Raw genomic sequence first — 114747 nt, forward strand, 5'->3', positions numbered from 1 at the left:
GCTGCCAGCCGTCTTCCGTTCACTCTCATTCTTGATCTTGTAGGCCGCCACGGCCTCTTCGGCGATGGCCCGCCGCCGCTTGGCACCCGCGCCGTCATTGTCCTTGGATATCGGCGAACCCTTGTCCATGGTCGCGATACCGCAGGTTCCCAGCACCCCGCCGACGCAACGGACCGTGTAGGCCCCGCGGCTGAAACCGAACAGCCCGATCCTCTTGCCGCGCGCCCACTTGAGCATCAGCGCCTCGTAGCAATCGGCAATATTGGCGGAGATGCCCCAGCCGGTCGCCTTGGACCACAGGTTTCGCGCGCTGCGTGTCCAGTTGTTGCTGCCCTCGTCGGGCGCCCCGAGCCCGGGATCGTAGAAGGCGTCGAGATAGATCTTGCCCTCGGAAGCGGCAAACATCTGGAAGATGTTGGTGTTGCGGACCGAAGCGTCCTCGCGCACCCCGCGCTGTCCTGTTCCATCCGAGAATATCAGGCACCAGTAATCCGGCATGGCCGCCTCCCGCCAGCCGTCCGCGATGCCATAAGAACAGGCCCCGCACTTGATGCGGGCTCCCTTGCCGCTTCAGTATCGCCGACGGCAGTCACAAGTTGCGCGCAACAGGAAACTGCAGGCCAAAGAAACGTCGGCTGAATACTGCGGCGCTTTGTTCAGTGTAGCAGGAATTCGCCGTCCACGTTACGCCATTCATTGGGCGCGATCAGCTTCTGGTGCGTGTATTGTATCGAATGCAGTGGGCCCTCGAGCTTCGACTTCCAGAAGTCGAGGAACTTGATCAGCACCGGAAACTTCGGGGCGATGTCGTAGTCCTGCCAGACGTAGGTCTGCAGCAGATGCGGATGGTCGGGCAGGTGATAGAGAATCTGGGCCGTCGTCAGCCCATAGCCCTTGAGCATCAGTTCCATTTCAGGGTGTTTGCGCATGGCCGTCCTTCCAGGCGTTGAGTCGAACTCCTAACTGCAAATTGTGCGCGCCGTTCCTTAACCGTCTATTGAATTTTGCGTGATTGAACCCGCTTTTCCTTCACGGAATCAAATGGTTGGCAGCACTCACCGGCGAGTGCTATCGTTCGGAGGGACTTTGCGCTGCGTCAACCCGCCGCGCAGTCCAAGGTCTAATGTTGCTGTCTTGGCGCAACTGTTAATAATGGGACCCAGTTCGCGGGCGGAGCGTGGCGCCGCATCCGGCGCCAGCCGCGAAAATCATTCGGGAGGGAAGACCAGCATGTCCGAGACAAAGGTGCATCGCGTTCAGCCGGCTTGGAAGAAGGACGCGCTGATCGACAGCGATACCTATCTCAAGTGGTACAAGGAAAGCGTCGCGAATCCTGACAAGTTCTGGGGCAAGCACGGCAAGCGCATCGACTGGTTCAAGCCCTACACCAAGGTCAAGAACACCAGCTTCAAGGGCAAGGTGTCTATCAAGTGGTACGAGGACGGCCAGACCAACGTCTCCTACAACTGCATCGACCGTCACCTGAAGAAGCGCGGCAACCAGACCGCCATCATCTGGGAGGGTGACAACCCCTACGACGACAAGAAGATCACCTATAACGAGCTCTACGAGCACGTCTGCCGCCTTGCCAACGTGATGAAGAAGCACGGCGTCAAGAAGGGCGACCGCGTCACCATCTACATGCCGATGATCCCGGAGGCGGCCTACGCGATGCTGGCCTGCGCCCGCATCGGCGCCATCCATTCCATCGTCTTCGGCGGCTTCTCGCCGGACGCGCTCGCCGGCCGCATCGTTGACTGCGAATCGACCTTCGTCATCACGGCCGACGAGGGCCTGCGCGGCGGCAAGCACATCCCGCTCAAGGAAAACACTGACAAGGCGATCGACATCGCCGCCCATAATTTCGTCCGCGTCAAGAACGTGCTGGTGGTGCGCCGCACCGGCGGCAAGGTCGGCTGGGCCAACGGCCGCGACCTCTGGTACCACGACGAAGTCGCCTCGGTTAAGCCCGACTGCAAGCCTGAGAAGATGAAGGCCGAGGATCCGCTCTTCATCCTCTACACCTCCGGTTCGACCGGCAAGCCGAAGGGCGTGCTGCACACCACCGCGGGCTATCTCGTCTATGCCTCGATGACGCACCAGTATGTCTTCGACTACCATGACGGCGACGTTTACTGGTGCACCGCCGATGTCGGCTGGGTCACCGGCCACAGCTACATCGTCTACGGACCGCTCGCCAACGGCGCCACCACGCTGATGTTCGAGGGCGTGCCCAACTACCCGTCCATGGCGCGCTTCTGGGAGGTCATCGACAAGCACAAGGTCAACATCTTCTACACCGCGCCGACCGCCCTGCGCGCCCTGATGGGCGCCGGCGACGAGCATGTGAAGAAGACCTCGCGCAAGAGCCTGCGCGTCCTGGGGTCCGTCGGCGAGCCGATCAACCCGGAGGCCTGGGAGTGGTATTTCAAGGTCGTCGGCAACGGCAAGGTGCCGATCGTCGACACCTGGTGGCAGACCGAGACGGGCGGCATCCTGATCACCCCGCTGCCCGGCGCGACCGACCTCAAGCCCGGCTCGGCGACGCGTCCCTTCTTCGGCGTCCAGCCGCAGCTCGTCGACAATGAGGGCGTGGTTCTCGAGGGCGCCGCCGACGGCAACCTCTGCATCACCGATTCCTGGCCGGGCCAGATGCGCACCGTCTATGGCGACCACGAGCGCTTCGTGCAGACCTACTTCTCTACCTACAAGGGCAAGTATTTCACCGGCGACGGCTGTCGCCGCGACAAGGACGGCTATTACTGGATCACCGGCCGCGTCGACGACGTCCTCAACGTCTCCGGCCATCGCATGGGAACGGCAGAGGTCGAGTCCGCGCTGGTCAGCCACCCCAAGGTCTCGGAAGCCGCCGTCGTCGGCTACCCGCACGACATCAAGGGCCAGGGCATCTATTGCTACGTCACGCTGATGGCCGGCGAGGAAGGCAGCGACGCGCTGCGCAAGGAACTCGTCCAGCACGTGCGCAAGGAGATCGGCGCCATCGCCTCGCCCGACAAGCTGCAGTTCGCACCGGGCCTGCCCAAGACCCGTTCGGGCAAGATCATGCGCCGCATCCTGAGAAAGATCGCCGAGGACGATTTCGGCGCGCTCGGCGACACCTCGACGCTCGCCGATCCGGCCGTCGTCGACGATCTCGTCGCCAACCGGCAGAACAAGAAGGGTTAGCATAAAGCCTTGCGGTCGCGCAGGCGGGGCCTGCGTGACACGCGCTTGGGATAGTGGCTTTTTGGCACTTGCAGATTGGAGCGAAACGCCCCAACTTTGCTTCGTGTTCAACAACTGAAAGGAGGTGATCCGATGTCGAGTGATTTCGTTTTCCAGAACGTGGCCTCAGCGGATCGCACTTTCGGGGAGCAGTCTTCCCGTTAGGGCGCGAAAAGCGCGGCCGGTGACCTGAGGGTCACGGCCAGAGGCCGCGCCACGGACGGAAACACGGAAGGCCGCCGGCTTCGCGAGAAGCGGCGGCCTTTTCCTTTGCGGCCCGGCCTACTTGGTGATGGCGAGGCGCTCGATGTTGTGGGCGATCTCGAGGAAGGCCTGGTTGAGTTCGTCCCCCGTCGATGCCTCGTAATAGTGGCGGATCGACGAGGTATCCGTGTTGGCGCAGTTCTTCATCACGCCCTTGGCGCCTGCTTCCTTCAACTGGAATCCTACCGAGAAGATCTCGATGCCATCCTTGCGCATGGCATCGCAGAGCCTCTCCGCATTGCTGCGCGACAGCGACGCCTGGTTGGTCGGGTTGCCCTTGATCGGCACGCCCGCATAGGCGGTGTTGAATTCGCCGTCGGTCATCAGGATCGCGTATTTTGCGACCTTCTTCTTGTCATAGGCCAGCGGCTGCGCGTCCTTGGGCAGCACGTCCTTCCATGAATTCGACAGCATGTACCAGGTCCACTGGATGCCGATGTGGCCTCCCGTATATCCGTTGGCGCTGAACGAGCTGACCGTGCTCTTCAGTGCGCCGATGTCGGCCGACAGCGGCTGCAGAACGGCGTTGGGGCAGAAATCCAGCCGGTAGTCGCGATTGACCTTGGCGACATCGGGACCGGCATTGGTGAACTGCTGCGTGCCCTTGCGCTCGGTCGCGCACTTGTCCGGCGCCTTCAAGAGAGACGCCGCCACCGCGATGGGGTCGTAGAGTGCCGGCGGCTCCACATCGATTGCCGTATAGGCCTTCTCGGCGAACACCACGTTGCTCAGTGCCCCGGTGTTGACAGCGTTGGCATAGGGAACGATGGCCACGCGCACGCGCGGCTTGGTCTTGTCCTGGCCGGCGAGGAAAGCATCGAGCGCGTTGTTGGCGGCGCTCTTGAGGTCCTTGATCTTCTTCCCGCCCATCGAACCGGTCACGTCCAGCATCATCGCGACCTCGATCTTCTTGTCCGAATAGACCGCGGCCGAGGCATTGCTGACCCGCCGCGTGTCCGACAGGCCGAACAGCGGGAAATAGAGGTCGACATCCACATAGGCCGTCGCCTCGACCGTGCTGTTGGTCTTGTCGATGATGAGCTTGTCGAGCACCAGCCGGTCTCCGGCGATCATGTCGCCGTCGGTGTTCACCGAAAGGAACAGCTCGACGCGGTCGCGCGCGTCCTTGGCCTCGATCTTGCCCGTCGTGATGTCGCGCGCCGTCGAGGTCACGGCGGCGTCCAGCGCCTGGCCGAGATTGGACCGCACATTGTGCAACTGCGCGATGTTTATCGCAAAGCCCGCCGACATGGTCAGCACGGCCATGATCGCCGCGCTCATGACGGCGAAGCTGCCCTTCTCGTTACCGATGAATGTTCTTGCCTGCCCGATTACCGAGGAAATCCGCATTTTCCTGCCTCCTGCATGCCGGTCGTGAGACCTGATGCCTGGGGCACTGCACGAAATCGGCCAGCCGGGAGACTGCGTCCCCGGTCGGCGGGGTGCGATTTCTAAGCCATTGATTTCATTGGCCTGGCGGTGGAAACAAGGTTAACCACCGGTAAATGCCCGATGTCTGGCGGACAATTCGCAACCCTTTGTTAACCATGATTGGTAAGGTCCGGGCATTGCCGCCGCGGGCGTCCCGTCCTGGCACGGCCACCTGTCTCGCTGCGGGTCATCCACACCAGCCGTCCCTGCGCCCTCCGGCATAGGCGCGCACCAGCCGGCGTTCCATCATCGCCGGGCCGACATCCAGCCCCTCGGCATTGGCCACGTCGGCCAGCACGCGGCCATAATACTTTGCGCCGGCAATGTTGGAGATCGCCACCGGCCGGCCACCGAGCAGGGTGGCGAGTTCGTCGCGCGCCCGCTTCGCCGCAATCCGCTCATCGTCGCAGCGCGCCTTCATCTCCGGCGCGTCGATGCCCCGGATGCGAATGTTCACGCGCAAGGTCTGTCCGGGCCACACTGACGCATCGGCCACGAAGGTATCGCCGTCGAGCACGCGCACGACAATTGCCTCGACCGGACCGCGGAACGGCTTGCCGGCAGCTGCCGGCAGGCAGCCCAGCGCCAGCGCGAGAACGGGCCCGAAAGGCCGAGTGATGAGACGGATCGATTCCACGCAAAGGAATTTATTCCTCTTTGTAGGATCGCGCAATGCCGATCTGCGTCAGGCCAGCATGTGCGCGCCGATTGTGCGGTCGATGCCGCGATAGGGCGGCTTGGCCGGATGGCTCTCCTGCTCGTAGGTCCACACCTTGAACAGGTCGAGCCGATGCGGCCCGAAGCTGTGCAGCAGCGGCACGTCGGTCGCGTCGCGTCCGCGCGCCACCACCACGCGGCCCATGCGGGGCACGTTGTGACGGGCGTCGAACGTGTACCACTTGCCGTCGAGATAGGCCTCGAACCAGGCCGAGAAATCCATCGGCGCCGGATCCTCCGGCACGCCGATGTCGCCGAGATAGCCGTTCACGTAGCGGGCCGGAACATTGAGGCAGCGGCAGAGCGTGATGGCGAGATGCGCGAAGTCGCGGCATACGCCGACCTGCTCGTCATGCGCCTGCGCGGCGGTGCGTGTCGAGCGCGCATAGCCGTAGCCGAAGGACAGCCGGTCGTGCACATAGTCGGTCACGGCCTGCACCCGCGCCCAGCCCGGCGACACCGAGCCGAAGAGGTTCCATGCAAGCCCTGACAGGTGGTCCGTCTCGCAATAGCGGCTGCCGAGCAGGTACCCCAGCGCGTCGGGCGGCAGGTCCTCCACGGGCACTTCCTTGGCAAGCGTGTTGACCTCATCAGGCAGCCCGGAATCCTCGATCACCGCGTCGTAAAGGATGCGGAAACTGCCGGGCGGCGCGGTAAAGCGCCGGCACGTATTGCCGTAGCGGTCCTCATAGGTCGTGCTGGGAACCGTGGGCGAAGTTAGCACGCGTGTCTGTCGCTGGATGTCCGGCTGTCGGTCCTTGTGAATCTCGAGCAGCGAGATGATCGGGGTTTTCTGCTGGCAATCGATGGCTATCTCGTAGCCGAGCCGGATAAGCATTGGGCGGTCCTCGGGGCGTTACGCAAATCGGAAGTATTGTTCCGAAAACGCGCCCGGTGACCTCGGGTTCCGGCTAGTCCGGCAGTAATCGCCTTGGCGCCGTTCAGAAGTCCGTCGCCAATCCCTTGACCTCCCAGTCGCCGTAGCGCACCGGCTCCTTGCCCTTGCGGCCTCCGACTTCCGCGGGCATCGCGGACTCGCTCGCAGCATAGGCCTTGCGGCGTTCGGCCGCTTCGGCGAGCGCCCGGCGCGCCGCATCCGGCAGGTTTTCCGCCACCGCGTCTTTGCTCCCGGGATTGTCCTGCCTGGCCTCGCTCATGTCTTCTCCGTCGTCCGCCCGCGCGCATTGAAACCGGGCCGGGCATTTCCCATCATATAGTGGGCGCGCCGCTTCGGCCAATGACTTCGGGACGCGCCAACGGAGGTGTCTGTGAACCTGATCCGCACTGCAATGCTCCTCGCCTTCATGACGGCGCTGTTCATGGCGGTCGGCTACCTGATCGGTGGCAGCAGCGGCATGATGATCGCCTTCGTGCTCGCGGCGGGCATGAATTTCTTCAGCTACTGGAACGCCGACAAGATGGTGCTGAAAATGCACCACGCCGTCGAGGTCGACGAGCGCAATGCCCCGGAATACTACGCCATCGTGCGCGATCTGGCTGCCCGCGCCGGGCTCCCCATGCCGAAGACCTATCTGATCCAGAACCCGCAGCCCAACGCCTTTGCCACCGGCCGCAATCCCCAGAACGCCGCCGTCGCCGCCACGACCGGCCTGCTCGAGCGTCTGTCCCACGAGGAGGTCGCCGCGGTCATGGCGCACGAGCTTGCCCATGTGCAGAACCGCGACACGCTGACCATGACGATCACCGCCACGCTGGCCGGCGCGATCTCCATGCTCGGCAATTTCGCCTTCTTCTTCGGCGGCAACCGCGACAACAACAACGGCTTCGGCATCGTCGGCGTCCTGGTCGCGATGATCGTCGCGCCGCTCGCCGCCGCCATGGTGCAGATGGCGATCAGCCGTACGCGCGAATACTCGGCCGACAGGCGCGGCGCCGAAATCTGCGGCAACCCGCTCTGGCTGGCCTCGGCGCTTGACAAGATCGCGCGCAACGCCCAACGCATCCACAACCCCGACGCGGAGCACAATCCGGCCACCGCGCACATGTTCATCATCAACCCCCTGTCAGGCGAACGCATGGACAATCTGTTCTCCACGCACCCGAACACCGAGAACCGCATCGCCGCCCTGCAGGCGATGGCCGCCGAAGGTGTCCGCGCCGCCGAGCGTCCTGCCGCGCGCGCGCCGAGCGGCCCGTGGGGACCTTCCGAAGCGCCCGACGCTCCGGCCGAGCCCGGGGCGCCGAAGCCCAATCCCTGGGGCCGTAACCCGACCGGACCGCGGGGCCGCCGCTCGTGAGCGCCGGCGAGCCGGGCGTCCACAAATCGCGAGTCGCAAAGGCCTCTCCCCGCTACGCCGATGACAGTTCCAGCCCGGGACTGGCGGCGCGCAAGGCGGCGGCCAAACTGCTCGCCGTCGTCATCGACGCGGCAACCCCGCTCGACGGCCTGACCGACAACGACAACGGCCATCCGCAATACCGCGCGCTCGACATGCGCGACCGCAGCCTCGTGCGCGCCATCCTCACCACGGCGCTGCGCTTCCGGGTCACCATCGGCAATCTCCTCGCCCGCCGCCTCGAAAGGCCCCTGCCGCCCAACGCGACCGCGCTCGGCCACGTGCTGCATGTCGCTGCCGCGCAGATCCTGTTCCTCGACATTCCAGACAGCGCCGCGGTCGATCTCGCCGTCACCCACGCCAAGGCCGACCCGCGCACGGCGCGCTTTTCGGGTCTCGTCAACGGCGTGCTGCGCTCGCTCGTGCGCGCCAAGGACGCCGAACTCGGCCCGATGCTCGAGGCGACACTCGACGCGCCGGCGTGGTTCGCCGATCGCCTCGTGGCGGCCTATGGCGACGAACGCGCCCGCCGCATCATGGCCGCGCATCGCGTTGAGGCGCCTGTCGACTTCACCGTCAAGTCCGACCCTGCCCAGTGGGCAGAGCGCCTCGGCGGCATCGTCCTGCCGACCGGCACGGTGCGCGTCGAACAGCTCGCCGGCAACGTCGTCGACCTGCCGGGCTTCGCGGAGGGTGAATGGTGGGTGCAGGACGCCGCCGCCAGCCTGCCGGCGCGGCTGTTCGGCGACATTGCCGGAAAGCGCGTCGCCGACCTTTGCGCCGCTCCCGGCGGCAAGACGGCGCAGCTTGTGCTCGCCGGCGCCGAGGTGACGGCGATCGACGTCTCCAAGAACCGCCTGGTACGGCTTGGCCGCAACCTCGAGCGCCTCGGGCTGGAGGCAAAGCTTGCCCAGGCCGATGTGCAGACCTTCGAGCCGGACGTGCTCTTCGACGCCGTGCTGCTCGACGCGCCCTGTTCCTCCACCGGCACGGTCAGGCGGCATCCGGATGTCCCATGGACGAAATCCCCCGCCGACGTGGACAAGCTCGCGGCATTGCAGGCGGACATGCTTGCCGCGGCCGTAAAGCTGGTGCGGCCGGGCGGGCGCATCGTCTTCTCCAACTGCTCGCTGGATCCGCTCGAAGGCGAGAATCTCCTTTCCGCCTTCCTCGCCACGGCGAAGGGCGTCGTGATCGACCCTATCGGACCTGGCGAGTTTGCCGGACTGGACGCCTTCCTGACCGACGCCGGGACGCTGCGGACGACGCCTGCGGATCTCGATCTCGGTAGCCCTGCCATCTCCGGCCTGGACGGGTTCTTCGCGGCGCGATTGTTAACAATCGACTAAAATCCTGTTCGCACACTTCACGCAAAATTCACTCTCGTATAAAGTCCTGAATCATTTAAGCTATTCGCGAACGCTTTGGGGAGCGCGGGTAGCGCGGCGATTTCGGGAGAGTTTTCTTTGGCAATGGCGACGGGCAACACGACGCGTCTCTGGACGCTCGTCGCACGCGAGATGTGGCGAAAGACCCGTCGCAGGCTGCGTTCTGGCCCGGTCTACCGCTGGCGCTATTCTGGCCGCACGCCCGAACGCGTCCTGATCGCACCGCCGGATTTGAGGCTGGCGGATTCGCAGATCGCACTGGAAATCTACTACGGCCGCTTCCCGCTTTCGGGCCATCTCGTCGAGACCGGCGGCGAGTCCCCCTTCCGCATAGAGGTGCCCAATCGCGGCTGGCAAAAGACGCTGCACGGCTTCCGCTGGCTGCGCCACATGCGCGCCGCCGGTACGGACCTCGCGGCAGCCAATGCGCGCGCTCTGGTGTCGGACTGGATCGCCATCCATGGCGGCAGCATCACGGGCGTCGCCTGGGAGCCGGCCACCACCGCCAAGCGCATAATCGCCTGGCTCCAGCATTCCTCGGTCGTGCTGCAGGGTGCTGAGTTTCCCTTCTACCGCGCCTTCCTCAAGTCGCTCGCCGTGCAGATCCGCTACTTGCGCTCCGTCGCGCGGGAAATGCCCGACGGCAAGGATCGCCTGCGCGCGCGCATCGCGCTTGCCTTCTCGGCCCTGTCGCTGCCCGCGCCGGCGTCGGCGCTGCGCAACGCCACGCGCAACCTCGCCGCAGAACTCGAACGCCAGATCCTGCCGGACGGCGGTCACATCTCGCGCAATCCGCTCGACGTCATGGAGTTGCTCGCCGATCTCCTGCCGCTGCGCTACACCTACGCCAACCAGGCCGAGACGCCGCCGCCTGCCCTGATCCACGCTGTCGACCGCATGCTGCCGGCCCTGCGCTTCTTCCGCCACCAGGACGGCAGCCTTGCCCGCTTCAACGGCATGGGTGCGACGATCCACGATCGCATCGCCGCCATCCTGCGCCACGACGACACCGAAGGCGCGCCCCTGCTTCACGCCCCGCACTCGGGCTATGAGCGCCTGGCGCTGGGCGACACGACCGTCATCGCCGACACCGGCGCGCCGCCGCCGATCGACGTGTCCAACGCCGCCCACGCCGGCTGCCTGTCTTTCGAGATGTCGTCCGGCCGCCAGCACTTCGTCGTCAATTGCGGCGTCGACACCTATGGCGCCTCCGAGTTCCGCCCGCTGGCGCGCGCAACGGCCGCGCATTCAACCGCAACCCTCAACGATACTTCGTCGGCGCGCTTCAACCACTCCATCCGGGTCAACGATCTTGCCAGCCCGCCGCTCATCGGCGGTCCGCGCAACGTACCATGCCGGCGCACCGACCAGCCGGGCATGCACGGTTTCATAGCCAGCCACGACGGCTATGTCGCGCAGTTCGGCCTCTATCACGAGCGCGAACTGTCGCTGTCGGAGGAAGGCAGCGTGCTGGCCGGTCTGGACCGCTTCCTGCGCGCCGGCGGTGCCCCGGCACGCAACAATGGCCGCGATTTCGTCGCCGTGCGCTTCCACATGCACCCCGACGTCGAACTCTTCCACGACGAGGAAGACCGCCTGGTGCTGACCGCTCCGCATTCCGACCGCTGGGTCATGTCCTGTGCCGAGGTCACGCCCTATGTCGAGGAGTCGATCTATTTCGCTGGCCTCGGCGGACCGCGCCGCAGCCGCCAGATCGTGCTGTCCTTCAAGGCCTCCGAAATCCAGGAAGTGCACTGGCAGTTCACGCGGACTTACCGCGAGAGTATCGCCGGAAAGCAGTGATCCACCGCTAGAGCGCCTCTCCCGATTTGATTCCGGGCCGGGCTGTGCTAACGCCCGCCTCGACTCTCCCAGCTGAAAGGCCCTCCCCATGGCGGTTGCCTCCAAGAATATCCCCGCGCCCGATCTCGTGCCGGTGCGCCGCGCGCTTCTGTCCGTCTCCGACAAGACAGGCCTGACCGATTTCGCCGCCTCGCTGGTCAAGGCCGGCGTCGAGCTGGTCTCCACCGGTGGCACGGCGAAGGCCATCGCTGAAGCCGGCATCGCGGTCCGCGACGTGTCCGAGCTGACGGGCTTTCCCGAGATCATGGACGGCCGCGTCAAGACGCTGCACCCTTCCGTTCACGGCGCACTGCTCGGCATCCGCGACGACCCCGAGCACTCGGCCGCCATGCATGAGCACGGCATCGAGCCGATCGACCTCCTGGTCGTCAATCTCTACCCCTTCGAGGAAGTCCGCTACTCCGGCGCGAACTACGCGTCGATCGTCGAGAACATCGACATCGGCGGCCCGGCCATGGTGCGCGCCTCGGCCAAGAACCATGCCTACGTCGCCACCGTCACCGACCCGGAAGACTACGCTTCCGTGATCAACGCGCTGGAACTGAACATCGGCAGCCTGTCCTTCGACTTCCGCCGCCACCTCGCGGCAAAGGCATTTGCCCGCACCGCCGCCTACGATGCCGCCATCTCTGGCTGGTTTGCCGAGGCGCTGGAGATCGAGCACCCCACCTGGCGCGCATTCGGCGGCAAGCTGGAGAGCGTCATGCGCTACGGCGAGAACCCGCACCAGCAGGCCGGCTTCTACGCAACCGGCGACAAGCGCCCGGGCGTGGCCACTGCGGTTCAGGTGCAGGGCAAGGCGCTGTCCTACAACAATATCAACGACACCGACGCCGCCTATGAACTGGTCGGCGAGTTCGACCCGAAGCGCAGCGCGGCCGTCGCCATCATCAAGCACGCCAATCCCTGCGGCGTCGCCGAAGGCGTCACGCTTCTCGACGCCTACGCGAAGGCTCTCGCCTGCGACCCGGTCTCGGCTTTCGGCGGCATCGTCGCGCTGAACCGCCTGCTCGACGCAGAGGCCGCCGAGGAGATCGTCAAGACCTTTACCGAGGTCATCATCGCGCCCGACGCGAGCGACGAGGCGAAGGCCATCGTCACGGCGAAGAAGAACCTGCGCCTCCTGCTCGCCGGTGCGACACCCGACCCCCGCGCGCCCGTCATGACGGTGAAGTCGGTCTCCGGCGGGCTCCTGGTGCAGGGGCGCGACAATGCAGTCGTCGACGACCTCGAACTCAAGGTGGTCACCAAGCGCGCGCCGACGGACAAGGAAATGGCCGACCTGAAATTTGCCTTCCGCGTCGCCAAGCACGTCAAGTCGAACGCCATCGTCTATGTGAAGGACGCCGCCACCGTCGGCATCGGCGCCGGCCAGATGAGCCGCGTGGACTCCTCGCGCATCGCCGCCCGCAAGGCGCTCGACGCTGCCGAGGCAGCGGGCCTTGCCGAGCCCATGACCAAAGGTTCGGTGGTCGCGTCGGACGCCTTCTTCCCCTTCGCCGACGGCCTGATCTCGGCCATCGAGGCGGGCGCTACCGCCGTCATCCAGCCAGGTGGCTCGATGCGCGACGACGACGTCATCGCCGCCGCCGACGAACACGGCATCGCCATGGTCTTCACCGGCACGCGCCACTTCCGCCACTGATCAGGCGGCACGTTCCTCCGGCCGGTCCGCCGGATAGGGCACCGGCCACAGCACGGCTATGCCGCCGACCAGGAACAGCAGGATCATCGCCATGCCGAGCCGTGGCGATCCGCTGATTGCCGTCACCGTCGCCACCAGGAATGGCGCCGTAAAGCTCGTCGCCCGCCCTGCCAGCGCGTAGATGCCGAAATAGCGGCCGGCCTCGTCGGCCGACACGCTGCGCGCCAGGTAGGAGCGCGACGACGCCTGCACCGGGCCGAAGGCAATGCCGATCAGCAGGCCGAAGAGGATGTAGGCCTTCTCCGCCGGCGTCCCGAACAGCCCGCCCGTATCGGCGCCGGGCAGCGGCAGCATGCCGAACAGCGTGTAGCCCGGCCCGGTCGAGACGATGCCGACGGTCGCCACCGTCAGGCACACCAGCGCGATCATCACCACCGTCTTGGAGCCGAGCTTCGTGTCGAGACGGCTGGCCACCAGGCAGCCGAAGATCGCGATGACGTTGAGGATGATGCCGAACAGCCCGATCTCGGTGATCGACCAGCCGAACATCGCCGCCGCGAAGACGCCGCCGAGCGCCAGCAACGCGTTGACGCCGTCCTGGTAGATCATGCGGGCGATCAGGAACCACAATATGCCGCCGCGCTGGCGCACTTCCTTCAGCGTCGCCTTCAGCTCCGTCAGCCCCTCGCGTACGGCGGGGCCGATCGCCATGCCCTTGCCGGCATCGGGCGTGAAGAAGAACATCGGCAGGATGAAGACGAAATACCACGCCGCCGACAGCGGCCCGGTGGCGCGCGCATCCTCGCCGAGCCTCGGGTCGAGCCCGAAGAGCGGCTCCATGCCGATGATCGTAAGGCCGGTCTCTGGCGAGGCCGCCAGGCAGGCGACGACGAAGATCAGCACGATCATGCCGCCGAGATAGCCGAGACCCCACGCAATGTTGGAGATTTTGCCGATCTCGGCCTTGGAGACCAGCCGCGGCATCATGGAATCGTTGAACACGGTCGAGAATTCGGCCGCCACCGAGGCGAGCGAGAAGCACAGCACGACGAGGAAGAGGTTCGACCCGGGCGCCGCGAACCACAGCGCGCAGAGGCTGGCGATCTTGATCGCCGCGAAGCTGCCGATCCATGGCTTGCGCGGTCCCGTCTGGTCGGCGATCGAGCCCAGCACCGGCGACAGGATGGCGATGGCGAAGCCCGCCGCCGCGATGCCGTAGCCCCAGGCGGCCTGGCCCATCGCCGGGTCGCTCGCCATGCGCGAGACCACATAGGGGCCGAAGATGAAGGTGGTGACCACCGTGAAGAAGGGCTGCGCCGCCCAGTCGAACAGCATCCAGCCCCAGACGCCGCGTCGCGGCGCCAGCCTGCCCGTCTCCTGCGTGGTGTCAGACTTGAGTGCCGCGGTCATCCATGGTCACTCAGGTCGGCCATCAGCCCGGCCGCGACCGACAGGCGAGACACCGACAGTTCGCTGCCCTCGGTCAGCGCCTGCAGCCGCTCTCGCACCTTGCCGATGCGCTGGCCGCCGGCCTCGAGCCAGTCGCCCACGGGATTGTCGGACTTCCCCCGGCCCGACAGCGCGGCAACCGCCATGCCGCGGCGTGCTGCCGCGATCGTGTCGCCGGCGCGCGTCAGCGCCAGCCCGTCATAATAGTCGGTCGGCGTGATCGAGCGCGCCGCGCTCTCGATGCGGCCGATCCGGAATGCGTCGCTGACGGCGAAGAACGCCTTGGCGGCCTCGACCAGGTCGGCTTTCGCAGTCTTGGCGACCAGCGCGATGTCGGGAATCAGCGCCGAGGCATCGATGAGCGCCAGCCTTTCGGCGAGCTTGTCGGGCGCGCCGCCCTTGAACAGCGCATGCCTGCGCTCCTCGATGCGCTCCAGGGTGAAATCCGGCAGCATCGACCGCAGCTTGGGCTCCAGCGTCGCGCGCGCAGCCTGCAGTTCGGCAATCTGCTCGCCGAGCGACGCGGTCGCACTGCCGTTCTTGAGGTCCCAGGCGGTTGCCGCCTGCGCCATCCGCCCGACCGTCGCATAGAGGTCGAGCTGCACCTGGCCGTCTATCTGGTTGTCGAGGGCGTCGATCTCGCGGTAGAGCGCCGGCAGGCCGAAACCGTCGCGCACCACGGTGAAGGCGCGCACCACCTCGCGGGCGCCCTGGCCGGTGGCGTCCTGAAGCCGCGTCACGAAGGACGGCCCGCCGCGGTCGATCAGGTCGTTGGCGATGACGGTCGCGATGATCTCGCGGCGCAGCCGGTGCCCGCGGATTTCGTCGGCGAACTTCTTCTGCATGCGGCCGGGGAAATAGCTCAGCAGGTCGCGTTCGAAATGCGCGTCGTCGGGCACGTCGCTGGCGACGATCTCGGTGAAGAGCACGATCTTGGCATAGGCCAGCAGCACACCGAGCTCCGCTCGCGTCAGCGGCTCGCCGCGCACCTCGCGCTCCTCGAGCGCTGCCGCCGAAGGCAGCGTCTCGACCGCGCGATCGAGCAGCCCCCGCGCCTCCAGTGTGCTGATGAAGCGCACCTGGTGCGGGAAGTCGCTCAGCCCGTTCTTGCGCAGGACCGAAAGCGCCAGCGTCTGCTCGTAATTGTTGGCGAGCACGAGATCGGAAACGGCGGGCGTCATCTCGGCGAGCAGCTTGTCGCGCGCCGGGCGCGTCAGCTTGCCGCCGCGCATTGCCGAGGCCAGCGCGATCTTGATGTTGACCTCGACGTCCGAGCAGTTGACGCCGCCCGAATTGTCGATCGCGTCGGAATTGCAGGCGCCGCCGCGCAGGCCGAACTCGATACGCGCGCGCTGCGTGACACCCAGATTGGCGCCCTCGCCGATCACCTTGGCGCCGACCTCCGCGGCGGTCACCCGGATCGCGTCGTTGGCGCGGTCGCCGACGTCCTGGTTGCTCTCGCCCGAGCCACGCACATAGGTGCCGATGCCGCCGAACCACAACAGGTCGACATGCGCCTTCAGGATCGCGGTCATGATCTCGGTCGGCGAAGCGGTCGTCTTGTCGAGCCCGATCGCCGCGGCGGCCGCGGCCGGCAGCGTGATCGACTTCTGGCTGCGTGACGCGATGATGCCGCCGGCCGACAGTTTGGACTTGTCGTAGTCCTGCCAGCTCGAGCGCGGCAGGGCGAACAGCCGCTCCCGCTCGGCGAAGGTAGCCGCGGCGTCCGGGTTCGGGTCTATGAAGATGTCGCGGTGGTCGAACGCCGCGATCAGGTGCGTCATGGGCGACAGCAGCATGCCGTTGCCGAACACGTCGCCCGACATGTCGCCGACGCCGACGACGGTGAAGGGCATCGTCTGGATGTCGCGGTTCATCTCGCGGAAATGGCGCTTCACGGCCTCCCAGGCGCCCTTGGCGGTGATGCCCATCTTCTTGTGGTCGTAGCCGGCAGAGCCACCCGATGCGAAGGCGTCGTCCAGCCAGAAACCGTGTGCCTGGCTGATCGCGTTGGCCGTGTCGGAGAAGGTCGCCGTGCCCTTGTCGGCGGCGACGACGAAATAGGGGTCGTCGCCGTCGCGGCGCACGATGCCCTTTGGCGGCACCACCTTGTCGCCGTCGATATCGTCGGTGATCGACAGCAGGCTGGAGACGAAATTCACATAGGCCCGCTTGCCGGCCTCGAACACAAGGTCGCGGCTCAGCCCGGCTGTCGGGAACTTCGGGTAGAAGCCGCCCTTGGCGCCGACCGGCACGATGACGGCGTTCTTGACCTGCTGCGCCTTGACCAGCCCCAGCACCTCGGTGCGGTAATCCTGCGCCCGGTCGGACCAACGCAGGCCGCCTCGCGCCACCGGTCCGAAGCGCAGGTGCACGCCCTCGACCTCCGGTCCGTAGACGAAGATCTCGCGCCACGGGCGGGGTTCCGGCAGGCCGTCGACCATGCGCGAGTCGAGCTTGATTGCCAGCGATTGGCCCCGCTCGCGGATGCCGGGCACGAAATGGTTGGTCCGCAGCGATGCCTCGATCAGGTTGACGTAGCGGCGGATGATGGTGTCGTCGTCGATGTTGGGAACGTCTTCCAGCGCGTCCTTTATCTTGGCCTTGAGGTGCTTGGCGGTGACCTCGCCCTCCCTGGCCGAGGCCGGGTCGAGCCGCGCCACGAACATGGCGTGCAGTCCGCGCGCAATGTCGGGGTAGCGGTTCAGCACCGCGGCGATGAACTCCTGGCTCTGCGGGATGCCGGCCTGCTGCAGGTAGCGGCCATAGGCGCGCAGGATGCCGATGGCGGATGCGCCGAGCCCGGCTGTCTGGGCAAGGCTGTTGTAGCCGTCATTGTCGGCGTCGCCGTGCCAGACCGAGAGGAATACTTCCTCGAACAGCTTGCCGCCGCCGTCGAGTTCGATCGGGGCCGCATAGGCGTTTTCGAGTTCCATGTCGTGCACGAAGACGGTCTCGGCGTCCTCGTCGCTGACCTCGAAGGTCCGCTCGCTGATCACCCGGAAGCCGATGTTCTCGAGGATCGGCACGCGCCGCGACAGCGCGACCGGGCTGCCGAAATGGTAGATCTTCAGCGATGCCTGCTCCGGCGTCTGGCCGTGGCTGCGGTAGTAGTCGATGGCGATCGGGTTGTCGGCCGTTATGGCGGCGATCCGCCCGGCATCGACCAGCGCCTCGTCGGCCGTGAACGAGCCGCGATAGGCCTCGGGGAACCGCGCCGCGATGCCGAGCAGCGCCGTGTCCGCGCCGGACGTCACGGCGGCTTCGCGCAGCGCGTCCTCCCACGTGCGGATGATTTCCAGCACGGCGTCTTCCAGCGTCGCCTGGTCGATCTTCGGCGTCTTGCCGCCGGACCGCCCGATGATGAAATGGACGCGCGCCAGGCTGCCTTCCGGGAAGGCCGGGTAATAGGCCGACAGGCGCCCGTCGAAGGCCGTCTTTAGATAGGCGCCGATCTTCTCGCGCACGATGCTGTCGTAGCGGTCGCGCGGCACGAAGGTGATGACCGAGACGAAGCGGTCGAACTGGTCGACGCGGTAGAGCACCCTGACGCGCGGCCGTTCCACCAGCCCCAATATGGCTTCGGCGTGCTTGCGCAGGGTCGGAATGGCGATCTGGAAGAGTTCGTCGCGCGGATAGCTTTCCAGCACGTTGATCAGCGCCTTGCCGGAATGGTCGGCCGGGTCGAAGCCGGACTTCTGGATGACGGTCTCCGCCTTCGAACGCAGATAGGGGATCTTCATCACCGAGCGCGTGTAGGCGGTAGAGGTGAAGAGGCCGACGATGCGCAGCTCACCCGACAGCGCGCCGCGCTTGTCGTAGGTCTTGAGCCCGATGTAGTCGAGATAGATGCGGCGGTGGATCACCGACTTGGCGTTCGCCTTGGTCACGATCAGCGGATCGGGGCCATGCAGGAAGGCGCGCACTTCTGGCGTCGTCGAGACGCCGTCCGCATCCCGCCGCAGCACCCTGACGTCCGGGTCGGCGAGGATGCCCAGCCCCGGATCCTTGGCGCGTGTCAGCGTGCCACTCTTCTCGCCGCCGGAGTAGCGGAACTCGCGCATGCCGAGAAAGGTGAAATTGTCGTCGCGCAGCCATTCGAGGAAGGCGATCGCCTCGCTGACGGCCGCCTTGTCGAGCGGTATCGGCGCGTAGCGGAATTCCGAGATCGACTGGTCGAGCCGGGCCAGCATCGGCTTCCAGTCCTTGACCGCCGCGCGTACCTGCCGCAGGACCGTGTCCAGCCCCTCGGAAAGCGACTTGGCCTCGCCGCTGCTGAGCTGCGCCACATGCACGTGGATGACGCTCAGCCTGTCGGCATCGGTATCGCGCGTACTGTCGGACAGGATTTCGCTGACGCCCTTCCTGTCGTGCCTGACCCCGATCACGGGATGGGTGACCAGCACGGGGTCTCCGGCCGTCTCGGCAATCTCGGCCAGCACGGAATCGAAGAGGAACGGCATGTTGTCGTTGACGACGGTGATGACCGTCATGGGGCGGCCGTTGCGGACGATCGCCGGATCGCTGTCGACGGCGACGACGCTTTCGCCCCTGCGGTGGCGCATGACCGCCTTGCGGGCGAGTGCTGCCGCCTTGTCCAGCACGTCAGCGTCGTAGGCGGCGGCATCCTCGGCCGGCGCCCGCATCAGGAGGTATTCGGCAAACCCGTCGCCGCGTGCCGGGGAAGCTCCCGGCTTCTTCTTTGTCGCTGCGGATTTTGCGCGCGTGGCCATTCCTGGAAACCCCTCCCTAGGGCGATGCTTTGCCGCCATCGTAGCAGATGGCCGTCATTTGGCGACCGGCCATCTGGCGTCGCGCACCGAAACTGCAGCCTCAGGATGAAACCAGGATGACGTCCATTCGATGGGCTCAGCGCGCTGCAATGGCAGCGGCGGCGCCGGCCATGGTGCTGGCACTGATGCGGTTGGCGATCTTCATGGCGCGGCTGCTCTTCAGCAGCCGGCGCGCCTGGCTGGCGGCCAGCACCCAGGTCAGGTCGATGGCGATCAGCACGGCGGCCATGGTCAGCGTCAGCTCGGCCCAGCCGACCAGCGACACCTTGCCGAGGTCGATGATCGTCGGCAGCAGCGCCAGGTAGAACATCATGATCTTGGGATTGCCGAGCGTCACCGCCATGCCGGTCATGAACAGCCGCGCCGGCGAATCCTCGCGCGGCATCACGCCGTCGCGGACATCGACCGGCGCGAACCACATTTTCCAGGCGAGATAGGCCAGGTAGGCGACGCCCGCCCATTTGATCACGACGAAGGCGAGGTGAAAGCTCTGCGCCACGAAGGCCAGCCCGAATACTGCCATCGACAGCCAGATTGCCTCGCCGATCCACATGGCGGCGAGGAAGGGAAACACGTCGCGAAAGCCCTTCGAGATGACGCGGGCGACAAGCGCTGCGATCGAGGGGCCGGGCGACCCTGCGGCGACCAGCAGGGCGCCGGCGAAGATCAGGAGAGAGGTGAGTTCCACGGCTTGGCTCCATAGAACGGCTTCATCGCTGCGATGATAGCCGATCCTGGAGGCAGGTGAACAGCCCGGTGCCTGGAGACAGATATCTGTCGGAAACGCCGGCAGCGAAGTTTCACGCTCGCAGAACCTCGCAAATCGTCATTCCGGTCCGAAGTAGCCATTTCGTGCGGTAATCTTGAAAAGCTCCACACCGGGCAGTGCCCTGTACATTTCAAGGCAGTTTCCGGGTCCGTCGGTAAACATCCACAGCTGGTTGAAGAAGCTTTCGGCCGACAAGCTCTGCCCGGGGTCGAGATCGGCCCGCTGCTCCGGCTGTCCGTTGGGACCGATGACGAGCACGCCCCTGTGTGCGTCCGTGGCGTTGACGAATTTTACCGAAACCGGGCGTTCCGGCAGCTCCGTGTGTGGCACAGCCAGCATCTCGCAGGTCGTCCAAAGCGGGTCGAAGCTCTCCACTTCCCGTTCGGGCGGTGCTGGACTGCCGTTGGTCTTTGCCCTTTCGGCCAGAGCCTCGCAATCCCGGAGGAATCCGCCGATCGCGCTCGCGCTGCCCTTCAGCGGCAGCGTCACGCTGTGCCCACCGGACCGGTAGGCGATCGACTGCCGTCTCTTGAGAGTGGCCCACAGCGGATCCTCCACGGGCAGATCGATCGCAACGCCCCCCACACCTTGTTCCTGTCGTGTTCCCGAGACAACGCCGCTGTAGCTGCGCCTGAAGTCTTCGGCAAAGAATTCGATGTCGAGCGGCGCACCCTCGATCTTGCCGCCCACAGCCGCGCCGAAGGTCAAGTCCGGCTGTCCGGCGCGGCAGCGGCCATCGACCATCGCATTGTCGGTCTCCGGTACGCTGACACCGATCGATGGCGGGTTGGTGTCGTCCCCTGCCGCGTGGTGCCATTCCATGTCCGGCACGGAAACCGAAGCGCACGAAATGCGTGTCTCATCCCATTCAAGCGCGGCAAGGTCGGCCTTGGACGACAGCGTGAAATAGCCGTTGGAGTATCGGATCCCGGATCCCGAAACCACCTGCTTGAGCCTGATCTCGGGCAGGCCGTCATGTGAAACAGACGCCGCGTAGTCGTCGATGTGATAACGCACCTGCATTGGCGCGCCACCGCCGCACGCATAATCGACGACCTTGTCGGCAGCCAATGCTGCCGATGGCGAGAAGCCGGCATACGCAGGCGCGGACAACCCAAGTGCCACAATGGCCAGTCTGACGAAGCGGTGCATCTTCAGCTCCAGAATGCGGACTGCGCCGTGCCTTGGGGCACGGCGCATCGTGATGTTGCGGATACCATTGCTTCGCGATAAACCGACGGGAGCAATGCGAGCCTGGATCAGCTGCACTTGCCCCGCTGCAGGCCGTTCATGTTGCCTTTGCAGTTGCCGCTGCTGCACATGGCGTCTGACCAACACACCTTGTCGCGCGGAAGCTGGTAGCAATATTCATGCGCGGCATACATGCCCTCCTTGCCCGAAGGACAGCAAATCGAGCGGTTGCCGTCGCGGGCCGAGTCCCGGGCGCAAGTGTTGTTGGCGCATTCCGAATCGGACGAGCAGCTCGCATTGATCGCCTTGCCGGCACCCCATGCCTGCACTTCGGTGCTGCTCGGTTTCCAGACTGTGCCGCTGACCTCCAGGCTGCCGGGCGCGCCGATGTAGAACATCCCACCTGCATCCGGCAACGCCGCACCGACTGCCGATACTGTTCCCCCGGCCACAGCCGAGACGCCTGCCACCGCTGCCGGACAGCCCACTCCGACCGTGCCGACGCAGACGAAGGCGCCGGCTATGCCGGTGCCGGCTGCGACAATGGTACCCGCGGCGATCGAGATGAAAGTGTTGGCCGACTCCCCACCGACCGCACTGACAGTCGCGACCATGCGCTTCTTGCTGGTGATGCAGCTCTTTTCGGTGACAGCAATCTTCTCAGTCTTGTCAGCCTTCGCGCCGGGACGCAGGGTCATGGCGCTGGTCACTTCGTCCAGCAGCATGTTCTGCGGCTGGTACCAGTTGACGCGCGCTACATAGCCGATGCCGAACTTGGCCTTGACGCACTGCACGACGTTGTTGACTGGCAATATGGCGGTGGCGACCGCCGTCGCTTCTGCAACGCTCGCAACCGTAGAGGCTGGCTTGCTGGGCGCCGCCGGCGCGGGCGCCGCAGCCGGCGCGTCGGCCGAGACCCGTGTCAGATTGTAGAGAGGCTGGTATTCACCGTCGCCCGGCTTGTACATCACCTTCTGCGTGTAGAGATCAAGCTGGATGTAGACATTGCGTGATGCGTCGAACAGGTAGACCGACCAGTCGTCCCGGCTCTGCTCCTTGAACCGCGCGGTCGTCGCACCGCTCTCGTTGATCTCGAGCCATTCGTCGCCGCTCTTCTGGAACCGCTTCTGGCCGTACCATGCCGCCGTGACATCGCGGCCATTGGCTTCCTGGAACGCGATCTTGCGGATCAGGAGAGTGTCCAGCGAGGTTGACTGGGCGACCGGAGGTTGTACCTGCCAGCCAGTTTGTGCCGGAGAACTCAGAAGCAGGGGAGCAACCAGTCCCGCCGCCAGAAGCATGCCCGTTTTCCGCGTCCAACCCATCATGCCAGTCCCCTCTCGCGCCAAAAAATATGACGCAACGGAAGCCATTCGGGTAAGTGGAGTCAACCGCACTTTTGGGTTGACATATAAGAAAAAACTGAGAGCTGCCAATATACAATTGACGAAAAAGTCGTGGATCGGAAATATTTGATTTCAAAAGCCCGCAAGGATTTTCTGAGAAATATCCAACGACTTCAAGAATATGTTTATCTCGGGCAAATTTCGTTTATACTTGATCGTACTATTGCCGATTATTGCTCCCCGGAACTCGTCGCCATGGGCGGCAACCGAGCCGGATCGGGCGCGCATCGGTTCAATCCTGTGGGAAAGGCAGGAGTGAGCCGGTGTCGGGAGCAGCCGGAGCCGGAAGGCCTCGGCCTCCGGACCGTGAATGTGCAAAGAATAATTTCGAACGGCAACCTAGAGTAGCGCGATCTTAGTTTGCGAATCGCGCGCCCGGCCTGAACGGCCGGGCCAATGGCGTCCCGCGTCAGGCAGCGCCCGCCGTCTTGGCCGACTTCTCGAAGCGCTTGCGCTCGTTGGGGTCGAGATAGAGCTTTCTGAGACGGATGGTCTTCGGCGTCACCTCGACCAGCTCGTCGTCCTGGATCCAGGCGAGCGCGCGTTCCAGCGTCATGCGGATCGGCGGCGTCAGCTTGACGGCCTCGTCCTTGCCGGCGGCGCGCACGTTGGTCAGCTTCTTGCCCTTCAGCACGTTGACCTCGAGGTCGTTGTCTCGGCTGTGGATGCCGATGATCATGCCCTGGTAGACCTTGACGCCGGCATCGATGACCATCGGTCCGCGATCCTCGAGGTTCCACATGGCAAAGGCCACCGACTCGCCGGAATCGTTGGAGATCAGCACGCCGTTGGAGCGCTGCGCGATGTCGCCCTTGTAAGGCTCGTAGGCGTGGAACAGGCGGTTCATCACCGCCGTGCCGCGCGTGTCGGTGAGGAGTTCCGACTGGTAGCCGATGAGGCCGCGCGTCGGCGCATGGAAGACGATGCGCTGGCGGTTGCCGCCGGACGGGCGCAGTTCGACCATCTCGGCCTTGCGCTCCGACATCTTCTGCACGACGACGCCGGCATGCTCCTCGTCGACGTCGATGACCACTTCCTCGATCGGCTCGAGCAACTCGCCGTTCTCGCCCTTCTGCATGACGACGCGCGGACGCGACACGGCAAGCTCGAAGCCCTCGCGGCGCATCGTCTCGATCAGCACGGCCAGCTGCAACTCGCCGCGGCCGGAGACGAAGAACGAATCCTTCTCGGTCGATTCCTCGATCTTCAGCGCCACATTGCCTTCGGCCTCGCGCATCAGGCGGTCGCGGATGACGCGGCTGGTGACCTTGTCGCCCTCGGTGCCGGCGAGCGGCGAATCGTTGACGATGAAGGACATGGTGACCGTCGGCGGATCGATCGGCTGCGCATGCAGCGGCTCGGTGACGGCCGGGTCGCAGAACGTGTCGGCGACGGTGCCCTTCGACAGGCCGGCGATGGCGACGATGTCGCCCGCCTGGGCCTCGTCGATCGGCTGGCGCTCGAGTCCGCGGAAGGCGAGGATCTTGGAGATGCGGCCGGTCTCGACCAGCGAGCCGTCATTGGCCAGCACCTTGACCGGCTGGTTGGACTTCAGCGAGCCGGATTCGATGCGGCCGGTGATGATGCGGCCAAGGAACGGATTGGCTTCCAGCAGCGTGCCGATCATGCGGAACGGGCCGGGATGGACGGTCGGCGCCGGCACATGCTTGACGATCAGGTCGAACAGCGGCGCCAGTTCCTGGTCCTTTGGGCCTTCCGGATTTTCCGAAACCCAGCCGTCGCGGCCGGAACCGTAGAGGATCGGGAAGTCGAGCTGCTCGTCGGTGGCGTCGAGCGCTGCGAAGAGGTCGAACACCTCGTTGACGACCTCGACATGGCGCGCGTCCGGGCGGTCGATCTTGTTGATGACGACGATCGGCTTGAGGCCTACCTTCAGCGCCTTGCCGACGACGAACTTGGTCTGCGGCATAGGGCCCTCGGCGGCGTCGACCAGCACGATGGCCGAATCGACCATCGACAGGATGCGCTCCACCTCGCCGCCGAAATCGGCGTGGCCAGGCGTGTCGACGATGTTGATGCGGTAATCCTTCCAGTCGACCGAGGTCGCCTTGGCCAGGATGGTGATGCCGCGTTCCTTTTCGAGATCGTTGGAATCCATGGCGCGTTCGGCGACGCGCTGGTTCTCGCGAAACGAGCCGGCCTGCTTGAGGAGTTGGTCGACCAGCGTGGTTTTTCCATGGTCGACGTGCGCGATGATCGCGATATTGCGGAGGTTCATGATGTGGTCTCGGGGGTGTTGCGGGCGCCAGTCTCGGCGCCGCTTTCTTCAGTTGCGCGGCTCTTACAGGTTTTTTCGCAGTTGCGAAAGGGGGCGCAAAGGCGCAGCCGTTGCCACGCCCCGTTTCCGGTCTGGCCATTGATCCTTCGAACAAGTCGAAGGCAGTCGGGAAGACGGGGCGCGGGGCCGTGCCTTCCTAGAATAAATATGTGGCGCGGCATCCGCGCCCCGTCCGGCGTTCTTTGGCCTTCCCATCCCCCACGGAAAACGGACCTTCCGGCATGCACCGGTGGTTTCTACGTCGCGGCGCCAACGACATACGGGCGCCTGGTCTCCGTCGCATCTGCGCGGAGAATCTCGGGGACTCCGGGTCAACCCTCCGGCTCGGCGGCCACGTTAGCCGCATCCCCGAAGCGCCGGCTCCTCCCCGCAAATCACCGTCATGACCGGCGTTCCCGCGGGAGGAACTGCCGACAATGGTAAGGGAGGCGGGAAGGGCGTGGATAAATCCGGCGAAAAAACTGTCGCGCTTTCCAGGGAGCGTCGATCGCTGCGGGCTGGATGAAAGGGGGAAGCCGGAGCCGGCGGGTGCCGGGACAAGGCCGGGCCGCGCCCCGGGAGGCGGCGGCCAATGGGTCCCGGGTCCTCACTCGCTTCGGAAGCTCGCCCGGGAAGGCGATGGCAGCGCCCGCCGGTTACGGAAAATTAATCCCCGTGCGGCAAGGATTCGCTAACCAGCGCGGAACCATTCGTCCCGCAGGAAGTTGTCGGAAATGACCATGACCCTGACCAGAACCTTGCGCACCACTGCTGCGACTGCCGCGGTGGCGGTGCTGCTGGCCGCCGGGGCCGCTCATTCGACCGCCACCCGCTATGTCGAAAAGCCGGTTATCCTGGCCCAGACAGCCGCCGAGCAGGCGTTTCTCGATGCCGAATTCGGCGTCGACCCGATGGTGACCGGGCCGGTATCGGCCTCCTTCCGGGAAAAACAGGTCCAGGCCGATTGCGCAGCCGCTGTGTGGCCCGACGTTCCGCTGGGCTGCTACCCGAACCGCTAGGCATCCTCACACGATCAGGCGAAGCGCCCGATCCGCCCAATGCGGACCGGGCCTTGTTGTCTTCAGGTGGTCTCAGGCCGAGCGCACCGGGTCGAGCGTCACCTTGTAGAGTTCGCTGTCGCCGCGATCCATCAGCCGGACCGTCAGCTGCTCGGTCTGCCCGTCGATGTCGACGAGACCGAAGAACTGCAGGCCGGCCGAGGGCGGCAGGTTCTGTCCCTGCTCGGCGCTCGGGCCCTTTACGAATTTCAGCTCCGGTCCGAACGTCATGTCGAGTTCGTTGGGGCCGAAGGTGCCGGCATGCAGCGGGCCGGAGACGAACTCCCAGAACGGGTTGAAGTCCTGGAACTGCGCCTTGGCCGGGTCGTAGTAATGTGCCGCTGTGTAGTGGACGTCGGCGGTCAGCCAGACCGTGTTGTCGATGCCGGCGTTCTTGATGTAGCGGAGCAGGTCGGCGATCTCGAACTCGCGGCCCTTGGCCGGACCGTTGTCGGCATTGGCGATCGCCTCGAACCTGGTGTCGCCGTCACGCACGATCAGCCCGATCGGCATGTCCGCGGCGATCACCTTCCAGGTCGCCTTCGAGTTTGCGAGCTCGCGCTTCAGCCAGGCGATCTGCTGGGCGCCGAGGAAGTTCGTCGCGTCGCTCTTCTCCTCCTGGACGTTCTCGCTGTTGGCGCCGCGATAGGAACGCATGTCGAGGAAGAACACGTCGAGCAGCGGCCCGTAGGCGATCTTGCGATAGACGCGGCCGGGTTCGGCCGGCTCGTAGCTGATCGGGGTCATCTCATGGAAGGCGCGCGCCGCACGCGACGACAGCACGTGGATCGACTTTTCAGAATAGCGCTCGTCGGCCGACAGGTCCTTCGACGACGACCAGTTGTTGACCACCTCGTGGTCGTCCCACTGGAAGAAGGTCGGGCAGACGGCGTTGAGCGCCTGCACGTGGCGGTCCATCAGATTGTACTTCCACTGGCCGCGATACTCGTCGAGCGTCTCGGCAACCTTGCGCTTCTCGTCGATCAGCACGCTGTTCTTCCACTTGCTGCCGTCCGGCAGGTCGACCTCGTCCACCATCGCGCCGTCGGCATAGATGGTGTCGCCCGAATGCAGGAAGAAGTCGGGCGTGTGCCCGGCCATCGTGGCGTAGGTCTTCATGCCTTCGTCGTCGATGCCCCAGCCCTGGCCGGCCGTGTCGCCCGACCAGGCGAAGCGGATGTTGCGCCGGGAGGCGGGTGCGGTGCGGAAACGGCCGACGATCGGTTCGGAAAGCGTGTTGATGTCGGCTAGGTCGGCGGCCGTCATGCGGTAGAAAATGTCCTGATCCGACGCGAGGTCGGTAAGCAGGCGCTTCACCGTGAAATCGCTGGCCGGCGAGGTGTCGAGCGTGGCGAGCCGCGCCGCGTTGGCGAAATCCTCGGTCGAGGAGACTTCGAACATCACGCGGGCCGGCCGGTCGGTGCGCGCCCAGACCATGCCGCTGGTGGCGTCGACGTCGCCCGACTGGACGCCGTGCGTGAAGGAGGGGCGCTGGCTGGCGCGCGAATAGAAGGGCATGGCGAGGCCGGATGCGGCGACGAGGCCGGCGGCGCTGGCGGAGGTGACGAAGGCGCGACGTGTCAGGGGCAGTCTGTTCATGGCTCTCTCCTGGGATGGCTGGACTCTGCCGGAGAAGCCATCGTCCCTGGATGTTGCAGGACGATTGCAGTTCGGTGAAACTTTGCTGACCGTTGCGTGACGCCTGGACGACAGGGACGCCAGTCAGTCGGTGTCGACGTCGATATCGTGGCGTTCAACCACGGCGGGCTGGATGAGCCGGGCGTGGAAGGCGAGCAGCACGATGCCCGCGTCGAGGCTTTCGGATCGCTCCAGCGCCTGGTCTACGCGCCCGGCCGCGTGGTCGAGCGCTTCGGGGCCGTTGGCCCGACCGAAGGCCTCGCCGCCGAGCGCGCAATAGGCGAGCAGCGCGGCGGCCGGCGCATAGGCGCCCTCCGGCGGCTCGTCGCCGAAATGATCCTTCAACAGGTTGACCAGTGCCAGCTTGACGCCTTCGGGCACCACGGACGGGTGGAGGTCGGCGGCGCGCAGCGCGAAATCGAGGTGGCGCAGATCCTCCGAACGGCCGAAGCGGCCGAGGAACCCGAACGAGCTGCGCCGCGCCATCAGCGCAGGTCCTGGGCGGAAATGGCGGTCACCGGTCCGCGCCCCGCCTGCCCGTCACACCAGGCCGCGCTTGGCCATCATGGCGTCGGGCGTCGGCATCTTGCCGCGGAAGGCGGTGTAGAGCTCTTCCGGGTCGGCCGAGCCGCCGGCCGCGTAGATGTGGTTGCGCAGCTTCGTCGCCAGTTCGACGTCGAACGGGTCGCCGGCCTCCTCGAAGGCCGAGAAGGCGTCGGCGTCGAGCACTTCCGACCACAGGTAGGAATAGTAGCCGGCCGAATAGCCGTCGCCCGAGAAGACGTGCCCGAAATGCGGCGTGCGGTGGCGCATGGCGATGGCGTCCGGCATGGCGAGCCTGGCCAGCGTCTCGGCCTCGAAGGCGATCGGGTCGGCCGGCGCATCGGCCTGCGCATGATAGGCCATGTCGACCAGCGCCGAGGCGGTGAACTCGACCGTCCGGAATCCGGCGTCGAAGGTGCTGGCGGCCAGCATCTTGTCGAGCAGGGCCTTGGGCATCGGCGCGCCGGTCTTGTAGTGCAGCGCGTGCTTCTCCAGCACCTGCGGCACCGTCAGCCAGTGCTCGTAGAGCTGCGAGGGCAGTTCGACGAAGTCGCGCGACACCGAGGTGCCGGCCTGCGAGGGCCAGTAGACGTCGGTCAGCATGCCGTGCAGCGCGTGGCCGAATTCGTGGAACAGCGTGCGCGCCTCGTCGAGCGACAGCAGCGCCGGCTGGCCCTTGGGCGGCTTGGCGAAGTTCATCACGTTGTAGATGATCGGGCGCGAGCCGCGGCCGAGCCTGTAGCCCGACTGCAGACCGCTCATCCAGGCGCCGGAGCGCTTCGACGGGCGGGCGAAATAGTCGGCGAGGAAGACGCCGCGCATCGAGCCGTTGGCGTTGCGCACCTCGAAGGTGCGCACGTCCGGGTGCCAGGCGGGAATGCCCTCGCGCTCGACGAAGGTGACGCCGAACAGCCGCGTCGCGACGTCGAAGCAGGCCTCGATGATGCGCTCGAGCTGCAGGTAGGGTTTCAGCTCCGCCTCGTCGAAGGCGAATTTCTCCGCGCGCAGCCGCTCCTGGTAGAAGCGCCAGTCCCAGCCGGCGATCTTCTCGTTGCTGCCGGCCGCGGCCGCCAGGCGCTGCAGGTCGGCCTCGTCGAGGGCGGCCTTGTCGCGCGCCTTTTCCCAGACCGGTTCGAGCAGGCCGAACACGGCCTCGGGCGACTTCGCCATCGTGTCGTCGAGCTTCAGCGCCGCATAGCTGGCGTAGCCGAGCAGCTTCGCCTTTTCGGAGCGCAGCGACAGCATCCTGGTCACAACCGGGCCGTTGTCATGCGCGCCGCCGCCCTCGCCGCGGCCGATGAAGGCGCGGAACGCCTTCTCGCGCAGGTCGCGCCGTTCCGAGAAGGTCGTGAAGGGTTCGTAGATGGAGCGCGACAGCGTCACCGCGTAGCTGCCGGACCGGCCGCGCGATTCGGCGGCCTCTGCCATGGCGTCCTTCAGGAAATCGGGCAGGCCGGCGAGATCGCTCTCCTCGAGAAACAGCGCCCAGTCCTTTTCGTCGGCCAGCATGTTCTGGCCGAACTGCGTGCCGAGCGAGGACAGTTCCTCGTTGATCGACGACAGCCTGGCCTTGCCGGCGGCATCCAGCCTGGCGCCCGACTTGACGAAACCCTTCCACGACTTCTCGATGAGCCGCAGCGTCTCGGCATCGAGGTCGAGTTCGGCGCGGCGGCTGTAGAGGTCGTCGATGCGGGCAAACAGCGCCTCGTTCATCGAGATCGCCGAGAAATGGCGCGACATCTTGGGCGAGATCTCGCGCTCCATCGCCTGGATCTGCTCGTTGGTGTTGGCGCCGGCGCGGCCCCAGAAGATCGCCGAGACGCGGTGCAGCGGCTCGCCGCAGAGCTCCAGCGCCTCGATGGTGTTTTCCATCGTTGCCGGCGCCGGATTGTTGGCGATGGCCTCGATTTCCGTCAGGTGCGCCTTGAGCGCGGCGTCGAACACCGGCCCGAAGTCGCCGTCATCGATGCGGGTGAAGTCAGGCAGGCCAAGCGGGCCGCTCCAGTGCGTGAGCGGGTGGCTCTCAAGGTCGATATCTTGCGTCTCGGTCATCTTGCATTCCTTGTCGGCGACTTGGCACGCACCGATGTAGGCGCGCGGCCGAAGTGTCGCAACCGGGTTAGGGGCAGCATTGCGGCAAATGCGGAAAAGCCTGTTGGGCCAGCCCCGTCGCTACCACATCGTCTGCTTGTAGGCCTCGGCCAGCCAACGGTCGGTGTCGTCCGCCGATTCGGCGAGCGCCAGCTGGTCGTGCAGGATGGCGCCAAGCGTCGGCATGGCCTGCCGGTCGGGCCAGCTTTCCGGCTGCCAGAGCCTTGAGCGCATGAAGGCCTTGGCGCAGTGCATGTAGGCCGACCTGACGGTTACCACCACGACGCTGAGCGGCAGCTTGCCGTCGACGGCGAGCTGCTCGCGCAGCACCTGGTCGGTGGTGATCCTCGCTTCGCCGTTGACCCGCAGCGTCTCGTTCATGCCGGGGATGAGAAACAGCAGGCCGACCGCCGGGTTGACGACGATGTTTTCCAGCGTGTCGAGCCGGTTGTTGCCGGGTCGGTCGGGGATGGCGATCGTCGTGTCGTCGAGCACCGAGGCGAAGCCCGGCCGGTCGCCCTTTGGCGTCACGTCGGCATTGCCGGCGCCGTCGGACGAGCCGATCAGCACGAAGGGGCTCCTGCCGATGAAGGAGCGGCAATGGCCGTCGAGCGCCGGCAGCTCCTTGCGGATCGAGGCCGCGGTCGGCTCCGGCGTCTTGTAGACGGCCCTGAGTGCCTCGTGCGATGCGATGAATTCCATGGTTTCCCTCCCCTAGCCCTGGTCTTCCGGCTTCTCGTCCAGCGAATGGCGCATGATCAGCGGCATCTGGCTGAAGGTGAAGACAAGCGTGATCGGCATGATGCCCCAGACCTTGAAGGCGACCCATGTATCGGTCGAGAAGGAGCGCCAGACGACCTCGTTGACCACCGCCAGGAACAGGAAGAACAGGCCCCAGCGCAGCGTCAGCTTGCGCCAGCCCTCGGCGTCGAGGCTGAAGGCCGAATCGAAGACGTAACCGAGCAGCGACTTGCCGAACCACAGACCGCCAAGCAGCACGCCACCGAACAGCGTGTTGATGATGGTCGGCTTCATCTTGATGAAGATGTCGTCCTGCAGATAGAGCGTCAGCCCGCCGAACACGAAGACGACGACGCCCGAGACCAGCGGCATGATCGGCAAGGTACGGGTGAGCAGCCACGAGACAATAAGAGCGGTCGCCACGGCGACCATGAACAGGCCGGTGGCAACGAAGATCGGTCCACCCATCTCGGCCAGCGCCGGGAACTTCTCGGTCAACCACGCGCCGCGCGCATTGCCGAAGAAGAAGACCATCAGCGGCCCGAGTTCCAGCGCCAGCTTGAGCAGCGGGTTGATTTCCTTGCGCTTCGGGTCGGATGGGTCGCGTTCGAGGATGGGCGGGTTCATGATGTCTTTCCAGTCAAGTGGCGTTTCGGCGCAATGAGAACGGCTAGGACGTTCCCGCGATCGCCTTGGCGAAATCGCTCGCCGAAAAGGGTTCCAGATCGTCGACCTGCTCGCCGACGCCGATGAAATAGACCGGCAGTTTATGCTTGGCCGCGATTGCGACCAAAATGCCGCCGCGCGCCGTGCCGTCGAGCTTGGTCATCACCAGCCCGTTGACGCCGGCGACATTGCGGAAGATCTCGACCTGGTTGAGCGCGTTCTGCCCGGTCGTGGCGTCGACCGTCTGCAGCACGGTGTGCGGCGCTTCCGGATCGTGCTTGCCGAGCACGCGGACGATCTTCGACAGCTCGTCCATCAGTTCCGCGCGGTTCTGCAACCGTCCGGCGGTATCGATGATGAGCACGTCCGAGCCGGCTTCCTTGGCTTTCTCGAAGGCATCCCATGCAAGCCCCGCCGCGTCCGCGCCGAGCTTTGAGGCCACCACCGGCGAATTGGTCCGCTCGCCCCAGATCTTCAGCTGTTCGATCGCCGCGGCGCGGAACGTGTCGCCGGCCGCCAGCATCACCGACAGGCCGCCATCCGACAGCTTGGCCGCCAGCTTGCCGATCGTCGTGGTCTTGCCGGTGCCGTTGACGCCGACCACCAGGATGACATGCGGCTTGTGCGACAGGTCGAGCTCGAGCGGCAGCGCGACCGGGGTCAGCACCTTCTCGATCTCGGTCGCCATGATGGCGCGCACGTCGGCGTCGGAAACATCCTTGCCGTAGCGGCTGGCCGACAGCGCGTCGGTGACGCGGATCGCCGTCTCCATGCCGAGGTCGGCGCGGATCAGCACGTCTTCGAGATCCTGCAGCGTATCCTCGTCGAGCTTTCGCTTGGTGAAGACGCCGGCGATGTTGCCGGACAGCTCCTTCGACGAGCGCGCGAGGCCCTGGCGAAGGCGCTGGAACCAGGTGGTCCTCGTTGCCTCCGGCTCGGGCTCGACAGTCTCGGCCTTCGCCTCGACCTTCTTGGTGACCGTGACCTTGCCGGCGACCGGTGCAGGCTCCGGCGCGGGCCCCGTTGTGGTTTCGGGGGGCGCGGTGGTGGTCGGTACGGGAGCCGGCGTTGTCGTTTGGGCAGGCTCTGGCGCCGCTACCGGCGCGGGCGTCGTCGTCGCAACCGGAGCCGGCGTCGTGGTCGGAGCTGGAGTCGGCGCCGGTTCCGGAGCGGGTGTCGTCGTCGGGACAGGCGCTGGCGTCGTTACCGGCGCAGGCGTTGTCGTTGGGGCAGGCGCTGGCGTCGTTACCGGCGCAGGTGTCGTCGTGGGAACCGGGGCCGGAGTCGTGGTGGGTGCCGGCGTCGGTGCCGGAGCGGGTGTTGTCGTCGGGACAGGCGCCGGCGTCGTTACCGGCGCGGGCGTCGTCGTCGCAACCGGTTCCTCGATTGGCTCTGGTTCTGGTTCTGGCTCTGGCTCTGGCTCTGGCTCTGGCTCTGGCTCTGGCTCTGGCTCTGGCTCTGGAATGGGCTCGACCGGAACCGGCTCGGGCACAAGCTCGATCGGAGCGGATTCGGGCCTTTGCTCGGGGGCCGGTTCCGCTGGCGCGGCCGGTTCGGGCGAGCCGGCCTCGTCTTCCGGCTTGAGTTCTTCACGCTTCAGGAATTCGGGAACAGCCTGTTCCGGGGCCGGACTTGCCGTCTCCGGCGCGGCCTGCTCGGCGGCCGGCGGCAGCGTCTCTTCGGAAACCGGCTCTTCGACGACTTCCTTCTTGCCGAAGGAGAAGATCTTCTTGATGAATCCGAATGCCATGCGGTCTCAGGCGGCCCGAGGAGAAGAAATCGACCGGGCGGGCTCGGCAATCAGCCGCTCGCCGTCATGGCCGGTGATGGTGGCTGCGACGATCTCGCCCGGCTTGCCGGTGTCGAGCCTGGTCAGGGTAAAGCCTTCGGTACGCCCCAGCCCCTCGCGCTCGACGAGCACCTGCTGCGCCGTGCCGGCAAGCGAATCCAGATGCCGCCTGTAGGCAGCCTCGCCGGCGGACCGCAATCTCTGCGCGCGTTCCTTGACGATCTCGCGCTTCACCTGCGGCATGCGCGCGGCGGGCGTTCCCTCGCGCGGCGAGAAGGGGAAGACGTGCAGGTGGGTCAGCCCGCATTCCGCAACGATGCGCTCCGAACTGGCGAACATCTCGTCGGTTTCGGTCGGAAACCCGGCGATGATGTCGGCACCGAAGACCATGTCGGGCCGCAGCTTCCTGACGTCCTCGCAGAAGCGGATCGAATCGTCGCGCAGATGCCGCCGCTTCATGCGCTTCAGGATCATGTCGTCGCCCGACTGGAGCGACAGATGAAGATGCGGCATGAGCCGCTTCTCGGTCGCGATGGCGTCGAGCAGGTCCTCGTCCGCCTCGATGGAATCGATGGAGGAAAGCCTGAGCCGCGCCACTTCGGGCACCTGCCTGAGGATCGTCTTGACCAGCTTGCCGAGCCTCGGCTGGCCGGGCAGGTCGGCGCCGAAGCTGGTCATGTCGACCCCCGTCAGCACGACTTCGGCATAGCCGTTTTCGGCCAGTCGCCGGACCTGCTCGACCACCGCGCCCATCGGCACGGAGCGCGAATTTCCGCGGCCGTAGGGGATGATGCAGAAAGTGCAACGATGGTCGCAGCCGTTCTGGACCTGCACGAAGGCGCGTGCCCTGCCCTCGATGGCGTCGACCATGTGCGAGGCGGTTTCGCGCACCGAGAAGATGTCGTTGACGCGGGCCTTCTCGAAATCGTTGACGCCGAAGTCCGGCAGCGCCCGGTAGTTGTGCGCCTTCAGCTTTTCCTCGTTGCCGAGCACGAGATCGACCTCGTCCATGGAAGCAAAGGATGTCGGATCGGTCTGCGCCGCGCAGCCGGTGACGATGATGCGGGCCTGCGGGTTTTCGCGCCGCGCCTTGCGGATCGACTGCCTGGCCTGGCGCACCGCCTCCTGCGTTACCGCGCAGGTGTTGAAGATCACCGCGCCGTTTTCGAGCTCGCCGAGACCGGCCGTCTCGGCCTCGCGCCGCATCACCTCGGACTCATAGGTGTTGAGCCGGCAGCCGAAGGTGACGACGTCGACCGCCATCAGGCCGCACCCTGCTCTTCGCGCGCCCAGGCGCCGGTCTTTGGGTCGAAGGTGCCCGAAAATTCCCACTCGGCCGGACCGGTCATCAGGACGTGGTCGTCATCGCGCCATTCGATCCGCAGCGGGCCGCCGGGAACGGTGACCGTCACCGTGCGATCGGTGCGGTTGGTGCGTGCGGCACTGACCGCAACGGCGCAGGCGGCCGAGCCGCAGGCGCGCGTCAGTCCGGCGCCGCGCTCCCATGTGCGGATGGTCACGGCATCGCGCGCGGTGACCTGGGCGATCGAGATGTTGGCGCGTTGGGGGAAGATCGGATGGTTTTCGAGCAGGGGGCCGACGCGCTCTAGCTCGTAGGACCAGACGTCATTGTCGACCCAGAAGATGGCATGCGGGTTGCCCATGCTGGCGACAGAGGGCGAATGCAGGATCGGCGCGTCGATCGGGCCGACCTGCAACTCGATCATGCGGGTGTCGCGAAATTCCTCGGCAAGCGGGATGTCCTGCCAGCCGAAGCGCGGCACGCCCATGTCCACCGAGATCAGCCCGTCGGCGTGCTCCTCGGCATTGAGGATGCCGGCGACGGTCTCGAAGGTGAACAGCTTCTGCCCGGTTTCCGCGGCGAGCGCCTGCACCACGCAACGCATGCCGTTGCCGCAGGCCTGCGCGAAAGTGCCGTCGGAATTCAGGATCTCGACATAGTTTACGGTACCGGCCGTGCGGGGGTCGTGGATCGCCATGATCTGGTCGAAGCGGGTCGCCGGGTCGGCGTTAAGCGCAACCGCAGCCGCCGGGCTGACGCGATCGGCACGACCGCGCATGTCCGCAACGATGATGTCGTTGCCGAGCCCGTTCATCTTGGCGAAGGCGGCTGCACTGGCCATGGTCTTTGCGAAAACTCTTTTCTGTTCGGCGCTATATGGCCGAAAGACCTGCAAATTACCAGTGCAGCCGCCCCCTCGGCAGTTACGTCAGGGCAAAGACGCCCAGCACGAGAAGCAGGAACAGGATCAGCGCGATGCCGATCAGAATGCGGGCACCGGTTGCGGCGGCGCCGGCCAGTGCGGGCATGCCGAGCAGGCTTGCCGCGGCAGCGACGATAAGGAGGATGAGAATCCACTTGATCATTGAAAATACTCCCTCGGAATAATGCGTATGGGGTTCCAACGCAAAGCGCGAGCATGCGTTCCGGACGTTTGCCGCTCACGGAAACCTCAACCAATGTCGCGACAAGCCGCCGGAATTATTGTAGGGGCAGGCGCAAGCGGCCGGGCTGGATTCCGGCGGCCTAAGCCATCCATGGGAAACGGGGGCGGTTCGGTGTCTGGAACCGAGGAGAATTTGGGGCTTTTCGTCGACGCCACGGACCTCGTCTCCGTTGCGGCATTTCCGTTGACCGGCATCTCGCGGGTGCAGAGCTTTCTGGTACGGCAAGCATGTCTCGACGACGACCCCCTGGTCGGAGCGGTTGTCTTCGACGAAGCGAAGGGCATCTTCCGCCGCATGAACCCGGATGAGGAAGAACGGCTGAATTCCACCGACTTTCGCTTTCCCGGCAGCACGGACGGAACGCTGGAGAAGTACCGCAAGGCCTTCGCGCTCGCAAAGAAGGCGCCGAACCTGCGCAAGGATTTCGACCGGCTCGCCGCCGCCGCGATCACCGGAAAGGGGCCCGCCAGCCTGCGGTTTCGCATCTCGAAGATCGTTGTGCGTTCCTACCGGTTGTTCTGGAAGCTGCTGTCGTCCCTGCAAGCCGGAGACAAGGGGGCTGCCGACCCTCGGCCCGTCCGCGGTACCGTTCTGTTTTCCGACCCTGCTGGCCTTGGCAGGTCTTTCCATGCAGCCATGCAGGCCACCTCCCGACGAGCTTTCATCTGCCATGACCTGATTCCGTTCCTGCAACCGGAACATGTCGGCACGCAAAGCTACGCAGCCGAGTTCGCCGGCAAGTTCAGCCATCTGGTGGCGACGGGCTCCCACGCCCTGTGTGTCTCGCGCCACACGCTGGACTGCTTCTCTAGGGCGTTCCCTGCCGTCGGCGGGGAGGCGCAGCGCGCGGACGTGCTCCCGATGCCGTCGATTCTCTACGATCAGGCCGACTCGTTGGGACTGACATCCCGGCTGCCGGCCCGCGAACCATTTGTCCTCTATTGCTCGACGGTCGAAATCCGCAAGAATCACATACTCCTCGCCCGCATCTGGAAGCGCGCGCTCGACGACGGCGTCAGGCTTCCCAAGCTCGTATGTGTCGGCAAGCGGGGCTGGCTGATCGCAGAACTTCAGGCCTACATGGCGGCCAATCCGCAGCTTGCCGGGCATGTCGATTTCGTCGGGCAGGTCAGCGACCTCGAACTTATCGAACTCTATCGCAGCGCATTGTTCGGCGTCATTCCATCATACGATGAAGGCTGGGGGCTCGGCGCATCCGAATGCCTCGACTTCGGCACGCCGGTAATCGTTTCGACGGCGCCGGCCCTGCAAGAGGCAGTCCGGGGGCTGATGCCAGCAATCGATCCTGATGACGAGGTGGCCTGGTACGCCGCAATCCGGCGGATGTCCGAGGACACGGCCTATCGGGAATCGCTGGCAAGCCTGATCGAGAAGGCGTACCGGCCGGTTCACCCGAAGGAGAGCTGGGCGGCGATCAAGGCAATCCTGCAGCCGGACGCGATTGCCACGGTCGCGCCGCAGCAGGCCGGGATGCTTACCCCGCAGGACCTGCATGCGGGCGGCTAGCTGCCCGCCGCCGGCCTGTCATTGACTTCGCCGGCAATCGCGAGCGGCTCCGCCGGCACGTCCCAGACTTCGCCGGGCAGCATCGGCCGGAAGTTCTCGCGCGGCAGCCCCTTTGCCTCGAGCGCCGCGAGCAGCCGCTCGCGCGGCTCGTCGATCGGCTCGTTGGTGAGCTGGAACGTGCCCCAGTGGCAGCCGGCCGCGAAGGCGGACTTGCTGAGCAGCATTCCCTCCACGGCCTCTTCCGGGTTCTGGTGTTGCGCTTCCATGAACCAGCGCGGCTCATAGGCGCCGATCGGCAGCACCGAGAGGCGGAAGGAGCCGTGCATCCGGGCGAGATCGCTGTAGTGCCGGCCACCGTGGAAGCCGGTATCGCCCGCGACCAGCACCTTGCCGGACGGCGCCTCGATGACGAAACCGCTCCACAGGGCCATGCGGCGGTCGCGCGTGCCGCGCGCCGACCAGTGATGCGCCGGCGTGACATGGACGGTGAGGCCGTCGCCGACCGGCACGCTGTCGCCCCAGTCATGCGCCGAGACCCTGGCGCCGGGTGCGGCGGCGGCGATGATCGCGTCGTTGCCGAGCGGCGTGACGAAGCGCGGATCGTGTGCGGCCTTGAGACGCGCCAGCGTTGCGCGGTCCATGTGGTCGTAGTGGTTGTGGCTGACCAGAACGAGGTCGATGGGCGGAAGATCCGCGAAGGCGACGCCCGGCTCATTCACCCTTCCCGGCCCCGCGAAGGAAAAGGGCGAGACCCGCTTTGACCAGACCGGATCGACAAGGATGTTGAGGCCATGAAGCTGAAGCAGCATCGAGGCATGGCCGATCATGGTGACGCGCAGCGTCTTTCCCTCGACCCGTTCGACCGGCCTGGCGGGCGCGTGCGGGCTCGGCCACGAGGACGGCCATTTCGACCGCCCGCCGCCGAACTGCCAGCGCAGCAGATCGGTGAATCCGCGCGGCGCCTCGCCGCCGGGATTGAAGAAGATGCCGTCGCGAAAGTGATCGCTGGACGGGCCCTCATAGTAGCGATTGGCCGAACTCCCGCGCCTTGTCATGCGGCGCGCCTGCAACCTGCTCTTGTCACTGTCGGCAATCCTTTTCGCCTGGCACCCTGCTTTGTCATTTGAAGATAGGCCTGCCCCCGTCTGGCGCAAGCGTTTGCCGCCATGCGTGCCTTTGCCGCCGCCGAAGTGCTGGCTAGGCTGCGGACCAAAGGAGCGGCCCGATGGTGATGAAGCGGACAAAGACACCCTGGATGGCAGCCGACGATTTCGGCCGCTCGCTGCCGCGTGGCCTCGGCGTCAACCTGCTCGTCACCGAGATCGCCCCGATGGAGGCTTTCTGCCGTGACGTGCTCGGCGCCACCGTGGTCTATGCCGACGAGGATTTCGCGGCGGTGACGCTTTTCGGTTCAGTCTTCATGCTGCATGCGGACCATTCCTACTCCGACAATCCGATGAGCGGGATCATTCGCGATGTCGAGTTGCGCGGCACCGGCATCGAACTGCGTCTCTACGGCGTCGATCCGGATGCGGCCGAAGCCCGCGCGGCAGAGCACGGCCACCATGTTCTCTCCGGCTCGATCGACAAGCCGCACGGCCTGCGCGAATGCCACCTCGTCGGCCCGGGCGGCTATGTTTTCGTGCCGAGCAAGGTGATCGGCCCCTGAGCCGGCGCGTCGACAAATCTCATTTTCGCAATATTTTCGACGCAAACCGTATTTTAACCATATCAGGATGAAATTTGGCCACCTTCACCAGCATCATGGTGAGAGGGACACGAATTGATCGGACGCCGCCAGCCAGTGGCGCCGACGGAGGTTGGAATGGCTTATTCGAAGACCGGTCTTGTGGCCGTTTCGCTGCTGGCGTTGCTTGCCGCGGGCTGCTCAAGCACGCGCTTCTCGTCGATGAACACGCGCCCAGAGCCGCTGCAGGCCGCGCCGAGCGGCCAGGTCGCGACGAGCGCGCTGCCGCCTCCGGTCACGCCGGCGCCCAGCGCCCCGGCCGATCCGACCGCCTTCCCCGAAGCGCCCGGCGCCTCGAGCGAGGTCGCGTCGATCAACCCCGGCGCCGATCCGGCTGCGACCGCACCCGACATCACCACCGCCAGCGTTGCCGGTGTGTGGAACGCCTCGGTCTCCGGCCAGAGCTGTCGCGTCGCGACGCCGCAGACCAAGTTCGGCCAGGGCTATCGTGCCGGTCCGCTGCGCTGCCCGGCACCCGTCGATGGCGTGAAGTCCTGGAATGTCGCCGGCAAGCAGCTGTCGCTCTACGACGAGAGCGGCTCGGTGGTCGCGCGGCTCTATTCGTCCGGGCCTGAAAAATTCGATGGACAGACATCGACCGGCTTGCCTATCTCGCTTTCCAGATAGGCAGCCCGCCCCAACCAGCCCGCCAGATTACCGATGCACCTGCGTGACGGCATCCAGACCCACACGACCGTCGCACAGCGCTACGCGCATCTCGTCGAAACCGGCGAGATTCGCGAGGATGCGCTGCAATTGCCGCTGGTCGCCGCGCTCGACGAGCTGAACGACGAGATCCGCGCCAAGCGGCTGGCCCGCAAGTCGAGCGCGCTGGGCTGGCTGTTCGCCAAGAACCGGCGCTCGCTCGAGCCGGTCAAGGGCCTCTATGTCCATGGCGGCGTCGGCATCGGCAAGACCATGCTGATGGACCTGTTTTTCGAGACCGTGCCGGTGCGCCGCAAGCGGCGCGCGCATTTCCATGCCTTCATGGCCGAGGTGCACGACCGCATCCAGAAACACCGGCTCGACCGCAAGAACGGCGACACCAAGGAAGACGATCCGATCCCGCCGGTCGCCCGCGCGCTCGCCGACGAGGCCTGGGTGCTCTGCTTCGACGAGTTTTCCGTGACCGACATCGCCGACGCCATGATCCTGTCGCGGCTGTTTTCCGCGCTGTTTGCCAATGGCGTGGTGCTGGTGGCGACCTCCAACGTGGCGCCGGACGACCTCTATCGCGACGGGCTGAACCGGGCGCTGTTCGAGCCCTTCATCGGCATATTGAAGCGCAACGCCAGGGTGCTGGGCCTCGGCGACGTGCAGGACTACAGGCAGGCGAAGCTCGCCGGCATGCCCATCTACATGACGCCGCTGTCGCCTGCGACGGACGCGGCCATGGACGATGCCTGGGAGGCCGTGATCGACGGCGTGCCGGCGCGGCCGGACAATATCGCCGTCAAGGGGCGCAAGGTGCCGGTGCCACAGGCGGCGGGCAGTGCCGCGCGCTTCGACTTCGCCGACCTTTGCGAAAGGCCGCTCGGCGCGCGCGACTACCTGGCGATCGCGGCGCGCTACTCGACCGTTTTCGTCGACCATGTCCCGGTGCTGGCCGAAGGCCGCCGCAACGAGGCGAAGCGCTTCATCCTGCTCATCGACACGCTCTACGACAGCCACACGCGGCTATTCATCAGCGCCGAGGCGCCGCCGGACGATCTCTATGCGGGCAAGCGCGGGACCGAGGGTTTCGAGTTCTCCCGCACCGCCTCCCGGCTCATCGAAATGCAGGGCAAGGACTGGCTGGAAGACTGGTCCGCGCGAAAGAGCGGCCAAAATATTTGACGTTTACGTAAGCCCCAATTGATCTAACCGATTGAAAACATTCGGCTCGAAATAATCGTTTGAAAAACTAATACCATAGCGCTATTGCCAAGGCCCAATTCTGGCCTCATGCCCGCATCCTCTCTGGCCTTAAAACTCCTTTCGGGCCCTGTCATTGCCCGGTCACAGATAAAGGGAAAATTCCGCACATGGCACGCAACAAGATTGCCCTCATCGGTTCCGGCATGATCGGCGGCACGCTCGCCCATCTCATCGGCCTCAAGGAGCTCGGCGACGTCGTCATGTTCGACATCGCCGAAGGCATGCCCCAGGGCAAGGCGCTCGACATCGCACAGGCGATGCCCGTCGAAGGCCAGGACGGCCGCTTCCAGGGCGTCAACGATTATTCCGGCATCGAGGGCGCCGACGTCTGCATCGTCACCGCCGGCGTGCCGCGCAAGCCCGGCATGAGCCGCGACGACCTGATCGGCGTCAACCTCAAGGTCATGGAGCAGGTCGGCGCCGGCATCAAGAAATACGCCCCCAACGCCTTCGTCATCTGCATCACCAACCCGCTCGACGCGATGGTCTGGGCGCTGCAGAAGTTCTCCGGCCTGCCCAAGACACATGTCGTCGGCATGGCCGGGATTCTCGACTCGGCGCGCTTCCGCCATTTCCTCGCCGACGAGTTCAAGGTCTCGGTCGAGGACGTCACCGCCTTCGTGCTCGGCGGCCATGGCGACACCATGGTGCCGCTGCCGCGCTACTCGACTGTTGCCGGCATTCCGCTGCCCGACCTGATCAAGATGGGCTGGACCACCAAGGAGAAGCTCGACCAGATCGTCCAGCGCACCCGCGACGGCGGCGCCGAGATCGTCGGCCTCCTGAAGACCGGTTCGGCCTTCTACGCGCCGGCCTCCTCCGGCATCCAGATGGCCGAGGCCTACCTCAAGGACAAGAAGCGCGTGCTGCCCTGCGCGGCGCACCTGTCGGGCCAGTACGGCGTCAAGAACCTCTATGTCGGCGTGCCGACGGTGATCGGCGCCGGCGGCGTCGAGCGCGTCATCGAGATCGACCTCAACAAGGCCGAGCAGAAGATGTTCGACAAGTCGGTCCAGTCGGTCCAGACGCTGTGCGAAGCCTGCGTCAACATCGCGCCGAACCTGGCCAAGAAATAAGGTCCCCGCTCCATGAACATTCATGAGTATCAGGGCAAGGCCCTGCTGAAGTCGTTCGGCGCACCGGTCGCCGAAGGCGTTCCCGTCTTCAAGGCCGGCGAGGCCGAGGCTGCAGCCAAGAAGCTGCCCGGACCGCTCTACGTGGTGAAGAGCCAGATCCATGCCGGCGGCCGCGGCAAGGGCAAGTTCAAGGAACTAGGGCCTGACGCCAAGGGCGGCGTCAGGCTCGCCAAGTCCGTCGAAGAGGTCGTTGCCAACACCAACGAGATGCTCGGCAACACGCTGGTCACCAAGCAGACCGGCCCGGCCGGCAAGCAGGTCAACCGCCTCTACATCGAGGACGGCGCCGACATCGACCGCGAACTCTATCTCTCGCTGCTGGTCGACCGCACGGTCGGCCGCGTCGCCTTCGTCGTTTCGACCGAGGGCGGCATGGACATCGAGGCGGTGGCGCATGACACGCCGGAAAAGATCATCACCGTTGCGATCGACCCGGAGAAGGGCGTGACGGCAGCCGACCTGAAGGCGCTGAACGAAGCGCTGAAGCTCGACGGCGATGCGGCGAAGGACGGCGAGACGCTGTTCCCGATCCTCTACAAGGCCTTCACCGAGAAGGACATGAGCCTGCTTGAGGTCAATCCGCTGATCGTCATGACGGACGGGCACCTGCGCGTGCTCGACGCAAAGGTGTCGTTCGACAACAATGCGCTGTTCCGTCACCCCGACGTGGTCGAGCTGCGCGACACCACCGAGGAGGACGCCAAGGAGATCGAGGCGTCGAAATACGACCTCGCCTATGTGGCGCTCGACGGCAATATCGGCTGCATGGTCAACGGCGCCGGGCTCGCCATGGCGACGATGGACATCATCAAGCTCTATGGTGCCGAGCCCGCCAACTTCCTCGACGTCGGCGGCGGCGCCTCGAAGGAAAAGGTCACGGCGGCCTTCAAGATCATCACCGCCGATCCGGCGGTCGAGGGCATCCTGATCAACATCTTCGGCGGCATCATGAAATGCGACGTGATCGCCGAGGGCGTGATCGCGGCCGTCAAGGAAGTCGGGCTGAAGGTGCCGCTGGTGGTTCGCCTCGAGGGCACCAACGCCGAACTCGGCAAGAAGATCATCAACGAGAGCGGGCTGAACGTCGTTTCGGCCGACGACCTCGACGATGCGGCGAAGAAGATCGTCGCCGCGGTGAAGGGTAAGTAACGACATGTCCATTCTCGTCGACAAGAACACGAAAATCCTGGTGCAGGGCCTGACCGGCAACACCGGTTCATTCCACACCGAGCAGGCGCTGGCCTATCACGGCACGCAGATGGTCGGCGGCATCCACCCGAAGAAGGGCGGCACCAAGTGGGACGGCTCGGTTCCGCTGCCGATCTTCGCGAGCGTTGCCGAGGGCAAGGAAGCGACCGGCGCCAATGCCTCGGTCGTCTACGTGCCGCCAGCAGGCGCCGCAGCTGCCATCATCGAGGCGATCGACGCGGAAATCCCGCTGATCGTCTGCATCACCGAGGGCATTCCGGTGATGGACATGATCAAGGTTAAGGCGAGGCTCGACCGCTCGACCTCGCGGCTGATCGGGCCGAACTGCCCGGGCGTCGTGACGCCCGACCAGTGCAAGATCGGCATCATGCCCGGTAACATTTTCCGGAAGGGCTCGGTGGGCGTTGTCTCCCGCTCGGGAACACTTACCTATGAGGCAGTGTTTCAGACCACCAATGAAGGCCTCGGCCAGTCGACGGCCGTCGGCATCGGCGGCGATCCGGTGAAGGGTACCGAGTTCATCGACATGCTGGAAATGTTCCTGGCCGACGACGAGACCAAGTCGATCATCATGATCGGCGAGATCGGCGGTTCGGCCGAGGAAGACGCTGCCCAGTTCATCATCGACGAGGCCAAGCGCGGCCGCCGCAAGCCGATGGCAGGCTTCATCGCCGGACGCACGGCACCTGCCGGACGCACCATGGGCCATGCAGGCGCCGTGATTTCGGGCGGCAAGGGCGGCGCGGAAGACAAGATCGCCGCGATGGAAGCGGCAGGCATCAAGGTATCGCCTTCCCCGGCCAGGCTCGGCACGACGCTGGTTGAGGCGATCAAGGGTTAACCGGTCAGACCGGAACAAGGAGACGGAGGCCAAACCTCCGGAAACATGATGGCGCGACAAGATCAGGCCAACGACCAGTTCTCCCTCACCTCGTTCCTTTATGGCGGCAATGCCGACTATATCGAACAGCTGCACGCCGCCTGGCAGGACGACCCGCAGGCGGTCGATCCCGAATGGCAGGACTTCTTCGCCGCGCTGAAGGACGACGCCGGCGACGTCAAGAAGAACGCCAAGGGCGCCTCCTGGTCGCGGCCGAGCTGGCCGCTGCAGGCCAATGGCGAACTGGTTTCTGCCCTCGACGGCAACTGGGGCCTGGTCGAGAAGGTCATCGAGAAGAAGGTGCGCGACAAGGCCGCCGCCAGCGGTGCGACGGCCTCCGAATCCGACGTGCTGCAGGCGACGCGCGATTCCGTACGCGCCGTGATGATGATCCGCGCCTTCCGCATGCGCGGCCATCTGCATGCCGAACTCGATCCGCTGGGCATCGCCAAGCCGCTCGAGGACTACAACGAACTGTCGGCCGAGGCCTATGGCTTCACCGAGGCGGACTACGACCGTCCGATCTTCATCGACTTCATGCTCGGGCTCGAATACGCGACGATCCGAGAGATGCTCGACATCCTCAAGCGGACCTACTGCTCGACGCTCGGCGTCGAGTTCATGCATATTTCGGACCCCGCCGAGAAGGGCTGGATCCAGGAGCGCATCGAAGGCCAGGACAAGGGCATCTTCTTCACCGCCGAGGGCAAGAAGGCGATCCTGTCGAAGCTGATCGAGGCCGAGGGCTTCGAGCAGTTCATCGACGTCAAGTACAAGGGCACAAAGCGATTCGGCCTCGACGGCGCGGAATCGCTGATCCCGGCGCTCGAGCAGATCATCAAGCGCGGCGGCTCGCTCGGCATGCAGGACATCGTGCTCGGCATGGCCCACCGCGGCCGCCTCAACGTGCTTTCCCAGGTGATGGGCAAGCCGCACCGCGCGATCTTCCACGAGTTCAAGGGCGGCTCCTTCGCACCGGACGACGTCGAAGGCTCGGGCGACGTCAAGTACCATCTCGGCGCCTCGTCGGACCGCGAGTTCGACGGCAACAAGGTTCACCTGTCGCTGACGGCCAATCCGTCGCATCTCGAGATCGTCGATCCCGTCGTGATGGGCAAGGCACGCGCCAAGCAGGACCAGCTCTACGGCCGCACCCGCGAGGAAATCGTGCCGCTGGAGGAACGCTCCAAGGTGCTGCCGCTGCTGCTGCACGGCGATGCCGCCTTTGCCGGCCAGGGCGTGATTTCGGAGATTCTCGGCCTGTCGGGACTGCGCGGCCACCGCGTGGCCGGCACGCTGCATTTCATCATCAACAACCAGATCGGCTTCACCACCAATCCGCGCTTCTCGCGCTCGTCGCCCTACCCGTCCGACGTCGCCAAGATGATCGAGGCGCCGATCTTCCACGTCAACGGCGACGACCCGGAGGCCGTGGTGCACGCGGCCAAGGTGGCGATCGAGTTCCGCATGAAGTTCCACAAGCCGGTGGTCGTGGACATGTTCTGCTACCGCCGCTTCGGCCACAATGAAGGCGACGAACCGGCCTTCACGCAGCCGATCATGTACCGCAAGATCCGCACCCACAACACGACGGCGCAGATTTACGGCGAACGGCTCATCGCCGAGGGCCACGTCACGCGCGAGGAGCTCGACAAGATGCGCGCCGACTGGCGCGAGCACCTGGAGAAGGAATGGGATGTCGGCCAGGCCTACAAGCCGAACAAGGCCGACTGGCTGGACGGCGCCTGGTCGGGCCTCAAGAAGGCCGACGACCAGGACGAACTCCGGCGCGGCAAGACCGCCGTTCCGCTGAAGACGCTGAAGGAGATCGGCAGGAAGCTGACCGAGGTGCCGAAGGATTTCGAGGTTCACAAGACCATCGGCCGCTTCCTCGACACGCGGCGCGGGATGATCGAATCCGGCGAGGGCATCGACTGGTCGACGGCCGAGTCGCTCGCCTTCGGCTCGATCCTGCTCGACGGCAACCCGGTTCGTCTTTCGGGCCAGGATTCCGAGCGCGGCACCTTCTCGCAGCGCCATTCGGTGCTCTATGACCAGAAGGACGAAACCCGCTACATCCCGCTCAACAATCTCGGCCCGACCCAGTCGGGCTACGAAGTGATCAACTCCATGCTGTCGGAAGAGGCCGTGCTCGGCTTCGAATACGGTTTCTCGCTGGCCCAGCCCGCGGCGCTGACGCTGTGGGAAGCGCAGTTCGGCGACTTCGCCAACGGCGCGCAGGTGGTGTTCGACCAGTTCATCTCCTCGGGCGAGCGCAAGTGGCTGCGCATGTCGGGCCTCGTCTGCCTGCTGCCGCATGGCTATGAGGGCCAGGGACCGGAGCATTCGTCCGCAAGGCTGGAGCGCTTCCTGCAGCTCTGCGCGGAAGACAACATGCAGGTCGTCTACCCGACGACCCCGTCGAACTATTTCCACGTGCTGCGGCGCCAGCTGAAGCGCGACTTCCGCAAGCCGCTGATCCTGATGACGCCGAAGTCGCTGCTGCGCCACAAGCGCGCCGTATCGACGCTGGCCGAGATGTCGGGCGAAAGCTCGTTCCACCGCCTGCTGTGGGACGATGCCCAGCTGCTCGATGACCAGAAGATCAAGCTGGTCAAGGATTCCAAAATCCGCCGCGTCGTGCTCTGCACCGGCAAGGTCTACTACGACCTCTACGAGGAGCGCGAGAAGCGCGGCATCAACGACGTCTACCTGCTGCGCGTCGAACAGCTCTACCCGTTCCCGGCCAAGGCGCTGATCACCGAGCTTTCGCGGTTCCGCAACGCCGAGATGGTGTGGTGCCAGGAAGAGCCCAAGAACATGGGCGCATGGTCCTTCATCGATCCCTACCTCGAATGGGTGCTCGCCCACATCGACGCCAAGCACCAGCGCGTCCGCTACACCGGACGTCCGGCGGCGGCATCGCCGGCAACCGGCCTGATGTCGAAGCACCTGGCACAGCTCGCGGCCTTCCTCGAAGACGCGCTGGGCGAGTAGTAACAAAGAGACAGCAACGGACAGGTACAGCACATGGCCACCGAAATCCGCGTCCCCACACTCGGCGAATCCGTCACCGAGGCCACCATCGGCAAATGGTTCAAGAAGGTCGGCGACGCCATCGCCATCGACGAACCGCTGGTCGAGCTTGAAACCGACAAGGTGACGATCGAAGTCCCGGCAGCAGCAGCCGGCACCCTGTCGGAGATAACTGCCAAGGACGGCGAGACCGTCGGCGTCGGCGCCCTTCTGGGCCAGATCGCCGAGGGCGGCGGAGCGGCCAAGGCCGCGCCGAAGCAGGAAGCCAAGGAAGCGCCGGCCAAGGCCGAATCCGTTGCGCAGGCGGCCGGCGAGTCCGGCGGCAGCACCGGCCGCGAAGCCGAGGAAAAGAGCGCCAAGGTTGCCGGCGGCCAGGAAGTGACCGAGCGCAGCATGCCGCCCGCCCCTTCGGCCGCCAAGCTTGCCGCCGAAAGCAATGTGGCGGTCGACCAGGTTTCGGGTTCGGGCAAGCGCGGCCAGGTGCTGAAGGGCGACGTTCTCGACGCCATCGCCAGGGGCGCGCCGTCGCAGCCTGCCGAGACGCCGAAGTCGGCCGAGGCGCCGGCAAGGCCGCGCCCGGATTCGACGCCGGACGACGCATCGCGCGAAGAGCGCGTTCGCATGACCAAGCTGCGCCAGACGATCGCGCGCCGGCTGAAGGAAGCGCAGTCCACGGCTGCCATGCTGACCACCTTCAACGAGGTCGACATGAGCGCGGTGATGGCGCTGCGCACCAAGTACAAGGACGTCTTCGAGAAGAAGCACGGCGTGAAGCTCGGCTTCATGGGCTTCTTCACCAAGGCGGTGACGCACGCGCTGAAGGAGATTCCCTCCGTCAACGCCGAGATCGACGGCACCGACATCATCTTCAAGGACTATGCCCATATCGGCGTCGCCGTGGGCACCGAGAAGGGCCTCGTCGTTCCCGTGGTGCGTAATGCAGACGCCATGTCTATCGCCGAGATCGAGAAGGAAATCGGCAAGCTCGGCCTCGCCGCGCGCGACGGCAAGCTTTCGGTCGCCGACATGCAGGGCGGCACCTTCACCATCTCCAACGGCGGCGTTTATGGCTCGCTGATGTCGACGCCGATCCTCAACGCGCCGCAGTCGGGCATCCTGGGCATGCACAAGATCCAGGAACGGCCGGTGGTCGTCGGCGGCCAGATCGTGATCCGGCCGATGATGTATCTGGCGCTTTCCTACGATCACCGCATCGTCGACGGCAAGGAAGCCGTGACCTTCCTCGTGCGCGTCAAGGAAAGCCTCGAAGATCCGGAGCGCCTGGTTCTCGATTTGTAGGCTATGATGCGGCAGGCGGGCGATGGGCCCGCCGCCAAACCCTGGGAGAAAAACCATGGAAGCCGTAGCCGCATCGACCGAAATCAGCGTGCTCGCATGGAGCGTCGTCCTTCTTCTCGCACAGATCGTCCTGCAGGCGAGCGTGCTCGGCGACCTGACGCCAGGCTACCTGTTCAGCCCGCGCGACGAGGAGCGCAAGACCAACAGCGTCCTGGCCGAGCGACTGAAGCGTGCCCTGCACAACCTGCTCGAGACCTACCCGGCCTTCATCGCGCTGGTGGTTGGATTGGTCGCCACCGGCAAGACCGGCGGCATGGCAGCGACCGGCGCACTCCTCTGGATCATCTGCCGCGTCATCTACGTGGTGCTCTACGCAGCGGGCGTTCCGGTCGCGCGGACGCTGATCTGGCTCGGCTCCATCATCGGCCTGGTGATGATGCTGATCCAGCTCATCTGGTGACGTGCGACCGGACTGGAACGACAATCAAGCCGCGCGCCGGCGAACACTATAGGAACAGATAAATGGCTTATGACGTCGTCATCATCGGAAGCGGACCGGGAGGCTATGTCTGCGCCATCAAGGCGGCGCAGCTCGGCCTGAAGACAGCGCTGGTCGAGAAGTGGCCGACGCTCGGCGGCACCTGCGTCAACATCGGCTGCATTCCGTCCAAGGCGCTGCTCTACGCCACCGAGATGTTTGCCGAGGCCGGGCATTCCTTCGAGGCGCTCGGCATCGACGTCGGCAAGCCCAAGTTCAACCTCAAGCAGATGATGGCCCATAAGGACCAGGTGGTCGGACAGAACACCAAGGGCCTCGACTTCCTGATGAAGAAGAACAAGATCGACGTGCTGCGTGGCACCGGCAAGGTCGTGGCGGCCGGCAAGGTGTCGGTGACCGGCGAGGACGGCAAGACGCACGACGTCGAGACGAAGAACATCGTCATCGCGACGGGCTCGGAGATTGCCGGCATTCCGGGCGTCAAGGTCGACATCGACGAGAAGGTGATCGTCTCGTCGACCGGCGCATTGACGCTCGACAAGGTGCCCGGCCATCTCGTCGTGGTGGGCGGCGGCGTCATCGGGCTCGAGCTCGGCTCCGTCTGGGCCCGGCTCGGCGCCAAGGTAACCGTCGTGGAATATCTCGACAGCATTCTCGGCGGCATGGACGCCGAAGTGGCGAAGCAGTTCCAGCGCATGCTCGCCAAGCAGGGTTTCGAGATCAAGACGGGGTCGAAGGTTACCGCCGTGGCGAAAGCCAAGAAGGGGGCTTCGGTCACCTTCGAGCCGGTCAAGGGCGGCGATGCGGAGACGATCGAGGCGGATGTCGTGCTGGTCGCGACGGGCCGCAAGCCCTACACCGAGGGTCTGGGCCTCGAGGCGGCCGGCGTCGAACTCGACGACCGCGGCAGGGTCAAGGTGGACGGCCACCTGCGGACCAATGTCGAGGGCATCTATGCCATCGGCGACGTGATCGCCGGGCCTATGCTGGCGCACAAGGCGGAGGACGAGGGCGTCGCCGCGGCCGAGATCATTGCCGGCCAGGCCGGCCACGTGAACTATGATGTCATTCCGAGCGTCGTTTACACGGCTCCGGAAGTCGCATCGGTCGGCAAGACCGAGGAAGAGCTTGGCAAGGCCGGCATCGAATACAAGGTCGGCAAGTTCCCCTTCACGGCGAACGCCCGGGCCCGCGCGACGCTGCACACGGACGGCTTCGTCAAGATCCTCGCCGACAAGACCACCGATCGCGTCCTGGGTGCGCATATCGTCGGTTTCGGCGCCGGCGAGATGATCCACGAGGCGGCAGTACTGATGGAATTCGGCGGTTCGTCGGAAGATCTCGCGCGCACCTGCCACGCGCATCCGACGATGTCGGAGGCCGTCAAGGAAGCCGCGCTGGCGACCTTCTTCAAGGCGATCCATATCTGACCGGCACACCGGTCTATCTCACAAAAGAAAACGGCCCGCTTGCGCGGGCCGTTTCGTCCGGAAGGACGTCTTACTGGGCCGGAGCGGGCTCTGCAGGCGCAGGAGCCGTGCTGTCGGCAGGCGCTTCCGGAGCGGTAGCATCCGGGGCAGGCGCGGTGGTGTCAGCCGGCGCCTCGGGGGCCGTGGCCTCCGGCTCTGCCGGGGCTGCTGGCTCGACGGTGTCGGCCGGCGCTGCGGGCGCCTCGGCTGCCGGTGCCGGCTCAGTGGTGACTGCGGGGGCCGGAGCCTCCACCACGCCCTCATCCGAGGCCGGCGCGAATACGAAATAGGCGACAACGGCAAGGACGATGACCACGGCGGCGATAATCACGCTGCTGCCGCCGCTGCGCGTCTCGACGCGGTTCACGACGCCAGGGCGGTCGTAGTTCGCGGCGGTACGCGGCTCTCCCGTTACCGGGTCGATGCTGGGCCGGGCCGCGGGATCAAGCGGGTCTTCGGATCTCGGATCCGGTATGCGGGCAGGATTGGCCATTGGAGGTTCTCCGTCTGTTGAACTGCCCCCACAACGCGCTACCGAGAAATAGGTTTCAAATTGTCGTGAAGGCCATGACGTGCGGGGTCACCCGTAGCGCGCCATGGAGAGCTCGCTTGCGTCGATGTCGGGTTCCCTGCCCGACATGATGTCGGCCAGGACGCGCGCCGAGCCGCAGGCCATGGTCCAGCCGAGCGTGCCGTGGCCGGTATTGAGGAAAAGGTTGGTGTAACGCTTCGACGGGCCGATGATGGGCGGTCCATCCGGCGTCATCGGCCTCAGGCCGCACCAGAAGCTCGACCGGGCGAGGTCGCCGCCGTCGGGAAACAGGTCGCTGACCGAGTGCTCAAGCGTCGCGCGCCGCGATTCGTGCAGCGCCAGGTCGTATCCGGAGATTTCGGCCGTGCCGCCCACCCTGATGCGGTCGCCGAGGCGGGTGATGGCAACCTTGTAGGTCTCGTCCATGATCGTCGAGACAGGCGCAGCCGCCGCGTCGGTGACAGGCAGCGTGATGGAATAGCCCTTCACCGGATAGACCGGGATCGGCACGCCGCGCTTGCGCATCCAGTGCGCCGAATAGGAGCCAAGCGCCACGACATAGGCGTCGGCCGAGACCGCCATTCCCGCGACCTTGACCCCTCCGACCCTGTCCCTGTCGCTGCTGCGCAGCAAGGGGCCGGTCTCGACGCCGAACTGGAACGTGACGCCGCGCTCAATGCAGATCTTCGTCAGCCTTTCGGTGAACAGCTTGCAGTCGCCGGTCTCGTCGCCGGGCAGCCGCAAGCCGCCGGCGATCTTGCCCGAAACGCGCGCCAGCGCCGGCTCCGCGCCCGCGCAGCCAGCCGCATCGAGCAGTTCGAAGGGAACGCCGAACTGCTTCAGCACCTCGATGTCCTTGCCGGTTCCGTCGAGCTGCTGCTGGGTGCGGAAGAGCTGCAGCGTGCCCTGGCTGCGCTCGTCGTAGCTGATGCCGGTCGCCTCGCGCAGCGCCCGCAGGCTGTCGCGGCTGTACTCGGCGAGCGGGACCATGCGCGCCTTGTTGACGGCATAGCGGGAGGCCGTGCAGTTGCGCAGCATCTTGAACAGCCACACCCACATGGCGCGGTCCATCTTGGGCCGAACCACCAGCGGGCCATGCCGCATCAGCAGCCATTTGACCGCCTTGAGCGGGATGCCGGGCCCGGCCCAGGGCGAGGAATAGCCGGGCGAGATCTCGCCGGCATTGGCAAAGCTGGTTTCCAGCGCCGGCCCCGCCTGGCGATCGAGCACCATGACATCGTGCCCGGCCTCATTGAGGTAGTAGGCTGTGGTGACACCGATGACACCGGCGCCCAAAACGATAACCTTCATTGCCGCCAACCCTCACGCGCCCGGAACTCAGGCCCCTTGGTAGCGCCGATTGAAGCGGCGACCAAGCCCGGTGAGAATCTCGTAGCCGATCGTCCCGGCGCGCGCGGCAATGTCGTCGATGTCCTGCCCGGCGCCGATAAGCTCGACCAGGTCGCCTGGCTTCAGCCGGCCCCGCGGCAGGGCCGAGATGTCGATGACGATGCTGTCCATCGAGACGCGGCCGGCGAACGGCAGTTCGACGCCATCGCACCAGGCGCTTGCCGCCACATGGCGCGGCCAGCCGTCGGCATAGCCAAGCGCGATCGTCGCCACCTCGAGCGGCGCCGAGGCCCGGAATGTATGGGCGTAGCCGACGCCGGCCCCCGGCTCGAGGCTGCGGGTCTGGATGACCTTGGCCTGAAGCGTGACCGCCGGCAGCATCGGGTTGGGATGGCCCGGCGTCGGGTTGATGCCGTAGAGCGCGGCCCCCGGCCTTACCAGATCGCCGTGAAAGGCCTCGCCGATAAAGATGCCGGACGAATTGGCGAGCGAGCCAGGTGCCGGCGGCAGCAGTGCCGTCAGCTCGGCGAAGGCTCGCCGCTGGCTCTCGTTGGCCGGATCTTCCGGCGTGTCGGCGCAGGCGAGATGGCTGATGACGGCCCGCAGTTCGAGACCGTCGAGAGCATTTGCGACGGCAACATCACCCACTTCGCCACGCGACATGCCGAGGCGGGACATGCCGCTGTCGACCTGGATGATTACCGGCAGCTTTCGGCCCAAACGGCCGGCAGTCTCCCGCCAGGCCGCAAGCTGCGCAAGACTGTTGGCCACCGCGACGAGGCCTGCGGCGGCCGAGCGATCCTCCCCGCCGGGGTGGATGCCGTTGAGGACAACGATCTCGGGCTCGGGTCCCAGCGCCTCGCGCAGCGCGATGCCTTCGCTGCCATGGGCGACGAAGAAGGTCCGGCATCCCTCCTTGCGCAGCGCCTTCGCCACCTCGATGGCGCCCAGCCCATAGCCGTCGGCCTTGACCACGGCAGCACAGGCAGCGCGCGCGAGTCGGGCGCGCAAGCGCCGGTAGTTCTCGCGGATGGCGGCAAGGTCGATGGTGAGGATTGCGCCGGCCAGATCGAAATCCGCCCGGCCGGAAAGGTCATGCATACCGGCTTCTCGTCCAATCGGGACAGGACCATCAGTAGGCCGGGAAGGCTTTGACCGCAACTCCAGCGCGCAGGCGGCAGGGCGCCGCTAGGGCGCGAGGTGCCGGAAGGCTGCGATCACCTGCTCGTAGACGTGCCGCTTGAAGGGCACCACCAGCTCGGTCAGTTCATCCATGCCGCGCCAGTCCCACCGATCGAATTCGGGCTGGTGGCCGCCAGGCGGCGGATTGATATGAATCTCGCTTTCGTCGCCCTCGAAGCGGAAGGCGAACCATTTCTGACGCTGCCCGCGGTACTTTCCCTTCCATACCGTCCCGACGAGCTCGCGCGGCAGATCGTAGTTGATCCAGTCCACCGTCTCGCCGATCAGGGAGACGGAGCGCATGCCGGTTTCCTCGTAGAGTTCACGCCGCGCAGCCTCCAGCGGATCCTCACCCTTGTCGATACCGCCCTGCGGCATCTGCCACAGTCGCGCTGAGCCTGCCATCTCGCCGTCGGGTTCGGCGATGCGGTGTCCGACCCAGACTCTGCCGCTTGGATTGAGCACTGTGAGGCCTACGCAGAGACGGTAGGGCAGCGTTTCCGGATCGACATGCTTTCCGCTCAAGGCTCATCCTTTCTCGGGGTCGATCGCCACGGCCGAAACCGGGACGATCTCGATGCCACGCTTCTTGGCCTCGGCCACCCATGAGGTCACGGCCTCCACCGTGACGTCGAAGGCCGAACCGGAGCCGAGCGCAAAGCCCTTGGCGCGGGCGGTCGCCTCGAGCTGGTCGAGCTTCTTCAGGATCGCGCCGCGGTCCTGTTCGACGTCGATGATACCGTCGCCGGACGCGAAGGGAACGCCGTTCTTCATCGCCAGTTCCGGCGCAACGCTGCGCGCCGTCGAGCCGTCGTCGAGATAGAGCAGCCCGCGCCTTCCAAGTTCCGCCATGACCGGGGACATCGCTGTCGGGTCGGCGACGAAACGTGCGCCCATGTAGTTCATGATGCCGGTGTAGTTGGTCGTGCGGGAAAGCGTCCAGTGCAGGTTGTCGATGTTTTCTTCCGCGCTGGCGTCGACGGTCAGCGTGTTGCGGCCCGGATTGACGTTCGGATAGTCGAAGGGCTCCAGCGGCGCCTGCATCAGGATTTCATGGCCCTTCTGGCGGCCGGCCTGCATCCAGCGGCCTATGCTGTTGCCCTGCGGTGCAAAGGCCAGGGTGACCTCGGCGGGCAGCCTGGAGATTGCCTCCTGGGTGCCCGTCTGAGACAGGCCGAGACCCCCGATGACGATGGCCACGCGCGCGCCGCGGGTGCCCGACCACGGCCGCGCGTAGACATCGACCGGCCGTCGGCCGTCCGCCGCCCTGATTGGCAGCGGGCCCATCTCGCTTTCCTCGATCAGCGCCCTGTCGGGCAGGTGGGCGACGCGCAGGTCCTGCCCGACCGCCGACGGGTCGCGGATGATGATGACGCCGCTGCCCTTGCCGGCATCGGCCGGGTCGACATGAATGATCGAGGGACCGCCGGAGCGGGCTGCGGGCTTGGCTGCTGGCTCTGCCTTGGCAACTTCCGGCGCGCTCTCGGGAGCGGGAGCCCCGGTGATCTCCGGCGTCGAACTGGCGCTGGCGGCAGGGTTGCGGAACGGTGCGTCCCGCAGCGCGATGGCGGCCGATGCGGCCACGACGCACAAGGCAGCGAAGCCGACCAGCAGGCTGCGACCCGACACGGCCAGGCGTGACCCTGCCCGTCCGGACGGCGTCTTCCGGCCGAGCGGCCTTTCGAGTTCCCGTGCTCCCTGCGTCAAGCTTGGTCCCGCCGTCTGGAGTGTCCGTGAATCAAACTGCCGGAACCTTTCGGTCCCGGCAGCGACGCATTACTCAATCGTACTCGGCGACATTCCGGGGGTCGTCCTTCCGGACCTCCCCGGACGCCCTACTGGTTGTTCATGACCGCCTTGTCGGGGTTCGGCGGAAAGGCCGGGTCGGTCTTCTCGCCACGCAGCAGTTCGAGCGCATAGGCGAGCTGAACGTCGTCCTTGGGATCCGGCGGCACATAGGCTGCCGAGCCCGAACCTTCATCGCTCTCCTCGACGCCCTTGATGTGGCCCTTCAGGTCGGACTCGCCTCGCGACACGTCACGGCCGGCGAGGTCCTCGGGAAGCGGCTGTTCGACCTTGATGTCGGGCGAGATGCCCTTGCCCTGGATCGACTTGCCGGCAGGCGTGTAATAGAGCGCCGTCGTCAACCGCAGCGCGCCGTTCTCCGACAGCGGGATGATGGTCTGGACCGATCCCTTGCCGAAGGAGCGCGTGCCGACGACGGTGGCGCGGCGATGGTCCTGCAGGGCGCCCGCAACGATCTCCGAGGCACTTGCCGAACCGCCGTTGACCAGAACGATCAGCGGCTTGCCGTCGATGTCGTCGCCCGGACGGGAATCGAAGCGCGAAATGTCCTTGGGGTCACGGCCGCGCGTCGAGACGATCTCGCCGCGGTCGAGGAAGGCATCCGAAACGCTGACCGCCTGGTCGAGCAGGCCACCCGGATTGAGGCGCAGGTCGAGCACGTAGCCCTTCAGCTTGTCATCCGGCACCTCGGACTTGATCTTTTCGATCGCGTTCTCGAGGTCGTCGTAGGTCTTCTCGGTGAACGAGGTGATCTTCATGTAGCCGACGTCGTTCTCGACGCGGAACTTGACCGCCTTCACCTTGATGATGTCGCGCACGATGGTGATCTCGAGCGGCTTGTCGGCACCTTCGCGCAGGATGGTCAGCTTGATCGGCGTGTTGACGAGCCCGCGCATCTTCTCGACGGCGTCGTTCAGCGTCAGGCCGCGAACCTCCTCGCCATCGATCTCGGCGATGTAGTCGCCCGCGCGAACGCCGGCCTTCGCAGCCGGAGTATCGTCGATCGGCGTGATGACCTTGACCAGTTCGTTCTCCATCGTGACCTCGATGCCGAGGCCGCCGAATTCGCCCTTGGTCTGGACCCGCATGTCCTTGGCGGCTTCCGGGTTCATGTAGGACGAGTGGGGGTCAAGCGATGTCAGCATGCCGTTGATGGCATTCTCGACCAGCGACTTCTCGTCGGGCGGCGTCACGTACTGGGCGCGCACACGCTCGAAGATGTCGCCGAAAATGGCGAGCTGCTTGTAGGTCTCTGACCCTGCCGCGTTGGCCGTCGAGCTGGGCGATCCGTAGACCAGGCTCATGGCCGAGGCGCCCATCAGGGCACCCGCAAACAGAAGCGACAATTTACGTACCATTTCCGGTCCTTCCAGAATGACGGTCCGCCCACCACGGGGCCGGATCGACGGGTTTTCCATCCTTGCGGAACTCTACATAGAGTTCCGGCGCGGCATTTCCGGGGGGCTGCGCAGAGACGCTTGCGACCCTCGATTCCCCCATCGCGCCTACCGGCTCACCCGCCAACACGGATTGGCCCGGCGCGACACTGATTCTGCTCATCCCGGCCAGTACGACATGATAGCCATCGCCAGCGTTCAGGATCAAGAGTTGACCATATGAACGGAACGGCCCCGCATAGAGAACACTCCCGTCGGACGGTGCGGTGACGATGGCGGTGGATTGTGTCGCAACCATGTCACCGAGCATCACGCCGCCGTTACCATCGGGTGCCCCGAATCGGCGGCTGAGCTTGCCCGTGACCGGCAGCGCGACTTGCCCCTTGAGCGCCGCAAAAGGCGCCGATTCGGCGAGCCTGTTGGCTTCCGGGACAGGTATGGCGGCGAGTTCGGAGTTGCGCTTTTCCTTCTTTTCGCGGGCAACGCGCGCCTTCTCCGCTTCCTTCTGCTGCTTTTCCAGCGAGGCGATCAGGTCCTTGAGGCTCTTGGCCTTGTCGGCAAGCTCCTCGGAACGCTGTCGCTCGGCGCCAAGCGCCTCTTCCTGTTCGCTCTGAAGGCGCTGCTTTTCGGCGACGAGCAGGTCGAGCCGGCGCTTTTCGGCCAGCTGTTCGCTGAACGCGGAAGACAATCGCTGCCGCTCGGCCTCGATGGAGGCAGCGACGCGCGACAGTTCGGCGAGGTCGATCAGCAGGATCTGGGTCTGTTCGCGCAGTTCCGGCACCACCGCGCCGAGCAGGATGGCGCTGCGCACGGAGGCGAGTGCGTCATCCGGCTTCACCAGGATGGCTGGCGGCGGATTGAGGCCCATGCGCTGCAGCGCGCCGAGCACTTCCGCAAGCACGCCGCGGCGCCCGGCCAGCGAGCGCTTCACGTCGGCTTCCTGCAGTTTCAGCGCCTCGACGCGATCGGTGATGTCCTCGATGTCCTGGGAGAGCTTTCGCTCGGTCTTGGCCGACTGGATCAGCGCCGCGGTGATCGTCGCCTGGTCCTTCTTGATGGTCGCGATCTCGGCACTGAGTGAGGCGATGCGCTCCGCCGACAGGCTTATCTGCTGCGATACCCGCTCATATTCGGCGAGCGGCAGGTCCGGGCCGGCAACGGAGGCCGTTTCCTCGGCATTGCCGGCGAAGGCGCCGGCAGCCAGCAGGGCCGCGGCCAGCATGCTGCCCCGGATCGCGCCGCCAAACCTTGCTGTCACCGCTGCCATCGAAACGATTCTGCAATCCCTGCTCTGGGCCCGATCCTGGCGAACCGTGCCCTGCCTCCACTACAAACATCCGAGTCTATCGTCGGCTGATTAACGAGCCATAAACCATAATGCCGGGATCGCCTCATGGTGCGGCGCATAACGGGCCAATGGGTCGAAATTCGGTCGCGCGGTCGCGCGTCATGCGCGGTGGTAGGGGTGGCCGGAGAGAATCGTTGCCGTGCGGTAGAGCTGTTCCCCGAGCATGATGCGCACCATCTGGTGCGGCCATGTCTGCGCACCGAATGACAGCACCAGTTCGGCACTTTCGCGCAGGCTGGCGTCGTGGCCGTCCGGACCGCCGATGGCGATCGTCAGGCCACGGCATCCGCCATCGCGCAGATCGGCGATGCGTTGCGAAAAGTCCTCGGAGGAGATGTTTCGGCCGCGCTCGTCGAGCAGGAAGAGCGCGGATCCGGGGGCAATCTGTGCCCGCAGCCGCTCGGATTCGTCGGCACGACGCTGTGCGGCGGACTGCGCGCGGCTTTCGGGAAGTTCCGAAATGCCGGCAAATTCCAGTCCGATCGCCGGTCCGCTCTTCGAAAAACGCCCGAAATAGCGGTCCGCAAGCTCCTTGTCGGGGCCGGCTTTCATCCGACCCACGGCATGTACTGACACCTTCATCGTCGCCCCTCCGGCTCGGCCCGCGGGGCGTACCGGCTAATGCAGTGTTTCTTCCTCGAGGTCCGGAGCCTGCCACATCTTTTCGAGATTGTAGAACTCGCGGATTTCGGGGCGGAACACGTGCACGATGACGTCTCCAGAATCGATCAGCACCCAATCGGCGCCTGACAGGCCCTCGACACGGACCTGTCCGATCCCGGCATCCTTCAGCGCCTTGAGGAGCTGATCGGCGACCGCAGCGACATGACGGTGCGACCGGCCCGACGCGACGACCATGTAGTCGCCGAGGCTCGATTTTCCCTGGATGTCGATGGAGACAATATTCTCTGCCTTGGAGTCTTCGAGACTGGCAAGGACAGTTTTGATGGCGCGAGACGCGGTATCGTTTCCGCTGATCCCGGCCGGCGAAGGCATGATATCGGCCTTCTTCCGCAGTGCTGTTCTCAGTGTCTTTCCTTTCGAAAGAGGAACAACCAAATCACCTGCCAAATCAGGTGACACACCATAGATAGGCAGAGTCCCGTTGCAGTTTCAAGACATTGAGGTCGCCGGCGTGCGGTTCCTTAGCCCCTCCCGGTAGTCTAGGGTCGCCAAATCCGGAACCCTGCGGCCCTGCACGGGTTTCCGACACTGCGAAACAATGGAAGAAAAATGGATCTGGACCCAACAACCGCCTTGACCACACTTCAGGTCGGCCTTGCCGAACTAAGCTCGCTGATCGTCTCCTATGCCTTCTCCGCCGTCGGGGCCGTGCTGCTGCTGATCGTCGGCTATGTCGCCGCCGGCATCGCCAAGCGCTCCGTCTATTCGGGGCTTGGCCAGATCAACGGCTTCGACGAGACCCTGCGCGGCTTCTTCGCCAAGCTCGCGCGCTATGCCGTCCTCGTGCTGGTCATCGTGATGGTGCTCGGCCAGTTCGGCGTGCAGACCGCCTCGATCATTGCCGCCATCGGCGCCATCGGCCTGGCCATCGGCCTGGCCTTGCAGGGAACGCTGCAGAACATTGCGGCCGGGATCATGCTGCTGGCGCTCAGGCCCTTGCGTGTCGGCGAATATGTCGAGGCTGGCGGAGTTTCCGGCACGATCGAGGAAATCGGGCTGTTCGCCACCCGGCTGAAGGCGCTCGACGGCCTATATGTGCTCGCGCCCAATTCGACGCTGTGGAACGTGCCGGTGATCAACTATTCCCGCAACGCGCTGCGCCGCAACGACCTGACCATCGGCATCGGCTACAGTGACGACATCGACCTGGCGCAGAAGGTGATGCTCGACCTCGCACAGGGCGAAGCACGCATCCTGGGCGAGCCGGAGCCGACGACCTTTGTCTCCGAACTCGGTGACAGCGCGGTGAGCGTCACGCTCCGCTACTGGACGTCCACGTCCGACTTCTTCGCCACCAAGCTCGACATGACCAAGGCAGCGAAGCTCGGCTTCGACCGCGTGGGCATCTCGATCCCCTTCCCGCAGCAGGAGATCTCCTACCGCGACCTCACCAAGGCAAGCTAGCGCGGCTCCGCGCCGGCGCCCTGCTGCTGCGCTTCGTCCTCGCCCGCGAAGGCGAGGTCGACCGGCGGCGGCGCCTGCGCCGACATCGGCGCGAAGGTGCCTGTCTCTTCCGTCGGAACCGCTTCGTTCTGCATCAGGCGCCAGATGACGAACAGGAAGTAGGCGATGGCGATGAGGATCGCCACGTAGATGAAGGACTGGGTGCCGTAGAGCGCGGTGAGAAGGGTGCCGAGGCCGGGAATGACGAAGCCGGACAGCGACCAGGCAAAGAGCATCGAACTCGACAGCGCCACCAGGTCCCCCTTGCCGGCCCGGTCGTTGGCATGCGCGCTGGCCAGCGAGTAGATCGATTCCGACGTGCCGCTCCACACCACATAGATGGCGATGACGACGATGAGCGCGCTGCCGTCGAACCGGCCGGCGGCGATGCCGGCGAGCGCCACAAGTAGCGAGGCCGCGACCAGCACGTAGCGGCGGTCGGTGCGGTCCGATATCCAGCCGAACGGGATCTGGAAGAGCAGCGTGCCGAGGGGCATGGCAAAGAGCAGGGTTGCAACTTCCTGCTGCGAATATCCCTTGGCTGTCGCGTGGATCGGCGCGAAGCCGGCGATCATCATCGACAGCCCGCCGACCGCGAGCATGCCGGCAACGCCGACCGGCGAGATGCGCCAGGCGCGGCCGAGCGACACGGTGGCGCCTTCCGGCGCCGGCGGCTGGGCCAGCCGCGACATGCCGACCGGCAGGATGGACAGCGCGGTAAAGACGATGCCGACGAGCGGCGCCTCGGCCGTGGCGATGTCGACAAAACCGAGCAGCGCTGAGCCGCAGCCCAGCCCGATGACATAGCTGACATAGAAGACCGCCATGACCCGGCCACGGATCGCGTTCTCCACGGCGTCGTTCAGCCAGCTTTGGGCCACGATGAAGAGTGCGCAGATGGCGAAGCCGTAGAGCGCCCGTGCCGCAACCCAGAGCAGCGGGTAAGTGCCGGCGCCGACCGCGGCGTTGGAGAGCACGATGAGCGCCGACAGGATCATGAAGCTGCGCGCATGGCCGACGCGCCGCACCAGCGGACCGGTGAGCAGGCAGCCGGCAATGCCGCCGGCCGAAAGGCCGGTGAGAATGCCGCCGGCCCAGGTCGGCGGGAATCCCTCCGCGCCGAGCCGCACGGGAATGTAGGCGAACATCAGGCCGTTGCCGACGGCGATCAGCGCCATCGACACCAGCACCGAGGCGATAGCGATGGCCGGCGTGGCGGGAGGCGGCAATGTCAGCGATGACTGCGATGCGCCCGCACCGGTTTCGCTATCTGGCTCTTCGTGCGCAATCGTCATACCGCAAGGTGCGCTGCCCAAGGCCGAGACAAGGCTGCAAATGCGACATCGCCGAACAGGCTAACGCCTGAACCTCGGCTTTGTCGCGCGTGGATCAACGGGCGCTAGAGGCCTGCCGCCCGCATGGCCGTCGACGACAGCGACGAGCGCGGGCCGTGGATGAAGGTCCAGGCCGGCGCCTTCATGCGCGCCAGAAGCGGCGCATCGCCTTCGTCCACCCGCGCATAGCCGAAGGTCTTGGTGACCGGCGACGACAGGAAGGACAGCGTTGCACCGGGTCGGTCGATCACGGCGATCGGGAAGGTCATGAAAATCTTGCGCCAGCGCTGCCAGCGGTGGAAGTCGCGCAGATTGTCGGCGCCCATGATCCAGACGAAATCGACGCCGGGGTTCCTGGCGCGCACGAGTTCCAGCGTGTCGGCGGTGTAGCGGACATTGTGGGCCGCCTCGAAGGCCGTGATCTTGACCCTGGGGTCTTTCATCATGGCCTCGGAACGCTCGATCCGCCTGGCGAGCGGCGCGAGTTCGCGTGCGCTCTTCAACGGATTGCCCGGCGTCACCATCCACCAGAGCTGGTCGAGCGCCAGCCGCCGCATGGCGATCTCGGCGACCAGTGCGTGGCCGGCATGCGGCGGGTTGAAGGAGCCACCGAACAGGCCGACGGCCTGCCCCTTCTCGACATAGGGCATCTTCAAATGGCGCTGCCCGACGCCCGGATAAAGCGTCGAAAGATCGGTCAAGGCCGGATCTGGCCGCTGCCGCGCACGCGGTACTTGAAGGAGGTCAGCTGTTCGACGCCGACCGGCCCGCGCGCATGCATCTTGCCGGTGGCGATGCCGATTTCGGCGCCCATGCCGAACTCGCCGCCATCGGCGAACTGCGTCGAGGCATTGGCGAGCAGGATGGCCGAGTCGATCTCGTTGAAGAAGCGCTCGATGGCCTTCTCGTCCTCCGCGACGATCGCCTCCGTGTGGTGGGAGGAGTAGGTCTCGATGTGCTCGATGGCTTCGGAGATTCCGTCTACAAGCGCAACCGCGATGATGGCGTCGAGATATTCCGTCGTCCAGTCGGCGTCGGTTGCAAGCACGGCCGACGGATAGGCGGTGACGATTTCGGCGGTGCAGTGAAGCTCGCAGCCCGCCTTGCGCAGGGCATCGAGAATCGGCACGAGGTGCGTCGGGGCGACGGCCCGGTCGATGAGAAGGGTCTCGGCCGCGCCGCAGATGCCGGTGCGCCGCATCTTGGCGTTGACCGCGATCTTCACCGCCATGTCGAGATCAGCCGAACGGTCGACATAGAGGTGGCAGATGCCTTCGAGATGCGCGAAGACCGGCACGCGCGCCTCCGACTGCACCCGCTCGACAAGGCTCTTGCCGCCGCGCGGAATGATGACGTCGAGATTGCCGGACAGGCCCGCCAGCATTTCGCCGACGGCGGCGCGGTCGGTGGTCGGTACCAGCTGGATGGCGTCCTCGGGCAGGCCGGCAGCCTTCAGCCCCTCGACAAGGCAGGCATGGATCGCGCCGGAGGAATTGAGCGAATCCGAACCGCCGCGCAGGATCACTGGATTGCCCGCCTTGAGGCAGAGTGCCCCGGCGTCGGCCGTGACGTTCGGCCGGCTCTCATAGATCACGCCGATGACACCGAGCGGCGTGCGCACGCGTTCGATGGCGAGCCCGTTGGGCCGCGTCCACTGGGCGATGACCTCGCCGACCGGGTCGGCAAGATCTGCGATCTCGCGAATGCCCGTTGCCATGGCGGCGATGCGCCCGGGTGTCAGCTTCAGCCGGTCCATCATGGCCGGCGACAGGCCGGACTCCTCGCCATTGGCGACGTCGATGGCGTTGGCCTCGAGAATGGTCTTTTCATTGCGCAGCACGGCATCGGCCATGGCGATCAGCGCGGCGTTCTTTCGCTCCGTGCCAGCAATGGCGAGCGGCCGCGCCGCAGCCTTGGCACGCCGTCCGATGCCGGCCATCAGCGTGGCCGTATCCCCGCGGGACTGTTCATGCGTGGTCAGCATGGTTCATCCTTCCGCTTTCTCGTCCTCGCCGACCCGACTGACCACGAGGTCGTCGCGGTGGACCATGGCCGAGCGTGCCTCGTAGCCGAGTACCGCCGAAATCTCGGCGGTCTTCAGTCCGGCAATCCTTACGGCATCGGCCGCATCGTAGGCAACCAGCCCGCGGGCGATCTCGCGCCCCTCGGGCGACAGGATGGCCACCGTGTCGCCGCGCGAAAACGCGCCGCTGACCAGCCTGACACCTGCCGGCAACAGCGACTTGCCCGACATCAGCGCGCCGACCGCGCCGGCATCGACGGTTAGCCGCCCGGCCGGTTCAAGCTGGCCGGCGATCCAGGTCTTGTATCCCTTGACCGGGTTGCTGCTCGGCTGGAACAGCGTGTGTCGTTCGCCACGTTCGATCGCGGCCAGCGGGTTGTCGCGCGCGCCGAGCGCGATGATCATGGCGGCACCGGAGGCCGTGGCGATCTTGCCGGCGTCGAGCTTGGTGCGCATGCCGCCGCGGGACAGTTCGGACGCCGCCGCGCCGGCCATCGCCTCGATGTCGGGCGTGATCCGCTCGACCAGCGGGATGAAGCGGGCAGCGGGGTCATGCGCCGGCGGCGCCGTGTAGAGCCCGTCGATGTCGGACAGCAGGACGAGAAGGTCGGCCCCCATCATCGTCGCCACCCGGGCGGCGAGCCGGTCGTTGTCGCCGTAGCGGATTTCCGTTGTCGCCACCGTGTCGTTCTCGTTGATGATCGGCACGGCTTTCATCTTGAGCAGCGTCGAGATGGTGGCGCGGGCATTGAGGTAGCGCCGGCGTTCTTCCGTGTCGCCCAGCGTCAGGAGGATCTGGCCCGATTTGAGCCCCCTGGCGGCGAGCGCTTCCGACCAGGCGCCAGCCAGTGCGATCTGGCCGACCGCTGCAGCCGCCTGGCTCTCCTCGAGCTTCAGCGTCTTGCCACCGAGACCGAGGATGGTGCGACCGAGCGCGATGGCGCCCGAGGAGACGACGAGGATTTCCGCGCCGCGCGAGGAAAGAGTCGCAACGTCTTCCGCCAGCGAGGCCAGCCAGCTGCGCTTCAGCCCCGTTGCCCGGTCGACGAGCAGCGCCGAGCCGATCTTGACGGTGATGCGCCGGTATTTCTGCAGCGACGACATGGCTGTCAGTCCTGCCAGCGGGACTCGGCCGGCGCACCTTCGGCCACAGCGTCGCGTGCCTGCTGGACTTCCTCGATCAGCGCGCGCAGCACCGCCTCGACGCCGTCGCCGGAGACCGCCGACAGCATCAGCGGCGCCTTGCCGGCGGCCCGCTTCAGCGCCGCTGCCTTCTTCTTGGCCGCGGCCGCGTCCAGCGTGTCGACCTTGCTCAGCGCGACGATTTCCGGCTTCTCTGCCAGACCGTGCCCATAGGCCGCGAGTTCTGCCCGAACCGTCTTGTAGGCCGCGGCGGGGTTTTCGTCTTCGGCCGACACGAGATGCAGCAGGACGCGGGTGCGCTCGACATGGCCGAGGAAGCGGTCGCCGATACCGACGCCCTCATGCGCGCCCTCGATGAGACCCGGAATGTCGGCGATGACGAATTCACGGCCATCGATGCGCGCGACGCCGAGCCCCGGATGCAGCGTCGTGAAGGGATAGTCGGCGATCTTGGGCTTGGCCGCCGTGACGGCGGCAAGGAAGGTCGACTTGCCGGCATTGGGCAGCCCGACGAGACCGGCATCGGCGATCAGCTTGAGGCGCAGCCAGATGGTCTTTTCCTCGGCCGGCTGGCCGGGATTGGCGCGGCGCGGCGCCTGGTTGGTCGAGGTCTTGAAGCGCTGGTTGCCGAAGCCGCCATTGCCGCCGGTCAGCAGCCTGAAGCGGTCGCCCACTTCCGTCAGGTCGCAGATCAGCGACTCGTTGTCGTCCTCATAGACCTGGGTGCCGGCCGGCACCTTGAGCGTCACGTCGCCCCCCTTGGCGCCGGTCATGTTGCGGCCCATGCCATGCACGCCCGTCTTGGCCTTGAAGTGCTGCTGGTAGCGATAGTCGATCAGCGTGTTAAGGCCGTCGACCGCCTCCACCCAGACATCGCCGCCGCGGCCGCCGTCGCCACCGTCCGGCCCACCGAACTCGATGAACTTTTCGCGCCGGAACGACACCGCGCCGGCACCGCCGGCGCCGGATCGGATATAGACTTTCGCCTGGTCGAGAAATTTCATCTAAGGGACATCAATCTGCTTGTATGGAAATTTGCTGGCCCTGCTCTATCGCAAAGCCGGCCTGAGGGCGAGAGCCGGGCGCGCCGAATTGGACGGCGCCCGGCTACGGGAGAAGAGATGAGACTTGTTACCTACAATATCCAGTACGGCATCGGCCTCGACGGCCAGTTCGATCTTGCGCGTATTGCCGACGCGGTGCGCGGCGCCGACCTGATTGCGCTGCAGGAGGTCTCGCGCAACAACCCGTCCAATGGCGGCATCGACATGGTGGCCGGGCTCCGTGACCTGCTGCCCGACTATTTTCACGCCTATGGCGCGCCCTTCGAGGTCGACATGGGCTCTGCCGTCGAGAACGGCAGGGCCGTGACCCGCAGCTTCCAGTTCGGCAACATGGTGCTGTCGAAGACGCCGATCCTCGCGTCGCGCAACCTGCTCCTGCCGCGCCGGCGCAGCTACACTTCGCTCAACCTGCAGCGCAGCGCGCTTGAGGCGATGGTGGCCTCGCCCTTCGGGCCGCTGCGCGCCTATTCGGTGCATCTCGACCATACCAGCCCCGACGAACGCGTGGCGCAGATAAGGCATCTCCTGGAGCGAGCCGCCGGCTATCCGCTGGAGGGCGGCGCCGTGACTGGCGTTGCCGATCTCGGCTTTCCCGAGCCGCCGCACCCGGAAGCCTTCGTGCTGCTTGGCGACTTCAACATGCGGCCCGGCTCGCCGGAGTACCATGCCGTGACCGGCACGCCCGACGACGAGTTCGGCCTGACGCCGCGCGCCGGCCGGCCGGCCGATGCCGCGACCCTGGTCGAGGGCCGGGCGAAGGACCGCGTCACCTGGATCGACCCGAAGCGCCAGGACGACCCGGCGCGCCGCAAGTGCCTCGACTATGCCTTCGTCGAGGCGGGCCTTGCCGCGCGCGTCAAGGATGTCTGGGTCGACCATGCTGCCAAGGGCTCCGATCATCTGCCGGTCTGGCTCGAGCTGGCGTGACGGCCATCGACCGTCACGCCCGCCGCTACCAGCTCCTGAGGCTGTGCCAGGTCTTGCGGTCGAGGCGGTAGCGCTCGACCGGCACCTGGCCCACGACCAGCGAGTTCATCATGCCCTGCCCGGCATACTGGAAGCCGCATTTGTGGAGCACGCGGCGCGACGCCGGGTTGATGACCCGCGCCGAGGCATGCAGCACCGCAATGCCGGTCGAGCGGAAGGCCAGGTCGACCAGCGCATGCGCGGCCTCCGTCGCGTAGCCGCGCTTCCAGTAGGGTTCGCCGATCCAGTAGCCGAGTTCCAGCCCGCGCTCCTTTGCGTTGAGCGCCGCGCAGCCGACGAAGGTGCCGGTGCCCGCGAGCGTCAGCGCATAGCTGGCGCCCGGCCGCTTGAGCCCGTTCATGGCAAGGAATGTGCGCGCCTCCGCCTCGCCATAGGGATGCGGCATGCGCGCCAGCATCTGCGCGACGTGGCGGTTGTCGGCGAGCATCACCAGCTGCGGGATGTCGCTTTCGCGCGGTGCCCTCAGCACCAGCCGCTGCGTGGCCAGTGTCGGGCACTCGATTCTCAGACTTTCGTCGTCGCTGTCATCCGATTCGGCAACCATGAAATTTTCCTCCAGAAACGAAAAAGGGGCGATGGTTTACCCATCTCCCCTGATCCTTTTCCGGCTGGCTGCCGGACACCGGTTCCCGAGATGGGGCGCCGGTGTTGAAGTGCGGAACCGGCTACTCCGCTGCGTCTGCCATCGGATTTACCGATACGTAGGTACGGCCATTGGCTTTCTTGCGGAACGCGACTGCGCCGGCTTCCAGCGCAAAAAGGGTGTGATCCTTGCCAATGCCGACATTGACACCGGGGTGCCAGGTCGTGCCGCGTTGACGCGCAATAATGTTGCCCGGAATCACGGCTTCGCCGCCGAACTTCTTGATGCCGAGGCGCTTGGATTCGGAATCGCGACCGTTGCGCGAAGAACCGCCAGCTTTCTTATGTGCCATCTGTTGCTCCTTTGCGTCCCTGGGGACGCCTCAATGCCTTATGCGCGCTCAGGCGCGCCGTTTCAAGTCCGCGCCGGCGACTACTTCGCCAGAGCCTTGGCCTGCTCGCGCCAGTCGCCGATCTGGTCTGCGCTGAACGGCATGGCCTCGTCGATCTTCGCAATGTCGGCGTCCGTGAAGGCCGCGATCTGCGCGAAGGTCGTGATGCCCTGCTCCTTGAGCTGGCCGGCGGCGACCGGGCCGATGCCCTTGATCGTCGTCAGGTCGTCGGGCTCGCCCGCCGGAGCGGTGAACAGCGAGGCTGCCTGCGGTGCAGCGTCGGCCTTGGCTGCCTTTGCCTTCTTGGCCGGAGCTGCGTCCTTCTCGGCAGCCGGGGCGGCTTCCTTCTTGGCAGCGGGCTTCTTGGAAGCCTTGGCACCGGCGAGCAGGATCTCGGCGATGCGCACGGTGGTCTCGTGCTGGCGATGGCCGTGCTTGCGGCGCGAATTCTGGCGGCGGCGCTTCTTGAAGGCGATGACGGTCTTGGCGCGGCCCTGCAGCACCACTTCCGCCGACACCGTGGCGCCTTCGACGAAGGGCACGCCGAACGTCACGTCGTCGCCTTCGCCATGCGCGAGCACCTGGCCGATTTCGATGAAGTCGCCGACTTCGCCGGCCACCTTCTCGATCTTCAATACGTCATTGGCGACAACGCGATACTGCTTGCCGCCCGTTTTGATGACTGCGAACATTTTTATGCCTTTCGCTGTTCGGTCGGCCTGGTTTCGCGCGGGGCGATCCGGCCGTCTTTTTGTCAGTCTGCGGGGTTCAAAGTACAAACGGCGCGGAGAGGCCCCACGCCGGATGCGCGCTGTCCCTAGCCGAAGCCGGTTTTCGAGTCAAGGCAATGCCGACGATAGGCTTGCGGGCCTGTCGTATTTCGCCGCGAAAGGCACTTGTATCTCTGTGGCGCAGAAGTTATCTAGTGCCCGCCTTGCAAGGGGCAGATCACGACCGCGGAGAGGTGGCAGAGTGGTCGAATGTACCGCACTCGAAATGCGGCGTGGGTGCAAGCCCACCGTGGGTTCGAATCCCACCCTCTCCGCCACACGCCAAATGAAATCAATGACTTATGCGATGCGAGCGACCCTCTGCTCGCGGATGCCATAACCATTTATCCTATTGCGTCCGGCTCATAAACTAGCTTCAAGGCCCATTTTTTTCGTCATCGGAGGCACCAACGCGTGTTCTACCGGACTACCTGCCCCTGTCACGAAACATGCCTACACGCCCATCCTCCGCAAGCGCCACGCCTGATACCTAGCCACTGAGTCGTGGGCTCATGGGTCTGAGAGTTGACGGACCAGTAGGCTCCCAGAATGACCGCTCCGCGCCTCATATCGGATATGGAGATCTGCTTTCCCGTTCGCTGAAAGCAGACATTGACGGGGCGATCACCTGGAAATCCGTCGCACTGCCCAGTTGGGCAGTGGCGGCCAAACCGGTTCGGGTGAATTCGATCGCCGCACGAGCCCGCAGGGCCGATGCCTGTTCGTCAAAGATCTTCTGGCAACCCAGGGGGTTCGAGCTTCCGAAGCTGTGTCTCGAAGCCAGCTTCTGGTCCAGCGTCGACGTTGTCGCGTACCCGATCAGCATTGTCTCTCCCGTCCGTTCGGGTCGGTGGCTGTACACTGATTTGGTCCAAAGTACAGGCGATGTTGTGGACGGGATCGGCCAGGTCGATCGGACCGTGCCACTTGGCCACACACAGCCCACGGCGCCAAGTTGGTTGCAGAAGCGGCGTGACACATCGCTACGGATGTAACAGACCAGTGTCAGCACTCGCCATGCAAAACACGCTCGACAACTGAGCCGCCTAGCGTGCCAGGCGTAGGGTGCCTCCGGTCGGCCCCAAACCAAACGGCACTGGGACTGTGGTGCTGTCGTAGTCAGTGTTGAGAACCAGATTTGGATTGGAAAGCAGCCTAAGCTTCTTGACGACGATGGCCGTGTAGGCGGATTCTTCCGCCACATTGTTGGTGGCATTGATCGTCAGGTCGCCGTTCGACAAATAAATTGTGCCTATGAGATTGCGTGTATAGTCGCTTGAAATAACAAAATTCTGGAATGCCGACTTTCTGTCCTGAAACACAAGAAGGCCTGCCATCGAACCTTTGGTCGGGGCTTTGAGGTCGACGCGGGCGTTCTTGGTGAACTCAAATCGGGCATTCTTGCCGGTGAAGTAGAGCCCGACACCACCGAGGCCATCGACAGTTGCATTGTCCGCCACGATCAAGGGCCCATCCTTGAACGTGTGTATTCCGGGGGCGAAGATGGCTTTCGTATAGCCTTTGATTGTCAGGCCACCGCAATGCGTCCCAGCCTCGACCACCATCACGGGCAGGCCTTCAAGGATCTTTCCTATGCTGAGCAAAGGGCAGCTGCCGGTAGTGGGCGCCGGTCGATCGAGCAGCGGGTCCTGAACAACAGGACAATCCGTCAATGGTGTCTTGCTGTAGTTTCGCGGTGCTCCCTCGTAGCCGCCTGCACTGCAGGCAAGGGAGGCAGTCAGCGACGAATTCTCCAGCAATTGAAGGCCATCCGGGTTGGTAGAATTGGAGTAGACCGCACAGTTGGATGCCGAAATCCTGGCACTATTTGTCAGACTGACTGTACCGACCGAAGCAGTGTCAATGCCGATCACACAGACATTCGTGCTGCCGCTGTACTGTGCCGCCGCCGTTACGCGTATCTGCGGTGAATGCTTGAAATAGCCTGCGACAAAATAGCCGTAGTGGTCCTGCTCGATCGTGACCGAGACCTTGCGGTGGTTCGTATCGACCTCGACGGCGGCTTCATAAACCACTGTGTCGGTCGTCCTGGTGGCGAGATTTGCGCTGATGAAATTGTCGGCGACCGCCTGTGCTGTCTTTGTCGACCACCCTTCGAGACCCGCTTCCCGAGCCGCTGCCAGCACAGCGCCGTCCGCAATCTTCTGCAGTCGCTTATGATGGCTGTCATAAATGTTGAAATCGATCACCGCCCCGGCGATCCCCAGCAATACCGGAAACGCAAACACGCCGAGCACCACGAAGTTACCGCGTTCGCAACTGACGAATTTTGCCAGACTACGCCCTAAACGCTTGAACATCGCCGTCAACCACAGGGCAGGTTCTTGTGCTTTCTAGCCCGAGAATGCGTCGCTGGGCCTGCGCAGCAGGGAGGGGTCTCGACAGAAGAAACCCCTGGACCATCTCGATGCCACACTTCTTCACCATTTCGAGCTCGAGTTCCGTCTCGACGCCCTCGGCGACAACGACCATATCTAGGTCCCTGGCCATGGCGATGGCGTTGTCCATGAAGAGCTTGGCGTGCTTCTCGCTTGCCGCAGAGTTCACGATAGAACGATCGATCTTCAGCTCATTGAACGGGCACAGGCGCAACAATTCATAGTTCGAACCACCGGTACCGTAATCGTCGAGTGACAGTTGATAGCCTGACATTCTCAATCGGGTCAGAAGCTCGATGATCCTGCCAAGGTTCGCCGGCAGTGTCACTTCCGTCAATTCCAGGCAGATGTGATGCTCCGGAATCCCGCTTTGATGAACTAGTGCAGTAAGCTCCGGTATGACTCGGGGGTCCTCGATCACACGTGCATCGAAGTTGATGGATACGCGTCCATCGGATCCAGCGGCGCGCCAGACGGCCATGTCTTCAAGAACCTTGCGTATGATTTCCAGCGATACCGTGACTAACTGGTTGTGCGTTTCGATGTTGGAGAACAGAAGGTCTGGGCCATGTAACGTCCCGTCTGGTGTTGCAATCCGGATGAGCGCTTCAAGGCCGACAATCGCTCTTGTATCGGCGTCAAATTGCGGTTGGTAAAAGGGTATGAGGGTTGAACCAGAGAGATCGTAACCCTCATGCGACTTCCGTTGCCTGGCGGAAGGTCGGACGTCCTTGCCGCATTGCTCCAGGACATTGATCAGCGCAGGCATTTGAATTGGCTTCTTCAGCGCGCCAATGACCCGTACTCCAAGGATTTCTCCCATTCGTTGAGCTGAACGGATCACAGCGCCGGTTTCGCCACTGGAAATGATCACCTGACCGGTGAAGGCTGCGCTGGCAATCTCGCGCAAGAATGCCAGCCCGTCAAAACCGGGCATGTTCAGGTCGAGGATTACAACGTCGATAGCCTCTCCCGCACGGGCAATCGCCTGCGCGCCTAGCTCACCATTACTGGCAACCGCGGCGACCTCATGGCCTAGCGACTGCAGCATGGCTTCTCCAACGGCCAGGAAGACCGGATCGTCGTCGATCAGAAGACACTTCATATTCAAAACTCACCCTAGATCAGAGCAATAGCCCAGAACTCGGAACAAAGGCTTACGCCGGAATCTAGCATTTTCACTATCCATTTGCCGTTAACCGGCCCTCGATATGCTGATCTGAGGAGCAGCGGGACCACCTGGATGCGCAAAGCAAGTGTGACTGGTTCGATTGGATTTCGGCTTTCATTAGCTGTCGCTACGGTCGTATTCGCTGGCTTTCTGATCTCTGTCTCAGCTTTCCTTTTCAATGATTTCAGGCAGACGATCGCGGCTGAGCGGGAACGTCTCCAGAGTTCAGCCGCGGCCTTCGCCGCGGCAATATCCGACAGCGTCTCAATCGGCGATCGCCGAGGCGCGCTGGAAGTGCTGCGCGGTATCAGCGATCTTCCACATGTCAATTTTTCTGTTGTGAGGAATACCGCCGGGCAAGTGCTGGCCGAAATTGGCACCGGAGCCAGGCTACTGGGCCGTGACGGCTCAATTGAAGAAATGGATGCGCTCTCGACCTTCTTTGCTGAATCCTTGACGGTTGACTCTGAAATCCGTCACGCAGGAGTTGTTGTAGGGGCATTGGAACTTCAGGCGGAGATCGCCTGGCTCAGGGCGCGCTACTTCGACAGCCTCGCCACGGCACTGGTCTTCGGTTTCGTGCTTATGCTGCTTACCGCATTCGTCGCGCGCATCAGCATCGTGCGGATCATTCGGCCGCTGCGGCAGCTATCCGAGGAATTTGCCAATATCGGCCAACGCTCGGACCTGACACAGCGCCTGAAGCATGATCGCAACGACGAGGTGGGAGTGCTGGTGACCGCTTTCAACGACATGTTCTCGCGGATAGACGAACGTGATCAGCAACTCAGGCGGCACCGCGACACACTCGAAGAAACCGTGGAAATTCGCACCGCCGAAATGCGCACCGCACGCGACGAAGCAGAGCGCGCCAATGTCGCAAAATCGGACTTCCTGGCGACGATGAGCCACGAGATCCGAACCCCGATGAACGGCATGATGGTCATGGCCGAGATGCTTTCGGCCGCCCCACTGTCGGAACGCTACCAGCGCTACAGCGATATCATCATGCGCTCAGGCCGCGGCTTGCTTGATATCATCAATGACATTCTTGATTTTTCGAAGATCGAAGCCGGGCACCTAGAGATCGAGGCCATCCCGTTCTCCATCGATACGCTCGTCGAAGATGTCGCGAGCCTCTTCGGCGAGCGGGCACGCGAGAAGAATTTGACGATAGCGCTGTGCGTCGCGCCCGAAGTACCCAGAAGTCTTGTCGGCGATCCGACGCGATTCAATCAGGTTCTCACCAATCTGGTTAATAATGCGCTGAAGTTTACAGAGTCAGGCGGCGTGACCGTCGAGGTAGAGGCGACCCAGGCGCCAGATGGCTGCAGGATCCAAGTTCACGTTCGAGACACCGGAATTGGCATAGCCGACGACAAGATCGGTCAGATCTTTGAACGCTTCACACAAGAGGATCAGACAATAACCCGCAAGTTCGGCGGGACTGGTCTTGGCCTGGCGATTACAAAGCGGCTGGTCGATGCGATGGGCGGTCAGATCGTCGTTACAAGCGAGAAGGGAGTTGGCACCGATTTTTGCTTCTCGCTGACACTGCCGATCGACCTGCCGGCCAACAAAATTATGCTGCCCGGCGTTGTGGTGCAGATTGTCGACCGGAACCCCATCACTGCGGCGGCCGCAGGAAGGGCAATGACTGCGCGCGGCGCGAGGCTTGTCAGGTCCGGCTCGTCTACAGTCCCTCAATTGGTCTTGGCGCGCGCTGGCGATGCGAATGACGCAGCAGCAGAGTACGCGTCGATCAGCGTCCCGGTCATTGCCATGCGCCCGTTCTCAGGCTCGAGCGGCGTTGCCAGCGCAATCGATATAGCTGGCGAGATCCAACTGCCGTTCCGCCGCAGCGAACTCGACCTGTTGGCCAACTGTATGAAGACTGGTGACTTTCTCCCCCTTGGCAAGGCAGGCACACAGGGACGAACGCTGATCGAGTTGCCCGATCTGTCGCGTCTCCGCGTGCTTGGAGTCGATGACAATGCGGTCAACCGCGAGGTGCTCTACGAAGCGCTAGGCGGCTTTCGTATCGCGCCCGATCTTGCCGCCAGCGGTGAAGAGGCGATCGAGATGTCGCTCGCCGGGCCTTATGACGTGATCTTCATGGACTGCTCGATGCCCGGCATGGACGGGTATGCGGCAACCGCAGAAATCCGGCGCATCGAGGTCGAAGGTGGACGTCGGCCCTGCACGGTTATCGCCCTAACGGCACATATCGCAGGCGCCGAGGCGGGTCGCTGGAAGACCGCCGGCATGGACGGGTATCTGGCAAAACCCTTCACCATTCAGGAATTGGCGTCGGTGCTGGTGCCAATTCTGAACAGCAGGGATGATACTGTTCTCCCGGGATCGACCGAGGAGGTCTCCGATGCCGATGTGGCTCCTGCATCGTTGCAGGTGGAGACACCAGCCATGAGTGGTACCGACAGCGCCGGCGATCAACCGCTCATCGCGCCCGAAACGCTTGACATGTTTGCGGCTTTGTCAGGCAGCGGTGGCGCGTCGGTGGCGACCAAGATCTTTGGCATATTTCAGCAGAACGCACCGAGGGGATTGAAGGATCTGCAAGACGCCATGTCGGGTGAAGTTGGCGATGCGGCCAAGTTGGCTCACGCGTTGAAGTCCATGTGCAGCAGCGCCGGCGCAAGGCGCGCCGCCACGGTGTGCGAGGACATCGAGAGGATGCTCAATAGCGCCGAGCCGGTCGATGCGAGGCAAATCGCGGATCTGTCCGATACAGTGATGCTTAGCATTGAAGAGATGACGCGGCTGTTTCCAGCCATATCGGACCGAACTGATCCGCTTGATCAAATTGAACCCGGTCAGACTGAGCTAGCCGTACGAGCTGCTCAAACCCTGTAGCGGCACTCTTCCATCTCGCCTGCATTTTCGAAGTCCACGGTCGGTGAGCAATGTGCAGAGTCCTATCCTGCACCTGGTGCCACGCGTGCAGACAAGACCATGCATTTCGAGCATTCGCATGTCCAATTTGAAGCTTGCTTCATCCTCGCTTCAGGCTGTCCTTATCCTCAGGATGAACCCGCTTGCTTCAACGTTAAGGAATAGCATTCTTGAGCCTGAAGCTACCATTCCGGTTTCGGCCCCTATGGCCTGCTGCCGGTTTCGTGGACACCGAGTTAAGGTGTTTAACGGAACTGGAGAGTTGGAATTCAGAGAAGGAAGTTCAGCCGCGAGTTCAAGCTTGAGGCAGTGAGATTGGTGAAGGATCGAGGCGTTGCGGTGGCGCAGGCTGCCCGTGATCTGGATCTCCATGAGAACGTGCTGCGCAAATGGGTCCTTGAGACGAGCGCGGACCCACGGCACGCCTTTCCCGGCCATGGGCAGATGAAGCCGGAGCAGCAGGAGATCGATCGGCTGCGCAAGGAAGTGTCGAAGCTGAAGGCGGAGCGCGACATCCTAAAAATGGCGGCAGCCTACTTCGCGAGAGAAGCGATATGAGGTTCACTTTCATTGCGAGGCACCGGGGCATCTGGCCGGTGGCATGGCTATGCGACGCGCTGGATGTGTCACGGTCGGGCTTCCATGCCTGGCTCAACCGCGGCCCCAGCGCTCGCTCCCGGCACGATGAGATACTCGTTTCCCGGAACGACCGCAGCTTCAAGAGCAGCGACCGAACCTATGGTGCCCGTTGTGTCTGGCACGATGTGCTGGCCGAAGGGCTTTCCTGCGGCCTGCGTCGTGTCGAGAGGCTCATGCGGGAGAGCGGGTTGCGTGCTCGGCCGCGACGCCGTGGACTACCGAAGGATACGGGCGAGCGAGCCTCCGTGTCGGACTTGACCGCGCCTCTGAGGCATCGGCGCCGAACCAGAAGTGGATCGCCGACTTCACCTACATCTGGACAGCCGAAGGTTGGCTCCACGTTGCCGCCGTCGTCGACCTGTTCTCCCGCCGTGTCGTTGGCTGGGCGATGAAGGCAGCCATGACGGCGCAGCTCGTCACCGATGCCCTCATCATGGCGATCTGGCGCAGGGGCAAGCCGGACAGTCTGCTGCAGCACAGCGACCAATGCAGCCAATATACCAGCCAGCAGTTCCAGCGCTTGATGGTCGACCACGGCATCACCTGTTCGATGAGCCGATCGGGCAATGTCTGGGACAATGCTGCGATGGAGAGCTTCTTCTCGTCGCTCAAGACCGAGCGGACAGCCCCCAAGGTCTACAGGACGAGGGATGACGCCAGGGCGGACGTGTTCGATTACATCGAGCGCTTTTACACTCCCCGGCGACGGCACTCGACATTGGGCTATATGAGCCCCGTCGAGTTCGAGGAGAAAGCTATGTGAGCTTAACCTGGTGTCCGAAGAACCGGCAGCAGGCCAGAACGTCGTCATGCATATTTTGATGCCGGACAATTGGTTGAAAGACGCGAATTGGGATCTGACACCCCACTAGTCACGATCTCCCAGTGCCCTATTCAATAGAGTTGCTACTGTGGTTGCCGGATCGTTGACTTCACTGCGCCGCAAGGATTTCCACGTTCCAAGATCGGTGAGCGCACGCACAATCTTATGCTCCCGATCTACCACTGCTGCCACCAAACCATCGAGCGCGTCATCTACTCGCCGCTCAGCTTCGGCGAGAACGGGGTGAAAGCTGCTTTCTTCGCGAATGTTGGAAAGTTCATGCTCCCCTCTCTCATACAATGAGAAAATCGCATGAGTCAGCGCCAACAAACGGTTCCTTTGGCCGATTACACCATCAAATATTGATGGAGACGGGAGCTTGAGTTTCTCCCAAGTCAGAGCTCCGCACGCTGGCAGAAGTTCATCGAACGATCGGAAGTGACGATACACTGTCCCAACTCCGACGCCTGCACGCTCCGCTATGTCATCCCAGCTTGTACCAGTGACGCCCTGCTCTGCGTGAAGCTCTAGGGTCGCTTGAACGATGCGATCTCTAGTTTCTTGGACCGCCGCTTCGCGCTTTCCCATCTGATAATTTCGTCGAGCCATTTCGTTGACAAAACCTCTCCGTTAAAATATCTACCCCTCAGCCACGACTGTCAACGTGGCGTACACATAGGAACACAGCAAGATGGATGCCTCAGCAAGTTTCTCCCCTTCGGTTGCAGCGTGGTGGTGGTTTGGGGAGCTCGCCACGAATAAGATTGGTGCGGCCAACACGGATGGAGCCTTATCTGTATACGAGATTCTGGCCCCCGCCGGCCTAAGTGTTCCGCGCCACGTGCATCTACGCGAGGACGAGGTTTTCGTGATCCTCGAAGGAAGCGCAGTCTTTCAGGTTGGAAGTACGATTAGCGACGCGAAATCAGGTGACGTTCTGTTCGGGCCGCGCGGCGTCGCCCACGAATACACCGTCGGACCAGACGGCTGTAGAATGCTTTTCGGGTTCACACCCGGTCACAACATGGAAAGCTTTATTGAGGCTTCAGGAGTGCCCGCTCTACAGCTGACCATTCCTCCTACAGATGTGGTTCCTCCGTCGCCGCAGGAATTGATGAAGATCCTAACCGATCATGGATTGGCGTTCGCTTAGCTGGAACGTCGATTGCGAGCGTGTGAGGTGTTGGTGAACCTGGGCACGACGCTGTGATCGATGATACCGCAGCTAGGCAGGCCGCATAGGAATGCCGAGAGAACTATCGTCTGAAAGTTCGAGGTTGAAATCCTTCGTCCAGAATGCCCACGCCGCCGGCACGGGCATTCCCCCACGGTGGACTCGCCAACGCGTAGGAATGCCGAGATCGCATCGTGAGTGGCATCGCCAAACGCGTGGCCTGACCCTGCGGTCCAGGCTTCGGCCCCGCTGAGTGGCGTGCAGGCATCAAATTAGAGCTTGCCTGCGCGCCTAAGCTCGCCATTCTAAAATGAGGACCATTACGACCGCGTCATGAGTACCTTCGACATTATGGTCGCAACCGCACTCATACCGACGGTCTTCATTTCTAGCTTTTTCGGCGAGCACCCAAGTGCACACAGTTCGTGGGTCGCACAAGCCTATTCAGGCACCGTCACACCGGAACCAAAACCCGCTGGAAAATCCCTGAACTTCGGCAGACCGTCTTTGAAGGGTAAGACCGTTTCTGCATAATTTAGATGTACCGACGGCTGAAACGGCATATCGGGAAATACCGCCGCATGAACATCCGTGAGATCGTGACCAGGATGTCCCGTCATTAAATGCCCGCCACATCGTGTGCAGAACTGCCGCTCGCTCGTTCCCGTCTTGTTGAAGCGGCCAATGTATTCCGCACCCATCGTGACCCTGACATCTGCTTTTTGCCAGAGGATGAACGCTGTCAGGGGCGCGCCGGAATAGGTGCGGCACGACCCGCAATGGCAGTAGCCCATCTGCAGGGGGACGCCCGTCGCAACGATCTCCACCTCGCCGCAGAAACAGCGTCCAGTGTAGCTCCTTGCATCGATTGTCTCCTGGCCTTCGAACGGACCATTCATGCGCATTCTCCTCTTTTCAGATCAATAGAACACCGAGGGCATGTATGGCCGGGTGGGGAGATGGTAATCCCCCTTCGCCATGATTGTCATCGGCTTCGCAACCTTCATTCCATGGTCCAAGCACCACCTGAATGACGCGCTTTGCCTCGTCGGTAGCAGGAACGATACGTTCAGATTGACGGCGGCCGCGCCGAGTATCATCGCGTGCATATCGCTCGCAGAGTGAGCCACGCCATGGTTGGCAAGCCAAAGTGAGGGTGCCGTCATGTACCCGACGATCTTCGACGAGCGTTCGGCAACCAGCGGCGAGAGCGAACGGACTGCGTTCTCGATCTCACGCCGGCGTGACACCCCAAGAATCCGCTTACAGAGTTCGTCGCAAGGTTCTACATCGCCGTCGACCATTGGCCTCACGGTCAAGACCTTAGACGTTGTACCGAAAGGCATTCCTGTCATCACTACGACTGGCTCTCGAACTTCAAAGCCAAGCGAGGCGTAAAGCGCCAGCGAACCCATGTTGAAGCCGTCCTGCAGAAGACGGATTCCGGCCGAGCCATTTGCCCTGTCGCATACCGTCTGCATCAGCTTGCGGCCGATGCCGCGTCCCTGCATCGCGGGATCGACCGTGATCGGACCGACCGCCTTGATTGCGTCAGCCTCAGAGAGAAAATTGGATCCCGACACCTTTCCGTCGACCTCCGCGACGAGGCCGTAGACTGCTGGATCGGCGATTAGAACTCTGGCTAAATCCGTCGCGGCATCGGGCGTTGGGAAATCGGCTGGAAAGCCATGTCTTGATGCAATCTCGTTGAAGGCCTCGAACATTATCCGACCACACATATCGGCATCGGCTGGTGTTGCTGTTCTTATCTGCATCGCAAGAAGATCCCGTTGGAACTTGGAGTGTCTTTTCCATGTCGATCAGGACCTGCGAAATATCGAACGGCGCATCGTCTCGCCATCATCGTTTCTGGCGGTTGGGTCGGCAAAAATGCATAGTATCAGGATGCTTGACTGGAACGATCTAAGGTACTTCCTAGCCGTGGCGCGAACCGGGTCCACGGCTGCTGCCGCCCGCCAGCTTGCCGTCAACCAGTCAACCGTGGTTCGCCGCATACAGGCGCTGGAGGAAGGAGTGGCCCTCCGACTCTTTAACAGGAAGCGCGACGGGTATGGGCTAACATTAGAAGGAGAGGCGCTGCTACCGGAAGCAAATGCAGTTGAGGCAGCCGTTCAGGCGCTCGCACGGCGGGCATCCGCACTTGACGGTGGCTTCACCGGTACGCTGCGCGTGACAACTGCGGAGGGAATGGCTATCGGTCTGGTACCTCAGTTGCTGGACTCATTCCACGAGGCGTTTCCTGGCATCAACGTGATTCTGATTATCGAGGACCGCTATAATGACCTCAGCGATGGCCAAGCGGAGATTGCGCTGCGCGCAGGGCCGCCCGGCAACAGTTCGCTAGTAGGCAAGAAGCTCTCGGATCAATCTTGGGCCGTATATGGGAGCAATGGATATCTAGATCGGGCGGGTCGTCCGGAGACGTCAGAGGATCTGAACGGCCACAAGCTGATTGGCTTCGAAGGCACGCTCGAGAACATTACGCCCGCCCGCTGGTTACGCCAAGTTGCGCCCAATTGCGAAATTGCCAGCCGAAGCAACAGCGTCTTGGGTATCTCTTTCGCAGCGCAATCGGGATTTGGACTTGCGCTACTGCCGTGCCAGATCGGCGATGCGGATCCGCGGCTTGTCCGTGTCGTAGAACCTCAGCCGGAACTTACGACCGGCTTCTGGATACTCACCCATCTGACCTTCATAAGCACCCGAAAGTCCAAGCCTTCTTTACGTTCATGTCCAAGGAGATCGTCAAGCACCGCCCGATATTGTTGGGCCAGTATAAGCCGCTGAATCGAGGAACTGCCAGCTTCTAGGGGTGGAAAACAATATGACGCGAAATCCCTCCCCGGTATGCCAGAGCGCCTAAACTGGTCTGCTTTCCGCATCTCGCAAGCAGAAGCTGACCGTCCGGATCCAGCCCCAGACCGACCGTTCTCGCTTGATTGTGGGTCGGTAGAATCAGCGTGGTTGCCTTGCAGACATTGCCTGCAAATACACGCCGGGTCGACATCGACGCGCTCCGAACCAATGTGGTCTACTTGTCGCGGTTGCCTTTCGTAGCAGGCGCGCGTTTCGGCCGTGGCTTCGGGTTCTCGACTTTTGGCGTCTGCATGGGAACCGCGTTCTTCTTAGGCCTGCTTGCTTTGGTGCTGTTTCGTTCCCCTGACGAGGCGGCAACAGGAGTCACAAGTCCCGAAGCTGACTGACCGGCATGGCCAAACGCCTCTGTTGCTTTCCCTGCTACCTCGCCGACAGCCGTGCTGGCCTGCGTTCGTACTTTCTCAAAAACCCGTCCAGTCGTCTTCCGGATACGCTGGAATGAAGCGCCGATCTCTTCGATGGCGCTCCCAACTTGGTCGCTGACCTTATCGCCGACATGTCGGTCTTCAACTATCTGATCGACCTTGCGGGAGATCTCGCGCAGCATATCCTCAATCTTCGGAGCTTGCTTCGCCGAGGCCGCACGGGACAAGACCTTGTCTGCCCATTCATCAACCGTCATACCTTGCTCTTCCGCCGCCTTTTGAGCGGCCTTCAAAGTCCTTGTCGAAAGCTTCATGGACGTATCCTCCCCCTGAGTGTCGGATATGGTCCTAGCATCATCGCTGGACTCAAGGCCCGCCGCAATGCCCACGGGCAGAATGACATGTGTTGGTAGCGATCTGTCTTTGGTTTGGGCCAAAGGGTAAGTTGAACACGCGCCGGCGGCCAGCCGGGTGCGTCATGTAGAGAATGCAGCGAGTTTCAGTGATGCCGACAAAATTGAACCCCGAAGACCAGCCTCTGCGGCTTTACATCCTGGATTTCGGACTGTTCAAGGTACACGGCGGAAATCGGATCATCGCGATCTGCGGCTACCTGATCGAAACAAGACTGGGGCGCCGCATACTCGTCGACACAGGATTTCCAGCGAAGTACGCTATCGATGCTGCAAAGGCCTCGGCGGAAGATCGACTGAAAGAATTCGGCGAGGTTCGTGAACTTTCAACCGAGCACTTGCCATCTGCTCAGCTAGGCAAGATCGGCCTGCGCCCGAGTGCTGTCGATTGCTTGATCATTACCCATACCCACATCGATCATGTTGGGGCCATTGCCGATTTCCCAGACGCAACGTTGCTGATCGGTGCGGCAGAACGAGCGCTACCTAAGCCACTATACTGGGGAGAGGTACAGCCTATGGATTGGCCAGAGGTCGAAACGACAACGGTTTCCGGCGACCTGGAACTTTGCGATGGCCTCAGAATCTTATCCACTCCAGGACACAGTCCAGGTCATTTGTCTGTTCTGGTGACGCTGCCGAAAACCGGACCAGTCTTGCTGACTGCGGATGCAATCTCGCATCCCTCTGAAGTTGACGAGCGTTTTGCAGGTTCATGGGATCCGGAACTCGCAATCAAGAGTGCGGACCGTATCCTAAGAATTGCAACGGAACTCGGGGCCTTCGTGATCTACGGTCATTCGCCCGAGCAGTGGCCGCAGTTGCGGAAAGCTCCCCAGTTCTACGACTGAATGCGAGTTCAAAGTTACCGTACATCACGTCCTTGGTTGAGGATGATTACATTGCCACTCGCAACATCGCCTGCTGGCGAAATCAGGAAGCTCACCCATTCAGCGACTTCTTGCGGCCGCATCGCGCGACCATGTGGCATCGCCGCAAGTGCACTTTCCAGAACCTCAGGAGTCAGGACGTTAAATAATGGGGTCTCGGTCATCGCAGGGGCGATTGAGTTGACGCTGATCCGGTCCCGCGCGTAGCGCCGTGCAAGATCCTTCGTCAGCGTGTCGAGTGCTGCCTTGCTGGCGCGGTAATGCGGCGGGTCGAAGACATCGAAATTGTAGGCGCCGTTCGATGAAATGTTGACGATCTTCTTGACGCCTGGCCTCAGCCTCATCCGGCGCACGGCTTCCTGACAACAGTGGAATGCACCCGTAAAGTTGACTGCCATCTGCCGATTGAGTTCATCCGCCGCTATGTCGGGGAACTCCCCCATGAAGCAGGTTCCGGCATTGTTGACCAAGGCGTCGAGCCCCCCAATCTCGGCGTCGATCGCCTCAAAGGCACGGGCGATTGCGACTGGGTCCGTGAGATCGCACTCGACAGACAGGAAGCTCCCGCCGCCAGTCTTGATCGCCTGTTCGACCTCCTTGAGCCCTGGTCGGTTGACGTCGAGGCCCGCAATTACGTGGCCACTATCTGACAGCCGATTTACAATCGCCTTACCCATGCCACCGGCCGCGCCCGTGACAACTGCTGTAAGTTTCTTATGGGTCTGTTCATTCATCCGCTCTGCCCCTGAGGACCCCGATCTGGCATCAGCCATTGGCAAGACAGATTCAACTGCCATCGCGCAAAAGATCGTCCTTGCGCAAGGAGAGTGCATTGATCGCGATGCAATTCCAACTAGGCAGTGCTCGCGCCTCACGGACGCAGGCGATCGTTGAAGGGTTCGGTGCGGCAGAACGACCAGCCGAGCCAGCAAGGTCGCTCGAAAGTCGTCTTCAATCGAACTATAGGGTCAAACCCAGTCGATCGATCATCAGGGTTAGCCAATCCGGTTGCCCTCCTCGGTATGCACAGGTCGCTTTTTATCTGATGGACTTTTGCCTCAGCGGTCGAAAGTTCGAGCGAACCTCGACCAGTCATCTCCGGCGACTGGGTGTAGGTGGCCATTGTCCTCCATGACGCCAATGACCCGCTCTGGTGCAATGTCCGCCTCTCAACATCTCAGGCCAAAAGCTGCCAGTCCGGTTGCGGCCCACAAGTTGCCGGTCCGCTTTGCGCCCTCATCGCTGATGTCCAGGCAAACTTTGCCTTCACCCAAAAGCGGACATCGATCACTCGCCCTCTGAACTTCGGCTTCGCGTCTCAGGTCGGACATGCATGCATCTCATGTGCCACCCGAAAACAGACGTGACAGTCGATCACGTCGATGGCTGTGGGTGAGCCGTCACGTGGGCCGCCAGCTTGCGAGCCGCTTCATGTTGGCTGAGGAACACTTCTCCGGTTAGGTCCTCGAGGAAATGGCTGCGCTTCAGGCGGTCCATCACCGGGCCTTTCACCTCGCTTAGATGTAGACGCACGCCTGAGTCCCTGAGCCGGGTGTTGATTGCCTCGAGCGATTCTAGTGCCGAGAGGTCTATTTCGTTCACCGCCGGGAACATCAGAACAACATCAGTCAATTCAGGCTTGTCGGCTGCAAAGCCCGAGATCTGGTCTTCGAGGTAACGAGTGTTTGGGAAATAGAGGCTCTCGTCGACGCGCAGGCTCAGCACGTGGGGTTGAGTCTCGACCTCATGGCGCAGCACGTTACGGAAGTGCTCGGTGCCGGGCACCCGACCGACCACCGCAATGTGTGGTCGCGAGGTCTTATAAAGGTGTACGAGGATCGAGGTGACGACGCCCGCCGTGACGCCAACCTCTACGCCGAACACCAGCGTCAGCAGGATCGTCGCTGTAACGGCGGCGAAGTCGGTCCGACTGAAAACCCAGGCGCGCTTGAAAATCGTAAAATCGACGAGGCTCAGCACAGCCACGATGATCGTGGCTGCCAAGGTGGCTTTCGGCAGGTAATGGATCAACGGCGTGAGAAACAGAGCGGCAAGTGCCAGACCCCCGGCAGTGTAGGCCCCTGCAGCGGGGGTTTCTGCGCCAGCGTCGTAGTTCACCACCGAGCGAGAGAAGCCGCCAGTGACCGGAAAGCCCCCGGTGAATGCCGCTCCCATGTTGGCCGCGCCCAGACCGATCAGTTCCTGATCAGGGTTGATGCGCTGGCGCTTCTTGGCGGCCAGCGTCTGCGCCACCGAGATACTCTCTACGAAGCCGATGATCGAGATCAGCAAAGCGGGCACTAGCAGTTGGGAGATCAGGGACGGGGATAAGGAAGGCATGGTGAGCGGTGGCAGGCTTTGTGGCACCTCGCCGACGATGGCGACGCCGCGCGCACCCAGGTCGATCGCCCAGACAACAAGCGTGGTGGCGACGATGGCAAGCACCGGCCCTGTCTTGGCACCGAGATCGGCCATGCGCGGCCCGAGGCCGAGGCGGCACAGCAACGGCTTCAGCCCCTTCCGGACCCAAAACAGAAAGGCAGTGGTTGAGACGCCGAGCGCGACAGTGATGAGGTTGATCTGGCCCATATGCGCCCAGAGGCCCACTACGATCTCGATCAGCGTGTGGCCCTCCCCCTGAATGCCGAGGACGTGGCGCAACTGGCTCGCCGCGATCAGGATTCCGCTCGCGGTGATGAAGCCCGCGATCACAGGGTGCGACAGGAAGTTGGCGAGAAACCCCAGTCGGAGCAGCCCTAACGCGAGCAAGATCGCGCCCGACAGCAAAGCCAGCGTCAGTGCCGCCGTGGCGTAGTCGGCGGTGCCGCTGTTGGCGATGTTGCCTACGGCCGCAGCCGTCATCAGCGAAACCACAGCTACCGGCCCGACTGCCAGTGCGCGGCTGGTACCAAAGATCGCGTAGAGTAGGATCGGTACGATGGATGCGTAGATCCCGGCCTCTGGCGGCATTCCTGCCAGCAATGCGTAGGCCAGAGATTGCGGGATCAACATGATCGTCACGATCACCGCCGCGACCACATCGCCGGTGAAAGCGGAGCGGTCGTAGCGCCTGCCCCATTCGAGGATCGGCAAATAGCGAGTAAGTGCGGACCGTGTCATGTCTGGTACCCGGATGATTACAGAAACGAAACTCGCGACCCGCTGAGTGAATCAATCGAAGCGGTTCACCGGCAGCTTCAGGTAGTAGTTGCCGTCATCCTCGGCCTCGGGCAGCCGCCCGCCGCGCAGGTTGATCTGCAACGCGGCGAGGATGCGGTTCGGCAGCGCCAGCGTCTTGTCACGGGCCTGGCGGTGCTCGATGAAGGCTTCTCGCTCAGTGCCATCCTTGACGTGGATGTTGTGCGCTTTGTGATCGGCGACCGTGGCCTCCCAGCGCGGCTCATCGCGCTCCTCTGTGCCGTAGTCGTGTCCGACGTTGAGCCTTGTGTTTCCAGGTAGTGAGAGGATGTCCTGGATCGAGCCCCAGAGCTCAGCGGTATTCCCGCCCGGAAAGTCGGAGCGCGAGGTGCCGGCGTCAGGCTGCATCAGCGTGTCATGCACGAAGGCGGCGTCGCCGCAGACATAGGTGATCGACCCGAGGGTGTGGCCTGGCGATAGCATGACATTCACCTCCAACTCGCCAACCTCGAAAGTCTGGCCCTCCTCGAACAGGTGGTCGAAATCGCGTGAGGGCTCGAAGGAGTCAGGCAGGTTGTAGATGTCTGCCCATATCTTCGCGATCTTAGGCACCATCGCGCCGATTGCGTTGGGGGCGCCGGTTCGTTCCTTAAGGTGGGCCGAGGCCATTACGTGATCCGCATGAGGGTGGGTGTCGAGCACCCATTGAACGGTCAGGTCGTTGTCGCGCACAATCTTGAGCACCTGGTCCATACTTTCGGTCGAGAAGCGGTAGTTCTTCGGATCGAAATTCCATACGACGTCGATCAGTGCCGCCTGCAGCGTCTTGGGGTCGGCACAGATATACTGAATTGAACCGGTGTCCGGCTCGTAGATGCCCCAAACGTGGGGGCTGCCTTGGCCTGTCCAAGGCGAATGGCGAACGACACGGCTCTTGAGGGGGCAGTCATTGGGCCGCTCCTTTGGGCAAGGCGACGGTCAGGTCGGGCGTATGCCGGGCGAGCCACATGCCGCCCAGCATGAATGGGACGAAGATCAGCGTGCCGGTGGCCGCAATCGGCAGGGCAGTCAGCGCCGGGCCAGGGCAAAAGCCGCCCAAGCCCCAGCCGATGCCGAAGATCGAGGCGCCGGTCAATAGCTTCAGGTCCAAGTCGGTGGCGGTCGGCAGTCGGAATTTGTCGTCGAAGAAGGGTCGCGCGCGGCTGCGAGTGAGCCAAGCGAAGCCCGGGCCGGTGACGGCGATGGCTCCGCCCATGACGAAGGCGAGGCTCGGGTCCCATGTTCCCATGACGTCGAGAAAATTCGATACTTTGGCCGGGTCCGACATGCCGGATATGATCAGGCCGAAACCGAAAGCGAGCCCGGATAGTAGCGCGAAGAGCTGTTTCATTTCAGCCCCCTATCACGTGACGGGTGACGAGCACGGTGACGAACGCCGCAGCCATGAAGGTAGCTGTGGCGACGATCGAGCGAACCGAGCCGCGGCTGATGCCGCAAACCCCGTGGCCCGAGGTGCAGCCACTGCCATAGACGGCGCCGAAGCCGACGAGAACACCAGCCAGCGCCATCAGGGGCAGGTTGGACGGAACCCATTGCTGCGGCCAGTCCCCAAAGACAAGGAACCAGATCGGCGCCGCAAGCACCAAGCCCAGCACGAACAGCGCCGAAACGCCACGTGCCTCGCCGCCGGTAGAGCGGGAAAAAGCCCGCGATGTGAGGCCGCTGACGCCGGCGATGCGACCATTCGTTGCCATTAAAAGCACCGCCGAGGCCCCGATGATCATGCCGCCGCCAAGCGAAAGCCAGGGTGTGAATGCAGTTTCCATCTGTCGTCTCCATGGTGGGATGAGCAACGCTGGCGGGTAGGCTTTGTTTCAGAGCATCGAATATTCGCGGGGGAGATGCCGTCGTACGCCTACTGGCCCCAGCCGCGAATGTCGCGGAGCCTAGTCGCCCGCGTCCAAATTGGGGGGAGAGGCGTGAGGCAGAGGGTCGCCCTTGGCTCCGACCTGCGGTGGCCTCAGAGATCACGCGCCCGACTTGCGATCCGCATAGCTCCTCACGAACTGGCCGATTTCCTCTTGCGACAGGTCAAGACCGCTTTCCTGTCCCTTGGCGATCGCTGCCTCTCCGCTTAGCCCCTCCTTGGGCGCCAACGCCATCAGAGCCATTGCACCGGCCCGCTTCCCGGGGGCACAATGGAATAGCACCGGTCCCGGGAGATCAGCGAGCTTCTGGCGAAAATCGTCCACGAGCTCATCATCCAACGCATCCCGCGCCAACGGATGGTGCAGGTAGGCCAACCCAGCTTCCTCGGCGAGGCGCCGCTCATCCTCCGGTGTAACTTCCTGGTTCTCCTGGTTCGTGCGGAAGTTGACGATGCTGTGAAAGCCGTCTTCGGCGGCTTTGAGAAGCGCGGCTTCGTCGGGCGCGAAACGGGCCACGCTGTGGTTGCTGTCGATCTCGACGATGTTGCCCATGTTGGTCCTCACTAGTTGTCGAAGGTTTCGTAACCTGGGGCTCCCCAGCCTATCGAGCTGCCGTAAACGTTGTCGAAGCGTCACAGATTTTGAGCAACACGCGACGCCGTCAGTATGGATTTGTTCCCTGCATTGGTTCACCGCGATGTGCTCATCTGATCTGAACAGCGGGAGCTGCGAGTTGGTTCCGCTAGAGGGCGGTATACGCCGAACCAGTTTGCGACAGGCGCGGTTTGGATCATTCGAGGTCCATGATCTCCCCAGCTTGGACGCCGTCCGGACCTCAGTTTTCTTCGAAATCGTTTGATACGCGAAGTAGCGTGGCTGGACCCTCCCAACCTGCTTTAGAGAACCGGAGGTTCGATCGAAGTCCTGTCCGCGGAAAATTCAGAGAAACCTTTGCTCGCCCTCGGCGTTCGGCTCAAAAAGGGCGCGACAATGGGTGTGGTATTCGAGCAAGTCGTTGCTAGTAGGCTTGCAAAAGTTGACCGATTTGTCGGTGACGACAATTCCGGGAAATGCCGCGGCTACCGATCCTCGGCGAGCCATCGACATCTACGTCGATTTTGCACAACCAATAGGCTCAAGATCTCCCGTAAATGTCAGACACAGATCCATGCAGAAGATTGCTGGACGGCTTGGCAAGTAAAGAACTTTTGGTCGCCAGGGAGGCTCAAGCCGTTTGTGCGAGGAGAACGTTGATGACTTCCGGCAAAGTGACGGTCCTGCAGATTAACGACGTCCACGGCTATCTGGAACCTCACCCCGAGGTCTTGCTTAAGGGTGGTGACAGTCGTCTGGTGACCTTGGGAGGATACGCCAGGATCTCAGGGCTATTTAGGCAGGTGCGGCAGGAGCGCCCGGGAGCTGTTGTTGCGCTGGACAATGGTGATACATTTCATGGCACTTACCCAGTAGTGAAAACTAGGGGGGAGATTCTGCTGCCTATCCTAAATCATCTGGAACTCGACGGAATGACCGGGCACTGGGATTTTGCCTACGGTCCATCGCACTTCAAGGATCTCGTTACCAAACTTAACCACCCGATGCTTGCGATCAATTGCTATGAAGAGGCAACGGAAGACCTATTTTTTCCGCCGACACGTGTAATCGAACGGTGCGGTCTTCGCATCGGCATCATTGGCATCGCCGCAACCATTGTCGACAAGACTATGCCGCCGCGCTTCCATGACGGCATTTACCTGACTCTCGGGCGGGATGAACTGCCTTCGCACATACAGCGTCTCCGTCTCGAAGAAGACGTCGACATCATTATCGTCCTTTCCCACCTTGGTTTTCCGCAAGATATTCAGCTCGCGAAAGACGTCCCGGGAATCGATGTTCTGTTGAGTGGACACACTCACAATCGGATGCACGAGCCGGCGATTGTGAACGGCGCGATTGTCATTCAATCGGGCTGCCATGGGTCGTTTGTCGGCCGCCTCGATCTGGAGATCCGCGATGGAAAGATCCTTGCGCACAACCATCTTCTTATTCCCGTTGACGAAGCTATCCGGATGGACCGCGAAATGGAACTCTTGGTAGACAAGACGCTCGCACCCTATCGCGACTATCTCGGTCGTATTGTAGGCGAGAGTGATATCTGTCTCGCACGCGATCGGATGTTCCAAACAACGATGGACGATCTGCTACTGAATGCGATTGCGAGTGCAGCAGATACGATCTTGGCATTCTCCAATGGATGGCGCTATGGCGCGCCCATCGCGCCTGGTCCTGTCACCGTGAATGATCTCTGGAACATCATTCCGACCAACCCGCCTGTATCTACGGTTGAGCTGTCGGGTAGTGAAATACTGACAATGCTGGAGGAAAACCTAGAACGAACGTTCGCCGCAGCCCCGTATGAGCAGATGGGCGGGTTCGTAAAACGGAGCAGAGGAATTGATCTCTACCTCAAAATTGAGAATCCAGCCGGGCAGCGGATACAGAGGGCGTTCATTGAGGGCCATCCTGTCGACTTGGGGGCTCGCTACAGGGCCGCTTTCGTCACCGAACAGGGGGTCCCGAAGAAATTCGGCGAGGATAGAAAGAACCTTTCAGTATCCGCCATCGAGGCCCTTGAGTCCTATATAAGCCAGGGACGACCATCAGAACGCTGCGGCGTCATTTCGGTCGTTTAACCAGATGGAGCAATCGGCCGTTAAGCACCGACCTGCTGCCAAGTAAGGAGAATGGATCTGTTGAGCGGTGGGTTCCGGCTTTCAGCCGTCATTCTCCTTTGGCAGCGTCCACGAAACAAGACCTTCCATTTTGGCGCGCATCGCCTCTCGCGAAATCTCGCCGAGATGGATGTCGACCAGTCGGCCATCTGCCCCGACGAACAGCGTCGCCGGCAGGCCCGGCGCCTTGTAGTGCCGGCCAAGCTCGCCGAGGCCGTCCATAAGGACATTGGGCAGGAGCAGGCCCGGCTGCGAGAGATAGCGGCGGATGCGGGCGCATCCTCACCCTGGTTCGCGAAGACGAAAGTGATGTTGCTGTTCGCCGCCGCGATTTCGGCAATCATCGGCATCTCGCGCCGGCAGGGCGACACCATGTGGCCCAGAGGTTGATCACCATGGGCATTCTGGCGAGTGCGGGAAGCGCAATCTTCTCCCCACCGAGCGTCTGCAGCGGATTGCCTGGCAGCGGCACCGGATCGACGCCTGACGTCAGGAGTGAAGCGGCATTCCAGACCAAGAGGCCGGCGGCCAGGCCGGCAAGGCCTGCGATCCGTCCGCGCATGTCCCTGACCTGGACCAGCAGGAGGATGAGCGCGGCGAGAACGCCGGCGGGCCAGAAGAACCCGCCTTGCCAGACGGCAACCGCACGCCACGAGTCTTCCGCGAAGTGCTCCAGTTGATGACGACATGGGCGATCCGCGCTGCGATGATCCCGACGACCAGACCGGTCGTCGACCATCGCGCGACGCGGTCGCCGCCCTTGCGCGCCGCGATCGTCGTAACAGCGATGAAGGCGAGTATGCCCGCAAGGGCGACGAGCCTGTCGACCGACAGCATGATCGGTCCGATCGTGATGGCATTCATCGCTTGAGTGCCGTCGCGGAGTCGACAAGGTCGGATGGCTCTATGCTTCCGATCAGGCGCGTCCCTTGCCGCTCCTTCCGGGTGGGGTCGAAGAACATCATGGTTGGCGGTCCGGCGACTTTCAGTTCGTCCAAAACCGACTGGGCGGCCGCGTCGAATTCACTGACATCGAATTTCACCAGATGGACGCCTTCCAAGGCTGCAGCGACCCCTTTGCCTGGGAGCACCTTGCGCTCGATGGTCCGGCAAATCACGCACCAGTCGGCCGTGACGTAGAGCATCATCGGCTGCCCCTTCTCGCCGGCCGCATCGAAGGCGCGTAGCAGGCCTTCGCGCGAGGCGGTCGTGGTGAATGCAAGGTCCGATTGGATAGGCGGCGTGGAGCGAAGCGCGATCCTCGCCAGGGCCTGCATGGGCTTGCCGCTGCCATCGAGCGCGCCGAGAGCCAGGACGCCCGCAACGAGCGTCAGTCCCATACCGGCCGCCTTTGCTCGTCGCGACGAGATACGCAGCACGAGGTCGGCCGCGGCGATCATCAAGAGCAGTGCATAAAGCGACAGGTCCATCGCCAAGGGCACGAGCGGCGTCGCGACCCAGATCGCCATGGCAGTGAAGCCGAAGCCGAACAGGCGTTTGATCTCCTCCATCCAGCGTCCGGCGCGCGGCAACAGGCCAGCGCCGAAAGTGGCCATGGCGATGAGTGGCAGGCCCTTTCCAAAACCCAGCGCGAACAGCGCCAGCGCACCGATGCGCCAGTCGCCGCCTTGCGCGATGTAGACCAGCGCGCCGGCGAGCGGCGCCGTCACGCAAGGTCCGACGATCAGCGCCGAGGTGAACCCGAGCATGCCGGCCGATCCAAGGGAGCCGCCCCTGCTTTGTCCTGCAAACCGGGCAGTGAACGCGCTCGGAAGGTGCAACTCAAAGGCGCCGAACATGGAGGCCGCCAAGACGAAGAAGAGCACCGCGACCGCTGCGGTGGTAACCGGCGACTGCAGAGCGAACTGGATGTTCTGCCCGCTCCAGCCAACGACGGCACCGACGATCGCAAACGCAAGCGCCAGACCGACAACGTAGGTGGTGGACAGCGCAAAACCGCGGCGGGCATTTGTCCGTTCGCCCTGGCGGCCGAGCATGCCGATTACGATTGGATAGATCGGGAAGACGCATGGGGTGAAGGCCAGCAGCAGGCCGAAGCCGAGAAAGCTCAACGTGATCCAGAAGACACTCCTGCCCGCGAGGATCGAGGAGGCCTCCCCGCCATTGTCCGCGATCGCGATGCCGGCGGCAGCCAGCGAGTTGTCGGCGGTCGTCGGCGCGACGAAGTCGCTGACGGCGTTCGTGATCGCGAGCGTATCAGGCGCGATGATGCGCGCTTCGGGCCGATAGCATATGCCACCGTCCTGGCAGCCTTGGTACTCGACACGTAGAGGTTCGCCGGTCTCAGGTACGACGATCGCGACGGCTTCGTCGAAGATGACCTCGACATTGCCGAAGCCCGGATCCTCCTTGGCGACGCCCTTCGAGATCGTGACCGGAAGGTCGCCCGCGCCTTGGGTGACCTGTACATTGTCGCGGTAGAGATAGTAGCCGGAAGCGATCGTCCAGCGGAGTTCAACTGTCTCCCCGTCTCTCGCAACTGACAACGCGAAGGCCTCGTCGACATCGAGCGGCGCAGCCGGCTGCGTAAGGGCTGCGCCCACCGAGAGGAGCAGGGCAATGAGAGCCAAGACGGTGAACCGCATCTTGATCAGGCCTTCTTTCGTTGCGAAGCAGTGCCGTCTCGGTGGGGCAACTTAAGGCAGCCTTAAGCGGATGGGTCGAGACAGGACCTGCAATCGGAAGGAGTCGCTGTCAGCGGTGCGCATTCTCATCGTCGAAGACGATCCTATTTTGCTGGACGGATTGACCGTCGGGTTGAAGCTCGCAGGCTTCAGCCCGGACGCTGTCTCGACTTGCACGGATGCCGATGCGGCCCTGCGTGCGAGCGATTACGAGGCCGTCGTGCTCGACATCATGCTTCCCGACGGGTCGGGCATTGATCTTCTCGCACAGAGACGACGCGAGCGCGACGCAACGCCGATTCTGCTCCTGACGGCACGCGACCAGGTCGGCGACCGGATCGCCGGGCTCGACGCCGGCGCCGACGATTATCTCGGCAAGCCCTTCGATCTCGACGAACTCGCCGCCCGTCTGCGTGCTATCCAGCGGCGTGGCTCCGGGCGAGCAAACGCAACCCTGTCCTGGCAGGATGTTGTGCTCGACCCTGCGACGCATACCGTTACCCGCAATGACAAGCCTGTCGGCCTTACTCGCCGCGAATTCACCATCCTGCGCCTGCTCATGGAACGCCCCGGCGCAGTCATCGCCAGGACGGCGCTGGAGGAGACTATCTACGGCTGGCAGGAAGGCGTAGAGAGCAATGCGGTTGAGGTCCATATCCACAATCTCAGAGCAAAGCTCGGCGCGGGCGTCGTCCAGACCGTGCGCGGCATCGGCTATCGCGTCGGCGGAGAGCCGCCGTGAACTCGATGCGCGCTAGACTGCTGCTGATCCTCCTTCTTACGACCGGGGCCATATGGCTATCCGCGGCGGCGTGGATCTACTGGAGCACACAGGCGCGCGTCGAGCAGGTGCTCGATGCCCGGCTGCGAGAAGCCGCCCGCATGGTGGATTCGCTGATCACCGACCATCGCATCGAGATCGCAACGGCAGCCGGCGCGATCGAGGGGCTCGACGTCGAGACGATGACCGACGAGCCCTACAGCCATCAGCTCTCCTGCCAGATCTGGTCCTTGGCTGGTGGGTTGGTCGGGCGCTCGGAGGCAGCGCCGCGCGAACGCCTGGCATCGAGCGATGACGGTTTCTCGCAGACCACGATCGACGGCCACACCTGGCGCGTCTACACGGTTTTGAACTCCGACCGCGGCGTTCAGGTGATGGTCGGCGACAACCTTAAGGTTCGCCGATCGCTGGTGAATGACGTCATGACCGGCACGCTGCTGCCCATGACAATCGTCCTGCCGATCGCTGGGCTCCTGATCTGGCTGTCGGTTCAGCGCGGCATGCGCCCACTCGACCGCATGGCAGGTCTCCTGAGCCAGCGGCACGCCGACGATCTGCGTCCGGTCGACCTGCCCGATGCGCCCGGCGAACTGCAGCCCGCACTCGATGCCATCAACGGCCTGTTCGGACGCGTCGCCGGTGCTCGGGATCGGGAGAAAAGTTTCACAGTGTTCGCAGCCCACGAACTGAAGACGCCACTCGCCGGCCTGAAGACACAGGCGCAGATCGCGCTGGCGTCCGATGATCCCGGGATCCGCCGGCACGCGCTCGAGCAGATCGCAGGTGGGGTCGACCGCTCGTCGCGGCTGGTCAGGCAGTTGCTCGATCTGGCGGCCGCCGACGCCAACGAGGAGCAAGATACGATCTCCTCCGCCGATTCCGCAGCGATCGTGCGCGATGGCGTGCAGTCGGCGGAGACCCTTGCAGCGCGCCGCGACGTCACCATCGACGTGCACGGCGTTCATGCCGGGATGGTTTCCAGCGACCGGGCGCTTGCCACCACCGCACTACGCAACATCCTCGAAAACGCAATTCTGCACTCGGCGGCTGGCGGGGCGGTGCGGATCATCATCTCGTCACCCGGTCAGGAAATCCGCTTCGAGGTCATCGATGCGGGACCCGGCATGACCGAAGAGGATCTCGCGCACGCCCGCGAACGCTTCTACCGCGGTGCAAGTCGCGACGGGGCTGGGTCCGGCCTTGGCCTCGCGATCGTGGACACCATCATGCGGCGGGTCGGCGGAAGCCTGGCGCTGGCTAACCAGGAAGGTGGCGGCTTCCGCGCCACCCTCCATTTCCAGAAGGCCTGAGACGTTCAGCCCTCCTTTGCTCGCGCCCGCGCATCCTTGATCACCTGTCCGAAGCCGGCCTTGTCGAGCGCGGAGGCGACGAGGAACGGGCCGATCAGATAGGCGGGTGTGCCCTGCAGACCGAGTGCCTCCGCAATCGCCAGGTTGCGGGCAAGCTGTGCATCGATCTCGCTTCCATGCGCCTTGCGGTCGGCGTCCAGCCTCGACATGTCGATGTCGGTCGCTTCCAGCACGCTCCGCATCGCAGCCGCGTCGGCGCGACCTTCCTGCGCCATAAAGGCGGCGTGGGCCGTCTCGTACTTGCCCTGAGGCTGTGCCGACAGGGCGAGCACGGCGCCGTCCCTCGATGCATCCGTCAGGATGGGCCATTCCTTGTAAACAAGGCGGATGTCTCCGTCGGCCCGGACGACTTCATCGAGCGGCCTGCTGGCACGCCGGCAGAAGGGACAGTTGTAGTCGAAGAAGGTGACAATGTTCAGCGAGCCGTTCGGGTTGCCGCCCACAGGCGAAGCCGGATCGTTCAGGACCATCTCCGGATCGAGATCCTGCGCGAAGGCTCGGTCGCGAAGGCCGCCGAAACTCAGGAGAAGTCCTGCGGCACCCATGCCGAGGAGGAGCTGACGGCGGGATGCCGGCCGGCCGAGAAGTGGCGCCGTCCATGTATGTTTGTGTCGCTGGTTCATGATCGTCCTGCCTTGTTGTCGATGCGCCACAGCCTGACGACGGCCCTTAAGGCAGGCTTAAGCTGACACAGGCCTCACGGCGTCGAAATCAAGAAGCATCGAGGCCAGCATGAGATTCCCCGTCGACCGTTCAAAGTTGCCACAGCGAACCGGCGTTCCAAGGCGCGCATTCCTCGTCGGCACGGGCGCGCTTTTTCTGGGCGGCTGCACGACGGCGCTCCCGACAGCACAAGGGCCTGCGCTCGTTGCCGCGCCGCCACCGCCTCCGTCAACACCGCTGATGTATGCCGCAATGCCGAAAGAGCAGTTCCCCGTTCCCGCGGTCGATTTGGCCCAACTCGATCAGCGGTTCTGGCGCCGGGAGATCGACTATCCCACCGACGAGCGCGTGGGCACGCTGATCGTCGATACGCCGGGAAAATATCTCTACCACGTGCTGCCGGGTAGCCGTGCAATGCGCTACGGCATCGGCGTCGGACGCGAGGGATTCGCATGGGCCGGCCGCGCCATCGTCGCCTACAAACGCAAATGGCCGCGCTGGACCCCGCCTGATTCCATGGTCGCCCGGCAGCCGGAGCTCGAACCCTATTCGATCGCAAATGGCGGTATGGGCCCGGGCCTGAATAATCCGCTGGGCGCGCGAGCGCTCTACATCCACGAGGGCGGCCGCGACACGCTCTATCGCCTGCACGGGACGCCGGAGGCGACATCGATCGGCCAATCGGTCTCCTCAGGGTGCATTCGTCTGGTCAACCAGGATGTCGCGCATCTCTACGACACCGTGCGCGATGGCAGCCCTATCGTTGTCATTCCCGATCCCTCAATGTCGCATCTACTTGTCTGAGATGCCGGGCGAGAGGTCATGCCTTTCGAGCGATCAGGTCGATGAGCCCTGACATGCCGGAATGGCCGGAACCTTCTTCGATCTCGCCGTCGTGCTCGTCGAGCCGCTCGATCGTAAGTGAGGCGAATGCATCTTCCAGGATGGGACGCGTGTAGAGGTTTTTCGACCGAGCGTGGTCAGCCCGTACCGTACTCGATCTGTCGGGGGCGTGTAGCCTTGAAATAGGAGGAAACCGCCCGGTTTGAGCGTCCGGAGCATGCCTCGAAGATCAGCTTTCGCAACGGCGGCTCGGCAAACTGGATGAAGATCGCCGCGACGACGTCGAAGGCGTCGCGCTCCCAAGCCCAGCCTTCCACGACGCCAACTGGTAGTCGACCTCCACGCCGTGGCGTGCCGCAAGCCGTCTCGCCTTGTCGAGGCCCACCGCCGACGCGTCGAAACCCGTGACATCAAGCCCCGATGTGCCAGCCAGACGCCATTGCGGCCTTCGCCATCGGCGACAGCGAGCGCCTTTGGCCCGGCCTTAGTAGCGAACCGCAGTACCTGAGGAATGCGTTGGGTTCGGTACCAAATACGTATTCTTCCTGATCGTAGCGTTCCTCCCACATCATAGTCGAATTCATTCTGCACACTGGCTGCCTTATGCCAGCATCGTGATTTGCGCGACCCGTCAGATAAATAGGTATCGTGGACGGGTCATCCATGCCCGAGTGCGCACAGATTTGAATGACCGCCATCAAGGATCTGAAACCCAAGACCTGCCGGTTGCTCTTGCCCCCGTAGCTACCGGTCTCCAATGCGCGTCGGAGCGGCATTCGAAGCGGGCCTCTTTCAGTCGGAAACTGGTGGCAGTTTGCGGGCCAGTCCGTCGAGCGCAATTATGCATCGTCCGACGAATCTTGGACTCAATTCAGCATATTTCATGCTGCGCGTCGGAAAATGGAGCGTCCGCGGGGTAGGTTGCCCCTGCTCATGCCCGCATCCGCGAGACACGCGACAGGGAGCGAACAATGATCACCGCGAGTTGAGATCTGCATTCGTGGCGGGTCGATCTGTTCTCTCGGGTCAGTTGCGAGGCAGGCGCTGTCCTTCTGGGTCTTCTTTCCGTCGGTGCCCAGACCAAGACCGCGACCGGCCCGCGTCTTTCCGGTCGAGCCGCCAAGGTCGAACCCCGGGCGATCAACCTGCTCCGAAGCGTCAGTCGGCTTCTTGTCTTTCGGCTTGCTCGCCGCGTTGCTCTTGTCCTGTTTCATCTCAGGTCCTCCTTCGCTGAAGCTTTACGGCTCTATCGAACAGGCGGGACCTGCAGGGAAGACGCATGCATGCGCTCGTCCAGCCACGGGTCGCCGTTCTCATCGAAGCGATCCCACCCCGATCTCACAAACTCTTCGCGTCGGCTGCTGACGTCCACGGAGCCAGATTGGCCGAGTATCGCTGTGGCCGCGTCCACCTGAGCGTCCTCGACACGCGCGATCACCAGGGTGTTGCCCCTCCTGATGCCCTCGGCGTAAACGTGGGCGTCTTCCTCGTCGATGCCTGCATCAGCCAGAGCCCCGATCAGCCCGCCAGCGGCAGCACCGGTCAGTGCCGTGGCAAGCCAGCCCGCACCGACCACCGGGCCGATGCCAGGAATGGCGAAAGCAGCCAGCGCGCCGAGCACGCCGCCGACCGTTGCGCCAACGGCTGCGCCTTCCAGCCCATCATCGTCGTCGTCATCCCCGGGGCGGACCAGGCTGATATTCTCGCTGCTGATGCCTGCTTCGCCTAGCGCATCCACGGCTGCTTCGGCTTGATCACGAGTGTCGAATAATCCCGATACCGTACGCATGTTTCTGTCTCCTGCTGCTTCGAGACATGAATGCCGGACCGGCCCGGATGTTCCGCGTGGTTGCGCTTCAAGTATTGCAGTAGTTGGCCGATGGCCTCTTTGCGTGGAGGGCACGAGCGGCCCTTAGTCGTCGCGTCCAAAGCCGCTCAACACCTCGAGTCTTAAGGTGGGGACGAGCTAGCCACGCCGAATTTCAGAACTACTAGCGTTTGACGCTCTCGCTGGTCGGTGTTGGGGAGGACAATGCCTGGATAAGGGCAGCGGCAATTTCCTCCATCTGATATGGCTTGGCCACGCAAGGGTAGCCTTCAAACTCCGAAGGCAACCCAGCCACACCGTAACCGCTGGCAAACGTAAAAGGCAGACCGCGGGACCTCAACAGCTTCGCAATTGGAAAAACCGGGGTTCCATCAAGGTTCAAGTCGAGGATCGCAATGTCAATGCCGCCACGCTCCACTATTGAAGTGCCGTCGGCCACGTTACTAGCATATTCCGAAGCGATAGCGCCCAATTCGATCAGCATATCCTCCAGCAGCATAGCGATGAGTGGCTCATCCTCCACGACAAGTACACGTAAACCTCGAAGACGTTCGCTCAACGCCACCCCCATTTCATCAGCCATTCGGCGCGCATAACTAACTGGAACCGAATGCCAAGGTAAGCCAATATGTTCCGATTGATCCTTTGAACACTTCGAGATTTGTCGATCCAGACGATGAAATCAATCAGCTGACAAGTGACCAAATGGGAGAAGAGTTCCTATCCGGTGGCGGTGAGATGGGCGAGCGTATCCGTACGTTCGACTGGCTACGGACGCCACTGGGCGCCCCTGCGGACTGGCCACAGAGTTTGAAAACGGCCATCGGGATCATGCTGAACTCCGGATATCCCATGTACATCGCTTGGGGACCGGACTTCGTGCAACTCTACAACGACGCCTACCGTCCCATTTTGGGGGACAGCAAGCATCCGGCCGCGCTTGGTGAGGGCACGGAGAAGACCTTTACAGAAATTTGGGGCGATATAGGTCCCATGTTCCACTCTGTGATCGAGGAAGCGAAGCCTTGGACGTTTACCGATTTAATGCTTCCCCTCCACCGTTATGGATTCCCCGAGGAGTGCTTCTTCGTTTTTTCCTACAGCCCGATCCTGCTTGAAACTGGCAGGGCCGGCGGGGTCTTCGTCACGGTGCTTGAGACGACGGACCGCGTCTTGCGCGAACGTAGACAACTAGTAATCCAAGACATCGCCGCAACCCAAGCCCAAGCCAGCCGTGAAGAGGCTTTCCTGTCCGCGGTGAACGCCATTGGAGCGCATCCGGGAGACGTTCCGTTCTCTGCAATTTGCGGCCGAACCGAAACCGGGGGATGGTCGGTGGTTGCAAGCCACGCTCCATCTGAAGTTTCAGACGCAACAATTCTGGAAGCTGTTCGTCAGTACCAGCAGGGGGACTTCCCCCGCTCACCCTTTCCGCTGCCTAGGGAAGTGGTTTGTTCTCCGTGGCCAGAGCCGGTAACCCAAGGTGTCTGCAGACCAGTTATTCTTCCCGGTGGGAATGAGCCGGTCGCAATTCTGTTGTTCGGAGTAAGTCCTCGTTTACGTTGGGACTCTGACTATTCGGTCTTTCTAGACATGTGCGCATCCAGCCTAGCCACAGTGATCGCCGACGCAGAGGCCTTGGCCGTCGAGCGTGCCCGAGCCGAGGCGCTCGCCGAGATCGACCGTGCCAAGACTGCCTTTTTCTCCAATGTCAGTCATGAGTTCCGTACCCCACTCACGCTCATGCTTGGTCCGCTTGAAGACGCGCTTGCGGGCAGTACAAGTGACGCTCTCGGTGATCAGCAGCGACTACTGGTGGACACCGTTTATCGCAATGCGCTGCGGTTACAGCGGCTCGTCAACAGCTTGCTCGATTTCTCACGTATTGAGGCCGGGCGCGCCTCGGTATTTTTCCAGCCGACCGATCTCGTCGCGTTCACGACAGATCTCGTGTCCAGCTTCCGTTCAGCAACTGACCGAGCCGGCCTTGAACTCATCGTTGATGCTCAGCAGCTAACGCAGCTGGTCTACGTCGACCGCGACATGTGGGAGAATATCGTCCTTAATCTCGTGTCGAATGCGTTCAAATTCACGCTCACAGGCTCCATTCGAATCGAGATCGGTTCCAATCGCGACCGGAAATCGGCCGTGATGACGGTTCGCGACACCGGTGTTGGTATCCCCGAACATGAGCTGCCCAGGCTCTTCGAACGCTTCCACCGGGTGGAGGGAGTGACAGGGCGCTCTATTGAAGGCAGCGGAATCGGTCTCGCACTGGTTCGAGAATTGGTTGTTCTCCATGGCGGTACAATTACTGTCGATACCAAGGTGGGACAGGGCACAGCGTTCTCGATTGCCATCCCATTCGGCAGCGACCATCTGCCCAGAGAGAGAGTCAGCGACAGCAAACAACCCACGACCATTGGTAATCGCCATGGCGGGTTCGTTGCCGAAGCACTTCGTTGGCTCCCCCACGAATCCAACGGAAACCTGCTTCCCAACAGGTCTGAGGAAGCACATCGCATCAACCATGACAAAGAATACAAGAGCATTTTGGTCGTCGATGACAACGCAGACATGCGTGATTATCTCTGCCAGCTGCTTCGAGGTCATGGCTATCGCGTGGAAACTGCGATCGACGGCGTCGACGCTTTGGAAGCGATTTCGCGAACGGCACCTGATCTGGTGCTGTGCGACCTGATGATGCCAAGGCTGGATGGGCTTGGCCTACTTGCTAGACTGCGTACAAATGAGGCCACGAAAGAGTTGCCGTTTATCGCTCTTTCGGCTCGCGCTGGAGAAGAATCAAGGATTGAGGGCTTGGGCGCCGGTGCCGACGACTACCTGGTGAAACCCTTCTCTAGCCGCGAATTGTTAGCGCGAGTTGGCTCTGCGATAGAACTTTCTAGTGTTCGACGTACCGCCCAGGAAGCACTGCGAGAAGAGTACCAGCGGCTGCAACGTCTGTTCGAAAAAGCGCCGAGCTTCATGGCGACCCTACGAGGCCCAGATCACGTTTTCGAGTTTGCCAATCCCGCCTATTTAAGGATCGTCGGCGGGCGAGACATAATTGGAAAGTCAGTCGCGGATGCCCTCCCTGAGGTGGTGGATCAAGGATTTGTAGACCTTCTTGATGAGGTTTACCGCTCCGGGAAACCCTATATCGGAGAAAACGTCCGGGTTCGGATTCAACAGGAAGAGGGCGCGGCCCCTAGAGAAATCGTTGTCAATTTCGTCTATGAGCCGATTACCGAAGCCGGTTCGATTGTCGGTGTCTTCCTTGAAGGGCACGACGTGACCCCGCAACACAAGGCCAACGAGCACTTGCAGTTGCTGGTCAACGAACTGAACCACCGCGTCAAGAATATGCTGGCGATCGTCCAAAGTGTAAGCCGGCAAACATTCAAGGGGGAGTCCGATGCAGTTCAGGAACGCAAGGCGTTCGAGGGAAGGCTGACCGCACTTGCTTCGGCCCATGATTTGCTAACCAAGGAGAACTGGAAATCCCCGCTGCTGGCGGCTGTCGCTAAGGAGGTGTTCGGGGCTCACGCCGGAAGCGATGCAATTTCGATCTCGGGTCCGCCCGTCAGTGTCAATCCAAAGATGGCCGTGACACTTGCCATGGCGCTCCATGAGCTTGGTACCAACGCCATCAAGCATGGCGCGCTTTCAGTCCCCGGCGGCTCTGTCGAGTTGAGTTGGACCATCGAGCGAGAACCAGAGCCGCGGATAGTCTTGATCTGGCGCGAAAAGGGCGGTCCAGAGGTCGTGATGCCCAGCCGGCGAGGCTTTGGCTCGCGACTGATCGAACGCGCGTTGGCTACGGAACTCAAGGGAACCGTCCGACTCGAGTTTAACCCCGATGGCCTGATTTGCCGTATTGATGCGCCTCTTCCTGAAATATCTCCACCTTAATTGGTTGGTCAGAAGGTGGACCTTGAGAGCTATGAGGTCTAGTGCACAAGCGTCGATTCGGTGTGCACCCCGTTAGTTGAGGCCAGGTGGATGCCGTCGCTGACGGAAGGTCCGCTTTCGAAATTAAGAGCCCATAAGCTGCCTGTCTGCCTGCGGCCCAGAATCGGCCATTCAGCTGGGACCTTATCCCGGACATTGCGTCTCGCGCCGAGCGAGATGGCGTGGTTGCAAGACGCTCGACGAGACTGTCGTGCACATGGCCGAAGGCAGCCTGGTCGGCTGGGCTGGAATCCCGGTGCCGGCCGCGAACCGGTGCCGAGCACGCAGGAAGTGTTCGGCGAACTGATCCGCCGCTGGGTCGCCGATGGCGCCGTCTGCCCGGCTACGTAGCTGATCAAGATCCGCCAGCACCGACCGCAAACTGAGAAAGGTTTAGCGGCCGCCACTTGATGACGGGTTGGTGCAGCGAACAGACCGGAATGCGGAAAAATAATCAGCAAAATTCCGGCATTCCGTTCTCGATAAACCCACCAGTTCCGGGACTCGCGGCAGAAGTGCCCCCCCTTGGATCGTCCAGAAACTGGCATGCGAGAAAAAAATCCGCGAGTGAGGGGGACGCGGGTAAGCCGGCCGAGAGGTTCCAGACTTTCGACCCGCCCCCCGCCTCCCTCCGGGCCGCGCGCCAGCACCGCTCCGCGGCAGTCACCGTGCCAAGTGACGTCTCCTCGAAAAGGAGTTCGTTGGCTTCCCTTTCTGTCAAGGCAGACAGCACAACGAGCGGCAGCAGGACACTGCGGTGGGCGCGGTTGACGATAGCGGCGGCGCCACTGAAGCTCGGCCACGTCCCTGCACGTGTTCAGCCGCGGCGGGTTCATGTCAGATCCCGCGGCATCGCCTGCATCCACGCCTCAATGCGTTTCTCGGTGGTAGGCAGGGATTTGATCCACTTACTCAGCTTGCGCGCCTCGGCTGCTTTTGCAGCGTCAGAACGGCTTACGGATTTACCGCCAGAGAACCCATGCACGATATTTCGCTGAGGTGGCTTCTTTGCACCCTCTTTCCCAAGCCCCTTGCCGTCTGCGACCGCACCGTCCGTCGACAGTGAAACCGCGCCAGGTTCTTTCTTCCGGTTGGTTCTATCGGTTTGTAGGGCATTCTTGTCCGCATCCAACGGACATTTCTGCCCGATATTACCGGACATTTCTGTCCGGTTTGTTGATGCCTTTTCCACTCCCTTTCCGGACTTCATGCGCGCGTTCCAATCTGCAATGATTAATCGAAAGCATGGCCAATTTGGCGAATAGGCCGCTGTGTTGTGACGGCCGCCATGACTGCTTTTCTTGAACATCCCCTTGGCGACGAGGTCCTTGGTGGCGCGACGGATCGTCTTTTCGTCGACGCCTAACAGGCGCGCAAGTCGCTCGACGCTCGGGTCGCAGCGAGCAGTCTTGCGGTTGAAGTGCTCAAGGAGTGCGGCGCCGACACGCTTTGCTGCACTGGACAGGCCTGGCGAGAGTCCCAGCGCCATGTGGGCGAACAAGATGTCGTTCTTTGCGAGCTCTACCATCCGAGCCTCGCCACGACCTGAGCGGCTGGTTGATATCCCCGCCTCATCTTACCGAGTTCCGCAGTGCCTCGATTGCCTCCAATGGCGTCAGACCGAACCGCCTCCTGAGTTCTGGGACGATCGCGGAGCCAACCAATTGTGTGCGGTTCTCGGCAAACCAGACGGAAGCGCGTTCGAGGGCCGACGTGGATCGCACCTCAAGACCGCTCGCGATCTTGCCCGAATCATCTTCGGTCACGCGGTGGACCTTTCCGCGATGCGGGCTTCGATCCAATCCAGTACTTCTGATCGGACGAAGGCGACTCTCCGGTCCCCAATCGACACGGTCTGAGGGAAGCGGCCATCACAACGCAGCCGGTTGATGTAGGTCCTGCTAAGCGATGTCAGCCGGCACACATCGTTGATGCTTATGAGCGTGGGGCTTTCGGTCTTCATTGCCGTCTCCAGTCAGGGGGACGGCTAAACCTTCAATGCCGCCCAAGTTGGTAACGGCTCTGTATTGAAACCACAAATCGCGAACTGACTAGAAAGCGAGATCAAAATAATGGGCAGCTTCGTTGCCTATTCGACGCGCTCCCGGCTCAGCAGCTCTCGCTTCAACTGATTGACGATATTTTTGATGGTCTCGCTTCCGGCAGCCTCGCCGGTGACTTCAGTCACCGGGTCCAGACAAGCCTTGATGAACTCGAGCATCGGGCTGCCATCTACCGCCGAAATGGTACACTCTCGCAAATCGCAGTCGTTCAGCGCAGCCCAGACCTCGCTCACATTGTTGATAAAGAATCGCCTGTACTGCCTTTCGCGTCCGTCTTTGACGCACAACGCGGTCCGACCGTCTTCGATCATGCAGTCGAGCGCTCGGACCGCCATTTGCCTGAGGAATTCATATCGGATAATACCTTGATCCTGAAAACTCTTGCATAAATCTAATATCTCCCGGTCTCTGACGTCATTTTCTGAGTAGTCAGGATCCTCGCACAAACCACCTGGTAGAGCTCTCTGCGTCACATCTCTCATACAACTAGATATGACAATATCTCTGCATTTATCCATTATTCTCAAATGACGATCATGCTCCTCTTCTATTGTTTTTCTGTCTGGTAAAGACGAGCTGTAGGCATTACTATTAATATAATCCGAAGCGAATTTTTCGATGTCGGGAATATAGTACTCAAGATGCCTTTCTTTCCCCAGCTTCTCGAATTGTTCTTTGATACGAACTAGGTCGTCGGGTGCATACGAATAGGTGATCGGATAGAATCTTGCATTCATATTGAGCGATTTCCTTCCGCTTGGCAGTATTTTGCCCACCGCCGCATCAGCGCCCTTCGCTTCTCGAGCGCGTCGCCGCGGCGATAGGCCCTCTCGACTGCGTTACCAACGTGGTGCGCAAGGCTCCATTCCGCGATCTCGCGCGCAGTGTCAGTTTCCTCACCGGCCCAATCACGGAACATGCTTCGCAGCCCGTGCAAGGTAGCTGCCTTGTCCGGTGAAGCAAGACGTAGCGCCTTTGTCATTGCCGTGTCAGATATCGGCCTTCCTTCAACCCCACCGCCAAAGATGAGGTCGCTCGTAGCCCGCTGTCGCATGATATCGACGATCTGCATGCAGCGATCGGAAAGCGGCACGATGTGCTCCCTGCCCCCCTTCATCCGCTCAGCAGGAACCGTCCAGGTTCGAGCCTGCTCGTCGATCTCGTCAAACGTCGCACCCCTGGCCTCGCCACTCCTGGCGGCCGTCAGGGTGATGAACTCGACGGCCCGAGCCGCTGTTCCGCTAGACTGCCGAAGCTTAGCCATCATCGTCGGCGCCTCGGCATAAGCCAATGCAGCATGGTGACCCCGTGTAAGCTTCTGGCGCTTTGGCATTACCTTGTCGAGCAGACCCTTCCATCTGGCTGGGTTGCCGGCGGACCTCCATTCGTGAGCTATGGCATAGTCGATAACGGCCTGGATGCGGGACCGCAGCCGATCGGCTGTCTCCGGTCGTTCTTGCCAGTGCGGCGCAAGGCAGTCCTTCACGTCCCCCATGACGATGTCGGCGACAGCGATGTCGTGCAGCGGCTTGGCATATTCGCGAAGCGTCATCTCCCATTGCGCGCCGTGCTTCGGGTTCGTCCACTCACTAGCCTTGGCCTTGAGCAGTTCCTCCATGCAGTGCGCGAAGGTGATTACGCGAGCAGGCTTTCTCGGAGACCGCGGATCAATGCCTCTCGCAAGGCTGTCCCGGATAGCTTCAGCCTTTTCCCTCGCCAGCGACAGGGATACGGGGGCGGTTCCTTGCCCATATCCTCCGAGCCCGATCTCAGTGCGATCGGCACCGCGTCGAAATATGAAGACCCACTGCTTGGAGCCTCCCTTGCGTACGCGAATATAGAGGCCGTCGCCATCGCCGTAGATGCCAGGACTGTCCAGCCGTTTGACGTTGCTTTCGGAGAGCTTGTGTCGCGCCATTTTCACCGCCGTTTGCCATAACCGTCATGTCGTCCATAGCGACTTTACTAGCAACAGCAAAGGGTTAGTTGGCACTAATGTCAGCAAGAATGGCGGACGGGCGGTCACCCTCTCCGCCATCGGGAATCCACTCTTCCCCAATTGTTCCGCAAGCGGCTGATTTCCTGAGCTTATTGCCGCGCCGGGACCCCGGATAAGGGTGTTCCGTCCATGGAAGTATCGTCGAAAGTATCGCCCGGTGTATCGCGCGAAGTATCGCCTGATCCGCGCCCGACCTGGCAGCAATAAACTGCCACGGCTCGCGCGGCCGGGCCGCTATCTCGTGCGCTCAGGATCCGTTTACATCTTCCAGATTAGGGTGCCGAAGGACCTTTCTTTGTGCCCAGGCTCAGCGCCCGGTCCGCCTGAGTCTCGGCGCATTGACGGCCAGGCAGGCCCGAATTCGTGCAGACTTGATGGCGGCACATGCTCGCCATTGCTTTGACAGGATCAGGACAAGGCGATTGGCGAAGGAACAGGACGACGAAACGCGCAGCGTCGAGGCCAGCCAAGGTGCCCCCCAATTTTCCGGTGAGACACCGGCGAGGTGGTAAGCGAGGTCCGAGGCTACCTCAAGGCAATGACGTCGATAATCTCGCGGGACCGCCTCCCCCCTCGCCTCACCTGGAGCCCGGGCTGGAGGGCATGCGCGGACTGGTTGGCATTGCGCGGGAGCTCGCCAAGGGTCCCTCAGCCAATCGCGTGATCGTCGACAATGTCGAGCTTCTCAAGATCCGCTATGTCGAGTTGCTCTCGGAGGCAACCACGTCCCCGGCAACTCCATCGGCCTCGCAAGAAGCGTCCCCACTCGCGGGTTCTCGCGAGGCATCGATGGCGGAACGCCGTCTGGCCGATCCGATCGTCCAACACTCGCGGCCGACAGCTAAGCCAGCAACGACCGTACCTGCATTTGAGCTCGACCGCCGTTACGTCGAGCGTCCCGCGAGCCCGCGAGATGGCTCGAGCTCCACTCATGGAGGGGGTGGACTACTCCAGGTTCAAAGGATTGGATTTTGACCGGCTTGCAAGAGGTCGGCGCGTGTCTGGACGCCGCGGGCAAAACTGAAGGGACTGACAGGGCCGTCGCTACCCCGGCCCCAATAAAGCCGAGACGGCCGAATTCTCATTCGATAGATAAGTGTGGCAACCGATCCATCGTGCGCAGTTACAGAGATCGCAGTAGCAGGAGTGCGACCAAGCAATTGCTCGACCGGGTACTGGAAGGCCCACGGATCAGGTTCAGCCCCAACTGCTCTTGGCCTTGGAACCAGCCAAGGCATCAAGCTGCCCTGCATACTCCTCCCGACGTCTTCCGGTGAGATTTCGTTTCAGAATTGTCCACAGTCATGGATGGAGGACTGCTTGTTGGGTCCCCGTTTCCATGCTCAGTTGGCGATGCTTGGGGAAGCATCATGAGTGGGCTGATTGACAAGTCGAAACGCTTCGCGCGGCCGGTCATAATTCGATCAGGCGGGAACGACCGGATAGTCGTCGATGTCAGCGCTGCGGCTAGGATTCTTCTTAGGGAGTTTCCCCGCGAGACAGCCAAGCGCAAGGAAGCCATGGTTGCATGCTTGGGAGCGATCCAAGGCAGTGCGCATACTCCCTTCGCGAGGCGCGCGTTTGTCGTTGCCGCGCTCGAAGTTGGCATCTTGGCTGGCGACTGAAGCATCCAGACGAAGACGTCGCTATGAATTTCCTGCGTCGGGATCCGGGCAAAGTTTGCCTGAGTGAAGTTTTTCGGGCGCGCAGCGGCACGGCAGCTATGGGGCCGCGTAGCGGACTGGCGGCTTTACGGTTTCAAATGGGGGTGAGCGGACACCTAGCAGGGCGGAAATATCCACTCGACCTGGACCATCATGGACTTAAGCACCTCTCCTTTCGTTAAACTGACAGGACGTCATCCGACATTTCGTTGCTCGGCGATTACGACGCGAATAACCACTCCCGAAACCGTGCCCGAAGCCGGATGGAGCTAAGGCCTGATCAGCGAGGACGGGTGTCTCCGCGTTTGCCGGATTGTCTCGCCGTAAGACGTCTGCTTCCAGTCCGTCGACGTGAAGGGCGCCACGACCTCCATCCTGCCGCATTGGGTGGCGGTCAGCGTGCATCGACGTCGGTGGCGCTAGAATCCGTGCCTCGCCGGAAGGCAAGAAGGCACAACATAGCGATCGCGAGTTCCAGAGCCAGCGCGCCGATGATGCCGCTCGACGGCATGCCGTCGATTACAGCGCCGACCACACGCCCCGCCGGGAATGCAAGGAAGACGGTCAGCGCCGCCACGAACGCGATCTGCCTAAGTGATGACTTGACGATGCCGGACAGCATCACCGCTCCGAAGGCGGCAAGACCGGCACCTGGCGCGCGCAGTTCGCTCAGGAGGTCAGGATCAGGGTCCAGCGCGATCCCGTAGCTTGCGTAGAAAGCTTGCGGAACGGTCATGATAAGGGCGCCAATGCCGAGCGCGGTGATGCCGCTCACGCCGAGCGCTAAATTCTGGGTGAAGGTCATGGTGGTCCTTTCCGATCCAAGTGGGACTCGAAATCACGAGGCGGTCGGCCATGCACCCGCTTTGGATGCATCCCGGGCGAAGCTCCTGAAGTCTCGCGGCGGACGGCCGACGGCCTGCATGACGCCGTCGGTCGTGTGGGCGTTGCGGCCATCGAGCGTCTCGCGGGCGATGGCGGTAAAGACATCGGCCACGAAATCGCCGCCCGCCGCCGCGACATTCGCGTGGAAATCCTCGAAGCTGATTGGGATGTGGCGGATCGTTCGGCCGATGGCCTCGCTGAGCGTCTCTGCCATCTGGGCGAAGGTCATCAGGCGCGGTCCGGTCACCTCATAGAGTTTGCCCCTGTGGCTCCCTTCTGTCAGCGCCGCTACTGCCACTTCGGCAATGTCGTCGATGTCGATGATCGGCTCCGCGATGTCGCCGCCCGGCATCGGCAGCACGCCGGCGAGGATCGGATCGCGCAGGTAACCCTCGGAGAAATTCTGAGCGAACCAGGCGGCCCGGACAAGGGTGAAGTCAACACCTGAGCCGCGCACTACCTCCTCACCCTCCCGGGCGTGATGCTCGCCCCGGCCCGACAGCAGTACGAGGTGTTCGACGCCGACATCCTTAGCCGTCTCGACGAGGGACTCAAGCTTCTCGACGGCGCCGGGAAAGGCGAGATCGGGGAAGTAGGTGACATAGGCCGCTCGGGCGCCGGTCAGGGCGTACACCCAGGTCTCGGGTGCATCCCAGTCGAACGGGGTAGCCGAGTTGCGCGAGCCGCGGCGAACGGGAAGGCCCTTTGCCTCAAGCTTGGCGGCGACGCGGGCCCCGGTCTTGCCTGTGGCACCGATAACAAGGATTGGATTTGGTTGCATAGGTCTCTCCCCTGGTTCGAGTTGACAGCCAAGGGATAGGAGACGGGCCCGGTGCCGGTATTGACCGGGTTCGCCATCGTTTTGACCGCCGCCGCCAGAGCGGATCAGCGGCCCGAGCGTTCTTTGCGGTAGCTCGCAGGGGTCACGCCGACCCATCGCTTGAAGGCCCGGGTGAAAGAGCTCTGCTCAGCGAATCCCGTCAGGAAGGCGATCTCGACCAGCGAGTGGGCCTCGTCACGCAGGAGCCCCTCGGCCAGATCGCGACGGGTCTCCTCGGTCAGGGTCTGGAAGCTCACCCCGTGTTCCGAGAGTCGTCGGTGGAACGACCGCTCGCTAAGTCCGAGGCCGCGTGCGATGTCGGACATCTTTGGAGCGCCCTCGCTGAGCGCCTGCGCGATGGCATCCTTCGTCTCGGCAACAAGTGGCGCCTCGTCGGCAATCTCCAAGAGCTCATTGTCGAGATGGGTCATCAAGTAGCTGGATATTCCGGCATCCCCCAGGATGTTCGGATGTGCCAGTGTCTCGGACGAGAAAAGGATACCGTCGATATCCGCACCGAACCTAACGGGACTGTCGAACCATTCCTCGTGTGCGGTCACCGATTTCGGGGCGGAATGCCGAAACAGAACTTCCAGCGGGGCCACAGGCACCGTGCTGACCTGCCGGGCGATCGAAACGGCGCTCGCCAACGTCGCCTCGTTCGACAACCGCATGCCCAGACGCCGCTGGCCCGAGCGATGCAGGATGAAGAGCGTACCGCGCGGATCGGGGCGCAACTCATACTCCACTACGCGCGTCCAGAGACGGGCATACCGCTCGACCCGCGAATAGGAGGCGCCCAGCGTTGTCGCCGCCTTGAAGGCGAGGCCAAGCGCGCCGTATTCGTCGAGCCGCATTGAGGCTCCGGTGCGGACAGGCAGGTCGGTCACGTCGACGCGTGCCGCGATGCGTTCGAGCAAATCATAATACGCCACGTCCGAGATCATCGCCTTCGGATCCCAGAGGCCATCGGGATCGATTCCGGTGTCGCGCAACATGGCCGCGCCATCGATGGCGTCGCCGGCGGCGGCGACCATCTTCCGTGCGAACAAAGACGTGACATAGGCCATCTTGCGTAGGCTAACAGGCGATCCGCCAAGGTACAAAGCGCATTGGCGGGTCTGCGCATCGACGAAAGGGGTGCCGCCGGGCCGGATCCTCGTCGCCGACCAGCCCGGCAACCATATCCTTCCCGAGCTCGCGCCCATCCGCGGCGAAACTGTCATCACAAGCCTGGCAAGGGCATGTTCTGGGCGACCGGCGTGCAGGAAACGCTGCCGGCGCGCGGCCTAACCCAGCTAGTGTTCGCCGGAGTCACAACCGAGTTCTGCGTCCAGACGTCGATGCGCGAGGCGAACGACCGAGGCTACGAATGCCTGCTGGTCGGACGCGACCGAAAGCTATTTTGCCGAGTTCAAGGTCGCCGCGATCGAGATGATCGTGGCGTTGGGCGGATCGTCGGCTGACCGTCGCCGCTCGCCGCATTCGAGAATGCGTTTGCGAACGCTCTGGCGTATAGCTGACAAGCCTACGACCACACTTGGATCAAGCTTGATCATAACCAAGTCAGCGGTCTAGTCATCAGCGCGCTCAAAGGATTTTTCTACTTCGGTGAGTTGGGCAGCCTCGAGACGAAGTCGAAGACAGCAGCGGCGGTATTGTCGATCGTTACGGTTTGATGGTCCAAGGTCTCTCCAAAGTATTTTGGCAGCCGTTCATTCGGTCTGCTTTAAGTAAGATCACCGCCCGCGGCCCGACAGTGGCGATCATGGGCGTCGCCGACTCCGGCATCTGGAGATGCATTGTTGCGATCCGGCCGGGTCTGTCGGAGACCTTCGTCTGCCAATCCGGCATAGCCATAGGCGCAGCCAAGTATCATCCGCGCAAAGGCGAAATTAGGATTGCGCTGCAAGGCCTCGTTCAACTCCTCGACCGCAGGGACAGCCGCCGCTGGCCTGGCGGGTGATCTGGAGTTAGCCGGGCAGGGCCTCGCCGCATGCAGGCGTTTGCAACCTGACATCAGCTTGGCGTGGATTGAGAAATACTATCCAATGATCCGAGATGAAGATCGCGCTAGATACATCGAGGGCTTGCGACGCGCGGGCCTCGAAAAATCCTATGGCTCAAGTGACCTCAGAGCGTCAGGCGCTCGTTGTGTGTTTGTTGGCGCTGAGCGCAATGACCGGGGCGGGGCCGGCAACGGACTGGCAGCTTCGAGAATAGGATTCTTGATAGCGGACTTACTAGTCGCTTTGATTAACGAGTAATCTACGCAACGAGGCAATTGAACTGCAACCAAGCGATGATCTGAACTAAGAGCGAATCTCCAGCCGCCCGATCTCTTCCAGCGACAACAGTCTGACCGGCATGCCGCGCAGCAGGAGTGCAAGCCTGGCGGTCGCCTCAAGCTCCTCCATCGCATTGACGGTCGCTGCCAGCTCCGCGCCCGCCACTACGGGCCCGTGATTGGCAAGCAGGACGGCCGACCGCTTCCCCGCCAGTCCGCGCACGGCATCCCCCATGCCGGCATCGCCCGGCATGAAATAGGGCAGCAGTTTCACTTTCCCGAGTTGCATCACCGAATAGGCGGTCAGCGGCGGCAGCACATCCTCCGGATCGGTGTCGCTCAGCACCGACAGCGCAACCGAGTGGGTGCTGTGCAGGTGAACGACGGCACCGGTGTTGCCACGGCTTTCGTAAAAGGCGCTGTGCAGCGGAATTTCCTTGGTCGGGCGGTCGCCGTCGAGATGGCGGAAACCGGCATCGAGCTTCGACAGTCTCGCCGGGTCGAGCCGGCCGAGCGATGAGCCCGTGGGCGTCATCAGCACCGAACCGTCCGAAAGGCGCACCGAGATGTTGCCGCTGGAGCCATGCGTCAGACCCCGGTCGAACATCGATCTGGCGAACAGGCAGATCGCCTCGCGCTGCCTGGATTCTTCGCTCATTGGCCTTCTCCCAGCATGCGTGCGGCCTTGGCGAAGAAATCGTCGGACCCGAAGTTGCCCGACTTGAGAGCAAGTGCAATCTCCGGCTTGGACGTCTTCATCGCCGGCACGCCAGGATCGATCTCGGGACCAATTTCCAGAGCGGCCACGCCAAGCCGCGTGACGATGGCGCCCGACGTCTCGCCACCGGCACTGACCAGCCTGCGAACGCCGCGTGCGACGGCCAGTGCCGCAGTCTCGGCAAACAGTCCTTCGATGGCCGCCGACACAACTTCCTTGCCATATCTCTCCTGTGCAACGGCAACCGTCTGCGGATCGGTCGAGGAGTAGATCAGCGGCGTGCCTTTCTCGTCGAGCAGCCAAGCGACCAGTGTTTCGGCTCCGACCCGGCGGGCAACGACATCGTCCGCATTGAGCTCCCACAGCGGTTCGCCCGCAGTTCGGTGATGCTCGACCTGCCGGCGAGTCGCCAGAGATACCGAACCGGCAAGCGCCAGCGCAGGACCGGAAGCGCCCCGCCATGTCGGATGATTGCCCCTGGTCAAGCCGCCTGCCGCGAAATTTGCAGGCAGCCCCATCGCGGCACCGGACCCGCCCGTTACGAGAGGCAATCCGGCAGCGGCGGCGCCAAGTGTCAGGAGGTCTTCGTCGCGGACGGCGTCAACCACCACCAGCCGATTGCCCTTCGCCTTCTGCCGGGCGAGTTCTTCGACGATCGCCCCGACACCCTTCGCGACAAGCGCATAGGGCACGTGACCGACCGTCGATTTCGACTGCCTTGCCAGAACGCGTCTGATGTCGGCGTGGCGCATCGGCGTCAGCGGATGGTTTTCCATGCCGCTCTCTGAGAGCAACCTGTCGCCGACGAAGAGATGCCCCTGAAACAGCGTTCTCCCGGTTGCGGGGAAGGCCGGACAGACGATCACGGTCTCGGCGCCAAGCGCGTCGGCGAGCGCTTCGGCCACCGGCCCGATGTTGCCCTCATCGGTGGAATCGAATGTCGAGCAGTACTTGAAGTAGAACTGCCGGCAGCCCTGCGCTTTGAGCCAGGCAAGCGCCTCGAGCGAAAGCGCGACGGCCTCGGCGGCCGCGATGGTGCGCGACTTCAGCGCGATGACGCCGGCCTCGACGTTTTCCCCCGCATCGCCTTCCGGAACACCGCTATACTGGACCGTCCGCATTCCGGCCTTGGCAAGCGTGTTGGCGAGGTCGGACGACCCCGTGAAATCGTCACCGATGCAGCCGAGAATCATCGCCGCTTGATCCCGACAGTTTCATTGAAGTCGCAGGCAGGCTCGGCATCGAGGCGGTGGATCGAGGCTCCACCGTCGCCGCCTCGCACGGCCGGGAACAGCTTGCGGACCAGCGGATCGTGCCCCGGAATGACAAGTTCGGGACCGCTTGCCAGCCTTGGCAATGTATCGAACCCTTCCAGCATCGCCTGCGGATCGACCACGATCGGGAAGAGCTTCTTGGCCATGTAGTTCTCGTAATAATGGGAGGCATCGGATGCGAGCACCATCCAGCCGCGCGCTGTCTTCACCCGCACGCATTGCAGGCCGCGCGAATGCCCCCCTATGGCGTGAACCTCGACACCCGGCGCCACTGCGGATGCGCCATCATGGAACACGACCTTGCCGGAATAAACCTTGCGCACCATGGAGCAGACATGCTCGGCGGAGAACGGCATGCGCAGCACGTCGTGGCACATGCAGGGCCCGGTTGCGAAAGCCATTTCGGCCACCTGCAGATGGAACATGGCGCCGGGAAACCGGTCGAGCGATCCGGCATGGTCGTAATGCAGGTGCGTGACGATGACCGTCTCGACTGTTTCAGCATCGATCCCGAAATCGGCCAGGCAGGCGACCGGGTCGCGCAGGATCGGCCGGCCGCGCTGGTTCCCCTCGTGCTCGTCATAGCCCGTGTCGACGATGACAGTCCGGTTGTCGTTGCGGATCACCCAGACGAAATAGTCCATCGCATGCGGCGAAGCGTGATCGTCGTCGAACAGGTAGGAGTCGGCACGGGTCCGCGCATTGCGGTCGGCATATCTGAGCGCGTAGACCTCGTAGACTTCTTCCATCGCTGGCTCGCCTATATGCTCACACGCCGTCCATCGGCCGGATAGCGTGGATCCTGGTGACCGGGTACCGGCGTCGTTCCCGGCGTGCAGAGAGCGGACAGGAACGCCTCGTCGTCCGCATCATACGGTTCATGAGCGGCACTTACATAGGCATCCAGTTGCTCGACAGTCTTGGGCCCGATGAGCACGCTCGATACGGCATCATTTGCCAGCACCCATTGCAGTGCAAGTCCGGATGGCGAGCGGGCGCGCTG

General features: G+C 63.3%; 101 protein-coding genes, 1 tRNA gene and 3 pseudogenes (2 of these 105 only partly in view). 34 read left to right on the forward strand and 71 right to left on the reverse strand.

The window, feature by feature from the left end; all coding sequences use genetic code 11:
- Both ACT2BZ_RS04640 and ACT2BZ_RS04645 read right to left on the reverse strand, forming a co-directional pair.
- Positions 1-498: the start of a DUF2235 domain-containing protein gene (locus ACT2BZ_RS04640; protein ID WP_457939654.1), read on the reverse strand. The gene continues 588 nt to the left of window position 1, outside the view; only the first 498 of its 1086 coding nucleotides appear in the window; the start codon lies at positions 496-498; its stop codon lies off the left edge, out of view.
- 158 nt (positions 499-656) lie between these two features.
- Positions 657-929 (reverse strand): usg protein, encoded by a 273-nt coding sequence (locus tag ACT2BZ_RS04645; RefSeq protein ID WP_457939656.1) that lies wholly within the window; start codon positions 927-929, stop codon positions 657-659.
- A gap of 301 nt (positions 930-1230) precedes the next feature.
- On the opposite strand from ACT2BZ_RS04645, the gene acs reads away from it, so the two are divergent.
- The gene (acs, locus tag ACT2BZ_RS04650) at positions 1231-3186 is read left to right on the forward strand and encodes an acetate--CoA ligase (protein ID WP_457939658.1); all 1956 of its coding nucleotides are present in this window, start codon (positions 1231-1233) and stop codon (positions 3184-3186) included.
- A 321-nt stretch (positions 3187-3507) separates the two neighbouring features.
- Here the strand turns inward: acs and ACT2BZ_RS04655 are convergent, their stop codons facing one another.
- From ACT2BZ_RS04655 to ACT2BZ_RS04670, 4 genes are all read right to left on the reverse strand, one after another.
- Positions 3508-4839 carry a pilus assembly protein gene (locus ACT2BZ_RS04655; protein ID WP_457939659.1) on the reverse strand — a complete coding sequence of 444 codons (1332 nt, stop codon included), beginning with the start codon at positions 4837-4839 and terminating at the stop codon, positions 3508-3510.
- Positions 4840-5107: 268 nt separating this feature from the next.
- Positions 5108-5557, reverse strand: a complete 450-nt coding sequence (locus tag ACT2BZ_RS04660) for a thermonuclease family protein (protein WP_457939661.1) — start codon at positions 5555-5557, stop codon at positions 5108-5110.
- 48 nt (positions 5558-5605) lie between these two features.
- Positions 5606-6475, reverse strand: coding sequence for a transglutaminase-like domain-containing protein (locus ACT2BZ_RS04665; protein WP_457939662.1), 870 nt, complete (start codon positions 6473-6475; stop codon positions 5606-5608).
- Between the two features lie 103 nt (positions 6476-6578).
- Positions 6579-6794, reverse strand: a complete 216-nt coding sequence (locus ACT2BZ_RS04670; RefSeq protein ID WP_457939663.1) for a DUF1674 domain-containing protein — start codon at positions 6792-6794, stop codon at positions 6579-6581.
- A 111-nt stretch (positions 6795-6905) separates the two neighbouring features.
- Here ACT2BZ_RS04670 and htpX point away from each other — a divergent pair, with 111 nt between their 5' ends.
- The 4 genes from htpX (at position 6906) to purH (ending at position 12830) form a co-directional block, all read left to right on the forward strand.
- Positions 6906-7895, forward strand: coding sequence for a zinc metalloprotease HtpX (htpX, locus tag ACT2BZ_RS04675; RefSeq protein ID WP_457939664.1), 990 nt, complete (start codon positions 6906-6908; stop codon positions 7893-7895).
- On the forward strand, positions 7892-9283 hold the full coding sequence (locus ACT2BZ_RS04680) for an RsmB/NOP family class I SAM-dependent RNA methyltransferase (RefSeq protein WP_457939666.1): 1392 nt from the start codon (positions 7892-7894) through the stop codon (positions 9281-9283). The genes htpX and ACT2BZ_RS04680 overlap by 4 nt, the downstream gene beginning before the upstream one ends.
- Positions 9284-9406: 123 nt before the next feature.
- Positions 9407-11125, forward strand: a complete 1719-nt coding sequence (locus ACT2BZ_RS04685) for a heparinase II/III family protein (protein WP_457941223.1) — start codon at positions 9407-9409, stop codon at positions 11123-11125.
- An 88-nt stretch (positions 11126-11213) separates the two neighbouring features.
- On the forward strand, positions 11214-12830 hold the full coding sequence (purH, locus tag ACT2BZ_RS04690; RefSeq protein WP_457939667.1) for a bifunctional phosphoribosylaminoimidazolecarboxamide formyltransferase/IMP cyclohydrolase: 1617 nt from the start codon (positions 11214-11216) through the stop codon (positions 12828-12830).
- Here purH and ACT2BZ_RS04695 read toward each other — a convergent pair whose 3' ends face one another.
- From ACT2BZ_RS04695 to typA, 6 genes are all read right to left on the reverse strand, one after another.
- On the reverse strand, positions 12831-14240 hold the full coding sequence (locus ACT2BZ_RS04695; protein WP_457939668.1) for an MFS transporter: 1410 nt from the start codon (positions 14238-14240) through the stop codon (positions 12831-12833).
- A complete protein-coding gene (locus ACT2BZ_RS04700; protein WP_457939670.1) occupies positions 14237-19012 on the reverse strand; it encodes an NAD-glutamate dehydrogenase in 4776 nt (1591 codons plus the stop codon). The genes ACT2BZ_RS04695 and ACT2BZ_RS04700 overlap by 4 nt, the downstream gene beginning before the upstream one ends.
- 136 nt (positions 19013-19148) lie before the next feature.
- Complete coding sequence (locus tag ACT2BZ_RS04705) at positions 19149-19760, reverse strand: LysE family translocator (RefSeq protein WP_457939672.1); 612 nt, start codon at positions 19758-19760, stop codon at positions 19149-19151.
- Between the two features lie 138 nt (positions 19761-19898).
- Complete coding sequence (locus ACT2BZ_RS04710) at positions 19899-21110, reverse strand: MliC family protein (protein ID WP_457939673.1); 1212 nt, start codon at positions 21108-21110, stop codon at positions 19899-19901.
- A complete protein-coding gene (locus ACT2BZ_RS04715) occupies positions 21101-22333 on the reverse strand; it encodes a hypothetical protein (RefSeq protein WP_457939675.1) in 1233 nt (410 codons plus the stop codon). The genes ACT2BZ_RS04710 and ACT2BZ_RS04715 overlap by 10 nt, the downstream gene beginning before the upstream one ends.
- A 514-nt stretch (positions 22334-22847) precedes the next feature.
- A complete protein-coding gene (gene typA / locus ACT2BZ_RS04720; RefSeq protein ID WP_457939677.1) occupies positions 22848-24677 on the reverse strand; it encodes a translational GTPase TypA in 1830 nt (609 codons plus the stop codon).
- 779 nt (positions 24678-25456) lie between these two features.
- Here typA and ACT2BZ_RS04725 point away from each other — a divergent pair.
- Positions 25457-25735: a hypothetical protein gene (locus tag ACT2BZ_RS04725; protein WP_457939678.1), complete on the forward strand. Its 279-nt coding sequence runs from the start codon at positions 25457-25459 to the stop codon at positions 25733-25735.
- 72 nt (positions 25736-25807) lie between these two features.
- On the opposite strand, the gene ACT2BZ_RS04730 is transcribed toward ACT2BZ_RS04725, so the two are convergent.
- The 9 genes from ACT2BZ_RS04730 to ACT2BZ_RS04770 all read right to left on the reverse strand — a co-directional run bounded on the left by ACT2BZ_RS04730 (position 25808) and on the right by ACT2BZ_RS04770 (position 35630).
- Complete coding sequence (locus ACT2BZ_RS04730; RefSeq protein ID WP_457939680.1) at positions 25808-27373, reverse strand: alkaline phosphatase D family protein; 1566 nt, start codon at positions 27371-27373, stop codon at positions 25808-25810.
- A 123-nt stretch (positions 27374-27496) separates the two neighbouring features.
- Entirely contained in the window at positions 27497-27898 is a 402-nt protein-coding gene (locus ACT2BZ_RS04735; protein WP_457939682.1) for a hypothetical protein, read from the reverse strand.
- 54 nt (positions 27899-27952) lie between these two features.
- On the reverse strand, positions 27953-30007 hold the full coding sequence (locus ACT2BZ_RS04740) for a M3 family metallopeptidase (protein ID WP_457939684.1): 2055 nt from the start codon (positions 30005-30007) through the stop codon (positions 27953-27955).
- Positions 30008-30127: 120 nt separating this feature from the next.
- The gene (locus ACT2BZ_RS04745; protein WP_457939686.1) at positions 30128-30748 is read right to left on the reverse strand and encodes a pyridoxamine 5'-phosphate oxidase family protein; all 621 of its coding nucleotides are present in this window, start codon (positions 30746-30748) and stop codon (positions 30128-30130) included.
- Between the two features lie 12 nt (positions 30749-30760).
- Positions 30761-31414 carry a septation protein A gene (locus ACT2BZ_RS04750; RefSeq protein ID WP_457939687.1) on the reverse strand — a complete coding sequence of 218 codons (654 nt, stop codon included), beginning with the start codon at positions 31412-31414 and terminating at the stop codon, positions 30761-30763.
- A 43-nt stretch (positions 31415-31457) separates the two neighbouring features.
- Positions 31458-33203 (reverse strand): signal recognition particle-docking protein FtsY, encoded by a 1746-nt coding sequence (ftsY, locus tag ACT2BZ_RS04755; RefSeq protein WP_457939689.1) that lies wholly within the window; start codon positions 33201-33203, stop codon positions 31458-31460.
- Between the two features lie 6 nt (positions 33204-33209).
- The gene (gene mtaB, locus ACT2BZ_RS04760) at positions 33210-34505 is read right to left on the reverse strand and encodes a tRNA (N(6)-L-threonylcarbamoyladenosine(37)-C(2))-methylthiotransferase MtaB (RefSeq protein ID WP_457939690.1); all 1296 of its coding nucleotides are present in this window, start codon (positions 34503-34505) and stop codon (positions 33210-33212) included.
- Positions 34505-35386: a diaminopimelate epimerase gene (gene dapF / locus ACT2BZ_RS04765; protein WP_457939692.1), complete on the reverse strand. Its 882-nt coding sequence runs from the start codon at positions 35384-35386 to the stop codon at positions 34505-34507. Before dapF ends, mtaB begins: the two co-directional genes overlap by 1 nt.
- Before the next feature lie 82 nt (positions 35387-35468).
- Positions 35469-35630 (reverse strand): DUF1328 domain-containing protein, encoded by a 162-nt coding sequence (locus ACT2BZ_RS04770; protein WP_457939693.1) that lies wholly within the window; start codon positions 35628-35630, stop codon positions 35469-35471.
- Between the two features lie 21 nt (positions 35631-35651).
- Here ACT2BZ_RS04770 and ACT2BZ_RS04775 point away from each other — a divergent pair, with 21 nt between their 5' ends.
- Positions 35652-37238, forward strand: coding sequence for a glycosyltransferase family 4 protein (locus tag ACT2BZ_RS04775; protein ID WP_457939694.1), 1587 nt, complete (start codon positions 35652-35654; stop codon positions 37236-37238).
- Here ACT2BZ_RS04775 and ACT2BZ_RS04780 read toward each other — a convergent pair.
- Complete coding sequence (locus tag ACT2BZ_RS04780; RefSeq protein ID WP_457939696.1) at positions 37235-38293, reverse strand: MBL fold metallo-hydrolase; 1059 nt, start codon at positions 38291-38293, stop codon at positions 37235-37237. The two genes, ACT2BZ_RS04775 and ACT2BZ_RS04780, sit on opposite strands and share 4 nt — an antisense overlap.
- 176 nt (positions 38294-38469) lie before the next feature.
- Here ACT2BZ_RS04780 and ACT2BZ_RS04785 point away from each other — a divergent pair, with 176 nt between their 5' ends.
- From ACT2BZ_RS04785 to lpdA, 10 genes are all read left to right on the forward strand, one after another.
- Positions 38470-38907, forward strand: a complete 438-nt coding sequence (locus tag ACT2BZ_RS04785) for a hypothetical protein (RefSeq protein ID WP_457939698.1) — start codon at positions 38470-38472, stop codon at positions 38905-38907.
- Between the two features lie 156 nt (positions 38908-39063).
- On the forward strand, positions 39064-39612 hold the full coding sequence (locus ACT2BZ_RS04790; RefSeq protein WP_457939700.1) for an AprI/Inh family metalloprotease inhibitor: 549 nt from the start codon (positions 39064-39066) through the stop codon (positions 39610-39612).
- Positions 39613-39645: 33 nt separating this feature from the next.
- Positions 39646-40821 (forward strand): cell division protein ZapE, encoded by a 1176-nt coding sequence (gene zapE, locus ACT2BZ_RS04795; RefSeq protein WP_457939702.1) that lies wholly within the window; start codon positions 39646-39648, stop codon positions 40819-40821.
- Positions 40822-41009: 188 nt separating this feature from the next.
- A complete protein-coding gene (mdh, locus tag ACT2BZ_RS04800; RefSeq protein WP_457939704.1) occupies positions 41010-41978 on the forward strand; it encodes a malate dehydrogenase in 969 nt (322 codons plus the stop codon).
- A 12-nt stretch (positions 41979-41990) separates the two neighbouring features.
- Positions 41991-43187 carry an ADP-forming succinate--CoA ligase subunit beta gene (sucC, locus tag ACT2BZ_RS04805; RefSeq protein ID WP_457939706.1) on the forward strand — a complete coding sequence of 399 codons (1197 nt, stop codon included), beginning with the start codon at positions 41991-41993 and terminating at the stop codon, positions 43185-43187.
- A 4-nt stretch (positions 43188-43191) separates the two neighbouring features.
- Positions 43192-44088, forward strand: coding sequence for a succinate--CoA ligase subunit alpha (gene sucD, locus ACT2BZ_RS04810; protein ID WP_457939708.1), 897 nt, complete (start codon positions 43192-43194; stop codon positions 44086-44088).
- A gap of 48 nt (positions 44089-44136) precedes the next feature.
- The gene (locus ACT2BZ_RS04815) at positions 44137-47124 is read left to right on the forward strand and encodes a 2-oxoglutarate dehydrogenase E1 component (protein ID WP_457941224.1); all 2988 of its coding nucleotides are present in this window, start codon (positions 44137-44139) and stop codon (positions 47122-47124) included.
- 33 nt (positions 47125-47157) lie between these two features.
- On the forward strand, positions 47158-48462 hold the full coding sequence (gene odhB, locus ACT2BZ_RS04820; RefSeq protein ID WP_457939710.1) for a 2-oxoglutarate dehydrogenase complex dihydrolipoyllysine-residue succinyltransferase: 1305 nt from the start codon (positions 47158-47160) through the stop codon (positions 48460-48462).
- A 55-nt stretch (positions 48463-48517) separates the two neighbouring features.
- Positions 48518-48922, forward strand: coding sequence for an MAPEG family protein (locus tag ACT2BZ_RS04825; RefSeq protein ID WP_457939711.1), 405 nt, complete (start codon positions 48518-48520; stop codon positions 48920-48922).
- 62 nt (positions 48923-48984) lie between these two features.
- Positions 48985-50391, forward strand: coding sequence for a dihydrolipoyl dehydrogenase (lpdA, locus tag ACT2BZ_RS04830; RefSeq protein WP_457939712.1), 1407 nt, complete (start codon positions 48985-48987; stop codon positions 50389-50391).
- A 70-nt stretch (positions 50392-50461) separates the two neighbouring features.
- Here the strand turns inward: lpdA and ACT2BZ_RS04835 are convergent, their stop codons facing one another.
- The 9 genes from ACT2BZ_RS04835 to rsfS all read right to left on the reverse strand — a co-directional run bounded on the left by ACT2BZ_RS04835 (position 50462) and on the right by rsfS (position 59041).
- On the reverse strand, positions 50462-50923 hold the full coding sequence (locus tag ACT2BZ_RS04835; RefSeq protein ID WP_457939714.1) for a hypothetical protein: 462 nt from the start codon (positions 50921-50923) through the stop codon (positions 50462-50464).
- A gap of 87 nt (positions 50924-51010) precedes the next feature.
- Complete coding sequence (locus ACT2BZ_RS04840; protein WP_457939715.1) at positions 51011-52273, reverse strand: D-amino acid dehydrogenase; 1263 nt, start codon at positions 52271-52273, stop codon at positions 51011-51013.
- Positions 52274-52300: 27 nt separating this feature from the next.
- Complete coding sequence (gene alr, locus ACT2BZ_RS04845; protein ID WP_457939717.1) at positions 52301-53413, reverse strand: alanine racemase; 1113 nt, start codon at positions 53411-53413, stop codon at positions 52301-52303.
- 87 nt (positions 53414-53500) lie between these two features.
- Entirely contained in the window at positions 53501-54019 is a 519-nt protein-coding gene (locus tag ACT2BZ_RS04850) for an RNA pyrophosphohydrolase (protein ID WP_457939719.1), read from the reverse strand.
- 3 nt (positions 54020-54022) lie between these two features.
- Positions 54023-55201, reverse strand: coding sequence for a divergent polysaccharide deacetylase family protein (locus ACT2BZ_RS04855; protein ID WP_457939721.1), 1179 nt, complete (start codon positions 55199-55201; stop codon positions 54023-54025).
- Positions 55202-55329: 128 nt separating this feature from the next.
- Positions 55330-56658 (reverse strand): S41 family peptidase, encoded by a 1329-nt coding sequence (locus ACT2BZ_RS04860; RefSeq protein WP_457939722.1) that lies wholly within the window; start codon positions 56656-56658, stop codon positions 55330-55332.
- A complete protein-coding gene (locus ACT2BZ_RS04865) occupies positions 56648-57964 on the reverse strand; it encodes a murein hydrolase activator EnvC family protein (protein ID WP_457939723.1) in 1317 nt (438 codons plus the stop codon). The genes ACT2BZ_RS04860 and ACT2BZ_RS04865 overlap by 11 nt, the downstream gene beginning before the upstream one ends.
- A 180-nt stretch (positions 57965-58144) precedes the next feature.
- Positions 58145-58627, reverse strand: a complete 483-nt coding sequence (rlmH, locus tag ACT2BZ_RS04870; RefSeq protein WP_457939724.1) for a 23S rRNA (pseudouridine(1915)-N(3))-methyltransferase RlmH — start codon at positions 58625-58627, stop codon at positions 58145-58147.
- Positions 58628-58663: 36 nt separating this feature from the next.
- Positions 58664-59041, reverse strand: coding sequence for a ribosome silencing factor (rsfS, locus tag ACT2BZ_RS04875; protein ID WP_457939725.1), 378 nt, complete (start codon positions 59039-59041; stop codon positions 58664-58666).
- A gap of 237 nt (positions 59042-59278) precedes the next feature.
- Here rsfS and ACT2BZ_RS04880 point away from each other — a divergent pair, with 237 nt between their 5' ends.
- A complete protein-coding gene (locus ACT2BZ_RS04880) occupies positions 59279-60133 on the forward strand; it encodes a mechanosensitive ion channel family protein (protein ID WP_457939727.1) in 855 nt (284 codons plus the stop codon).
- Here ACT2BZ_RS04880 and ACT2BZ_RS04885 read toward each other — a convergent pair.
- From ACT2BZ_RS04885 to obgE, 5 genes are all read right to left on the reverse strand, one after another.
- Positions 60130-61467 (reverse strand): MFS transporter, encoded by a 1338-nt coding sequence (locus ACT2BZ_RS04885; protein ID WP_457939729.1) that lies wholly within the window; start codon positions 61465-61467, stop codon positions 60130-60132. The two genes, ACT2BZ_RS04880 and ACT2BZ_RS04885, sit on opposite strands and share 4 nt — an antisense overlap.
- Before the next feature lie 104 nt (positions 61468-61571).
- The gene (locus ACT2BZ_RS04890) at positions 61572-62156 is read right to left on the reverse strand and encodes a nicotinate-nucleotide adenylyltransferase (RefSeq protein WP_457941225.1); all 585 of its coding nucleotides are present in this window, start codon (positions 62154-62156) and stop codon (positions 61572-61574) included.
- Positions 62157-62203: 47 nt separating this feature from the next.
- Complete coding sequence (locus ACT2BZ_RS04895) at positions 62204-63490, reverse strand: glutamate-5-semialdehyde dehydrogenase (protein WP_457939730.1); 1287 nt, start codon at positions 63488-63490, stop codon at positions 62204-62206.
- Between the two features lie 3 nt (positions 63491-63493).
- A complete protein-coding gene (proB, locus tag ACT2BZ_RS04900) occupies positions 63494-64633 on the reverse strand; it encodes a glutamate 5-kinase (RefSeq protein ID WP_457939732.1) in 1140 nt (379 codons plus the stop codon).
- A gap of 5 nt (positions 64634-64638) precedes the next feature.
- Complete coding sequence (gene obgE, locus ACT2BZ_RS04905) at positions 64639-65676, reverse strand: GTPase ObgE (protein WP_457939734.1); 1038 nt, start codon at positions 65674-65676, stop codon at positions 64639-64641.
- Between the two features lie 117 nt (positions 65677-65793).
- On the opposite strand from obgE, the gene ACT2BZ_RS04910 reads away from it, so the two are divergent.
- The gene (locus ACT2BZ_RS04910; RefSeq protein ID WP_457939735.1) at positions 65794-66663 is read left to right on the forward strand and encodes an endonuclease/exonuclease/phosphatase family protein; all 870 of its coding nucleotides are present in this window, start codon (positions 65794-65796) and stop codon (positions 66661-66663) included.
- A gap of 25 nt (positions 66664-66688) precedes the next feature.
- Here the strand turns inward: ACT2BZ_RS04910 and ACT2BZ_RS04915 are convergent, their stop codons facing one another.
- From ACT2BZ_RS04915 to ACT2BZ_RS04925, 3 genes are all read right to left on the reverse strand, one after another.
- Positions 66689-67267 (reverse strand): GNAT family N-acetyltransferase, encoded by a 579-nt coding sequence (locus ACT2BZ_RS04915; RefSeq protein ID WP_457939737.1) that lies wholly within the window; start codon positions 67265-67267, stop codon positions 66689-66691.
- A gap of 121 nt (positions 67268-67388) precedes the next feature.
- Positions 67389-67658, reverse strand: a complete 270-nt coding sequence (gene rpmA, locus ACT2BZ_RS04920; RefSeq protein ID WP_457939738.1) for a 50S ribosomal protein L27 — start codon at positions 67656-67658, stop codon at positions 67389-67391.
- An 80-nt stretch (positions 67659-67738) separates the two neighbouring features.
- Positions 67739-68389: a 50S ribosomal protein L21 gene (locus ACT2BZ_RS04925; RefSeq protein ID WP_457939739.1), complete on the reverse strand. Its 651-nt coding sequence runs from the start codon at positions 68387-68389 to the stop codon at positions 67739-67741.
- 266 nt (positions 68390-68655) lie between these two features.
- Here ACT2BZ_RS04925 and ACT2BZ_RS04930 point away from each other — a divergent pair.
- Positions 68656-68745, forward strand: a tRNA-Ser gene (locus ACT2BZ_RS04930).
- A gap of 287 nt (positions 68746-69032) precedes the next feature.
- Here the strand turns inward: ACT2BZ_RS04930 and ACT2BZ_RS04935 are convergent.
- From ACT2BZ_RS04935 to ACT2BZ_RS04945, 3 genes are all read right to left on the reverse strand, one after another.
- On the reverse strand, positions 69033-69293 hold the full coding sequence (locus ACT2BZ_RS04935) for a hypothetical protein (protein ID WP_457939740.1): 261 nt from the start codon (positions 69291-69293) through the stop codon (positions 69033-69035).
- Between the two features lie 220 nt (positions 69294-69513).
- Positions 69514-70788, reverse strand: coding sequence for a pilus assembly protein TadG-related protein (locus tag ACT2BZ_RS04940; RefSeq protein ID WP_457941226.1), 1275 nt, complete (start codon positions 70786-70788; stop codon positions 69514-69516).
- Positions 70766-71971 carry an EAL domain-containing response regulator gene (locus ACT2BZ_RS04945; protein WP_457939741.1) on the reverse strand — a complete coding sequence of 402 codons (1206 nt, stop codon included), beginning with the start codon at positions 71969-71971 and terminating at the stop codon, positions 70766-70768. Before ACT2BZ_RS04945 ends, ACT2BZ_RS04940 begins: the two co-directional genes overlap by 23 nt.
- A gap of 138 nt (positions 71972-72109) precedes the next feature.
- On the opposite strand from ACT2BZ_RS04945, the gene ACT2BZ_RS04950 reads away from it, so the two are divergent.
- Positions 72110-74911 carry an ATP-binding protein gene (locus tag ACT2BZ_RS04950; RefSeq protein ID WP_457939742.1) on the forward strand — a complete coding sequence of 934 codons (2802 nt, stop codon included), beginning with the start codon at positions 72110-72112 and terminating at the stop codon, positions 74909-74911.
- 306 nt (positions 74912-75217) lie between these two features.
- Positions 75218-76352, forward strand: a pseudogene (locus tag ACT2BZ_RS04955) (IS3 family transposase).
- A 105-nt stretch (positions 76353-76457) separates the two neighbouring features.
- Here ACT2BZ_RS04955 and ACT2BZ_RS04960 read toward each other — a convergent pair.
- Positions 76458-76739, reverse strand: a complete 282-nt coding sequence (locus ACT2BZ_RS04960) for a hypothetical protein (RefSeq protein WP_457941459.1) — start codon at positions 76737-76739, stop codon at positions 76458-76460.
- Positions 76740-76832: 93 nt separating this feature from the next.
- Positions 76833-77021 (reverse strand): annotated as a pseudogene (locus tag ACT2BZ_RS04965) (TetR/AcrR family transcriptional regulator); the annotation flags it as partial.
- An 82-nt stretch (positions 77022-77103) separates the two neighbouring features.
- Here ACT2BZ_RS04965 and ACT2BZ_RS04970 point away from each other — a divergent pair.
- The gene (locus ACT2BZ_RS04970; RefSeq protein WP_457939743.1) at positions 77104-77565 is read left to right on the forward strand and encodes a cupin domain-containing protein; all 462 of its coding nucleotides are present in this window, start codon (positions 77104-77106) and stop codon (positions 77563-77565) included.
- Between the two features lie 461 nt (positions 77566-78026).
- On the opposite strand, the gene ACT2BZ_RS04975 is transcribed toward ACT2BZ_RS04970, so the two are convergent.
- On the reverse strand, positions 78027-78485 hold the full coding sequence (locus ACT2BZ_RS04975; RefSeq protein WP_457939745.1) for a GFA family protein: 459 nt from the start codon (positions 78483-78485) through the stop codon (positions 78027-78029).
- Positions 78486-78506: 21 nt separating this feature from the next.
- Complete coding sequence (locus ACT2BZ_RS04980; protein WP_457939747.1) at positions 78507-79310, reverse strand: GNAT family N-acetyltransferase; 804 nt, start codon at positions 79308-79310, stop codon at positions 78507-78509.
- 73 nt (positions 79311-79383) lie between these two features.
- On the opposite strand from ACT2BZ_RS04980, the gene ACT2BZ_RS04985 reads away from it, so the two are divergent.
- Positions 79384-80394: a LysR family transcriptional regulator gene (locus ACT2BZ_RS04985; protein ID WP_457939749.1), complete on the forward strand. Its 1011-nt coding sequence runs from the start codon at positions 79384-79386 to the stop codon at positions 80392-80394.
- Between the two features lie 244 nt (positions 80395-80638).
- Here ACT2BZ_RS04985 and ACT2BZ_RS04990 read toward each other — a convergent pair whose 3' ends face one another.
- Positions 80639-81163, reverse strand: a complete 525-nt coding sequence (locus ACT2BZ_RS04990; RefSeq protein WP_457939750.1) for a hypothetical protein — start codon at positions 81161-81163, stop codon at positions 80639-80641.
- A 191-nt stretch (positions 81164-81354) separates the two neighbouring features.
- Here ACT2BZ_RS04990 and ACT2BZ_RS04995 point away from each other — a divergent pair, with 191 nt between their 5' ends.
- On the forward strand, positions 81355-82113 hold the full coding sequence (locus ACT2BZ_RS04995) for an N-acyl homoserine lactonase family protein (RefSeq protein ID WP_457939751.1): 759 nt from the start codon (positions 81355-81357) through the stop codon (positions 82111-82113).
- A 14-nt stretch (positions 82114-82127) separates the two neighbouring features.
- Here the strand turns inward: ACT2BZ_RS04995 and ACT2BZ_RS05000 are convergent, their stop codons facing one another.
- The 7 genes from ACT2BZ_RS05000 to ACT2BZ_RS05030 all read right to left on the reverse strand — a co-directional run bounded on the left by ACT2BZ_RS05000 (position 82128) and on the right by ACT2BZ_RS05030 (position 87770).
- Positions 82128-82886: an SDR family NAD(P)-dependent oxidoreductase gene (locus ACT2BZ_RS05000; RefSeq protein ID WP_457939752.1), complete on the reverse strand. Its 759-nt coding sequence runs from the start codon at positions 82884-82886 to the stop codon at positions 82128-82130.
- Between the two features lie 137 nt (positions 82887-83023).
- On the reverse strand, positions 83024-83275 hold the full coding sequence (locus ACT2BZ_RS05005; RefSeq protein WP_457939753.1) for a hypothetical protein: 252 nt from the start codon (positions 83273-83275) through the stop codon (positions 83024-83026).
- A gap of 251 nt (positions 83276-83526) precedes the next feature.
- On the reverse strand, positions 83527-85272 hold the full coding sequence (locus ACT2BZ_RS05010; RefSeq protein ID WP_457939754.1) for a SulP family inorganic anion transporter: 1746 nt from the start codon (positions 85270-85272) through the stop codon (positions 83527-83529).
- Between the two features lie 51 nt (positions 85273-85323).
- Positions 85324-86043 carry an MBL fold metallo-hydrolase gene (locus ACT2BZ_RS05015; RefSeq protein WP_457939755.1) on the reverse strand — a complete coding sequence of 240 codons (720 nt, stop codon included), beginning with the start codon at positions 86041-86043 and terminating at the stop codon, positions 85324-85326.
- Between the two features lie 193 nt (positions 86044-86236).
- Complete coding sequence (locus tag ACT2BZ_RS05020) at positions 86237-86680, reverse strand: DUF6691 family protein (protein WP_457939756.1); 444 nt, start codon at positions 86678-86680, stop codon at positions 86237-86239.
- 1 nt (position 86681) lies between these two features.
- Positions 86682-87116, reverse strand: a complete 435-nt coding sequence (locus ACT2BZ_RS05025; RefSeq protein ID WP_457939757.1) for a YeeE/YedE family protein — start codon at positions 87114-87116, stop codon at positions 86682-86684.
- Between the two features lie 201 nt (positions 87117-87317).
- Positions 87318-87770, reverse strand: a complete 453-nt coding sequence (locus ACT2BZ_RS05030; RefSeq protein WP_457939758.1) for a beta-lactamase hydrolase domain-containing protein — start codon at positions 87768-87770, stop codon at positions 87318-87320.
- A gap of 701 nt (positions 87771-88471) precedes the next feature.
- On the opposite strand from ACT2BZ_RS05030, the gene ACT2BZ_RS05035 reads away from it, so the two are divergent.
- From ACT2BZ_RS05035 to ACT2BZ_RS05045, 3 genes are all read left to right on the forward strand, one after another.
- The gene (locus tag ACT2BZ_RS05035; RefSeq protein ID WP_457939759.1) at positions 88472-89911 is read left to right on the forward strand and encodes a bifunctional metallophosphatase/5'-nucleotidase; all 1440 of its coding nucleotides are present in this window, start codon (positions 88472-88474) and stop codon (positions 89909-89911) included.
- 60 nt (positions 89912-89971) lie between these two features.
- Positions 89972-90340 (forward strand): hypothetical protein, encoded by a 369-nt coding sequence (locus tag ACT2BZ_RS05040; RefSeq protein ID WP_457939760.1) that lies wholly within the window; start codon positions 89972-89974, stop codon positions 90338-90340.
- A gap of 238 nt (positions 90341-90578) precedes the next feature.
- Positions 90579-90821, forward strand: a complete 243-nt coding sequence (locus ACT2BZ_RS05045; RefSeq protein WP_457939761.1) for a hypothetical protein — start codon at positions 90579-90581, stop codon at positions 90819-90821.
- Here the strand turns inward: ACT2BZ_RS05045 and dsbD are convergent.
- Positions 90811-92556, reverse strand: coding sequence for a protein-disulfide reductase DsbD (gene dsbD / locus ACT2BZ_RS05050; protein ID WP_457939762.1), 1746 nt, complete (start codon positions 92554-92556; stop codon positions 90811-90813). The two genes, ACT2BZ_RS05045 and dsbD, sit on opposite strands and share 11 nt — an antisense overlap.
- Positions 92557-92671: 115 nt before the next feature.
- Here dsbD and ACT2BZ_RS05055 point away from each other — a divergent pair, with 115 nt between their 5' ends.
- Together ACT2BZ_RS05055 and ACT2BZ_RS05060 are read left to right on the forward strand one after the other, a co-directional pair.
- Positions 92672-93337: a response regulator gene (locus tag ACT2BZ_RS05055; protein WP_457939763.1), complete on the forward strand. Its 666-nt coding sequence runs from the start codon at positions 92672-92674 to the stop codon at positions 93335-93337.
- Between the two features lie 5 nt (positions 93338-93342).
- Positions 93343-94686, forward strand: a complete 1344-nt coding sequence (locus ACT2BZ_RS05060; protein ID WP_457941227.1) for an ATP-binding protein — start codon at positions 93343-93345, stop codon at positions 94684-94686.
- A 5-nt stretch (positions 94687-94691) separates the two neighbouring features.
- Here ACT2BZ_RS05060 and ACT2BZ_RS05065 read toward each other — a convergent pair whose 3' ends face one another.
- Positions 94692-95369: a DsbA family protein gene (locus tag ACT2BZ_RS05065; RefSeq protein ID WP_457939764.1), complete on the reverse strand. Its 678-nt coding sequence runs from the start codon at positions 95367-95369 to the stop codon at positions 94692-94694.
- Between the two features lie 109 nt (positions 95370-95478).
- Here ACT2BZ_RS05065 and ACT2BZ_RS05070 point away from each other — a divergent pair, with 109 nt between their 5' ends.
- Positions 95479-96213, forward strand: a complete 735-nt coding sequence (locus ACT2BZ_RS05070) for a L,D-transpeptidase (RefSeq protein ID WP_457939765.1) — start codon at positions 95479-95481, stop codon at positions 96211-96213.
- Positions 96214-96389: 176 nt separating this feature from the next.
- Here the strand turns inward: ACT2BZ_RS05070 and ACT2BZ_RS05075 are convergent, their stop codons facing one another.
- The 4 genes from ACT2BZ_RS05075 to ACT2BZ_RS05090 all read right to left on the reverse strand — a co-directional run bounded on the left by ACT2BZ_RS05075 (position 96390) and on the right by ACT2BZ_RS05090 (position 98663).
- Positions 96390-96569 (reverse strand): hypothetical protein, encoded by a 180-nt coding sequence (locus ACT2BZ_RS05075; RefSeq protein ID WP_457939766.1) that lies wholly within the window; start codon positions 96567-96569, stop codon positions 96390-96392.
- A 564-nt stretch (positions 96570-97133) separates the two neighbouring features.
- Entirely contained in the window at positions 97134-97466 is a 333-nt protein-coding gene (locus ACT2BZ_RS05080; protein ID WP_457939767.1) for a hypothetical protein, read from the reverse strand.
- Positions 97467-97498: 32 nt separating this feature from the next.
- Positions 97499-98041: a hypothetical protein gene (locus ACT2BZ_RS05085; RefSeq protein ID WP_457939768.1), complete on the reverse strand. Its 543-nt coding sequence runs from the start codon at positions 98039-98041 to the stop codon at positions 97499-97501.
- Positions 98042-98243: 202 nt separating this feature from the next.
- Positions 98244-98663, reverse strand: coding sequence for a response regulator (locus ACT2BZ_RS05090; protein WP_457939769.1), 420 nt, complete (start codon positions 98661-98663; stop codon positions 98244-98246).
- 62 nt (positions 98664-98725) lie between these two features.
- On the opposite strand from ACT2BZ_RS05090, the gene ACT2BZ_RS05095 reads away from it, so the two are divergent.
- Positions 98726-101995 (forward strand): ATP-binding protein, encoded by a 3270-nt coding sequence (locus ACT2BZ_RS05095; protein ID WP_457939770.1) that lies wholly within the window; start codon positions 98726-98728, stop codon positions 101993-101995.
- 871 nt (positions 101996-102866) lie between these two features.
- On the opposite strand, the gene ACT2BZ_RS05100 is transcribed toward ACT2BZ_RS05095, so the two are convergent.
- The 4 genes from ACT2BZ_RS05100 to ACT2BZ_RS05115 form a co-directional block, all read right to left on the reverse strand.
- Positions 102867-103562, reverse strand: coding sequence for a helix-turn-helix domain-containing protein (locus ACT2BZ_RS05100; protein WP_457939771.1), 696 nt, complete (start codon positions 103560-103562; stop codon positions 102867-102869).
- Between the two features lie 234 nt (positions 103563-103796).
- Positions 103797-103997, reverse strand: coding sequence for a helix-turn-helix transcriptional regulator (locus ACT2BZ_RS05105; protein ID WP_457936902.1), 201 nt, complete (start codon positions 103995-103997; stop codon positions 103797-103799).
- Between the two features lie 126 nt (positions 103998-104123).
- Complete coding sequence (locus ACT2BZ_RS05110) at positions 104124-104834, reverse strand: hypothetical protein (protein WP_457939772.1); 711 nt, start codon at positions 104832-104834, stop codon at positions 104124-104126.
- The gene (locus tag ACT2BZ_RS05115) at positions 104831-106015 is read right to left on the reverse strand and encodes a tyrosine-type recombinase/integrase (protein WP_457939773.1); all 1185 of its coding nucleotides are present in this window, start codon (positions 106013-106015) and stop codon (positions 104831-104833) included. The genes ACT2BZ_RS05110 and ACT2BZ_RS05115 overlap by 4 nt, the downstream gene beginning before the upstream one ends.
- 1451 nt (positions 106016-107466) lie before the next feature.
- Between ACT2BZ_RS05115 and ACT2BZ_RS05120 the strand changes: the two genes are divergently transcribed.
- Positions 107467-107721: a DUF982 domain-containing protein gene (locus ACT2BZ_RS05120; RefSeq protein ID WP_457939393.1), complete on the forward strand. Its 255-nt coding sequence runs from the start codon at positions 107467-107469 to the stop codon at positions 107719-107721.
- 433 nt (positions 107722-108154) lie between these two features.
- Here the strand turns inward: ACT2BZ_RS05120 and ACT2BZ_RS05125 are convergent, their stop codons facing one another.
- The 3 genes from ACT2BZ_RS05125 to ACT2BZ_RS05135 form a co-directional block, all read right to left on the reverse strand.
- A complete protein-coding gene (locus ACT2BZ_RS05125; protein ID WP_457939774.1) occupies positions 108155-108565 on the reverse strand; it encodes a DUF4345 domain-containing protein in 411 nt (136 codons plus the stop codon).
- A 33-nt stretch (positions 108566-108598) separates the two neighbouring features.
- The gene (locus tag ACT2BZ_RS05130) at positions 108599-109426 is read right to left on the reverse strand and encodes an NmrA family transcriptional regulator (RefSeq protein ID WP_457939775.1); all 828 of its coding nucleotides are present in this window, start codon (positions 109424-109426) and stop codon (positions 108599-108601) included.
- Positions 109427-109530: 104 nt separating this feature from the next.
- Positions 109531-110646 (reverse strand): AraC family transcriptional regulator, encoded by a 1116-nt coding sequence (locus ACT2BZ_RS05135; protein ID WP_457939776.1) that lies wholly within the window; start codon positions 110644-110646, stop codon positions 109531-109533.
- Here ACT2BZ_RS05135 and ACT2BZ_RS05140 point away from each other — a divergent pair.
- Positions 110609-111043, forward strand: a pseudogene (locus ACT2BZ_RS05140) (cysteine hydrolase family protein); the annotation flags it as partial. The gene ACT2BZ_RS05135 and the pseudogene ACT2BZ_RS05140 overlap by 38 nt on opposite strands.
- 734 nt (positions 111044-111777) lie before the next feature.
- Here ACT2BZ_RS05140 and otnC read toward each other — a convergent pair.
- The 4 genes in view from otnC to ACT2BZ_RS05160 are tightly spaced (at most 11 nt apart) and all read right to left on the reverse strand, a layout consistent with a single transcriptional unit that may run on beyond the window.
- Positions 111778-112410, reverse strand: a complete 633-nt coding sequence (gene otnC, locus ACT2BZ_RS05145; RefSeq protein ID WP_457939777.1) for a 3-oxo-tetronate 4-phosphate decarboxylase — start codon at positions 112408-112410, stop codon at positions 111778-111780.
- On the reverse strand, positions 112407-113663 hold the full coding sequence (gene otnK / locus ACT2BZ_RS05150) for a 3-oxo-tetronate kinase (RefSeq protein ID WP_457939778.1): 1257 nt from the start codon (positions 113661-113663) through the stop codon (positions 112407-112409). Before otnK ends, otnC begins: the two co-directional genes overlap by 4 nt.
- On the reverse strand, positions 113660-114493 hold the full coding sequence (locus tag ACT2BZ_RS05155) for an N-acyl homoserine lactonase family protein (protein ID WP_457939779.1): 834 nt from the start codon (positions 114491-114493) through the stop codon (positions 113660-113662). Before ACT2BZ_RS05155 ends, otnK begins: the two co-directional genes overlap by 4 nt.
- A gap of 11 nt (positions 114494-114504) precedes the next feature.
- On the reverse strand, positions 114505-114747 hold the 3' end of the coding sequence (locus ACT2BZ_RS05160; protein ID WP_457939780.1) for an aldo/keto reductase. It continues 768 nt past the right edge of the window; 243 of the gene's 1011 nt are visible here — the last part of the coding sequence; its start codon lies off the right edge, out of view; it ends in the stop codon at positions 114505-114507.

It is taken from the genome of Mesorhizobium sp. 10J20-29, from assembly GCF_054130485.1.

Coding starts and splice junctions, on each gene's coding strand:
- ACT2BZ_RS04645 (WP_457939656.1), bottom strand. CDS start 929: ATGCGCAAACACCCTGAAATGGAACTGATGCTCAAGGGCTATGGGCTG.
- acs (WP_457939658.1), top strand. CDS start 1,231: ATGTCCGAGACAAAGGTGCATCGCGTTCAGCCGGCTTGGAAGAAGGAC.
- ACT2BZ_RS04655 (WP_457939659.1), bottom strand. CDS start 4,839: ATGCGGATTTCCTCGGTAATCGGGCAGGCAAGAACATTCATCGGTAAC.
- ACT2BZ_RS04665 (WP_457939662.1), bottom strand. CDS start 6,475: ATGCTTATCCGGCTCGGCTACGAGATAGCCATCGATTGCCAGCAGAAA.
- ACT2BZ_RS04670 (WP_457939663.1), bottom strand. CDS start 6,794: ATGAGCGAGGCCAGGCAGGACAATCCCGGGAGCAAAGACGCGGTGGCG.
- ACT2BZ_RS04685 (WP_457941223.1), top strand. CDS start 9,407: ATGGCGACGGGCAACACGACGCGTCTCTGGACGCTCGTCGCACGCGAG.
- purH (WP_457939667.1), top strand. CDS start 11,214: ATGGCGGTTGCCTCCAAGAATATCCCCGCGCCCGATCTCGTGCCGGTG.
- ACT2BZ_RS04695 (WP_457939668.1), bottom strand. CDS start 14,240: ATGACCGCGGCACTCAAGTCTGACACCACGCAGGAGACGGGCAGGCTG.
- ACT2BZ_RS04700 (WP_457939670.1), bottom strand. CDS start 19,012: ATGGCCACGCGCGCAAAATCCGCAGCGACAAAGAAGAAGCCGGGAGCT.
- ACT2BZ_RS04715 (WP_457939675.1), bottom strand. CDS start 22,333: ATGCTTCTGGCGGCGGGACTGGTTGCTCCCCTGCTTCTGAGTTCTCCG.
- typA (WP_457939677.1), bottom strand. CDS start 24,677: ATGAACCTCCGCAATATCGCGATCATCGCGCACGTCGACCATGGAAAA.
- ACT2BZ_RS04725 (WP_457939678.1), top strand. CDS start 25,457: ATGACCCTGACCAGAACCTTGCGCACCACTGCTGCGACTGCCGCGGTG.
- ACT2BZ_RS04730 (WP_457939680.1), bottom strand. CDS start 27,373: ATGAACAGACTGCCCCTGACACGTCGCGCCTTCGTCACCTCCGCCAGC.
- ACT2BZ_RS04735 (WP_457939682.1), bottom strand. CDS start 27,898: ATGGCGCGGCGCAGCTCGTTCGGGTTCCTCGGCCGCTTCGGCCGTTCG.
- ACT2BZ_RS04740 (WP_457939684.1), bottom strand. CDS start 30,007: ATGACCGAGACGCAAGATATCGACCTTGAGAGCCACCCGCTCACGCAC.
- ACT2BZ_RS04745 (WP_457939686.1), bottom strand. CDS start 30,748: ATGGAATTCATCGCATCGCACGAGGCACTCAGGGCCGTCTACAAGACG.
- ACT2BZ_RS04750 (WP_457939687.1), bottom strand. CDS start 31,414: ATGAACCCGCCCATCCTCGAACGCGACCCATCCGACCCGAAGCGCAAG.
- ftsY (WP_457939689.1), bottom strand. CDS start 33,203: ATGGCATTCGGATTCATCAAGAAGATCTTCTCCTTCGGCAAGAAGGAA.
- mtaB (WP_457939690.1), bottom strand. CDS start 34,505: ATGGCGGTCGACGTCGTCACCTTCGGCTGCCGGCTCAACACCTATGAG.
- dapF (WP_457939692.1), bottom strand. CDS start 35,386: ATGGCCAGTGCAGCCGCCTTCGCCAAGATGAACGGGCTCGGCAACGAC.
- ACT2BZ_RS04770 (WP_457939693.1), bottom strand. CDS start 35,630: ATGATCAAGTGGATTCTCATCCTCCTTATCGTCGCTGCCGCGGCAAGC.
- ACT2BZ_RS04775 (WP_457939694.1), top strand. CDS start 35,652: ATGCGTATGGGGTTCCAACGCAAAGCGCGAGCATGCGTTCCGGACGTT.
- ACT2BZ_RS04780 (WP_457939696.1), bottom strand. CDS start 38,293: ATGACAAGGCGCGGGAGTTCGGCCAATCGCTACTATGAGGGCCCGTCC.
- ACT2BZ_RS04785 (WP_457939698.1), top strand. CDS start 38,470: ATGAAGCGGACAAAGACACCCTGGATGGCAGCCGACGATTTCGGCCGC.
- ACT2BZ_RS04790 (WP_457939700.1), top strand. CDS start 39,064: ATGGCTTATTCGAAGACCGGTCTTGTGGCCGTTTCGCTGCTGGCGTTG.
- zapE (WP_457939702.1), top strand. CDS start 39,646: ATGCACCTGCGTGACGGCATCCAGACCCACACGACCGTCGCACAGCGC.
- mdh (WP_457939704.1), top strand. CDS start 41,010: ATGGCACGCAACAAGATTGCCCTCATCGGTTCCGGCATGATCGGCGGC.
- sucC (WP_457939706.1), top strand. CDS start 41,991: ATGAACATTCATGAGTATCAGGGCAAGGCCCTGCTGAAGTCGTTCGGC.
- sucD (WP_457939708.1), top strand. CDS start 43,192: ATGTCCATTCTCGTCGACAAGAACACGAAAATCCTGGTGCAGGGCCTG.
- ACT2BZ_RS04815 (WP_457941224.1), top strand. CDS start 44,137: ATGGCGCGACAAGATCAGGCCAACGACCAGTTCTCCCTCACCTCGTTC.
- odhB (WP_457939710.1), top strand. CDS start 47,158: ATGGCCACCGAAATCCGCGTCCCCACACTCGGCGAATCCGTCACCGAG.
- ACT2BZ_RS04825 (WP_457939711.1), top strand. CDS start 48,518: ATGGAAGCCGTAGCCGCATCGACCGAAATCAGCGTGCTCGCATGGAGC.
- lpdA (WP_457939712.1), top strand. CDS start 48,985: ATGGCTTATGACGTCGTCATCATCGGAAGCGGACCGGGAGGCTATGTC.
- ACT2BZ_RS04835 (WP_457939714.1), bottom strand. CDS start 50,923: ATGGCCAATCCTGCCCGCATACCGGATCCGAGATCCGAAGACCCGCTT.
- ACT2BZ_RS04840 (WP_457939715.1), bottom strand. CDS start 52,273: ATGAAGGTTATCGTTTTGGGCGCCGGTGTCATCGGTGTCACCACAGCC.
- alr (WP_457939717.1), bottom strand. CDS start 53,413: ATGCATGACCTTTCCGGCCGGGCGGATTTCGATCTGGCCGGCGCAATC.
- ACT2BZ_RS04860 (WP_457939722.1), bottom strand. CDS start 56,658: ATGGTACGTAAATTGTCGCTTCTGTTTGCGGGTGCCCTGATGGGCGCC.
- ACT2BZ_RS04865 (WP_457939723.1), bottom strand. CDS start 57,964: ATGGCAGCGGTGACAGCAAGGTTTGGCGGCGCGATCCGGGGCAGCATG.
- rlmH (WP_457939724.1), bottom strand. CDS start 58,627: ATGAAGGTGTCAGTACATGCCGTGGGTCGGATGAAAGCCGGCCCCGAC.
- rsfS (WP_457939725.1), bottom strand. CDS start 59,041: ATGCCTTCGCCGGCCGGGATCAGCGGAAACGATACCGCGTCTCGCGCC.
- ACT2BZ_RS04880 (WP_457939727.1), top strand. CDS start 59,279: ATGGATCTGGACCCAACAACCGCCTTGACCACACTTCAGGTCGGCCTT.
- ACT2BZ_RS04885 (WP_457939729.1), bottom strand. CDS start 61,467: ATGACGATTGCGCACGAAGAGCCAGATAGCGAAACCGGTGCGGGCGCA.
- ACT2BZ_RS04890 (WP_457941225.1), bottom strand. CDS start 62,156: ATGCCCTATGTCGAGAAGGGGCAGGCCGTCGGCCTGTTCGGTGGCTCC.
- ACT2BZ_RS04895 (WP_457939730.1), bottom strand. CDS start 63,490: ATGCTGACCACGCATGAACAGTCCCGCGGGGATACGGCCACGCTGATG.
- proB (WP_457939732.1), bottom strand. CDS start 64,633: ATGTCGTCGCTGCAGAAATACCGGCGCATCACCGTCAAGATCGGCTCG.
- obgE (WP_457939734.1), bottom strand. CDS start 65,676: ATGAAATTTCTCGACCAGGCGAAAGTCTATATCCGATCCGGCGCCGGC.
- ACT2BZ_RS04910 (WP_457939735.1), top strand. CDS start 65,794: ATGAGACTTGTTACCTACAATATCCAGTACGGCATCGGCCTCGACGGC.
- ACT2BZ_RS04915 (WP_457939737.1), bottom strand. CDS start 67,267: ATGGTTGCCGAATCGGATGACAGCGACGACGAAAGTCTGAGAATCGAG.
- rpmA (WP_457939738.1), bottom strand. CDS start 67,658: ATGGCACATAAGAAAGCTGGCGGTTCTTCGCGCAACGGTCGCGATTCC.
- ACT2BZ_RS04925 (WP_457939739.1), bottom strand. CDS start 68,389: ATGTTCGCAGTCATCAAAACGGGCGGCAAGCAGTATCGCGTTGTCGCC.
- ACT2BZ_RS04935 (WP_457939740.1), bottom strand. CDS start 69,293: ATGCTGATCGGGTACGCGACAACGTCGACGCTGGACCAGAAGCTGGCT.
- ACT2BZ_RS04940 (WP_457941226.1), bottom strand. CDS start 70,788: ATGTTCAAGCGTTTAGGGCGTAGTCTGGCAAAATTCGTCAGTTGCGAA.
- ACT2BZ_RS04945 (WP_457939741.1), bottom strand. CDS start 71,971: ATGAAGTGTCTTCTGATCGACGACGATCCGGTCTTCCTGGCCGTTGGA.
- ACT2BZ_RS04950 (WP_457939742.1), top strand. CDS start 72,110: ATGCGCAAAGCAAGTGTGACTGGTTCGATTGGATTTCGGCTTTCATTA.
- ACT2BZ_RS04970 (WP_457939743.1), top strand. CDS start 77,104: ATGGATGCCTCAGCAAGTTTCTCCCCTTCGGTTGCAGCGTGGTGGTGG.
- ACT2BZ_RS04975 (WP_457939745.1), bottom strand. CDS start 78,485: ATGAATGGTCCGTTCGAAGGCCAGGAGACAATCGATGCAAGGAGCTAC.
- ACT2BZ_RS04980 (WP_457939747.1), bottom strand. CDS start 79,310: ATGTTCGAGGCCTTCAACGAGATTGCATCAAGACATGGCTTTCCAGCC.
- ACT2BZ_RS04990 (WP_457939750.1), bottom strand. CDS start 81,163: ATGAAGCTTTCGACAAGGACTTTGAAGGCCGCTCAAAAGGCGGCGGAA.
- ACT2BZ_RS04995 (WP_457939751.1), top strand. CDS start 81,355: ATGCCGACAAAATTGAACCCCGAAGACCAGCCTCTGCGGCTTTACATC.
- ACT2BZ_RS05000 (WP_457939752.1), bottom strand. CDS start 82,886: ATGAATGAACAGACCCATAAGAAACTTACAGCAGTTGTCACGGGCGCG.
- ACT2BZ_RS05005 (WP_457939753.1), bottom strand. CDS start 83,275: ATGGCCACCTACACCCAGTCGCCGGAGATGACTGGTCGAGGTTCGCTC.
- ACT2BZ_RS05010 (WP_457939754.1), bottom strand. CDS start 85,272: ATGACACGGTCCGCACTTACTCGCTATTTGCCGATCCTCGAATGGGGC.
- ACT2BZ_RS05015 (WP_457939755.1), bottom strand. CDS start 86,043: ATGGACCAGGTGCTCAAGATTGTGCGCGACAACGACCTGACCGTTCAA.
- ACT2BZ_RS05020 (WP_457939756.1), bottom strand. CDS start 86,680: ATGAAACAGCTCTTCGCGCTACTATCCGGGCTCGCTTTCGGTTTCGGC.
- ACT2BZ_RS05025 (WP_457939757.1), bottom strand. CDS start 87,116: ATGGAAACTGCATTCACACCCTGGCTTTCGCTTGGCGGCGGCATGATC.
- ACT2BZ_RS05030 (WP_457939758.1), bottom strand. CDS start 87,770: ATGGGCAACATCGTCGAGATCGACAGCAACCACAGCGTGGCCCGTTTC.
- ACT2BZ_RS05035 (WP_457939759.1), top strand. CDS start 88,472: ATGACTTCCGGCAAAGTGACGGTCCTGCAGATTAACGACGTCCACGGC.
- dsbD (WP_457939762.1), bottom strand. CDS start 92,556: ATGCGGTTCACCGTCTTGGCTCTCATTGCCCTGCTCCTCTCGGTGGGC.
- ACT2BZ_RS05060 (WP_457941227.1), top strand. CDS start 93,343: ATGCGCGCTAGACTGCTGCTGATCCTCCTTCTTACGACCGGGGCCATA.
- ACT2BZ_RS05065 (WP_457939764.1), bottom strand. CDS start 95,369: ATGAACCAGCGACACAAACATACATGGACGGCGCCACTTCTCGGCCGG.
- ACT2BZ_RS05070 (WP_457939765.1), top strand. CDS start 95,479: ATGAGATTCCCCGTCGACCGTTCAAAGTTGCCACAGCGAACCGGCGTT.
- ACT2BZ_RS05080 (WP_457939767.1), bottom strand. CDS start 97,466: ATGAAACAGGACAAGAGCAACGCGGCGAGCAAGCCGAAAGACAAGAAG.
- ACT2BZ_RS05085 (WP_457939768.1), bottom strand. CDS start 98,041: ATGCGTACGGTATCGGGATTATTCGACACTCGTGATCAAGCCGAAGCA.
- ACT2BZ_RS05090 (WP_457939769.1), bottom strand. CDS start 98,663: ATGGCTGATGAAATGGGGGTGGCGTTGAGCGAACGTCTTCGAGGTTTA.
- ACT2BZ_RS05100 (WP_457939771.1), bottom strand. CDS start 103,562: ATGGTAGAGCTCGCAAAGAACGACATCTTGTTCGCCCACATGGCGCTG.
- ACT2BZ_RS05105 (WP_457936902.1), bottom strand. CDS start 103,997: ATGAAGACCGAAAGCCCCACGCTCATAAGCATCAACGATGTGTGCCGG.
- ACT2BZ_RS05110 (WP_457939772.1), bottom strand. CDS start 104,834: ATGAATGCAAGATTCTATCCGATCACCTATTCGTATGCACCCGACGAC.
- ACT2BZ_RS05115 (WP_457939773.1), bottom strand. CDS start 106,015: ATGGCGCGACACAAGCTCTCCGAAAGCAACGTCAAACGGCTGGACAGT.
- ACT2BZ_RS05120 (WP_457939393.1), top strand. CDS start 107,467: ATGAGTGGGCTGATTGACAAGTCGAAACGCTTCGCGCGGCCGGTCATA.
- ACT2BZ_RS05125 (WP_457939774.1), bottom strand. CDS start 108,565: ATGACCTTCACCCAGAATTTAGCGCTCGGCGTGAGCGGCATCACCGCG.
- ACT2BZ_RS05130 (WP_457939775.1), bottom strand. CDS start 109,426: ATGCAACCAAATCCAATCCTTGTTATCGGTGCCACAGGCAAGACCGGG.
- otnC (WP_457939777.1), bottom strand. CDS start 112,410: ATGAGCGAAGAATCCAGGCAGCGCGAGGCGATCTGCCTGTTCGCCAGA.
- otnK (WP_457939778.1), bottom strand. CDS start 113,663: ATGATTCTCGGCTGCATCGGTGACGATTTCACGGGGTCGTCCGACCTC.
- ACT2BZ_RS05155 (WP_457939779.1), bottom strand. CDS start 114,493: ATGGAAGAAGTCTACGAGGTCTACGCGCTCAGATATGCCGACCGCAAT.